We start from the raw sequence: 112213 nt of genomic DNA on the forward strand, positions 1-112213 counted from the left end.
GAGTACCCCCGAAAGGGCCTTTCCGCTCGACTTGCATGTGTTAAGCACGCCGCCAGCGTTCGTCCTGAGCCAGGATCAAACTCTCCAACAAAAACTTGTTGAAAAACTCACCCCAGCAACAAACAATCTTGCTGCCAAAGGAAACCACAACCAATCCACCAAAGCAGACCAGCCACAGTCAAAAACCTATTGGCACTGGCTTATCTAGCACCCTGTTGAGTTCTCAAAGAACAACCACACACCGGAAAACCAGCCACCCTAACCAGGCAACCCGTCCCCGGGGCACTCGCTCAACTTTACTAGGTCTTCCTGGCCCTGTCAACCGGTATCTCCCGGTTCGTGCCGTTCGTCCCTAGCTAGCCCATCCTTCAAGCCGGGCCCGCGGTCAGCCGCACAAGGCAGCATCGTTACGATCCCGAAGTTCGAAGGATTTGGCAGGACGGCCGGTAGCTGATCTCCCCGATCTCTCGGTTCGTTCTGCTTGCCTCGCCCGTTTCCCTGCCGGCTCGCAAAACATTACCCGGTCGTTTCCCAGGCTCCAAATCGGCCCCCCGTGTCCCAGACCACAATGCCGCTACCTGCGCAAACGTATTTTGGGCCCGCTACGGACAGCGCAACGTCGCCGATCCAAACACGCAGCGTGGGCAATTCGCCTCAGACCCGAGCACCGCGCCGCCGTCCACAAGCCAGATCCCGCCCAACGCCACCACCACTCCAGGGGCCGCGGACCGCGGCGGAGAACTCACGCCCAGTGCTGGACGGGGAGAGAAGCCCTGGGCGACACCGCATGCCAGGCCGGGGCCTAATGGAGGGGCAAGGCCAGAGCCGGCCGGACCCGCCAGGGACCGGACCCGCCAGGGAAAGGTGTGAGCGAAACGGGCCGCACCCGCCAGGGCCAGGTATGAGCGAAACGGGCCGCACCCGCCAGGGCCAGGTATGAACGAAACGGGCCGCACCCGCCAGGGCCAGGTATGACGGCCGGCCAGGTTGTTCAACCTGGTGATGAGTGCGGCCTTGCCGATGGCGGTGTGGGGCCGGTGGTGGTGGTAATCGTGCAAGAACGCAGGTAGCGCAGCGTGGCAGGCCTTTTCGCTGCTGTAGAGCTTGGCGAAGGCCCAGCCGTCGGCGATGGTCCGGTGGAATCGTTCGACTATTCCGTTGGCCTGCGGCGGGTAGGGACGAGTCTTCTTCACCCTGATGCCCAGTTCGGTGCAGGTCTCGATCCAGAGCCGGGATTTGTAGGCCGAGCCGTTGTCCGACAGCACCCGGTGGGTGGTGACGCCACGGGCAGCGAACCCTGCAACAGCGGGAGCAACCCGCCCGGGCTGGGCAGGGCCGAAGCTGACCGAGCCGGGGCGGAACGGACCGAGTGGCGCAGGGCCGGAGCCGCCAGTGCAAGGCTGGGCAGAGCAGCGCAGGACCGGCAGGGCAGGACCGGCCGAAGCAGGCCGGCCGGAGCAGGCCGGGCTGGGCCTGGAACGGGCGGAGCCGGGAGGAGAGGCCCGGGGCAGGGGATGCGCGGCCTGGGCAGGGGCATAGAGATCCGTGTCAACACAGAGCCCGGGGAGTGTGACGGATCTTGGCAGGTAGGGGTGCGGACCTGCCACTTCACTCAACAGTTCCGTCCTGCGATTGGAGGCCCGGCAGTACCGCCCCGCGCGCCGGCAGACTCAGCGCCGGTGGGGTGGCACCGGTAGGCGCCGAGCGGCACTGCCAGGCCCGGCACTGGCCGCGCCGGTAGATCCGCACCGCGGACCGTTGCTCCAATAGCCTGCTCATCGGGTACGTTGCGGAGCCTCGGGGTTACTTGAGGAGGACTCATGGCCGCCACGGCGCCGATGGACCGGCTCGGTCCCGGCGGCCCCTTCTGCCTGACGTTCCCCGACGCCGCGGAACGGCTCGGCATCCCGGCCGGCCGGGCCCGCGGCAAGGGAGTCACCTGCCGCACAGACCTCGATGTACCCGGCGCCACCCTCCCGGAACGTGGCGTCGTGCACGGTGACGGGGCGTGTGGCGGCGGATCGGACGTGGCCCCGATGACGGAGCTTCCCGCCCAGCGCCGGTCTCACGGGCGAGGGCGGAACGAGCTCGCCCTGCGCGGAACCCGTCGAGCGAACGCCAACGACTACGGGCGTCCCGGCGCCCGGGATGCGGCTGCGCAATGGTGAGCGCCGACCCGGGCCGCACCGCCTCGAACCAGCCGCACTGCGCCGCTCCCGAGGAGGCCCCGCCGACCGGGACTACGGCGGTCCTGCTCGAGCTGGGCTTCGACGGCGACAGCCTCTCCGGCGTGCGGTCGGCCGTCGCCGCGCAGGTGGCCGCGATACCTGCCGGGCGCCTCGTGGACACGATGATGCTGATCGCCCACGAGCTGGCCAGCAATGCCGTCCGGCACGGCGGCGGCTCCGGCCGGTTGCGCCTGTGGCTGACCGGCGGCGCGTTGCACTGCGGGGTCAGCGATGCCGGGCCTGGCCTGGAGGAGCCGGCCTCCGCCGGGCGGGTTCTGCCCGCGCTGTCGCTTCCGGGCGGTCGCGGGCTGTGGATCGCCCGGCAGATGTCCGACCTGCGCATCGTCTCGTCGCCGCGCGGAACCACCGTCACCGCGACGCTTCCGCTCTAGAGGTTCCGAAGGGCGTCTCCGATCGCTCGGTGGAATGTCGGGTACGCCCAGATCGTCGCCTTGAGCGTGACCACGGGGACCTCGGCCTTCACCGCAACGGAGAGCGCACCCAGCATCTCCCCACCCGATGGGCCGGCAGATGTGCCGCCCACCAGCACGCCGCGGCTCCGATCGGCGACGAGCTTGATGAAGCCCTCATTGCCGGGGCCGTGGATGAAACCGCGCGACGAGGACGGCAGGCTCGAATAGCCGACCTGCACGTCGAGGCCGGCGTCGCGGGCCTGCTTCTCGGTGAGCCCGACCGCGCCGATCTCCGGATCGGTGAACGTGACGCGCGGCTTGGCGTGAAAGTCGGCGGCGGGGCCGCCCTGGCCGAGGATGTCCCGGACAGCGACATCCGCCTCGTACATCGCCATGTGGGTGAACGCGCCGTTGCCGGTCACGTCGCCGACCGCCCAGACCTTGTCGGCGACGCGCATCCGGTCGTCGGTGCCGAGGAACCGGGTCGACGGGTCCAGGCCGATCGCCTCGACGCCCAGGCCGTCCAGGCGGGCCGCGCGGCCGGTGGCGACGAGCAGCCGTTCCCCTGTCACGGTCGAGCCGTCGGAGAGTGCGACGGTGAAACCCGCGCCGGAGTGGGCGACGTGCTGTGCCCGTACCCCGGTGAGGATTTTGATTCCGTCGGCCGTCAGGGCCGCGGCGACCGTCTCGGAGGACTCGGGCTCCTCCATCGCGAGCACGCGGTCGCTGCCCTCGATGACCGTGACCTGCACGCCGAAACGTGCCATGACGTGGGAGAGCTCGAGGCCGATTGCGCCGCCGCCGAGGACGAGCATCGTGGCGGGCAGGGTCTCGGCCTCGACGGCCTCGCGGTTGGTCCAGTAGGGGGTGCCGGCGAGCCCGTCGACCGGCGGGATGACCGCCGTCGTGCCGGTGGCGATCACGATGCCGCGGCGCGCCGTCCACTCGCGGTCTTTCACCCTGACACGCCCCGGGCCGGCGATGGTGGCCCGGCCGCGGACGAAGTGGCCGCCCTTGGCGGTGAAACGGTCGACAGCGACCTTGTCGTCCCAGGTGTCGGTCGCCTCGTCCCGGATTCTGCGCGCGACGGGCGCCCAGTCGGGCTGCACCTGAGCATTGCCGGCCAGGCCCGGGATGCGACGAGCCTCGGCGAGCGCATTGCCGGCGCGGATCATCATCTTGGTCGGGATGCACCCCCAATAGGGACACTCGCCGCCGACCAGCGTGTGTTCGACGCCGACCACGTCGAGGCCGGCCTCCGCGAGCCGCCCGGCAGCCTCCTCGCCGCCGACGCCCAGGCCGACGACCACGACATCCACTTGCTGTCCTTCGCCCATATGACCAGCCTTCCATCTTTCGCCGGTACGGTGCGCACATGTCAGCGGACGATGACCCCCACGGCTTCGTGGCATCCGGATACGAGGTCGTCCGGGAGGCGCTCGCGGCACATCCCAGCGGCGGTTCCGCGCTCTGCGTGCTGCGGAACGGCGAGCCGGTGGTCGATCTGCATGAGGGCTGGGCGGACGCCGCCCGGACCCGGCCGTGGGTCGCGGAAACCCTGGTCAATGTGTATTCGGTAGGCAAGCCGGTGATCGCGCTGGGTGTGCTGCTGCTGGCGGACCGCGGCCTGGTCGGGCTCGATGACCCGATCGCGCGGCACTGGCCCGAATTCCAAACCCCCGCTTCGGTACGCCAGGTGCTGACGCATACGGCCGGTCTGCCGTTCTTTCCCGAACCCCGGGAGGCGCCGGACTGGAGCGACTGGGACCTGCTCTGCGCTGACCTGGCCGACGCGAGCCCGCAGTGGCCGCCGGGAACGGTGGCGGCCGAGCACGCGCTGACCTACGGACACCTGCTGGGCGAGGTCATCCGCCGGGTCGACGGCCGACCGCCCGCGCGCTTCGTCGCCGAGGAGATCGCCGCGCCGTGGGGGCTGGACTTCGGCTTCGGAGCCTCCGAGCCGCAGCGATGCGCCGAGCTCGAGTTCGACCGGCCGGACCGGCCCGCGCTGATGCTCGGCGAGCCCGGCTCGGTGCGTACGCGGTCGATCCTGAACCCTCCGGGCGCCCGTGACCTCGCGGTCGTCAACGGCCCGCTCTGGCGGAATGCCGTCATTCCGGCGGTGAACCTGCACGCCACGGCGGCGTCCCTCGCGCGCTTCTATGCCGGACTGCTTGCCGGTGGGGTTCTGGACGGCCGTCGGTTGCTGAGCGCGGCGCTCGTCGCGGACCTGACGTCGGCGCACTTCTCGGGTCAGGACCTCTTCATCGAGAGCCCGACGACCTGGGGTCTCGGCGTGCAGCTGGAGCCGGACGGGACATGGGGCATGGGCGGTCTCGGCGGCAACGCGGCGTGGGCGGACCCGGCCACGGGTCACGCGATCGCCTACGTCACGCGGCAGCTCGGCGACTTCGACCGGGTCGGGGCGATCGACGCCGCGATCTCCTCGGTACGACTTCTCAGCTGACCCGGGTCGCCGCCGATTCTGTCCCCCGCGGAACATTCTGTTTCCTGCGCACGAGGAATCATCAGGATGACGGGGGCGGTCATGAGGGGGCGATGGCAGGCAGCGCTGGTGTCTGTCATCCTCGTGGCCGCTACCGTGGCGCTGCCCGGGGCTTCGACCGCGGGCAGCGCCCGCCTCACCGCGGCGCCGCCGAACACCCGGGCCATGTGGTTGTGGGGCGACGACCCCGCCGCCGAGGTGGTGCCCTGGGCAGTGCGGCACAACATCTCCGAGATCTTCGTGCACGTCGCGCCGTCGGTGCTGACCAACGGTGACCTCGCGCGGCTGCGGGAGATGAAGACGCTCGCCGACGCCCAGAAGATCAAGCTGCGGGCGCTGGGCGGCGATCCGGACTGGGTCAACGATCACGCCGCGGCGCTCGCCTGGCAGCGGGCCGCGATGACCACCGGCCTCTTCACCGGCATCCACCTGGACGTCGAGCCGTACCTGAGCGACGGCTGGACCACCGACCTGCGGGCCACCCTGACGGCGTACCTGAAGCTGCTGGAGAGGATGCGGGCGGCGGCCGGCACGCTTCCGATCGAGGCCGACGTGCCTTTCTGGCTCGGCGAGTACAAGGTCGGCTCGAGGAACCTGGCCGACGAGGTGCTGCGGCGGGTGAACAGCGTGACCGTGATGAGCTACCGGGACACCGGGACCGGCGTGAACTCCATCCTTTCGATCAGTCAGGACTGGCTCGCACGGGGGAGGGTCGCAGGCAAGCGGGTGCGCCTGGGCGCGGAGACCGGGCCGCTGGCGGACTGCCCGCACTGCACCTTCCACGAGGAGGGCGCGACCCGCCTCGGCGATGAACTGGCCAAGGTGGACGCCGCGACGCGTAGGTCGGCGGCCTTCGGCGGGATCGCGGTACACCGTTACCGCACCTGGCGGACGTTGCCGGCCTGAAATTGCGCGCCCCCGCCCGCCGGACGGGTTGGCGCGGGTCCCGCCGGCCTTCAACGGACGAACGCGACGGGTCGGCAGGACCCGCTCCCACTCCCGCCCGGCGTACCGGACGGAGCTCCACCACCGGATCACGGCCGCAGCCAGACCGGATCGTCGCGATGCGACTCGAGTGGCCCGGGATAGTCGAGCCCCGAGCGCACCGCCTCCGGTAGACGCCAGGGCTGGTGCACGGCCTTTCCCTCGACGGATTTCAACTCGGGAACGTAACGACGAACGTACGCGCCGTCTGGGTCGAAGCGCTCGGCCTGCCGGATCGGGTTGAACCCCCGGTGCGGCCGGGTGTCGTGGCCCGTGCCGGCCACCCACTGCCAGTTGCCGGAGTTGTTCGGCACGTCGCCGTCGATCAGCCAGCGGAAGAACCACTGCAGGCCGTCGCGCCAGTCCAGGCCGAGGTGCTTGGTGAGGAACGACGCGGTGATCAGCCGGGCACGGTTGTGCATCCATCCCTCGGCGCGCAACTGCCGCATGCCGGCGTCCACCACCGGCACCCCGGTCGAGCCGTTCTGCCAATGCTTGAGCGCGTCCTCATCGGCACGCCACCCGGAGTCGCCCGCCTTTCGATAGGCCTCGGTCGAGATCGCCGGAAACGCGGCGGTGACCTGGTAGTAGAAGTCGCGCCAACAGAGTTGGCGCACGAAGGCGTCCGGTCCCGGCCCGCTGATCCCCCGGGCCGCGTTCGCCACGGCCAGCGGCGAGACGCATCCGAACCGCAGGTAGCCGCTCAGCCGCGAGGTGCCGTCGGCGGCCATGTGGTCGTGCAGGCCGTCGTAGGGCTCGATGTCCTGAAGCCAGGCCTCGAGCCGGCGCTGCCCCTCGCTCTCGCCGCCCCGCACCCCCGCCGGGGACTCGCTCTCCGGCGCCCTCGGAAGGCCGCCGACGACGATGTCCGGGGGCAGGGTGATCTTGCCAGGGGTGGCGGCCTCGTCGCGCCACTCCGCCGACTCCCAGGCCCGGTGGTACGGCGAGAAGACCCTGTAGTGGTCGCCGCCGGCCGGCCGCACTCCGCCCGGTGGGACGACCGTGGTGCCGGGGAAGAGCCGCAACGAGATGCGGTGCCGCTCACACTCTCGCTCGAGGCGCCGCTCCCGGCGCCGGGCGTAGCCGCTGACATCGGCGGCGAGCGCGATCCCCTCGGCGTCGACCTCGCGGGCCAGCCTGATCGCCTCCGCGACCGGTTCGCCGGTGCGGATGACCAGGTCGCCGCCCTTGCGACGCAGCGTCTCGCGCAGGTCGGCGAGGCTCTGGTGCAGGAAGAGCGCCCGGTTCGACGAGAGCCGCAGCAGGTGCGGATCGAGCACGAATAGCGGCACGACCCGCTCGGCGGCGGCGCAGGCGGCGGCGAGGGCGGGGTTGTCGTGCACCCGCAGGTCGCGGGTGAACAGGACCACTGCGGTCCGCATCTCAGCCTCGGTCCGATGCGGCCATCGGGGTACCCGCCCTGGTCAGGATGCAGCGGGCCACCACCCGGGCGCGGCGCCGGCCGGGGACCGTCGCCCGCCGGGCGAAGACGTCGTAGTCGGCCGCGACGACCTCGTCGAGGATCCCGCGGTACAGCTGGAAGGCCGCGCGCATGCATGCCTGTGAGCCGGGCAGCAGCAGGGGTACGCCGGGAGCCGCGGCGGCGTAGTGCTCGTCGGCGCGGGCCACCGCGGCCCGGATCAGGGCTTTGATCCGCGGGGTCGAGCGGCCTTGCGCCCGAGCGGCCAGCAGGTCGTCGCGGGTGACGCCGAACTCGGCCAGGTGGTCGTCCGGCAGGTAGGTGCGGCCGCGGTCGAGATCCTCGGCGACGTCACGGATGAAGTTGGTGAGCTGAAAGGCGAAGCCGAGCTGGCGGGCCGGCTCGCGGGCGGCGGCCGGGTCGCTCGAGCCAAGGATGGGCAGCATCATCGTGCCGATGACGGCCGCCGAGCCCTCCATGTAGCCGAGCAGGTCGTCATACGTCGCATACGACGTGACGGTGAGATCCATCGCCATGCTGCGCAGGAACGACGTGAAGTCGGCAGGGTTCAGGTCGAATACCGCGATCGTGTAGAGCACCGCCGGCAGCAACGGGTCGTCGGCCGATTCGCCGGCCAGCCCGGCGAGGAACCCGTCGGACCAGGCGTTGAGCCGAGCTGCGCGCGCGCTCGGGTGCAGATCCTCGGTGCGGTCGACGATCTCGTCGGCGTAGCGGGCGAAGCCGTAGAGCGCGTGCACGTGGCGACGCTTCCAGGACGGCAGCAACCGGGTGGCCAGATAATAGGTGCGACCGTGGCGCTTGTGGATCTCGCGGCACCGTTCGTATGCGGCTGCAAGGTCGATCTCCACGGGCCCCTCCCAACGAATCGACTCATGAATCGACGCAACTGGAATCCTACGGTACTCTCGCTGTCGTGGCCAACGACATCCTCGAGGGAAACCCTCGTTTCGGGATACCTCGCCAGACCGTCCCTTCAGGTGATCTGGTGTCCGCGGTCGAGGGCAGCCTGGCCGAGTTCCTGAACGGTCAGATCTCGGCGCTGAGCTGCGTGGATCCGGCACTCGGCCGGTTCGCCGGCACGACCCGGGATCTCGTGCTGGCCGGCGGCAAGCGGCTGCGCCCGACCTTCGCCTACTGGGGCTGGCGCGGCGTCGTCGGCCCGCGCGAACCCGTCGAGCCGGTGCTGCCGGCCCTCGCCGCCCTGGAACTGATGCACACGTTCGCGCTGGTACATGACGACGTCATGGACGGCTCGGCGACCCGGCGGGGCCGCCCGACGGCGCACCGGATCTTCGCCGGGCAGCACAGCGACGCTGGCCGGCTCGGCGATCCCGAGCGGTTCGGCACGACGTCGGCGATCCTCGTCGGCGACCTCTGCCTGGTCTGGGCGGATCAGCTCATGGCCCGGGCGGCGCTCTGCACGGCGACGTTGTTCGCCGCGCGCGCCGGCTACGACCGGATGCGCGCCGAGGCCATCGCGGGGCAGTATCTGGACGTCCTCGGCGAGGCTGCACCCGGCACCTGGTCCCTCGATCGCGCGCTCCTGGTCGCCCGGCACAAGACGGCGAGCTACACCGTGCAGCGCCCGCTCCAGTTCGGGCTCACGCTGGCCGGCCCGGCTGAAGCGGACGTGGCCGCGATCGACGAGGCCTACAACCGATACGGCCTCGCGGTCGGTGAGGCGTTCCAGCTCTGCGACGACCTCCTGGGTGTCTACGGCGACCCCGTCGTCACCGGCAAGCCGGCCGGCGACGACCTGCGTACCGGAAAGCCCACCGCCCTGCTGATGCTGGCGCACCAGCTCGCCGACCCCGCGCAGCAGGCCGAGCTGGCGCGGGACTCCGCCGAAACCGTCGATCGGCGGGCCGAGGTGATCGCCGAGACCGGCGCCGTCGCGCAGGTGGAGGCCCTGATTCAGCGGCGGGTGGCCGAGGGCGTCGAGGCGATCGCGGGCGCGCCGATCCACCCCGAGGCCCGCGCCGCGCTGACGGACCTGGCGGTCACCGCGACCCACCGCCCGACATGATGACCCTTCTCCGGACCCCTGGAGCTGTGACGTGCGAAGAGTGACGGGACCGACAGACCACGTGGTCGTGGTCGGCGCCGGGCTTGGCGGGCTGGCCTGCGCGCTGCACCTCGCCGCGGCCGGGCGACAGGTGACGGTCGTCGAACGGGAGGCGGTGCCGGGCGGCCGGGCCGGCAGACTCTCCGTCGACGGATACGAGTTCGACACCGGGCCGACGGTGCTGACCATGCCCGAGCTGATCGCCGAGCCGCTCGCGGCCGTCGGGGAGAAGCTGTCCGACTGGCTCGAACTGACGCCGCTCGACCCGGCATACCGGGCCTACTACCCGGACGGATCCACGCTGGATGTGCGCACCGACACGGTCCTGATGGCCGCCGAGATCTCCCGGCTCTGTGGACCCCGCGAGGCCGACGGCTACCTGCGCTTCGTCGATTTCGCCCGCGATCTGTGGCGCCTGGAGCGGGACGCCTTCATCGACCGCAACCTGGACACCCCGCTAGACCTGGTCAATCTCAACCTGCTCAAGCTGCTCGGCATGGGCGGCTTCCGCCGGCTCCAGCCGAAGATCAACCAGTACTTCCGCGACCATCGCACCCAGCGCATCTTCTCCTTCCAGGCCATGTACGCGGGCCTGGCGCCGCACGACGCCCTCGCCATCTACGCGGTCATCGCCTACCTCGACTCGGTGGCTGGCGTCTTCTTCCCCCGCGGCGGCATGCACGCGGTGCCGAAGGCGCTGGCGGGCGCGGCGGAGAAGCACGGCGTGCAGTTCCGTTACGAGACGACGGTGACCGGGGTGGAGACGGCGAATGGTCGCGCGACCGCCGTATTGACCGATGGCGGCGAGCGCCTCACGGCCGACGTCGTGGTGCTCAACCCGGATCTTCCGGTCGCCTACCGCGACCTGCTGCCCGGCTCCCGCCGCCCACGCCGGCTGAAGTACTCGCCGTCCTGCGTCGTGCTCCACGTCGGGTCCACGCAGAGCTACACGAAGATCGCCCACCACAACATCCACTTCGGAACGGCATGGAAGGGCACCTTCGATGAGGTCATCAACCAGGGTCTGTTGATGAGCGACCCGTCGCTGCTGGTCACCAACCCCAGTCGCAGCGACCCCGCTGCGGCACCGGCCGGACGCCAGACCTACTACGTGCTGGCCCCTACCCCGAACCTCGACGTGGCGCCACTGGACTGGAGGGGCGGGCTCGGCCGCCGCTACGCCGACGAACTGGTCGGGGTGCTGGAGCAGCGCGGCTACGTGGGCTTCCGGGACGGCATCGAGGTCGAGCGCGTGATCACCCCTGACGACTGGGCCGCCCAGGGCATGGCCGCCGGCACTCCGTTCGCGTCGGCGCACACCTTCACCCAGACCGGACCGTTCCGGCCGGCGAATCTGCACCCGACCCTGGGAAACGTGGTATTCGCCGGCTCCGGCACCCAGCCCGGCGTCGGCGTACCGATGGTGCTGATCTCCGGAAAGCTGGCGGCCTCCCGCATCACGGGCGCCGCGAAGAACCTCGGCGGGAGGGTGGCATGACCGACTACCGCGAGGCCCACCTCGTCGAGCTGGTCGACACCCTCGGCGAGCCGACCGGCGCCGCCACGGTCGATGACGCGCACCGGGCGCCCGGCCGGCTGCACCGGGCCTTCTCCGTGTTCCTCCGCGATCCGTCCGGCCGGGTCCTGCTGCAACAGCGGGCCGCGATCAAGACCCGGTTTCCGCTGCGCTGGGCCAACACGTGCTGCGGCCATCCCCTGCCGGGCGAGGCGCCGGCGACGGCCGCCGCCCGCCGCCTGGTCGAGGAGATCGGCGTGCACGGTGTCGACCTGACCGAGACGGGCGTGTACTCGTACTACGCGGAAGACTCGTCGACCGGCCGCGTCGAATACGAGTACGACCACGTGTTGGTGGGCGACGTGCCGGCCGGCCTGAGCCTGCTGGTCGACCCCGAAGAGGTGGCGGCTGTCCGCTGGGTCACGGTCGAGGAGCTCAACGCGGGCCTGGACGAGGATCCCCGGTCGTACGCACCCTGGCTGCAGGGGGTCACCGGTTCCCTGATCCGCCACCTGGAGGCACAACCACGGCCGGCCGACGATGCACCGGAGCCATCGGGTGGCCGATGAGGCACTGACGGCCGGGGCCGTCGCCCGCCGTCTGGGCGTCGCCGTGACCACGCTGCGCACCTGGCACCAGCGGTACGGGCTCGGGCCCAGTCATCACGTCCCGGGCCAGCACCGGCGCTACACGCCGGAGGACATGGCCCGGCTACAGGTGATGCGGCGGCTGACCGCCCAGGGCGTGGCACCGGCGGAGGCGGCGGCCTGGGCCCGCCGACACGACCCGCGACCCGAAACGCACGACGACAATCACGGGACGACGAGCCGGCACGCCACCCGCCAGGGCGCTCACCACGAAACTCCCGCAACGACGGGCGGCCACGGCTCGGCGCACGGCGCCGGGGACGGGATCGGCGACGACCAGACCGGGGAAGTCGGCGTTCCTCGACCGGCGGACGGCGACCAGCCGACTCGGAGGGCCGGCGGCGGGGGCGCGGAGAACGCAAGCGGCCAGGGACCAGCAGCAGCGAGCGGCCGCACCGGCGCGGACGAGGCTCGACGATCACCGGGCGATCGCGACGGCCCGTCGTCGGCCGGCGGGACCCGGCCCTCCCCTGACGCTTCCCCATCGTCGGCGGCCAGGCGGCGACCCGCCCCGGTCGCCAGGATGGATGCCGTGTGGCCCGATCGACTCCTCGCCGCGCGCGACGGTGGCGGGAACGCCATCCGCACCGGAAGGTCCGGGCCCGCCGCCCGCGGCCTCGCCCGGGCCGCCATGCGGCTGGACGCACCGGCCCTTCGCGAGATTCTCGAGACGAGCGTCGCCGACCGCGGCGTCGTCGCGGCCTGGGAGGAAGTGATCATCCCGGTGCTGGTCGGCATCGGCGACCGCTACGCGGCCACCAAACGCTTCATCGAGGTCGAACACCTGATCTCGCGCAGCATCACGGAGGTGCTCGGCTCGGTGCCCCGGCCACCGGGCCTCCAGTCGCCGCGGGTACTGCTCGCGGCCGCCGACGAGGAGCAGCACACGCTCCCCCTGGAGGCGCTGGCCGCCGCGCTGGCCGAGGCAGGCGTCCCCAGCCGGCTACTCGGGGCCCGGGTGCCGCCGCAGGCGCTCAGCGACGCCGTCTCCCGGACGGGGCCGGCCGCGGTCGTGCTCTGGTCCCACCTGCCGAGCACCGGCAGCCCGGAGCAATGGGTGAGCCTGCTCACCGGACCGCACCGGCCGCTGCTCGCCGCGGCGGCCGGACCGGGCTGGCCGAGGCACGAACTTCCCGAAGACGTCACCCCGCTGCACAGCCTCGCCGAGGCGGTACAGCTGGTTTCGATCGCCGCCCTTCCGGCTGGCCAGGCACATCACCGCAGGTCAGAGCCCTAGACGCGGCGTTGGGGATACCGGTTTGGTTGAGGGCAGGGGGATCACGTATGCTTTCCAAGCCTCAAGCGGGGCCGGTTGGGGCCCACGCCGCCGGAGTTGAAATATGCAATGATGGCGGGGTTGCCCTCATCGTCTAGTGGCCCAGGACGCCGCCCTTTCAAGGCGGTAGCACGGGTTCGAATCCCGTTGGGGGTACGAACCGACCTCGGTCGGGGTAAGTGGTAAGAAGTAGCAGCACAGCAAGGTCCTGTGGAGCAGTTGGAGTGCTCGCCGCCCTGTCAAGGCGGAGGTCGCGGGTTCAAGTCCCGTCAGGACCGCAACTAGCCAGAAACCGCGCGCACCGTGGCGCGGCAAGGCCAGGTAGCTCAGTTGGTACGAGCGTCCGACTGAAAATCGGAAGGTCGGCGGTTCGACCCCGCCCCTGGCCACCAAGCCTCTCGCCGGGCTTTGAGCACCGCCCACCTGCGGAAACGCCGGTGGGCGTTTTGCTTTCCCGACGCTGCCGGTCGGCTCGGTCAGTACCCGTGGATCACCTCTGTTGGCCGGCTTTTACCGATCCTTGTCGCACGCAGGTCGCACGCAAGATCACTCAATCCACCTGCCGTCCGCCGGCAACCCAGGCAATGATGCCCTCGATCGGTAGCTGACTTGAGATGATCTGGCCGTGAGTGACGGAAAGCCGAACGACGACCCCTTGCAGGTGGTTCGTCGGGCGCCGAGCTACCCGGCCTTCCTGAGAGTTGCGCGACTCTACGCAAGTGGGCTTGCCTTGCTGATGATCCCGGTTCTCGTCGTGGCGTGCTCGGGCCTGGACGTATGGTTCCTGCTGCCCAGTGCAGCGGGCTTCGCACTGCTAGTCGTGGCGTTCGTGCTGGCAGCCAAGGGGTACCAGCAGCTTGAGCACGATCTTCCCGACGAAAAGATCACCGGCGTCCGGTCAGCGGCCACCATTGCGGCATTCCAGGACTTAGTCCGCCGCCGGTAGACCCCCATCCACGCGGCTACCCCTTGCCATCCCGTCCACCGTCGACCCACACACCGTGGAGCGGGCCTGCCCCAGGGCGCCAAGGTGGAGCGCCCTACCGGACGAACGACCTTGGCGCCCTGGGGCAGGTCTGCTCGGCTCTGCCTGGGTCGTCGGTGGGCGGGAGGGCACCCCTCATCCCAGAAGCCTGAGTGCTCCCGCTGGAGGCATCGTCTGCTCATGCACCGCCGCAGAGACTGGCCGGCGCGCCGGCCGATGCCGGCCGGAGGCCGCCAGCAGGCCGAGCGCGTCCGGCCGCGCCGCGCTTGCGCGGCGCCTTGATCCAGAAAAGATCAATTCGGCAGTATTCAGCGGAGAACGGTTGTCCCGCCACGGCGTGACACTGTTGCAGGCGGAGAGGGGGCGCCGTCCGTGCTCGGCTGCGACTCGGAAAGCCGTCCGCCGCCGCGTCACCCTGTCGTGCGCGTCCGAGCCGGTTGCTGTCAACGTTGCTGTCACGGCTGAGTCTCGCAGGCTTGCCGCAGCCGAGGTCCCTGCTGTGGTGCTGTCTGTCCGACAGCCGGTTTAGGAATGAGGCGGCGCTAAGCGGTGATCGCGCTTGTGAGCTGCGAGAACACGACCCTGACTCGGTCGAGGCCTCCGATCATTGCACTCACTCTGCACGTCGACCCAGGTGCACATGGCTGGGACGCGAAGTCACGACGCACTTACCGCCTCGTCGCCTCCGACTTCCGGTCAAGTCGGAACATCTTCCTGACTCGCCCTCGGGCCGAGCTGCGGGCTCGCGAAGCCGCCTGTCGGGACGGTGGCCTCATGGTGACGGTAATCTCCTCGATCCGTTCCAGGAGTGCGCGCCGTTCTCCGATGACCTCAATCCAGCCGGCCTTGAAAGCTTCGTCGTCGAGACTGTCGTGCAGGTATCGGTCCACGTGGAGCAAGGAATCCTGGTACGACGCACGGTTCAGCGAAAGCTTGCTCCAATACGGAGCCTTCGGCCGCGTGAGCGCGAGATGCCGTTCGAGGCGGTTCGCACGTGTAAGTGCCTCAGTGATAACCCGGTCGGCCTCTCCCTCCTTCTGCGTCGCCTCCGCTTTCGACAATCTAACTTTGTCTTGGTCGAATTGCGCGTCGCCTGCAAGCATGCTTAGGAGCCGCACACCCTCGCTGGCCGCGCGTAGGTCGTTCTCAGCCCTAGGCAACTCAACTTCGACCAGGGCGACGAACTCGATGAGATTCTTTTCCCAACGGTCATGCCGCCGGATAGACGCCTGCACGCGCGGGACGATGAACACCTGAACCACGGCCTGAACGATGAGCGCGCTCGCAAGGCCGATGACACCACCGAGGAGGATGTCTGACATCTACACACGGTCGCATGCGTCTGCCAGTCACCCAAAGGTTGACTCCTTGACCCCCCAGGCAATTTATGATCTTCGACGACCCGCTCGATCCCCGGCTTGAGCTGGGCTGCATCGTCCACCATCGTCCGCGGGCGTCCGTCACGATCACCCGCGATTGTCACTCAGTTAGTCACCCGAACAGCTCTACGACGGAGCAGCACGCGAGGTGTCTTCAGTTTGCGTCGGCTGCCGTAGCCGCCTAGAAGCCGTGCCGATGAACGCATCCAATGCATCCTTTGCTCGCTCGCCCTTTTGCTTGCGTTCCTGATCCTCGTCCGGATCCCTGATCCCGGCCGCTCGTTCCCATGCCTGCTGTGCGGCTTCGACCAAGTCCGCATCGTCGTCTAGCAGTCGCAACTTCAGTTGTACGTTTCGGGCGACGGCGTACACCCGGTAGTAGTGATCCCGCGCCGCCTCAAATCCCGGTCCATCCGGGTCATCCCGGAGACGATGCCAGCGGTCGTGGGCCGCGCGTCGTAGGTCGGTAATCGCTCCAGCGAACTCGGCGTAAACCGCGAGGCGTTCTTGCCGGGTCCTCTCAAGATCGCGATCGATTCGTTCCCGTTCGGACTTCGTACGTTCCCGTACGTCGGTTCGCCGTTGTGTCAGCCACACACCGCCGAGCGTTATCAGGGCGCCAACGATCGTGCCGATGAGGCCTGCAAAGTCCCTCACCAGCTCAGGCTAACGCCGTTGGCACAACACGTGGCGCTGACGACCTCTTGCTTGTAAGTCCTGGACGACTCGCCTGGCGCCGTCCGTACATGGTCGTGACCTCGGAGCGCTGTCCATCGGTGCCTCGCATCGGCCGAGATCATCCGGGCCGGTTGCTGTCAGCGTTGCTGTCATAGGCGTCGCTTAAATCGATCTCACTTTCCGCTATGTGAAGATCGAAATGGAGCCTCCACACCGGTAGTGCTGTGACCACGATCGCCGCGCTGATCATGACGGCAAGACAGAAGGGACCAGCCAGTATCGGGAACCATCCGCGTGTTCCTGTGAACAACACCGTCGTCGCACATACCTCACCGGCGGCGATGCCCGCGCAGAGGACTGCAATCCCCGTAAACATGCCCCGTAGGACACGACTGAACCACCTGTCCCGCTGTTGCTGCTTCACATGCACCATGCGGAGCCACTTCAGCTCGTCAGAATCGAGGTCCGGTCGATTGAGTTCTGCGTTCCTGCGCGCTGGGCGTGACAAAAATGTCTCGATGGGCTTTCGCAGGAATAAACCGATCTCAACCGTCAACGCGATTAGGAGGGCGGGCAGCACCTGGGCCACGGTCGCGTAAAAGGCTTCGTTGCGCACGGGTGACATGGTTCCAAGGGACCGCAAGTTCGTCCAGACGCGATGAGCCGTCCCCGTCACGTTCGCCTCCTCCCCTCCGAAAGCAGCTCTCCCGCACCGTCACCCATCGTCCCGCCCAATCGTGGGAGCGGGCACCGGCCGGCTCCCGGCGCGTCAAGACGGCCTTGACAGATGCAGCGAGGCCGCTGGGAGCCGGCCGGGGTCTGCTCGGCTTGCCCGGGTCGCTGGGTGACGGACGCAGAGGCGCGAAACCACGCACCGACCGCAAGCTGCTGACGGCCCCCCAGTCACCCGGAGCGCCCCCGCCGGAGGCGTAGTAAGCCCAGCCATCTACGGCCCCGGACTTTCCTCAGTCCTTCGGCAGGCCCGACTCTCTTGCGCTCTCCACGAGTGTCGACGGGGAGCGGTTAGCGTGCCGTCGCCCGCATCCCCCGCGGGCGACGGTGCGCTGCCCCCGGCGACGGAGTGAGCGGCCCGCTTCGGGCCGCCTTGAAAGGTGTATAGAAAGCTTGAACAGCAGCAGCGCCGTAACGCATCAAAGGAGCCCGGCAGTAGCAGCGCTGTACCGCCGACGTAACGATGAGTGCTCAGACGCGGGCGGTGTCGGCGATGGTCATCCAGGCTTCGACCCGTTCGGGCGCGACCTCTGCGAGCTTGGCGACATGCCGGACGAGGCCTGGGGAGTCTCGGAAGCGCGCGACTCTGATGGCGAGTACGGCGACGTCGTAGGCGCATTCGCCGGCCATACCCCGCGGATCGATGTACTTCCATTCACATGTTCCGCTGGCGATGATGTTGCCGAGCGAGGCATCGGCGTGGCACAGCCCTGGTGTGTGGTCGCGAGCCAGCTCAGCCAGTTCCATCAGTGCCGCTTCGCGATCGCCGGGCGGTGCGACGGTGGCCCCGGCCCGCAGGTCGATGAGATGGTCGGCTTCGAGCCGGCTTCGCAGCCAGTCGATGAGTGACGGCATCTCGGCGTGGGGCGGGGGTTGGTAGCGCATCGCGGCCAGGGGTACGAAGAGCGCTTCGAGGCTGACGGTGGAAGGGTCTGCCTGGTAGAGCGACGTTCCTGGCTGCACCCGGTCGAGCACTGTCCAGGTGCCGTGGTCAAAGGTCAGGGTCTGGCGGACTGTCGGCGAGATCCCTAGGCCGGCGAGTGCAGTGGCGACGGCGGCCTGGTCGGGTCCGTGCGGGTCAGGGCTTCCGCGCAAAACGAGCGGTCCGTCCGGGGTTTCGACTGCGACCACGAATCCATACCGCGCGGGCAGCACGGCACGCGGTGTGGCCTGGTACAGGTCACAGAGGGCACGGAGTTCCGCGCCGGCCCGTCCTGCCCAGGACTCGGCGACATCCGGCCAGCGTTGCTGCACGTTGGCGAGGACTGCGGCCGGTATTGGCGGTACGTCGGTCATGTCGCCGGGCTGGTCGCCACGTTGTGGACGGCGGTGACCACCTCGTGCATCGTGTCGATGACGGTGTCGGCTCCGGCGTCGCGGAGGCGCTGGTGTTTGCCGGGCTTGTTGGCGTAACCGATGGTGGCGATGCCGGCGGCCTGGCCGGCTTCGATGTCGCTGACCGAGTCACCGATGAACGCGGTGTTTGCGGGCTGCGCGTGCGCCGCAGTGATTCCTTGTGTGACCAGGTACGGATGAGGCTTGAGCAGGCGCGGATCCATGCCGTCGTGTCGTGCGGCGATGGCATGGACATGCCTGGTCAGGTCGTGGGAGCGGAGATAGGCCTCGATGGCCGCGGCGGCGTTGTTGCTGACGATGACGACGCGCCGGCCGGATTCGTGGGCGGCGCGGATGACGTCGTCCGCGCCGGAAGCGGGTGTTGCGGTGGCTACTGCGGTGACCTCCGCGTCGCGGCAGGCGTCCGCGAGCGTTCGGGTCAGCGCGTCGTCTCCGAGATCGGCGACCTGGCGCAGGATTTGTAGGGGGTCAGTGTTCTGCGCACCGAGTTGCGGCGGCACGGCCTCGGCGAGCTCGGCGCGGATGATGCCGTGCAGGTGCGCGGCGACGGTGGCTGCGGGGTGACCGGCGAAGACGGCGCAGACAGGTCCGTCGAAGTCGATCAGCAGGCATCGGGCGCGGCCGACCAGGTCGGCGAGGGTCATGGGGTGTACTCGTGGGCGATGCTGGTCCACACGCTGTCGAACCAGGTACGGGCCTGGTCGACGAACTGGTCTGCGGCGTCGTCGTCTTCGCCGCTGGTGGCGTAGTGGAACAGCGGGACGTCCTTGCCGAGCACGTCGAAGATCGTCACCGGTTGTTTGTCGACTGAGACGGTGTTGGTCACGACCGGGTAGAAGCCGAAGAACACTTCGTCGCGGTTGACGATGTAGAGCTTGGACAGCACGGTCGTGCCGTGGGCGCGGATCTCGACGGTGGCGTTGCGGACCAGCCCGAGCGTGCCCAGCTCGCTAACCGATTCGGTGATGGCCTCGGTGTTGCGGCGGGCGATGCGGGCCGCGCGTTCCCGTACGGCCGGGTCGTCGCCGGCGGGTTCCGCCCGCGACGGGATGACTGTAGGCAGACTCAGGTCCGGCAGCAGGATCCGGATCGCGACAGACTCCGGAGTGAGCCGGCCCGCACGGATCTTGTCGAGTGGTTCCTGAATCGCGCCGTGCAGGGTCTCGCTGGAAAACCCCGAGAAGTCGATGGTGACGTGTGGCCGCTCGAACGCGGCTTCGATGTGCGGGCGTAAGCCGACCGGTCGCTCTGTCTGGGCACGGACAAACGCGCCGCTCCCCTGCCGGGTGACGACCAGGCGGTCTTCGCGCAGGATGCGCAGCGCGGATTTGATGGTCTCGCGGGCTACGCCGTAGCGCTCGGCCAAGTCGTTCTGCGAGGGCAGCCGCTCGCCTGGCGCGAACTTGCGGGTGAGGATCGCCGCGCGCAGCACGTTGGCGATCTGCTGGGAGGCCGGGCGCGCATCGTCCGGCTCCAGGTCATCGAGGCTGCGGGCATCCACGTTCACTCCAGCAGGGTAAAGCCTGGCTAGCCAGGTTAGGAAATGTGGCGGGGTCCTGCTTGCGTAGGCAGGCTGACATCCGTACGGTCAATATGACTAGCCAAGCTAGTCATATATATTCGCGTACGGGTGCGAATCGTGATCTTTCATTCGATCGGGCCGCTCGCGAAGAAGCTGGCACCGAGGTGGGTGCTGGGCAACGTCCCCCGCGACCCCGCCCGCCTCGGTGCCGTCCACGGCGCTTGCGGAGGTCAGCACATGAGTGAACCGCTACCCGCGTTCGACGGCCAGAACCCGCCAATCGATCCGCCGGCCGGATGTGTCAACACGCTTGTATGGCGGCTCTCCCGGCGCCTGTTCGCCGACCATCGGCCCGGCCCGGACGGGTGGTGCCTGCGCTGTCGGCCAGCTATCACGTACCCCTGCATGGGCAGGCAACTCGCCGACCGCGGCCTGGTCTACGCCATGACCGGCCGCCTCCCCGCCGTCGACCGCGAGTGGCGGCACCGCAACCAAGGCGAACGATGGTGACCAACACAGTCACCCGCCCTCGCATACGGAGGGCGTGATGAGTCAGATCGCGGTCGCGCCCCGTCTGCCGGTTCCGGCCGGGCAACTCGTCGGGCGTCTGATGCGCATCCCCGCCGATCGCTGCCGGTACCGCGATCGCGGCCTTGCCCTACTGGTACGACGCGTACGACTCGACATCTCGCAGTGGTACGGCGGCCTCTGGGTCTGGCTCGAAGGCGACGAGATCGCCGACTCCGGATACGCGGTCGGCTGGACGCAAGCCCTGGTGCACGTGTCGGCCTGCACCCTCGAAACGCCAGCGCCCGGACGCGTCGACCAGCACTCCCCCACCGCCCCGCCGGCCCATAGGTGACGAACGTGCCGATCGAACCCGCAGCCGCGAAGTACGCGAGCATCGCCAGCGCCCTGCAACACCGCATCGACAGCGGCGCCTACCCGGTCGGGGCGATGTTGCCCAGCGAGGCGCAGTTGGTCCGCGAGTTCGACGCATCGCGGTCCACCGTGGTCCGCTCGCTGGAGTACCTACGCCAGCTCGGCTATATCGAGGGCGTCCAGGGCAAAGGCCGCGTGGTCCTCGGCCGGCCCGCGGCGCTCGCGTCGCAACCACCTGGGCGGATCCGCGCCGCGCTGCACTCGGTTGAGGCACCCGACGCGACCCTGATCGGGGCGGGGCGCGCGCCGGCCTCCGCGCGGATCGCCGCGATGCTGTCCATCCCGGTTGCCGAGCCGGTCATCGCCCGGCAGCGGCATTTCCCGGCGACCGGGATGAACTGGCCGATGCTCAACACCGTCTACCTCCCGGCGGTGGCGTCCAGCGGCACGGCGTTCCACCTTCCGCACCTACTCCGCGAGGGGGCGTTGGACCACTTGGAACGGAGACGGCGACTCGTCGCGATGGACGTCGTGGAACGTCTTTCCCTGCGTACGGCCTCAGCGCGGGAGTCGACGCTGCTGACACTTGGCCGGAGGGCCTCGGTACTCGCGAGCCTGCTCGTGGTCCGCAATGTTGCCGGTCATCCCCTGCTCGTGGTCGACGTCGTGATCCCGGTCCCCGCCGAAGGCCTCAGAGAGGCCTTCAAACTCCGCTAATTCCGGCATGACTAAACATGACTAGCCAAGTAAGTCATGTGCTAGCTTTGGGCCAACTTGGTTAGTCAAGTAACCAAGTTTTGGCGGAGGAGGCCACTTCAGTGATTCCCAACTCGATCAAGGTTCCGGTGCCGTGGGAGTACGTCGCGCCACACGGTGCGCTGTGCCTCGGCGTAGAGCCAGCGACGGACTTCGACAAGCGGGGCCAAGGCGACGACCAGATGCGCGACAAGGAGACCGGCGAGCGGATCTGGCTGGTCAAGGTCCTCGACCTGGACCCGGAGGCGGGCAAGTTCGGCGCCTCGAAGGAGTTCAAAGTCAAGGTCATCGCGGCACATCAACCGGTTCCGCCCGCGTCGATGGTGCCGGGCTACCCGCCGATGGTGGAGTTCACCGGCGTCACGTTGACGCCGTACGTGGACTCGCAGAAGTGCAAGGGCAACGGCGCGAAGTGCCGTGCGCGGCAGGCGTGGTCGATCCGCGCCACCGAGATGACCGCTCCGCAGTCCGCCGCCAAGCCGGCCAAAGCTGCCTGATCTTCGACGCGTCGGGGGCGGGGCCAACAACCGCCAAGAAGTTCTCCCCGCCCCGGCGCTCAACCCACCTACCTGCGAAGGGAAGGGGCTGTGATGCCCACAGTAAATGACGCTGCCCGGATCACGACGCGGGACGGCGCTGTCTGGCGCACCTGCGGCGGCTGCGGTCTGCTCGCCGCGCTGTTGCCCAACGCCGACAAGTGCCCCGGCTGCGACCGGCCGATCGTGACGGACGCGCGGCCTGCGCCGGACGTTTGGGAGATCGCTCATCGGTACGCCGAGACCCTGGGCCGGATCAAGGCATGGGCCGACATGGCACACCGCAGCGATGCCGAGCGCCTGGACAACATCCGCCAGTTCCTCGCTGACCTCGACCGTTTCGACGGCGAGTACCGGACGGGGGCTCGGGGATGCCGCTGATCAATGTGATCCAGGGCGAGGCGATCCCGACCGCGCCGTTCACCGTTCGCACGCCGGTGCTGCGACTGCCCATCTGGCTTCTCGTGATGTGGCAGGCAATCAAGGCCGTGGCCTGGCTGGTCGAGACCTACGTGCGGTACTGGTGGGCGACCGGTCCCGCCACGGGTCTGCTGTGGCTCCACGCCGAGTACGGCTGGGTCGGCCCGGCCTCGACGGTCGGCGGGATCGCTGCTGCGGCGACCGGTTGGGGCTTCGGGCATCGCCCGTCGTTCCTGCGCTTCGGCTGGTACCCGATCCTCGCCCGAGTCCGGCGCTGGACCTATCGGCGTCGCTGGCAGGCCGCGATGGTCACCGCGAAACTCGCCGTGTCGTTCGACCGGCACACGGTGCTGCCAATCCTCAAGCGGGTCCGGTGCCGTCCCGGCGCTGACATCGTGCTCGTGCGGATGGTCACCGGGCAGATCCCGGACGACTTCGGCAAGGTCGCCGAACGCCTCGCGCACACCTTCGGCGTCCGGCAGGTCAAGGCAATGCCCGGACCGTCATTCGGCACAGTGGTGTTGGTCCTGCTCCGCGGCGACCCGCTGACCAAGACGGTGACGCCGTTCCCGACCACCGCCGTACCGGACTTCACCGCGCTGCCGGTGGCCCGGCAGGAAGACGGCGATGTCTTCGACCTGCGGCTGTTCGGTACTCAGGTGCTCATCGTCGGGGCGACCGGGTCGGGCAAGGGCTCGGTGATCTGGTCGATCGTGCGCTCCCTGGCAGGTGGCGTCGGTACCGGCCTGGTCAAGCTCTGGGGCCTCGACCCCAAGGGCGGCATGGAACTCGGGATCGGGCTGCCGCTGTTCGACCGCTTCGCCAGCAAGGACTTCGCCGCGATGGCGGCCATGCTCGAAGAAGCCGCCCGCGAGGCCCAGAGCCGGGCCGCGCGGCTTAAGGGCCTTACCCGCCAGCACCAGCCGACCCCGGCGGAACCGCTGATTGTGCTGATCATCGACGAGTTGGCGAACCTCACCGCGTACCTGACCGACCGGCAGCTCAAAGATCGGATCAAGGCATCGCTCGGGATCGTGCTGTCCCAGGGCCGGGCGGTCGGCGTGCACGTCGTCGCCGCGATCCAGGACCCGCGCAAAGAGGTCCTTCCGGCGCGAGGGCTATTCCCGACCCGGATCGCGCTGCGGCTCTCCGAGCCGGGCGAGGTCGACATGGTCCTCGGCGACGGGATGCGCGACCGAGGCGCCCTCAGCGACCGCATCCCGCAGACCACACCGGGTGTCGGGTACGTCGTCCTCGACGGCGACCCCACCCCGATGCGGGTCCGCTTCTCCTTCCTGGACGACGACGAGATCCGCGACATGGCCGCCATTTACAGCCGGCTCCAGGTCATCGACGGCGAACCCGTCGAAGGCGGCGCCGCATGAGCAACACGTCAACCGGTGAGCGGGTCGAGTCTGCCCTTCTCGCACTGATCCTCGCCGTCGTCGCGATCGCGGCCGGGTGGGCGTCGTTCACCCACGTACACGACTGGACCATGCGGCACGTCCCGGCCGGTACGCCGAGCGCGTTCGGCTGGGTCAACGCGGTCATCTCCGAACTGGTGCCGGTGGCGGCGTTCCTCACGATCCGCCGTCGGCGCCGTTCTGGGGCGTCGATCGCCTACCCGGTCGTGCTGCTGCTCGCCTCGGCGGCGCTGTCACTGGCCGCGCAACTCGCCGTCGCTTCGCGTAGTCCGTCCGGCTGGCTGCTGTCCGCCGTACCTGCGCTGGCGTTCATGGCACTGGTCAAGCTCGTCTTCGCCACCTCGGCCGACAGCACGCCTCCGTCCGTGGAGCCCCCTGTCCTGCCGGTCGGCATCGAACCGCAGGCCGAACCGGAACCGGTGCCTTCGGCACGGATCGCAACTGCCGTCGTACCCGTTCCGGCCGGCGCCTTCACCCGACGCAACGGCAACGCCCTCACCCCGGAGGCGAACAACCGGTGACCGCACCCACCCTGGCCGTAGAGACCGCCCCTCGCCCCGGTTCTCGTGCCGCTCGCCTCGCCCTGCCCCGGGCCGTCGACGCGCTCAAGAACCTCGCCATCGACCATGGCGTCTGCATCCGCCCTGTCTCCTTGCGCCGTACCGATCTGACCACCGGCGCCACCGAACTGATCGACCTACCGTGCGGCGCCACCCTGGAAGCGAAGTGCCCGCCCTGCGCCAAACGGGCACGGCACTACCGGCAGGTGCAGATCCGGGAAGGCTGGCACCGTACCGAGGAACCGCTACCCCCGCCGGCCGCCGCCACCGACGACCAGATAGCGCTGCTCTCGCTGCGGGCACACTTCGAGTTCTACCGCGCACAGGCCGAACAGGGCGCCGAGTGGGACCAGGTCACCGAGCTGGACGAAGCCATCACGGAAGTGGAAGCGGCCATCGCCGCTGAGGGACTGCGCGGCCGGGTCGCACCGCCTCACGGCACCCTCGGCGACGATGACGACCCGGGCGACGCCGACCGGACGCGCCGGGTCCGGTCCACCCGGCGTCGCCAGGACGTACCCGACCTGCCCCGGCAGAAGGTCGAACCACGCACCGTCGGCCGCACCTACATCGGCCGCGACGGCAGCACGCACCAACCCTCGATGTGGCTGACCCTGACCCTCGACACCTACGGTCCGGTCCACTCCGTCCCCCAGAGTCGGCCCTGCCCGTGCCGACGCCGGCACAGCGACGATGACCCGCTACTCGGCACGCCGGTCAACCCGAACACGTACGACTACCGGCGGGCGGCATGGGACGCCGTCCACTTCCCCCGGCTGCTCGACCGCATGTGGCAGAACCTACGGCGGGCCGTCGGCTGGAACGTCCAGTACGCGGGCTGCGTCGAGCCGCAACGCAGGCTCGCGCCGCACGCGCACTTCGCCATCCGGGGCACCATCTCCCGCGCCCTGCTCGAAAAGGTCTCCAGCGCGACCTATCACCAGGTGTGGTGGCCGGACGCCGACCGGCTGACGTACGCGCCCGACCGGCCTCCGACCTTCGACCCGGACACCGAGACGTGGATCGATCCGGACACCGGCGCTGCGCTACCCAGCTGGGCGGATGCGCTCGACACCATCGATGACGACCCCGACGCCGAGCCGGCGCACGTCGTACGGTTCGGCCCGCAGGTCAAGGCCAAAGGCGTCGACCCCGGCGGCAAGGACGTCGAACGGACCATCGGCTACATCACCAAGTACGTCACCAAAGCCGCCGCGGAGTGCCACGACCACATCAGCGACCCGCAACGCGACCACGCCGACCGTCTCTGGCGCGAACTGCGCATCACGCCCTGCTCGGATCGGTGCGCGAACTGGCTGCTGTATGGCGTCCAACCGAAGAACGCGACCGGCAAACTCCGGCCCGGAAACTGCAAGGGCCGCGTCCACCAGAGGAGCACCCTCGGCATCGGCGGGCGCCGCATTCTGGTCTCGCGCAACTGGTCCGGCAAGACCCTGCGTGACCACCGCGCCGACGCGCACGCCTGGGTCAAAGCACTGCTCGGCGTCACCGTCAGCGCCGACGATGCACCCTCGGCGGATCACCAGCAGGCCGCACCATCACCGTTCGCCTGGGAGATGGCCCGACCGGGCGACCCCGACCTACCACCCCTGGAACTTCGCCTCCTACGCGCGGTGAGTCAGCGCATCCAGCGCCGTGTCCAGCTCAACGCCGCTCGGCAGCGCACCGCGAACGGGCCGCCACCCGATGTTTCGGCAACGGCAACAGCGCCGAAGACCGTCGACAGTGAGGAGCGTCCCCGTGACTGATGAGCTGCTGACCGTAGCTGATCTTGCCCTCCTGCTCAAGGTGGAAGTGCGGTTCGTACGGCGCCTGGTGGCAGAGCGGCGCATCCCATTCCACAAGGTCGGCAAGTTCGTGCGGTTCTACCGACGCGACGTAGAGGCGTTCGTCGCTGCCGGTCGTGTTGAGCCGGTCACCGTGTCATGGTCGGCCGGTAAGGCGGTGGCGTGATGGCCAAGCGTCGCCAATTCGGATACGTCCGCAAGCTGCCGTCGGGCCGCTACCAGGCGTCATTCATCCCGCCCGGCAGCACCGTGCGCCAGACCGCGCCGGACACGTTCCGCACCAAGACGGACGCCAACCGGTGGCTTGCCCTGGTCGAGGCCGACATCTCGCGAGGGACATGGCTTGACGATCGTGCCGGCGCGGAATCGTTCGGCAACTACGCTCGCGCCGTCCTGAGAGACAGTCCGAAGATCGGCGTCCGGTGGCGGGAGACATGCGAACGCAACATGCGGCTGCACTTGGCCCCGCTGCTCGACGTGCCGCTTCGGACGATCAGCCCGGCCACCGTCAGGCATTGGCACGCCGCAGCTCTGCGAGGCGATGGTGGGCGTACCTCCATCTCGCAGTCCTACCGGTTCATGCGCATGGTCATGAACACGGCGGTCCGCGATGGCATCATCGGCCGCAACCCTTGCCAGATCCCTGGGGCCGGCACCGTCAAGTCGGTCGAGCGGCCAGTGGCGACCCCCGCCGAGGTCGTCGCCCTGGTGGAGGCGATCACGCCCCGCTACCGCACCGCCGTTCTCATCGCCGCCTGGTGCGGCCTTCGGCGCGGAGAAATCGGCGGGCTCCGCGTCGCTGACGTGGACCTGACCAATCACACGATCACCGTCCGGAAGAATCGTGTCGAGCCGCTTCACGCATCAGGCCGGGCGCATGACAAGGATCCGAAATCGGAAGCAGGCAAACGCACCATCACCATCCCGCCGCACGTCATGCCGCTGGTGCGGCTGCATCTGGACGAGTACGCCGGAAAGGAGCGTCTGTTCGTCAGCCGCGACGACGGGCCGCTACGGGGCAACACCCTGTATCAGGCGTTCGTCCGAGCACGCGGGAAGGTCGGTATCGACATGACGTTCCACGACCTGCGCCACACGGGGCAGACGCTGGCCGCTCAGACGGGGGCGACGCTCGCGGATCTGATGAAGCGGCTTGGGCACTCGACCATGGCCGCCGCCCGCCGTTACCTGCACGCGGTCGACGGACGTGACCGGGAGATCGCCAACGCCCTCTCGGATCTCGCCGCACACGGTGACGTCGCACGGCTGCCCCGTCACATCACCATGCGCAGCTAATCGCACGCTGGATCGCACGGCGGCCACTTGGAGCCGTCTGACCTGCGGAAATGTGCGTGACTGAAAATCGGAAGGTCGGCGGTTCGACCCCGCCCCTGGCCACCAAGCCTCTCGCCGGGCTTTGAGCACCGCCCACCTGCGGAAACGCACGGTGGGCGTTCTGCTGTCCAGGGTCTCGCAGCCATCCTCCTCGGCACCGTTGATCACCTCTGTCGGCCGCCATTTGCCGCTCCTTATCGCACGCAGGATCCTCGCCAGCTGCCGTCCCCTCTGCCGCCGGCCACACGCCCGGCCGACCGCTGTCCGCCCTCGGCCGACGCCCCTGGCATGCTCGAATTGGCTCATGCGGATGACATTCGACCCTGACGCCGACGCGGTGGCTTTGTCAGTAAAGCCCCAATCTCGCGAACGAGGCCAACGCGGCCTACTTCTACATCGAGGACGAGATCTCGCCTGGTGCTGCGATCGAGAATGTCGTCGTCGAGCGCGACGGCAAGGGGGACATCGTGCTCGCCTTCGACGCCGACGGTCACCTGCTCGGCGTCGAGATCATCGGAGCCGCCTGCCTCCTTCACGGGTCTGTTCTCTCGAAGCCGAGCGGCCTTGACTTCAGCCTCCCGCCTCCCTTTGCCCCTCTGCGGCCCACGGCGACGTCGCACGCGTCGCGGGCCGGCAGCGGGTAAGCCTTGCACCGGTCGGCCGGTTTGCTCGATTCCTCAAGACAAGGCCACCGTGCTCGAGCCTGACAAGCAATGTGGATGACGAAGGCCCCGGAGCTGTGTGCGAGCTCGGGGCCTTCCACGTCATATTCGGTCAGACGGTGCGGATGATCGCGTCCAAGCCGCTGTCAGGGTGATAGGTCCACGACGCGGTGAACCCCTCCCAGGAGTCTTCTTGCCGACCGTCAAGAGCCCGAGTGTCGCCCATGTGTGCGGCTACGGCCTGAGTCATGTGCAGCTCGGTCTGCAGGCAGAGAAGCTCTATGAACGTGAGGCTGCCGGAACCGAGTTCCTTCCCCTGCGAGTCGATGATCAAGGTGTGACCATCGTCGGCCAACTGGGTGCCGCCGTGGTCAGGGTCGCAAGCATTTTGGGCGGCCTCGAGCGGCGACGGCTTCGCGGCGTCGTTGATGACGGCAGCGACGCCTGCTCCAACCAGGACAACCACCACTGCAGCTCCAGCGATGATCCACGCCTTTCGGCTTCTTTTCGGCGACGCTGCGGCAACCGTTTCAACCGGCTCGGAGGTCAAGGCTGCCGGGTGCGGAGGGTAGGTCATCAGTGGACTCCATGCTGGGCTGACCGTGGACTGATGGTGCGTCCGGGCTCAGCCCGAACCCGGACGCTGCACGAGTCTCGGCGTTGAAATGCGCACCGTTGCGTACGGCTCACCGTGTGTCAACCATTCGGTTTTCAGGTCGGCACTGCTGGTCGGTCAGGCGTAGCCGTGTCCCTCGACGGCGGATCTGACCGGCCGTTGTTGTTGTCGGTTCCCCGGACCTGTAATGCTCGGAAAAGCGCACGATCTTGGTACCGTCCCGTCGGCTGCCGCTGCCTCTCGCTCTGATGTCCGGGCGACATGACCAGCCGGTGGAGTGCGAGGTCGGGGTCGACTTCGTGATGCTGAATGTCGACCCCTCCCGGCGGCTGATCCGCCCCAACGCGGCCACGTGATGCGCGCTCCCGTCGATCGTCACGGTGACCGGGCCGGGCCCGTACACCGGCAGCCGCGCATCTCCGCGGTGTGCGAACTCTCGGAGAAATCTCAGCGGAACGTGTCGAATCAAGGCCGCGGCATTCGTAGAGGGGATGAGAGGCCGCCCGAGGGGCGGCCGCACGCAGACGCCAGGGAGAACGACATGGCCGCGACCTACACCTTCGATGTCTTTTCCAGCCTCGACGGCTACGCCGCCGCCGGCGGCGACTGGACGGGCTACTGGGGTAAGCAAGGCCCCGAGCTGCTCGAACACCGCCTCTCCTGGTACGGCACAAAGCAGCGGATGGTCTTCGGCGCGAACACCTACCGGACATTCACGCGGCTGCTGGCCTCGAGCACCGAGGAATCCGAGGTGCGTGACCCGTGGGTCACCCGGATGTGGAACATGCCGGCAACGGTGGTGTCGACGACGCTCGAAGAGCCCCTCGACTGGCCGGACGCGACCGTCGTGAGCGGTGACGCCGTCGACGTCGTCGCCCGGCTCAAGGAGCAGTCCGAGGTGCCGTTGCGCTCGCACGGCAGCCTCTCGTTGAACCGGTCGCTGATGGCCGCCGGCCTCGTCGACCGTGTGCAGGTGACGCTCTTCCCTGTCATCACCGGCCGGAGCGGACTGGAGCCGATCTTCCAGGGTGCGGCCGACTTCGACCTGGAGCTGATCGAGCACCGGACGCTCGACGATCACATCCAGGAGCTCATCTACCGACCCATCCTCCATTGATCCGATGCAGCATCGGCCTGGACTGGTCCGCGAGGGCAGGCGGTCTGGAGTGAGACTGCTGGCAGGCCGCCGAGCACATCGGTGATTGCCTGATGTCGCTAGCGGCCCGGCCGAAGAAGCGGTGTGGCACGCGCCGACCGAAAGAAGAGGGGAGGCCCGGATCGGACCTCCCCTGAATCAAGCCGGATCAGCGCTCGCAGTTCACCGCGACGTCGTTCTCCAGCACGGCGCAGCCGTCCCCGGCGGTGCCGTTCGCGCCGCCGTCGAGGTGGTCGGCGGCTCCGGTGGTGTCGGCGTCGGCACCGGAGAGCTCGTCGTCGCCGGTTCCGCCGTACAGCTTGTCGGTGCCGCGCTCGCCCAGGAGGGTGTCGTTCCCGGCGTCGCCGTACAGGTGGTCGTTGCCGGGGCCGCCGCGGAGGGTGTCGTTTCCGGTGCCTCCGTAGATCTTGTCGTCGCCGCCGTAGTCCCAGAAGCTGTCGTTTCCGCTGCCTCCGGACAGGATGTCGGCCCGGTCGCTGCCGTGGATCTCGTCGTTGCCGGCCTCGCCGTACACCTTGTTGGTGCCGGCGTTCGCCTCGATGTAGTCGTTGCCGTCACCGCCGTAGATGACGTCGTTGCCGCCCTCGGTGCGGATGTCTCCGCCGGTGGCGCCGGCGTTGGAGACGTCGCCGTGTATGAAGTCGATGCCGCCGAGCCCGCGCAGGACGTCCGCCCCGGCGCCACCCCAGAGGGTGTCCCGGCCCGGCCCGCCGGTGAGCGTGTCCTTGCCGCTGCCGCCGTCGGCGGCCGCGGTCAGCTTGGACTTGTTCACCAGGGTGTCGTTGCCGTCGCGCAGGTAGACGCGGACGCTGACCAGCTTGGCCTTGGCGGTGCAGCGGACCTTGGTCTTGTCGCCCTTGACCTTCTTACAGCCGGTACCCGCCTTGATCGCGACCCTGTCGTCGATCGTCACGGTGTTGCCGGAAAGCGTGATGACGACCTTGTTGGTCTTTCCGGTGGCCGCCTTGTACCAGACCTTGCCGCCGCTCTGTACGTAGGCCTTGCCGGTGCCGGCGGCCTGCGCGGGCGCCGCAAGAGCGCCGATCGAGACGGTGGCGAGCAGGGCCAGACCGACCCCGGCCAGCCATTGTGGACGTGACAATGGAACCTCCCCCGTGTACGCCGCGCGAACCGTTCTCGCGTCGGCTCGGGCAGCGTAATGACGTTGGCCAAGTCGTGAAACCCGGCTGCAACTCGATCACAACCCACGGCTACCCGAAGGGTCTCAGCTGACCCGGCCGGCACCCGATCCTTCGAAGGTCGTGCCGGTGGCTTGGGGGGCAGTCGTGGGATCTGCTGCGCAGAGGTGGGTGGGCGTCCGCCGCGTGGGCTTCAGGGCGCTGACCAGCGCAGTCGCCGCCGGCCTGGTCGCGGGTCTCGGCACCGCGGGGGCGGCGAAGGCAGAGCCCGGGCCCCCGGCCGGGAGCACCGAGGCCAAGGCCGCCGGCTTCACCGCGATGCGCGTCATGCCGCTCGGCGACTCGATCACCGTCGGCACCGGCGGGGCGACGCGCACGTCGTACCGGATCGGTCTGGCGTACCGCCTACTCAAGGCCGGCCTGCAGATCGACTACGTCGGCTCGCAGGACCCCGCCAACGGCACCGACTCCCAGCACGAGGGTCACGGCGGCTGGACCATCGAAGAGCTGTCGGCGAAGCTCGACGGCTGGCTGGCCGAGTCGCGCCCCGACGTCGTTCTGGTGCACGCCGGCACGAACGACATCACTCAGGGGAAGAGCCCGGGCGCGACCGCCCGCAGGCTCTCCGCGATGATCGACCAGATCCGGGCCGCGCGGCCCGAGGCGCACATCTTCGTCGCGCAGATCGTCACCTCGCGGGTACCGCGGGAACGCGCGGCGGACGGCCGCTTCAACGAGCTCATCCCGGCAATGGTCGCGGAGAAGGACGACCCGTTGATCAAGGTGGTCGACCAGTCCACGGTCGCGGGCATCGACCTGCACGACCTGCGCCACCCGAACGACTTCGGCTACTCGAAGATGGCCTACAACTGGTACCGGTCGATGGCGCCGGTCTTCCAGATCTCCGGCGACACCGGGCCCAACCCGTACCGGGCGAGGTCGACGTTCCGCTGCCTGCGCCAGAAGTTCTTCGTCAAGGGCAAGAAGCGCCACCGGACCGAATGCCGGACCTGGAAGCTGCGCACGGCCATCGTCAAGAAGAACGGCGTGAACCGCCGCATCGCCGCCTGGCAGACGCTGCGCAAGGTGAAGCGGAGCTATCGCGTACGGGTGCACGGCAAGGTCCAGCGGCGTACCCGCCTGGTCAAGAAGTGGACCGGGACGGGCAACCTGCTGAACGTGTAGTTGCCGGGACCCTCGTCGAGGATCCCGGCAACCGTGCGGGCGTTGTCAGATGATGGTGTTGAAGTTGTTCCAGCCGTTGCCGATCTGCCGGGCGTCGGAGCTGGAGTACGGGACGCCGTTGTCGCGTTCGATGTTGTTCGGGTAGAGCCACAGCGTGCCGTCGGTCTTGCGGCCGACCAGGTCGGTGTAGCCGTCGCCGGTGACGTCGGCCGCGGTCACGTCGATGGTGCTCCAGCCGCTGCCGATCTGCCGGAGGCTGGTGCTGCTGTACGGGACGCCGTTGTCGCGGACGATGTTGTTGGAGTACAGCCACAGGGTGCCGTCGGCCTTGCGGACCACCAGGTCGGTGAAGCCGTCGCCGGTGACGTCGGCGCCGAGGATGGCGGTGAAGCCACCCCAGCCGCTGCCGATCTGGCGGCCGGCGCTGTAGGGCACGCCGTTGTCGCGGACGATGTTGTTGGCGTAGAGCCACAGGGTGCCGTCGGCCTTGCGGGCCACCAGGTCGGTGAAGCCGTCGCCGGTGACGTCGGCGCCGATGATGGTGTTGAAGTTGTTCCAGCCGCTGCCGATCTGCCGGGCGGAGGAGCTGGAGTACGGCACGCCGTTGTCGCGTTCGATGTTGTTCGGGTAGAGCCACAGCGTGCCGTCGGTCTTGCGGCCGACCAGGTCGGTGTAGCCGTCGCCGGTGACGTCGGCGTTCACGAGCTGGTCGAAGTTGTTCCAGCCGCTGCCGATCTGGCGGTTGGCGCTGTAGGGGACGCCGTCGTCGCGGATGAAGTTGTTGGCGTAGAGCAGGAGGCTGCCGTCGGTGGTGCGGGCGACCAGGTCGGCGAAGGAGTCACCGGTGACGCTGTGGCGGATCATGGGCTCATCGGCCGGCTGTTCGGGCTCAGGCTGGCTGCTGCCAAGCCCGGCGGGGGTGACGTAGCCGATGATGTCCGTGTTGGTGCGGGAGTAGCTGGAGCGGCTCACCTTGCTCTGGGAGGTCTGGTTGCCGCCGATCGTGCGTACCTGCGTGGAGGTGGCGCTGGTGACGATGGCGACGTGATCGATGGGGTGGTCGTCATCGGGGTCGTGGTTCCAGTCGAAGACGATGGCGTCACCGGGCTGAGGCGTGTAGCTGCTGCCGCGGGAGTGGTAAAGGCTGCGGTCCTGCCCATAGGACTTGAAGGACTGGGCCCAGGCGTCCAGGCCTTGCAGGTCGGTCACGCCGCCTTCCGACCAGCCCCAGCGGGCGAACTCGGCGCACCAGGCCCTGCCGCAGCTGTGGAAGTAGCCGGGGTTGCAGGCGGTGCCGCCGAGTTGGGCCTTGACCGCATCGACGATCTTCTGGCGGCTGGGGGCCGCGGCGGCGGGGCTGGCGACCAGGCTGAGGCTGCCGACCGCGGCCAGGGTGGTGGCCAGCATTTTGCGCCCGAACCGTCGCGGTGCGCGGGCCGGCCCGGCGGTGCCGGATGAAATGGCAGAGCGTCGAAACATTTCTTCGGGTCCTTTCGAGGGGTCGAATTCTTTTAGAAGCTGCGGTGACATGCGCCCGGAATCAGGGAGTCTCGTATTCACTAAGGGGAGGTGGATAGGGGCTAGAACAGCGGCTGCAAGGCCCAACCGACGGTGTCCGGACTGGAGGCCAGGGCCCCGCTGCAAAGTCGGGCACCCACGGCGCGGGCCTTGTCGTCACTTTCGGCCATCAGCAGGATCCCGACGTCCAGCCGGAATTCCTGAGGGTCGGTGCCCGGTTCCGGCGACCCGGTCGGGGGCGGATCCGGTACGCGGACCCGAATGTGCTGTACCCGGTCCTCCTCGGTGGACCGTTGCCAAAGCCGGGCCGCGAATTCCTCGGCCAGTACCTGTTCAGGCGCCTCGCCGCGCCGTCGGAGCGGGCCGTGGACCCGGAACCCGCAGAGCAGGATCCACCGGGTGCCGGCCTGGTTCACGCCCACTCCGCCCCGCCGGCGAGGACGGTCACGGCCGGACCGTGACCGCCGGGCTCTTGCTCGACGCCCGCCGGCGAGGACGACACGATCAAAGCGAGCATCGTCGAGGCCAGGGCCGGCCCCGCCACGGAAACCGCCTTGGTGATCGCCTTGTTCATGGCAGACTCCTCCCGTTGTACGCATTCGTTGATTAGCGACAGAATGAATCGTTCGTTCCGTGTCGCCGTTTCCCTGCCGAAGACAACAATGCGGCACCGTCGGGGAGAAGTCGATGGATCGGATCGGGCGCGAAGGTGCCCTGGCACCTTAGTGACACCCCGCGGTCCGGGCCTTGCTCGCGCGCGGCCTGATCCACATACTTGTTGCGCTATGCCGTGACTCGGGGGAGGGGCAAAGCCATGTTGGATGCCATCGGGCTGTCCGCGGACGCGGAGGTTGTCTACCTGGCAATGCTCAGCGCGCCACACCTGGAACTACCGCAGCTCGCCACCTACATGGACATGCCCGAAGATGTGGTCCGGGCCACGCTCGACGAACTCATCGACCTGTCCCTGGTCGTCCTCGGCGACGACAGCGCCGGGTTACGCACCGTCGGACCCACCGTCGGCCTCGCGTCGCTGATCGCTCGCGCGGAAGCGGAGGTCGCGGAGAGGCAACTCCAGCTCGAGGCCACCCGCGCAGTCATGATGTCCCTGGCCACCGCGCATGAGGAGGCCCGCGACCGCGAGCAGATCACCAGATGGGCCGGCGTGGATACGGTCCGCGGCCGCCTCGAGGATCTCGCCGCTTCCACCAGGGTGGAATGCGTGTCGCTCAACCCGCACGCGGCGCATACCCCGGCGGGCAAGAGCGCCAGCCGGCCGCTCAACCAGCGGATGCTGGAACGCGGCGTGGCCGTCCGCGCCGTGTATCAGGACAGTCACCGGCACAACCCGTTGCTGCTGGAGTACGCGACCTGGATGACCGGTATGGGCGCCGAACTCCGCACGGCGCCCACCCTGCCGATGCTGCTCGTCATCTTCGACCGGCGGACCGCGCTGCTGCCCCTCGATCCGACCGACAGCAGCAAAGGCGCCCAGGAGGTGCATGCACCGGGCATCGTCGCCGCCATCTACGAATTGTTCGCACAGACCTGGTCCACCGCGACTCCCATCGGGCAGGCACCCGCGTGCGACGACACCGACCTCGACCCTCAGCTGCGCGAACTGTCCCGGCTCCTCGCCGGCGGCAGCACCGACGAGATGGCCGCCCGCAGGATGGGTCTCTCCCTGCGCACCATCAAGCGCAAGTCGGCCGAATTGATGGAACGCCTCGACGCACGCAGCCGCTTCCAGGCCGGCGTCATCGCCGCCCAGCGCGGCTGGATAGACGCCGGCGACATCTCCGCGCGCCGGGCCGACGCCGCCCTCGCGCCCTCCGCCGAGGCAGTTTGACCTTTCTTGCAGTCTGCGTGGTGACCTAGCGCTGCGGCGGCGCGTTCCGTACAGCTAACCGGGAACAAAGTTCACGGGAGGAACGACGTGCTGAAGTTCAGGAACGTGGAGGAACAGGCGGCCTGGAACATGGCGGAGGCCCTGAGTGAGAAGGGCTTCTCCTGCATGAGACAGGCGGAGGAGGCCGCCGAGAACTTCCGGGTGGGCAAGATGCAGATGCGGCGCAACTTCAAGGCGCGCGGTCTGTCCGAGGTGGATGCCGACATCCGCTGGTCGGGAATGACCCAGGCGAAGAAGGCGCTGGCGGACAACGGCTGGTACATGTCGCAGGCGACCATGTACAACGAGGCCGCCGCCGCGCAGTACGCCAAGGCGCTCTACCTGAAGAACTGCGACGAGATCTAGCGCGCCGGCAGGCCGGTGCCGCCGAGCGAGGCGGTCCGGCCGGCCGCGTAGCCCAGCCGGCGGCCGCTTCCGGCCAGGCGGCGCGGCCCGAGCCGGGCCAGCTTCGGGTAGGTCTCGTCGCGCTTTCGATCCACCTGGTCGGTGCGGTCGACCAGGACGAGTTCGGCGCCCGGCACGTCCGCGGCCGCCTCCCGCTCCGCCTCGGTCAGCCGGGCCCGGATCGCCTCGGTGAAACCCCACAGCCAGGAACGCCGGAACGCGGCCGGATGGTCGAAGCTCGGCACCTGCGCCGCGGCCAGCCCGTGCGCGGCCTGCACGAGCAGGGACGTGAAGAGCAACTCGATCCGTTCCAGGTCGGCGACGTGGCCGAAGAGATGGATCCGCGCCGTGCCGCGGCGCTCCAGGTAGACGACCCGCGAGCGCAGCGTGACGGCGACGGCTCCGAGCAACCCGGCCTTGTCCCGGGCGTACGGCGCCTCGATCGTCACCACCTTGTCCCCGACCGGGTCCATGGCGGGATCGGCGCCCGCCAGCAGCGCCTGGTCGACGCCGTACTTGGCGATGAGCTGCGCCGCCTTCGCGGTGAACGCCTCGGCCTCCGCCGGAGTGCAGGCGGGATTCTCGGCCTTGGCCAGCAGCTTGCGGACCCGGGCGAGCAGCGGATCTTCCGTCACCCGGTCAGGCCGCCCGGTGCCGCAGGGTGGCGACGGTCGAGCCCGCGAGGGCGAGTAGGCAGTCCGGGAGCTGGCCGTCGGCGATGGCCGCGCCGAACAGCGCCTCACCGGTGAAGATGTCACCGTTCACGTACGCGCTGACGAACCGCGCGACCCAGCGCTTGTCATACCGCGCGTCGTCGATCCCGGGGAAGTCGAGGGTCCAGGCGCCGCCCTTGGGCACGTTCTGTCCCACCATCGTCGCTGCGAGACACCAGGCCACGTCGTACGCCCCCACGACCCCGGAGCGGTCGACCACGGCGTCGAAGGTGCCCACCACAGCGTCGCTGTCGCCGCTGAGCGCGCAGTGCAGCACCTGCGTCGCGTCGTCGAATGCGTGCTGTGGTATTTCCGTCACGTGGAAAAGGTACGCGGATCCGTCAAGAAACGCCGCTCAGACGCCCCTGAGTAGGCAGGTGATCCGTGCCGTGCAGACCCGGTCGCCGTCCTCGTCGGTGATGACGATCTCGTAGGTCACCGCCGTGCGGCCCCGGTGCACGGGCGTCGCGACGCCGGTGATGACGCCGGAGCGGACCCCCTTGTGATGGGTGGCGTTGATGTCGACGCCGACGGCGAACGGCCGGTCGACGGTCGCGCCGTGCATCACCGCACCGACCGAGCCCAGCGTCTCCGCGAGCACGCACGACGCGCCGCCGTGCAGCAGACCGTACGGCTGGGTGTTGCCTTCGACCGGCATCGTGGCGACGACCCGCTCCGGGGTCGCCTCGGTGATCTCGATGCCCATCCGCTCGCCGAGCGAACCGCCGCCCGCACTGCCGAATAGCCTCTGCAAGCCGTCCGCCGCTGTACTCATGTCGGGCAACGTTACCGGTGGGTTGCGCAGGGGCCAGCGACTTCTGTCACACCCGGCTGGCACGTTCCCGGGAGCAATCACGCGCGGCGGATCTCTAGGTTCGATCTCGGTCTCGGGTCGCGAGGGGGCGGCCCGAGCCCTAGGTTGGGCAGGACCGCCCTCCGGCGCATCACCGAGGAGACAAAGCCATGAGCGAGCCACAGGAGATCGTCGAGACCCGCGGCGACGACCGCGTCGACCTGCTGACGAGCGACACCAACGGCGACGGCAGGCCGGACGTCTGGGTTTCCGACACCGACGGCGACGGCAAGGCCGACCTGTTCCAGTTCGACACCGACGGCGACGGCAAGGTCGACATCACGATGGTCGACCTGGACGAGGACGGCACCCCGGACGCGGTCGTCGACGGCGACGGCGGGCTGCCCCCGAAGGTCTGACCCGTCCTACCCGCCGCCCAGCGTGCTGATGGCGGCCCAGAGCACGGCGATGGCGAGGGCCGTGGTGAAGACCGTCGACGCGGTACGCCGCCACGGGCCCTTGCCCGCCGGCGCGGTCGCCTCCGGGTGGCCGAGCCCGACGAGGATGCGGCGCTGCCGGCGTACCTCGTGACACCAGCGGCCGAGGTCGGTGGTGCCGCGGCTGAGCTCGACCGCGAGCCGGGCCTGCGCGCGTTGCAGCCGCCGTACGGCTGACCGGGCCCGAAGGCCGGCCCGGGTGCGGGCGTGCCAGCGCGCGGTCGCCCGGCGGGAGCCCGACTTGAGGACCTCGAGCTCGTCCGGCGTGATCAGTTCGGGGTCGTCGAGCTTGGCCAGTTGATCGGCGTAGTAGTCCGCCTCGCGGTCGTGTGCGGCCCGCACCAGCACCATGATCAGCAGCAGCGGCGGCAGGCCCTTGAAGACCAGCACCGCGAGCAGCGCCAGCGCGCCGTTGCCGAGGCCGTCGCGGAAGAGCGGCGAGTTCCAGAGCACGTGCGAGGCCCAGGCGCCGAGGACGGCGAGCATGGCGACGCCGAGCCGGGTCCGCCAGCCGCGGTCCGCGCGGACGACCAGGTAGCCGATGCCCGCGCCGGCCAGCGCGCCGAAGAGCGTGTGGCTCCACACCCCGGAGAGGAAGCCGCGGAGCAGGAACGTCGTGATCACCGGTTCGACGTGGTCGCCGCGGCCGGCCAGGGCGACCGCGCCGAGCGCGTACACGATGTCTTCGACGATCTGGAATCCCAGGCCGACCATCGCGCCGTAGACGACGCCGTCGAGCACGCTGTTCACCTGCGCGCGGGCGATGAGCACGATCGCGACGACGCCGAGGGTCTTGGCGATCTCCTCGACGGTCGGTCCCGCCAGCGCGGCTCCCCAGTCGGCCGCGAGGTGCGGCGAGCCCAGCTTCGCGATGAGGTCGTCGAGGGCCGCGCTGCCCGGAAGGGACACGGTGGTGGCCACCAGGCCACCCCAGGCGAAGGCCAGCACCAGCAGGGCGGGCGGCTCCCGCTCGAGGAAGTCGAGCTCGTTGACGACCAGCCAGAACGGTACGGCGAGCAGCGCGAAGAGTGCGGCCGCGGTCGCGGTCGCCAGCGGATACGTGGCGGCGAACCGTCCGGCGATCATCGTCATCCGGACGCCGCCGGCCACGAGCAGGGCGAGCACGACCCAGAACGCGGGCAGTCGCATCAGCCCCTCCCCCGGCGCGTACCCCGGCTGCACGGGTGCACTCCTGGCGCTGCGCAGCCGGGGCTCGGCCGTCATTGCGCGGCCTCCGGGTCGTACCGCAGCGTCTTGGTGCTGGCGTCGATCGCGGGCAGGATCCGGCCGAGGTCCAGGTCGGCGCCGCTGACGGTGACCTCGATCGTGCGGCCGTCGGCCACGAAGACCGCGTACCTGCCGCCGCGGCCGGGTGCGGTGTAGCCGCCCTGCAGACCGGCCAGGCCGGTGCCGGTGGCGACGGTCAGCTCCGTGCCGGTGACCTGGTAGCCGGACGTGCCGGTGATCCGCTGGCGGAGCCGGATCGCCGCGGCGCCCAGATCGCCGTCGAACCGGCGGACGGTGATCAAATATCGGACCGGGCCGATCCGGAACAGCACCGTGCCGGCGTCCTGGGTGGGCCGGGTCTCGGTGACGTCGATGCGTGCGCCGGGCGGCGGAACTACGGTCACGCCGCCGCCGATCACGTACGGGCGGTCGCTCGGCACCGGCCGTTCGGCGGGCAGCGCGCGGTCGAATGCGGGCAGCCCGAAGGCGATGCCGGCGAGGGCCGCGACGAGGCTGAGCGCACCGAGGAGGTTCGTCAGCTGACGCCGAGTAACCCACCCCATCCCAATACGCTAACGGCCCATTCGTGCGTACTCTCGGCATAGAACGTTTTGTCCGTTTACTCCAAACGTTCGTGCAACAAACCCGGCGGAACCGCGGAGGTGAGCCAGACCCCGTTGTCGCTGCGGTGGAAGGAGTACCCGGCCCGGGCCATCGCGCCCGCCGCCACCTCGAGAACCACCACGTCGGGGGACCGACGGCGACCGACGGTCAGGGCCGTCGGGACGTCGGGCGACAGATGTACGTGGTCGCGGCTCCGCGGCCGGAGCCCGTCCTTCATGATCGAGCCGAGGTTGGCGCGGGGCGTGCCGTGGAACAGCGTGGCCGGCGGTTCGACGACGGGCAGCTCGAGGTCGACGTTCACCCGGCGGGAGTGCCCCTGGCTGGCGCGGATCCGTTCGACGCCGCCCGGGTCCGCCGCGACGGCGAATCGGGCCTTGTCGTTGCCCGCGACCACGGCATCCAGGTCGGCGCGGGAGATCTTCAGCGCGGTGAGCAGTTCGGCGACCGGCACCCAGCCGTTCGCGTCCAGGGCGAGGCCGGCCGCCTCGGGCCGGTGGCGTAGCACGAGCGACATGCGCTTGCTGAGCCGAACCTGCTCCGGGGTCAGCGCGGTCATGCGTACAGCTCCATGACCGCAAGGTAGTAAGGCCGATCGGCGGTGTCGACCGACTTGAGCCGCCACCGGGTGCCCTCGAGCAGCTTCTCCAACTCGTCCACCGAGCAGTTCAGGTAGTCGAACCACTCGGTCGCCAGCAGCCGGTACCGAAGCCGCAGCCGCAGTTGTCCGCCGAGCCGACCCCGCTCGGCGTTGCGGCGCTGGTAGGCGACGTGCACCGGGTCGGTGGTCCCGTACGGATCGGTGCCCTGCGCGATGATCTGCGCACCCGGGCGGGACAGGCGCGCGAGCGCGGCGAGGAAGTCCGGTGCGCGTTCGGGACCCTCGATCAGCCCGAGGTTGTTTCCCAGCAGCAGAAACGTGTCGTAGCGGGCCGCCGAACGGGCGTAGGCGTCGACGGTGTTGAGCACCGTGTCCCGCAGCCCGCGCTTGCGGGCCACCTCGATCGCGCCGGCCGAGGTGTCCAGCCCGGTGACGGCCATGCCGCGCTTCTGCAGTTCCAGCGCGGTACGCCCGGCGCCGACGCCGACGTCGAGCACAGCGCCGCGGACGAGCCGCAGCGCGCGGTGGTCGTGCGGCTGCCACTCGTCCGGCTCGGCCAGGTAGTGGTCGGCGGGGGCGCCGTTGATCAGCCCGTCGTCGCGCTCGATCACCTCGATGACCGGCCGGGGCACCCGCCCACCGGCCAGCGGCCGCGGTCCGATCCCGGTACGCACCGCGTACGCGTCGCGGATCATCTCCCCGAACACGTCACCCAGCAGCGGTTGATCCATTGTCACTACTCTTGATCCATGGCGACGCTGGAGCAACTCGGTTCCGAGAAGTACGTCCTTCTGACGACGTTCCGCCGCGACGGCCGGGCGGTGCCGACCCCGCTCTGGGCGGTGCCCGACGGGTCCGGGCTGGCGTTCTGGACACCGACCGACGCGGGCAAGCTCAAGCGGATCCGCAACAGCGGCCGCGTCACCGTGGCGCCCTGCGACCTGCGTGGCAACGCCACGGGCGAGCCGATCGAGGCGCGGGCGCGGATCGGCGACGCCGCGGACCTTCGCCGGGTCGGGGAGGGCCTCAAGCGCAAGTACGGCCTGATCGCCCGGCTCACCCTGTTCGGCAGCCGGCTCCGCCGCGGCGCGGACGGCACGGTGGCCGTCCTCGTCTCCGCAGAACCGGCCGCCTGACAAGACGAAGGAGGGGCGACTGCCTTACGGCATTCGCCCCAACTATCGATCTCTCGGCCGACCGCGGTTCGTTTCAGTCGCCCTGACGCTGCGTGGGAATCTGCCCCTGCAGCAGGGCACGAACCTCCGACTCACGGTAGCGACGGTGCCCGCCCAGGGTGCGAATTGCACTGAGCTTGCCCGCCTTGGCCCACCGGGTGACGGTTTTCGGGTCGACACGGAACATCGATGCCACCTCGGCCGGCGTGAGTAGCGGCTCAGGATCATGCGTACGCGATGCCATCGGTCACTCCTCCACAGGTACCTAAAGACATCGGCCGGGGTCCCGCCGGCCGGTGCGTCTCTCATGGTCCGGCTAGTCCCCGATGTCCGACATGGGCCGAACGGCCGAACGTCCCTAGATAGACGGTTGAAGCATGCCCGATTTTTACCTGTTTTCTACGCCAGAAAGCGTCTTGTTTGGACCGATTATCACGCTTCGCGGGTCAGCGATTACGAGGAGTGTTCGCCTAGAGAGCGCTCTCTCGTGACGGGTTCCATACCCGTTCGTCCGATTTTCCCTGGTCACAGCGTTACATGTGTCGATCAGTTGCAGCGCTCGAGAAGCTGGACCGCGCGCCACCGCGCGACGAGCTTCTCGTAGGCCTCCGTCGCCGAGTCGGCGTCACCCCGGGAGAGTGCCGAAAGTCCCGCCGCCACCAGGCCGGGTGAATCGTCCTCCGCCAGGGCGTCCTCCCCGAGCAGACCGGTCAGGCCGCCGTAGTCCAGCTCGACGACCGATCGCGGGTGGAACTCCTCCAGCCACCGGGTGCCCTCCTCGACGGCGTCCGTGATCGGGGCATCACCCAGCGACTTGCGCAGCACCGAGACCGCCCGGTGCGCCCGGCGCCGGGCCTTGGAGATCTCCGTCCGGTAGCGCAGCGCGCGCTTGCCGCCGGTCAGGTTGATCTCCCGTTCGTCCAGATCCACGAAGACGAACCAGCGCAGCGGCACGCCCCAGGTCGCGATCTGCTCGTGCACCCGGGGCACGCCGTGCTCCAGCACCTTCGCCCCGCTGCGCCAGTCCTCCACGATGGCCTTGGCCTGGCCGGCCAGCACCGGCGGCACGAAGGCGTCGGCCAGCACGCTGGGAACGCCGTCGCGGGCATTGAGCGCGGCCTCAGCCACTCGCAGGCGCAGGTTCCAGGGGCAGACCAGCAGCGTGTCGCCCCACTCCAGCACGTACGCCTCGTCGGGCAGGTCGGGCAGGCGGGTCCAGCCCGCGCCCAGCGCCTCCAGCACGGCGGTGCGCTGCCGGACCGGTCCCTCCACCGGGCCCAGCGCGCGACCCTCCCGCGCATAACGGCGCCAAAAAACCTGGCGGTCCCGGTCGAAGGCGGTCAGCGGTTCGTAAACCCGCAGGTACGACGCGAACAGTGACGGCACGGCGCGATCCTTTCACGAAATCGCCCGGGATTGACTCGCGGCACGGGGCCAATCGGAGTGCCCCATACGCGGCTAGGCTCGCTGATGTCCGGCACACCCCGCCGGAGCAGGCAGCCAGGCCCCACAAGGGCCGCACCCACACACCTGTAGGAGTGAGCAGTCATGGGCGTGTTCGTAAGCAGCGACGGCACCGATGCCGCCGGGCACGAGCAGGTCGTCTTCTGCCAGGACCGGCACACCGGCCTGAAGGCGATCATCGGTATCTACTCCACGGCCCTCGGGCCCGCGCTGGGCGGCACCCGGTTCTATCCGTACGAGAGCGAGGAGGCGGCGCTCGCCGACGTCCTCAACCTCTCCCGCGGGATGGCGTACAAGAACGCGCTGGCCGGACTCGACCTCGGCGGCGGCAAGGCCGTCATCTGGGGCGACCCGGGCCAGATCAAGACCGAGGGGCTGCTGCGGGCCTACGGACGCTTCGTGGAATCGCTCCGCGGCCGCTACTACACCGCCTGTGACGTCGGCACCTACGTGCCGGACATGGACGTCATCGCCCGCGAGACCAGCTACGTGACCGGCCGCAGCCTCGAGTACGGCGGCGCGGGCGACTCGTCGATCCTGACCGCGTGGGGCGTCTTCCAGGGCATGCGCGCCGCGGCCGAGCACACCTGGGGCACACCGACCCTGGCCGGGCGCCGGGTCGGCATCGCCGGGCTGGGCAAGGTCGGCAAGTACCTGGCTGGTCACCTGATCGAGGACGGCGCCTCGGTGGTCGCCACCGACGTCAACGAGGCCGCGCTCGAGTGGGCCCGCACCACGTACCCGCAGATCGACCTCGTCGCAGACACCCAGACCCTGATCACCAGCGACATCGAGGTGTACGCGCCCTGCGCGCTCGGCGGTGCGCTGAACGACGACACCGTGTCCGCCCTGCGCGCCAAGATCGTGACCGGCGGCGCCAACAACCAGCTGGCGCACTCCGGCATCGAGAAGCTCCTCGAGGAGCGCGGCATCCTCTACACACCCGACTATGTGGTCAACGCCGGCGGCGTGATCCAGGTGGCCGACGAGATCGAGGGCTTCAACTTCGAGCGGGCCAAGCTGCGGGCGACCCGGATCTTCGACACCACCGGGCAGATCCTGCGCCTCGCCGACGACGAGGGCGTGCCGCCGGCGGTCGCCGCCGACCGGCTCGCCGAGCGCCGCATGGCGGAGGTAGGCCGGCTCCGGAGCATCTTCCTGAGCTGAGCCCCTGGAAGGTTGCGCGGTTTGTACACCATCGCGCGTCGGGTCTGTGACAAGCGAGGACGCGCGATGGTGGTACACGCAACCCGAGGTGCCGAAGCAGGCATCGTCCATGTACCGTAAGACCCACGAGAGATGCCTGACGTCATCGGGGCCCGCCTTCGGGCTGCCCCGAATTCTGTGCGAGGGGGTCGAGCCATGGGGCGCGGCCGTGCTAAGGCCAAGCAGACGAAGGTGGCCCGGGAGTTGAAGTACCACTCCCCGAACACCGACCTCACCGCCTTGCAGCGCGAACTGGCGGGTGCCGGTGGTAAGTCCGACCATCATTTCAACGACGACGATGATCAGTTCGTCGACGACGATGACGAGGACGACGCGGACGACGACCAGGACCCCTGGTCGCCTACGAGGCGCTGACCCGTATTGCACAGAGCACGCGGCTTACCGCGTGCTCCCGTGTGTCGTGGTCATTCCGTGGTCATTCCGACGGGACTATGAAGCCCACGCGGTGAACACCGCGTGGGCTTCATGAGCCGCACCCTCAGCGGGGGCGGTTGTTCCAGTTGTAGAAGGTCGGGATGTTCTCGAAGTGGTTCCAGGCGCAAACCGCCGAGCCGTCCTTCGTCGTGGACTCCGCGCGCCTCTGCCGAGCCTCCTCCGCCTCCTCGATGAGCGCGGCCAGCCCGGTCCGGGTCTGGTGCAGCCGTGCCGTCACGGGATCCGTCTCCACGCGGTCAGACGGCCGTGGGCTCGTGATCTCGGGCATGGTCCAGCACTCCCTCCAGTAGGCGAATCTTGCTGTTTCGGCAGTGGTCGGTCTCCGTGACGTCGAACCGGCCGTGTTCGAAGTAGCGGTTGGCGGCGTGCGCGCCACCGCAGAAACCGAAGTACGGGCACTGGGTACGACAGGACTCGACGCCGTCGAGGAACTCGCGGATCCAGGGCGTCTCCGTGGCCCGGGCCAGGATGTCACCGAGTGGGGTCGTCAGCACGTTGCCGCTGGAGAAGTCCCCGTAACGGGGGTCGTCGAAGCCGGCCAGCTCGGGTGAGAGCAACACCACACTGCCGTCGTGCGCGACCGTCGGGATCGGGTCCAGGCGGCGGGGCAGCACCTCGTCGGCGGTGCCGTCGAGGGCCGCGGCCGCGTACCGCAGCGACCACTCGATCTCGCGCAGGTGGATCCGGGGGTCGCGGCGCCAGGCACCGACCAGCTCGGCCCAGAAGGCCGTCACGTCGCCCTCGGGATGCCGGTTGTCGCGCTTGTTGACCCCCTCGAGCTCCTCGACGTTGATGCCGAGGACGTCGCAGCCGAGCTCGAGGAAGTATTCGTACAGCTCGGTGGCCAGGCCCGGCTCCGGCCGCCCGACCACGCAGAGCGCGGAGAACGGGATCTCGTGCCGGCGCAGGGCGTCAATGCCGCGCACGATCCGGTCGTAGGCGGGCCGGTCGCCGCGGGTGACCCGGTCGCCGTTGCGCGCCTCCGGCCCGTCCACGCTCACGCTGACCCGGATCTGCCGCCGGGCGAGGAACTCGCACCAGTCGTCGTCGATAAGCGTCGCGTTGGTCTGCACGTGGTGCTCCACGTCGGCGGCGAAGGGCGCCAGCAGGGCCGCGAAATGGTCGCGGCCCGCGGCGAGCGGCTCGCCCCCGTGCCAGACCACCGAGAACCTTCCCGTACGCGACCAGGGGTTCACGGACGCGGCGACGGCCTGCGCGACCTCGACGGACATCTTCCGGTCCACCTGCCGGAACGGCAGGTAGCAGTAGGAGCAGTCGAGGTTGCAGAGGGTGGTGGGCTGCATGACGACATAGGTGGGTACCGGCGCGATGCCCCGCATCCCACTCCACAGCTGTGCCACCGCTGGTACACCCCCGTTCGTCGTCAGGCTAGGTGCCGTCGTCCACCCTTCTGTTGAAAAAATGATCCGCGCGTGCCGACACATCGACACGCGCGGATCATTTCATACCAGGCACGGGAAGACTTCAGCCTCGGGTGTACTGGCCGACCATCTGCACCTGACCGGTGCCCTCGATGACCTCGCCGACCTGCCAGGCCTCGACGCCGCGGCCGGTCAGGTAGGCCATCGCCCGGTCGGCATCGTCCGAGGAGACGATCGCGAACATGCCGACGCCCATGTTGAACGTGGCTTCCATCTCGGTGTCCTCGATCCGGCCCTTGGCCTGGATCAGGTCGAAGATCGACTGCGGGCGCCACGACGAACGGTCCACGACCGCGTCGGCGTGCTCCGGCAGGATCCGGACCAGGTTGCCGGGGATGCCGCCGCCCGTGACGTGCGAGAACGCGCGGACGTCGGTCTCCTCGATCAGGCCGAGGCAGTCCTTCGCATAGATCTTGGTCGGCGTCAGCAGCTCCTCGCCGAGGGTGCGCTGCCTGCCGAAGTCCTCCACCACCGTGTCCAGGCGCATCCGGCCCGCGCCGAGCAGCACGTGGCGCACCAGCGAGTAGCCGTTGGAGTGCAGGCCGGACGAGCGCATGGCGATGACGGCGTCACCGATCTCGACCCGGTGGGCGCCGAGGATCTCGCTCTCCTCGACCACGCCGACGCCGGTCGCCGAGACGTCGTACTCGTCAGGACGCAGCACGCCGGGGTGCTCGGCGGTCTCGCCGCCCAGCAGGGCGCAGCCGGCGTAGCGGCAGCCGTCCGCGATGCCCGCGCCGATCTCGGCCACCTTGTCCGGCACGACCTCGCCGCAGGCGATGTAGTCGAGCAGGAAGAGCGGCTCGGCACCGCAGGCGACCAGGTCGTCGACGACCATGGCGACCAGGTCGATGCCGATCGTGTCGTGGATGTTGAGCTGCTGGGCGATCACCAGCTTGGTGCCCACGCCGTCGGTCGACGAGGCCAGGATCGGGCTCTTGTATTTCTGGGTGTTGAGCTTGAAGAGGCCGGCGAAGCCGCCCAGGTCACCCATGACCTCGGGGCGGGTGGTCCGCTTGACCTTGGACTTCAGCAGCTCGACCGCGCGCTCACCGGCGTCGATCGAGACACCGGCGTCCGCGTACGTCACCGTGCGCTTGCGTCCGCTCCGGCCGGCACCCGCCGACCACGGCTGGTGGTCGGCGCCTTCAGCACCGTTGGATCCGGCACTGTTGCGCTCGGACACGTGCGTCACGGTTCTCCCCTTAGTGCGCGGTTACCCCACGCGGTTGCAACTGTCGGTGCCGCGGTCTACGACGTCTCGGGTGGTGCTGGTGGTTCCGGTGAGCGGCCTGGAAACTACGGGCGACGCAGAGCGTCGGCGCCGCCCGGGCTGCCCACCAGGGGCTTCGCGGTCTCCCGCTCGTCCTCGGCGTACTGCTCGTCATCATGATCCTGCTCGAGCCCGCCCACCGCAGCACCGGTGGCCGCAACAGTGGCGTCGGGCATGGCGGCGCGCTTGCCGACACCCTCGAGCAGGTGCTTGCCGATCAGGTGACCCGCCGGCAGTTCGATCGGATACTGCCCATCGAAGCAGGCCATGCAGAGCCGCGTCTTCGGCTGCTCGGTCGCCTGGACCAGACCGTCCAGCGAAACGTAGCCGAGCGAGTCGGCGCCGATCGAGCGCCGGATGCCGTCGATCTCGAGGCCGTTGGCGATCAGCTCGGCCCGGGTCGCGAAGTCGATGCCGTAGAAACACGGCCACTTCACCGGCGGCGACGAGATGCGCACGTGCACCTCGAGGGCGCCGGCCTCGCGCAGCATCCGGATCTGGGCCCGCTGGGTGTTGCCCCGCACGATCGAGTCGTCGATCACGACGATCCGCTTGCCGCGCACGACCTCGCGCAGCGGGTTCAGCTTCAGCCGGATCCCGAGCTGGCGGATCGTCTGCGAGGGCTGGATGAAGGTGCGGCCGACGTAGGCGTTCTTCATGAAGCCGGCGCTGTACGGGATTCCGGAGGCCTCGGCGTAGCCGATCGCGGCCGGAATGCCCGACTCCGGCACGCCGATGACCAGGTCGGCCTCGACCGGGTGCTCCTTGGCCAGCTTGCGGCCGACCTCGACGCGGGCCGAGTAGATGTTGCGGCCGGCGATCGTGGTGTCCGGGCGGGCGAGATACACGTACTCGAAGAGGCAGCCCTTCGGCTCCGGCGCCGCGAAGCGGGTCGAGCGCAGCCCGTGCTCGTCTATCGCGATGATCTCTCCGGGCTCGACCTCGCGGACGAAGCTCGCGCCGACGATGTCGAGGGCGGCGGTCTCGCTGGCCACGGCCCAGCCGCGCTCCATCCGGCCCAGGACCAGCGGGCGGACGCCCTGCGCGTCACGGGCGGCATAGAGCGTGCCCTCGTCCATGAAGACGAAGCTGAACGCGCCGCGCAGCCGCGGGAGCACCTCGACCGCCGCGGCTTCCACCGACAGGTCGGGGCGGCTGGCCAGCAGCGTCGTCACCAGCGCGGTGTCGGAGGTGCCCATGTCGGCCTCGAGCCCGCGCTCGGCGACCTCACGGGCGAGCTCGGCGGTGTTGACCAGGTTGCCGTTGTGCGCCAGCGCGATCGTCGTGCCGGCGGTGGTGGCCCGGATCGTCGGCTGGGCGTTCTCCCAGTTCGAGCCGCCGGTGGTCGAGTAACGGGTGTGACCGATGGCCAGGTGTCCGCGCAGGCTGGCCAGGGTGGGCTCGTCGAAAACCTGCGAGACCAGACCAAGATCCTTATAGACGACCACGCCGGAGCCGTCGCTGACGGCGATGCCCGCCGCCTCCTGACCCCGGTGCTGAAGTGCGAAAAGCCCGAAATAGGTAAGTTTCGCGACCTCTTCTTCGGGCGCCCAGACCCCGAAGACGCCGCAGGCATCCCGGGGTCCGCGGTCCTGGGGGTCGAGATCGTCGGTCAACCGGCCGTCGCCTCGGGGCACGCGCTTGCTCCCTCATGCTGATCTGCTCGGACTTGCTGGTCTCTTCCGACCGCCCAGTGTACGCGAGCCGGAGACCGCTCAACTCCGGTGCACAGGGAGGTACGGAGCCAGATCTGTGCGTATTCCGCTGGCCTGCACCCGGCCGGACGCCACCGCATCGGCCCAGGCCAGGCGCCCGGTGGCGACCAGAAGCCAGGTCATCGGATCGGTCTCGACCACATTGGGCGGAGTCCCTCGGGTGTGACGCGGCCCGGCCACGCACTGAATCGCACCGAAAGGTGGAATACGGACCTCCACCGATCGGCCCGGCGCGGTCCGCGCCAACTCGGCCAACAGCGCTCGGACAGCGTCGCGCAGCATCGTGCGGTCGGGTTCGACGCCCCGATCCAGCGCGTCCAACGCGTCGGTCACGGACTCGGATTTATTGTGCGCAGGAGACACGTCGGGACAATACGACCCGGCTTCGGATAAGAACCGGGCGGCCCTGGGTCGCGCTGACGTCGTGTGACAGGGCATAGTGGCCGACGGTGTGTACTCGTCGCGGGATCCTAGGGCAGATCGAAGGCAGCCCGGTGACCGTGCGACCCGGAAGGCGGTGGACGTGACAACGCACCTACGAGCCAGGGCTCTCCAGGCCGGTGCGTTCCTGGCACTGATCGGTGGCGTTCTCGTCGCCGCGCCCTCAGCCGCGCTGGCAGATGCACCGAACGTAGCCGTGGCCTCACTGTCGCCACGCGACATCCCCTCGGGCGGGGAAACCACGATCGCCTACACGGTGACCAATGGAAACGCCGAGGCCGGGCTCGTCTCGGTGGTGGTCAGCGCCAACGGCATGACCTGCTCCGGAAAGTGCGACTTCGAAGAGACGTTCGCAGCCGGCAGCACGCAGCAGTACACGGCCAGGCTGAAGGCCGGCGCCGTGGACCCGGGTCAGACCAAGAACGTCCAGATCCAGATCAATGCGCAGTTCGGTGACGAGAGCGGCAGCGGCAGCGTCAGCCGCAACGTCACCGTGCGCGGCCCGGACAAGCCGCAGACCGTGCGCCAGGTCAGCGGCAAGGTGAAGGACCAGGACGGCAAGGCCGTCCCGGGCGCGCTGGTCGGCCTGCGCGACAGCCAGAACCACCAGTACGACACCACCACCAACGGTGACGGCGGCTACTCCTTCACCGGCTCCGACAGCGATCCGATCGCGGTCGGCGCGCTGTCGGTGGCCGCTACGAAGGGCGGCTACGACGTCGCCTCGGTGAACGCGCAGGGCGGAGCCGGCAAGTCGGTCACCGTCCCGCTCACCATCAAGCTGAAGGCGGGCGCGTCGCCGTCCGTCAGCCCGTCGGCGTCGGCCAGTGCGAGCACCGTGCCGACCGATGAGGCCAGCGAGGACGCGACCGACGTCACCGACGACGAGACCGCCGCGGCGACCGACCAGACGCCGACCTCGGGTACGGACGAGGGCTCCGGTTCGATGCTCTTCATCATCCTCGGCGGCCTGCTCGTGGCGGCCGGCATCGGCGCGATCGTGTTGGTCCTGATGCGCCGCAAGTCCGGCGAGGAGCCGGACGGCACGGACGACGCGGACGGCCCCGCCGGCACGGTGCCGCCGGCCGGCGGCGGTGGCCGGTACCCCGGCGCCGGCGAGACCCGGCTGGCCGGTGCTCCGATGGGCGCCCACCCCAACGACGCCACGATGATCGCTCCGCGTTCGGGCGCACCGTCCATCGCGGACGCCCCGACGATGATCCACCGGACGCCACCTGTCGTCGACGAGTTCCCGGACCCCTACGGCGCGCCGATGCCGCAGGGCGGCGGCTACAACGCGCCCGGTGGCTGGGGCGCGGCCGGTGCGGCGCCCGGCGGCGAGGCCTACGGCACCGCCACCCAGTACGGCGGCGCCCCGGTGCCGGCGCAGAGCGGCGGCTACGCGGAGCAGGCCGGCGACGCCTACGGCGCCAACGGCTACGGCGCCCCGCAGGGCGGCTACGACCAGGCGGACGGCTACGGCCAGGCGGCGCCTTACGGCGCTCCCCAGGATGGCTACGACCCGCAGCCGCAGCCACAGCAGCAGCGCTACGACGAGCCGACCGGCATGTACCGGCCGGAGCCCGCCGGCTACCCGCCGGAGGCCGGCTATGCCGACCAGGGCGGCTACGGCGGCGCGGAGCCGGCGTACGGCCAGAACGGCGGCTACGACCAGGCCGGCGACGACTACGCCGGCCAGGGCCCGGCCCGCGGCGGGGCCTACCAGGGCGGCAACGGCTACGCCGGCGGCGCCTACGGCGCTCCCGCCGAGCCCGTCGATCAGGGTGGCGGCTACGGCTCGTGGGACGGCCAGGGTGGCGCGGTCGACAACGGCAACGCGTACGGCCCGCCCGCCGGCGGCGCCTACGGCGGCGGCCAGGGCGGTCAGGCCTACGGTGGCGGCAACTACGGCGCCCCCGCGGGCGGCGGCGGCTACGACCAGGCCGGCGGCTACGGCGCCGAGCAGGGCGGCTACGACCCCCGGGCTGCGTACGGACCGCCGGAGGGCTACGACCCGCAGGCCGGCGCCCGGGGTCAGCAGCCTCCGGGCGGCAACTACGGCGGCCAGGGCGGCTACGGCGCCGACCAGGGTGGCTACTACGGCGCGGAGCAGCAGGGCGGCCGCCGCGGCGGACCGCCGCCGGAGGCGACGCACCCGGGTCAGCGACGTCCTCTCGACTGGATGGACGACTGACCCACCGGATCACCGAAGCCGGCCCCGTCTTCTGACGGGGCCGGCTTTTTCCTGCGCCCTCGGGGTGGACCCGCGATGCCCCGCCGACAGGATGGACCCGGGATACCGGGCCGCCAACAGGATGGACCCGGGATACCGGGCCGCCAACAGGATGGACCCGGGATACCGGGCCGCCAACAGGATGGACCCGCGATGCCGGGCCGCCGACGGGATAGACCCGGGATACCGGGCCGCCGACGGGGTGACTCGCGATGCCGAGCCGACGGCCGTGAGGGCGGAACCGCGGTCCCGCGGGCGGCGTGGGGGTTGCGAGCCCGCAAAGCAGAGCGCCACGGCCGGGGCTGTGCCCCGCCGTGGCGCGCTGGTGGTTCTGCTGTCAGGCCTTGCTCTCGGGCTTGTCGGGCTCCGGCTCGGCCGGCTTCGACTCGGGCCACTCCGCCTCGGCCACCGGCTCCGGAGTGATCGGGCCACCCGGCACCTCCCCGGCCTCGGCCGCCGGGCCGGCGGTCTCCTGCGGCGCGGTCGCCGGGGGCGGGGCCGTCGCGGGCTGGGCGGCGGCCGGCTCGCTGATCTCCAGCGTGACCGACGGACCGGCGCCCTCGGCTACCTTCGCCGCCGCGCCACCGGCCTCGACGGCCGGCTGAACCGGCGCGGCCGGGGGAACGACAGTTGTCTCGGCCGGGCCGCCGAACAGGTTGCGCAGCGTCGCCGTGAAGGCCTCGCGCAGCTCGTCGAGCCCGATCGAGAACTCGTTCTGCACCTCGAGGACGGGCTCCGCGGCGGTGACGCCGATCTGCACGCAGGCGATGTTGTGCTCCGCCGCGAGCGCCACGAAGGCCTTGTCGTGGCCGCGAGGCACCGCCACCAGCGCACGACCCGCCGACTCGCTGAACAGCCAGACGAACGGCGTGGTGGTCGCGTCGTGATCGGGAAGCGCGATCCGGGCGCCGACGTTGTGCCGCAGGCAGGACTCGACAAGCACCTGGGCGAGGCCGCCGTCGGAGAGGTCGTGCGCCGCGACGACGTGCTCGCGCTCGGCCGCCTGGGCCATCAGCCGGCCCAGCGCCTGCTCCTGCGCCAGGTCGACCTTCGGCGGGCGCCCGCCCAGGTGACCGTGGGTGACCCACGCCCACTCGGAGCCGGACAGCTCGCACCTGGTGTCGCCCAGCAGGAAGAGCAGGTCGCCGTCGCCGGCCGGCGGCGGGAAGCCCATCGGAACGCGCCGCGCCACGTCGGCGAAGATGCCGAGCACGCCGACCACCGGGGTCGGGTGGATCGCGGCCGCACCGGTCTGGTTGTAGAAGCTGACGTTGCCGCCGGTGACCGGGATGCCGAGCTGCTGGCAGCCGTCGGCGAGGCCGCGTACCGCCTCGGCGAACTGCCACATGACCGCCGGGTCCTCGGGCGAGCCGAAGTTCAGGCAGTCGGTCACGGCGACCGGGTCGGCACCGGTGACGGCGACGTTGCGGTACGCCTCGGCCAGCGCGAGCCTCGCGCCCTCGTACGGGTCGAGCCGGGCGTACCGGCCGTTGCCGTCGACGGAGAGCGCGACGCCGAGCCCGGTGCGCTCGTCGATGCGCAGCACGCCGGCGTCCTCGGGCTGTGCGAGCACGGTGTTGCCGAGCACGTACCGGTCGTACTGCTCGGTGACCCAGCTCTTGTCGCACAGGTTCGGCGACGCGATCATCCGCAGCACCGTCGCGCGCAGCTCGTCCGGGGTGGAAGGACGCGGCAGCGTCTCCGCGCGGTCGGCCTGGAGCAGGATCAGGTCGGCGGGCTCGCGGATCGGCCGGGCGTAGACCGGGCCGTCGTCGGCGAGCGAGCCGGGCGGCACGTCCACGACCACGTGGTCGTTCCAGCTGATCACCAGGCGGCCGGGCTGGCCGTCGGTCTCGCTGGGGGTGACCTCGCCGATGTTGGTGGCCCAGACGCCCCACTTCTCGGCGACCTTGAGCACCTCGCCGAGCTTCTCCGGCGCGACGATCAGGAGCATGCGCTCCTGCGACTCGCTGGCCAGGATCTCGGTCGGCGACATCGAGGCCTCACGCAGCGGCACGCGCTCCAGGTAGACCCGCATGCCAGTGCCCGCGGCGGCCGCGGTCTCGGTGAGCGCGCAGGTCAGGCCGGCGCCGCCGAGGTCCTGGATGCCGACGACCAGGCCCGCGTCGTACAGCTCGAGGCAGCTCTCGATGAGCAGCTTCTCCATGAACGGGTCGCCGACCTGCACCGACGGGCGGCGCTGCTCGGCGCCCTCGTCGAAGGTCGCGGAGGCGAGGACGGAGACGCCGCCGATGCCGTCGCGGCCGGTCCGCGCGCCCATCAGGACGACGACGTTGCCGACGCCCGCCGCCTCCTTGCGCTGCAGGCGCTCGACCGGCAGTACGCCGATGCTCAGCGCGTTGATCAGCGGGTTGCCCTGGTAGCAGGGGTCGAAGACGATCTCGCCGCCGATGTTGGGCAAGCCCAGGCAGTTGCCGTAGCCGCCGATGCCGGCGATCACGCCGGGCAGCACGCGCGCGGTGTCCGGGTGGTCCGCGGCACCGAAGCGCAGCGGGTCCATCACGGCGACCGGGCGGGCGCCCATGGCGAGAATGTCGCGGACGATGCCGCCGATGCCCGTGGCCGCGCCCTGGTAGGGCTCGACGAAGCTCGGGTGGTTGTGCGACTCGACCTTGAAGGTGACCGCGAGCTCGTCGGAGATCTGCACGACGCCGGCGTTCTCGCCGATGCCCGCGAGCATCCGGGTGTTCTTCGGTGCCTTCTCGCCGAACTGGCGCAGGTGCACCTTGCTCGACTTGTAGGAGCAGTGCTCGCTCCACATGATCGAATACATCGCCAGCTCGGAGGCCGTCGGGCGGCGGCCGAGGATCTGGCGGATCCGGTCGTACTCGTCGTCCTTGAGGCCGAGCTCGGTGTGCGGCTGGAGCTCATCGCCCGTGTTCAGCGCCCGCTCGACGGTGTCGGGACCCCCGTCGAACTGGTTGACCAGCACGTCGGTGGCGGCGAAGCCGGTCGGCTTGGCCGGCTGGCCGGACGCCGCCGGCGGTTGGTTCGGTACCCCCCGCGGCGCCGCAGCGCCGCTGGTCGCCGTGTCGTGCTGGGTGGTCATCGCTGGGCTCCCCCTGTGAGCTGCCCGCCCGCGGCCGTCCCGGCCAGGTGCCGCAGGGCGGAGGTGAAGAAGCCGAGGCCGTCGAGCGACGGGCCGGTCAGCGCCTCCACCGCGTGTTCCGGATGCGGCATGATGCCGACCACGTTGCCGGCCGCGTTGGTGATCGCGGCGATGTCACGCTGCGAACCGTTCGGGTTGCCGCGCGTGTAGCGGGCGACGACCCGGCCCTCGCCCTCGAGCTCGTCGAGGGTGCGCTTGTCCGCCACGAAGCAGCCTTCGCCGTTCTTCACCGGGATCAGGATCTCCTGTCCCCCGGTGAACGCGTTCGTCCACGCCGTCGACGCCGTGTCGATGCGCAGGTGCTGATCGCGGTTGCGGAAGTGCAGGTGCTGGTTGCGGGTGAGCGCGCCCGGCAGCAGGTGTGCCTCGCAGAGAATCTGGAAGCCGTTGCAGATGCCGAGCACGGGCAGGCCGCCGCGGGCGGCGTCAGCGATGGTCTCCATGACCGGGGCGAACCGGGCGATGGCGCCGCAGCGCAGCGCGTCGCCGTACGAGAAGCCGCCGGGCAGGATCACGGCATCGACGCCGTGCAGATCCGGGTCGCCGTGCCAGAGGCGCACGGACTCGCCGCCGGCGATCCGCACGGCACGGGCCGCGTCGCCGTCGTCGAGCGAACCCGGGAAGGTGACGACTCCGATCCGCATGGTCACGCGCTCATCTGAGCGGCGTCACCGGCAGCCTCGTCGACCCGGATCGAGAAGTCCTCGATGACCGGGTTGGCGAGCAGCTTGTCGGCGATCTCCCGAGCGGTGTCGAGGTCGGGTTCACCAGCGAACTCGATCTCGATCCGGCGTCCGATGCGTACAGAGGAGATGTCGCTGACACCGAGCCGCGGCAGCGCGTTGGCGACTGCCTGGCCCTGCGGATCGAGGATCTCCGGCTTGAGCATGACGTCGACGACGACGCGAGCCACGGGCACTCCTGACTGTGTAGGTGCGCAGTTGGGTGGCCCTCTAAGGGGCGAGCGGCCACAGCCTACCCTGTACGGCTCGCGCGCGACCCATCGGCCGGTGTCGGCAGGCCGACGCCAGGGGCGCTGAGCAGGGAATCTCGACCGTGATCTCGGCCACCGGGTACGTCACGGCGTGGCCCCGGGTGACCACGTTCGGTCACATACGTCATCACACGGTGATATGTGTGAACTGGAGTCTTGTCGCGGGACGCGGCCAAACCTAGCGTTCGGTCGACACAGTTCGATGAATCCCCCGCATCGACAGACCTTCGGAAGGAGCCCGACGTGCGCATCCGCATCGTCGTCGCCTCTCTGGCTACCGCCCTGACCGGCATCCTGGCCGTCCCCGCCGCCGCGAACGCGGTGGAAGCCGGACCGGACCCCATCATCGGCGGCAGCACCGTCGCCTCGGCGCCCTGGGCCGCCGCCGTGTTCAGCAACGGCAGCTTCACCTGCTCGGGCACGATCATCTCGGCGAACTACGTGCTCACCGCCCGGCACTGCATCAGCGGCACGATGTCCGTCCGGGTCGGCAGCGTCAACCGCACCTCGGGCGGCGTGACCCGCACGGTGAGCTCGACCACGACCCGCTACGACCTCGCCCTGATGCGGCTGAGCAGCGCCGTCTCGACGACCTACATGCCTCTGTCCAGCGCGTACCCGCCCGTCGGCTCGACGAACTCGCTCTACGGCTGGGGCCAGACCTGCTACAGCGGGTGCGGCGCCTCGACGACGCTGAAGACCGCGAGCGTCCAGGTGACCTCCACCAACGGCACCGACGCGTACGGCGGCCGCGCGATCGCGTCGACGGCGATCACCGGCAACGCGTGGCGCGGCGACTCCGGCGGCCCGGAGGTCTACAACGGCGCCCAGGTGGGCGTGGCGTCGACCGCGGACGGCCAGAGCCGGCAGTACTACGGCAGCGTCGCCTACAACCGGGCGTGGATCACCTCGACCGCGGGCGTTTGAGTTCTCCGTCGGGGTGCGGCGCGATGGAAGCTCCGCCGCGCCCCGACGGCGCGATCCGCTACAGGATCGGCGCCGGCGCGTACTTCGCCGCCTCCGGGTGGGCCGCGACGATCGCCGCCACCCGCTCCGCCACCGCCTGCACCTGTGCCGGCGCCGCGCCAACGAAGGCCGCCCGGTCCGCCACCAGGGCGTCGATCTCCGCACGGGTCAGCCGCAGCCGGCCGTCCGCCGCCAGACGGTCGAAGAGGTCGTTCTCCGCGATGCCCTTCTCGCGCATCGCCAGCGCCACCGCCACCGCGTGTTCCTTGATGACCTCGTGCGCCAGCTCGCGGCCGACACCCTTGCGTACCGCCGCGACCAGCAGCTTCGTGGTGGTGAGGAAGGGCAGGAAGCGATCCAGCTCGCGGGCGGTCACCGCCGGGTAGGCCCCGAACTCGTCGAGCACGGTGAGGAAGGTCTGGAACAGGCCGTCGGTGGCGAAGAAGGCGTCCGGCAGGGCCACCCGGCGGACCACCGAGCAGGAGACGTCGCCCTCGTTCCACTGGTCGCCGGCCAGCTCGCCGACCATCGACAGGTAACCGCGGACGATCACCGCGAGGCCGTTGACCCGCTCCGACGAGCGCGTGTTCATCTTGTGCGGCATCGCCGACGAGCCGACCTGGCCCGGCTTGAAGCCCTCGGTGGCCAGCTCCTGGCCGACCATCAGCCGGATCGTGGTGGCCAGCGACGACGGCGCCGCGACGACCTGCGCCAGCGCCGAGACCACATCGAAGTCCAGCGACCGCGGATAGACCTGGCCGACGCTGGTCAGCACTCGCTCGAAGCCAAGATGCGCCGCAACCTTGCGCTCCAGCTCGGCCAGCTTCGTCGCGTCACCGTCGAGCAGGTCGAGCTGGTCGGCGGCCGTGCCGACCGGTCCCTTGATGCCACGCAGGGGGTAGCGCCCGATCAGATCGTCCAGCCGCTCGTACGCGATGAGCAGCTCCTCGGCGGCGCTCGCGAACCGCTTGCCCAGCGTGGTCGCCTGTGCCGCGACGTTGTGCGAGCGGCCGGTCAGCACCAGGTCGCTGTACTCGAGCGCCCGCTCGGTGAGCCGGGCGAGCGTGGTGACGATGCGGCTGCGTACCAGCTCCAGCGAGGCCCGGATCTGCAGCTGCTCGACGTTCTCGGTGAGGTCGCGGGAGGTCATGCCCTTGTGAATGTGCTCGTGCCCGGCCAGCGCGCTGAACTCCTCGATGCGCGCCTTCACGTCGTGCCGGGTGACCCGCTCGCGCCGGGCGATGCTCTCGAGATCGACGTCGTCGACCACGGCCTCGTACGCCTCGACCACGCCGTCCGGCAGCGCGACGCCGAGGTCCCGCTGTGCCCGCAGGACCGCGAGCCACAGCCGGCGCTCCATCCGGATCTTCTCCTCCGGCGACCAGAGGTCGACGAGGTCGGCGGACGCGTATCGGCTGGCGAGGACGTTCGGGATGCTCACGCCGCCGATTCTTCCATGGTCCGTTCGGCGCCCTGACTGCTCGTCGGGAGACGGTGCCGCAGGTTACGCACGGAACGACTGCTCAGCATCCCGGCGACGGAGAGCGCGATGAGTGCGGCCGCCCCGACGAGCGTCGACTCGACGCCGGCGACCTCGGCGATCGGCCCGGCGGCGACCTGCCCGACGGGGATCGCGACGAAGGAACCGACCATGTCGTACGAGTAGACGCGCGCGAGCCTGTCGGCGGGGATGTGCTCCTGCATCGTCGTCTCCCACGCGACGCTGAACTGTTCGATGCCGGCACCCGCCAGGAAGGCGGCGCCGAGCAGCAGCCCGAGGTGCGGCACGGCACCGAGGGTGAGCACCGGCAGCACCTCGAACGCGGTGCAGAGCACGCCGACGAAGAGCAGCCGGCTCACCCGGATCCGCATGGCGAGGACGGCGCCGAGCACCATGCCGACGGTCTGCGCCGCGAGCACGAGACCCCAGGCCCGGCGGCCGACGGTGTCGTCGGCGACCACGGGACCGAGCACGCTGATCCCACCGCTGAGGGCCGCGTTGATGACGCTGAATCCGGCGACGACGACCCACAGCCAGGTACGGCTCCGGAACTCGGTCCAGCCGGCCCGTAGATCCGTGAAGATGCCGCTGCGTGCGGTGGCCGCGGCGCCGGCGTCCGGCGCGGTGGCCGCGGACGGCACGCGGAGCAGGGCGAAGACGACCGCCGAGACGGCGAAGGCGGCGGCGTCGATCGCGATGCCCCAGCCCGGGCCGGCGGTCGCGACGATCACGCCGCCGACCGGTGCACCGATGATGACCGCGCCGTTGAGGAAGAGGCGGTTCAGGGCGTTCGCCTGCTGGCGGATGCCGTCCGGGACGAGCTGCGGCACGATCGCCGACGAGGCCGGCATGGCCAGCGCGCCGGCCATGCCGTTGGCCGCGGACAGGGCGATCAGCAGCCCGACCGTGGCCGCACCGGAGAGGACCAGCGCGGCAACCGCCGCCTGGGTGATCGCCGCCGCGACGCTCGCGCCGACCATCAGCAGGTGCTTCGGCACCCGGTCGGCCAGGGCGCCGCCGAAGAGCAGGAACACGACGTTGACCAGCATCCGGGCGCCGACGACCAGGCCGAGGTCGCGCGGCGAGCCGGTCAGGTCGAGGACCGCGAAGGCCAGGGCGATGGGCGCGATCGAGTTACCGAGGGCGTTGATCGTGCGCCCGGCGAGCAGGAACCGGAAAGGCACGAGCCGCAGCGGCGCCAAACCCGCCTCGCTCATGACTCCGCCATGCGGAACATAGCGATGGTGGAGCTGGTGCGGACCGTGCCCGGGGTGCGCGGCGGCCTCGCCGCGTCGTGCAGGTCGCGGGCGGCCTGGGCGATCCGGTCACGGACCTCCCGCCAGACCTCCGGGTCGACCCACAGCTCGGCGTCGACCATCGAGCCGCCGACGTTCCAGTCGGCCTCCGCGGTGCGGCGGACCAGCTCGTTGGCCACCGCCGCGAACAGGGCGCGCTGGGAGTCCGCGCCGCGCTCGCCGAGGGAGGGCTCGTGGTCGCGGCCGCGATCCGCGTCGTAGCGGTAGCGCTTGGCGACACCACCGCGGATGTGTTCCTCGCCGGCCTGCACGATCAGGCCGGCGGCGAGCAGGTTGCGCAGGTGGTAGCTGGCGTTGGCGTGGGTCAGCCCGAGCTCGCGGGCGACGTCGGCGGCGGTGAGCGGCGCGCTCGTCAGCAACGACAGCATCCGCAGCCGGACCGGGTGGGCCATTGCCCGCAGCGCGGCCTGGCGACGCTCCGGCGTATCTCCCAAAGACATGTTGGGGAGTCTGACAGCGACGGGGCTCACTGTCCACCGGGTGTTCGGGGGTTGAGACACTGCAAGTTGACGCGGTTATCGCTAGGGTTACTCGCGAGTAGGTCTGGCGCTCATCCCGAAAGGTCCACCGATGACTGATTTCAGCCCCGAGTCGTTCGCCACGATCGGTCCCAAGGAGTTCGCACAGCTCGTCAAGTCCACTCCGGACTCGAAGCTCGCCGAGGTGATGAGCGCCGAGAACCGGAACAAGATCCTCGACGAGGTGTTCAACCGGATGCCCACGCTGTTCCGCGCGGACCGCGCCGGGGCGACGCAGGCCGTCATCCACTGGATCATCACGGGCGGCCCGGGCGACAGCACGGACAGCTACGAAACGGTGATCGAGAACGGCGCCTGCACGGTCACGAACCAGCCGGCCCGTGAGCCGAAGCTCAGCATGACCATGGAGCCGGTGACGTTCCTAAAGGTCGTGACGGGCGACGGCAACCCGATGATGATGTTCATGACGGGCAAGATCAAGGCGAAGGGCGACCTCGGCCTGGCGGCCCAGGTCGCGAAGCTCTTCGACATCCCGAAGAACTGACCCGGGTCCCCGCGCAGCGGCATACCCGGCACGAAACGCCCCGGCGGGCCGAGCGGCCCGGCGGGGCGTTCCTGTTTCTCAGAGCTTGATCCGGCCTTCCACCGCGCCGAGGGCGATGTCGCTGCGGTGGTGGGAGCCTTCCAGCGTGATGCCGTCCACCAGGGCGTACGCCGCCGCGCGCGCGGCGGCCAGGTCCGGCCCGGTCGCCGTCGCGCTGAGCACCCGGCCACCCGCCGACACCAGCGCGCCGTCCGCCCGGCGGGCCGTCCCCGCGTGGATCACGCCGGGCTGCTCACCGCCGGTGATGACGTCGCCCGTGCGCGGCGTGCCCGGGTAGTTGTGGCTCGCCACGACCACCGTGACCGCGGAGCCGTCGTGCCAGCGCAGCGGCGGGAGATCGGCCAGCGTGCCCGTCGCCGCCGCGTGCAGCAGCCCGCCCAGCGGCGAGGCAAGCAGCGCCAGCACCACCTGGGTCTCCGGGTCGCCGAAGCGGGCGTTGAACTCGATCACCTTGGGACCCTTGCCGGTCAGCGCCAGCCCCACGTAGAGCAGCCCGGCGAACGGCGTGCCCCGGCCGCGCATCTCGGCCAGCGTCGGCATCACGGTCTCGGCCATCACCCGCTCGACCAGGTCGGCCGGCGCCCAGGGCAGCGGCGCGTACGCACCCATGCCGCCCGTGTTCGGCCCCTGGTCGTCGTCGGCCACCCGCTTGAAGTCCTGCGCCGGCATCAGCGGCACCGCGGCCGTCCCGTCGGTCACGACGAACAGCGAAACCTCGGGTCCGTCCAGGAACTCCTCGATGACGACCCGGCCGCAGTCCAGCGCATGCTCCAGCGCGACCGCGCGGTCGGAGGTCACCACGACGCCCTTGCCCGCGGCGAGGCCGTCGTTCTTCACCACGTAGGGCGGGCCGAACTCCTCGAGCGCGGCCGACGCCTGATCCGCGGTGGTGCAGGCGTAGGAGCGGCCGGTCGGCACGCCCGCCGCCGCCATCACGTCCTTGGCGAACGCCTTCGAGCCCTCGAGCCGGGCCGCCGCGGCGCTCGGGCCGAAGCAGGCGATGCCCTTGGCGCGCACGGCGTCGGCGACGCCCGCCACCAGCGGCGCCTCCGGGCCGATCACCACCAGGTCGGCGGCGAGCTCGACGGCGAGCGCCGCCACCGCGGCCGGGTCGTCGGCCTTGACCTCGCGCAACGTGGCGACGGCGGCTATGCCCGGATTGCCCGGAGCGGCCGTCAGTTGCTCCACCGAGGGGTCCGCGGCCAGGCCGACGGCAAGGGCGTGCTCGCGGCCGCCGGATCCGATCAGAAGTACACGCACGCCGCAGATCCTACGGCCCGCCGCCGATCACGATCGCGGTCGTCCACCGGTCCACAGTGAACCTTTTCAACCCGGCCTCGGGCCTGAGGCATCCGGGCCGTCGGTCGCCGCCTCGGTGAACGTGCTGCGACCGAGGGATGACCCCCTGTGGATAACTCGCCGCATGCCTGTGGATAACCGGGTGCCGCCTGTCGGGATCCTCACGGCGGTGAGCTGCGGGGTCGCGTAAACTTCGGCAGTACCCGGGCCTCTCCGTGTACGACGTGTTTCAACGGAAGGCGTCAGTCAAGTGCCGGTGATCGTGTTGGTCGGCGCCCAGTGGGGCGACGAGGGCAAGGGCAAGGCCACGGACCTCCTGGGCGACCGGATCGACTACGTGGTCAAGTTCAACGGCGGTAACAACGCCGGCCACACCGTCGTCATCGAGGGTGAGAAATACGCCCTGCACCTGCTCCCGAGCGGCATCCTCACCCCCGGCGTCACGCCGGTGATCGGCAACGGCGTCGTGGTCGACCTCGCGGTGCTCTTCCAGGAGATCGACGGGCTCGAGGCCCGCGGCATCGACACCTCCCGGCTGCGAATCAGCGCCAACGCGCACGTCATCGCGTCCTACAACCGCACCCTCGACAAGGTCAGCGAGCGCTACCTGGGCGCGCGGCGGATCGGCACGACCGGCCGCGGCATCGGCCCGACCTACGCGGACAAGATGAACCGCCTCGGCGTACGCGTGCAGGACCTCTTCGACTCCTCGATCCTGCGGCAGAAGGTCGAGGCGGCCCTGTCGTTCAAGAACCAGGTGCTCTCGAAGATCTACAACCGCAGCGCGATCAAGCCCGACGAGGTCATCGCCGACCTGCTGTCGTACACCGAGCGGCTGCGGCCCATGGTCGCCGACACCGGCCTCGAGCTGTCACAGGCACTCGACGCCGGCAAGGTCGTGCTCTGCGAGGCCGGCCAGGCCACGCTGCTCGACGTCGACCACGGCACCTACCCGTTCGTGACCAGCTCGAACGCGACCGCCGGCGGCGCCTGCACGGGCTCCGGCATCCCACCGACCCGGGTCGACCGGGTGGTCGCGGTGCTGAAGGCGTTCACCAGCCGGGTCGGCGAGGGGCCGTTCCCGACCGAGTTGCACGACGAGGTCGGCGACTACCTGCGGCGGGTCGGCCACGAGTACGGCACGACCACCGGCCGCCCGCGCCGGATCGGCTGGCTCGACCTGGTCATGGGCCGGTACGCGCAGCGCATCAACGGCGTGACCGACTTCGTCCTGACCAAACTGGATAATTACGACGGACTGGACGAGATCCCGGTCTGCGTCGCGTACGACGTCAACGGCGTGCGGCACGACGAGATGCCATACAGCCAGAGCGACTTCCACCACGCGACGCCGATCTACGAGACGCTGCCGGGCTGGAAGAAGGACATCAGCGGCGCCCGCGACTTCGCCGATCTCCCGGAGAACGCCCAGCGGTTCGTCGAGTTCGTCGAGGCGCGGATCGGCGCGCGGATCTCCGTTGTCGGCGTCGGCCCGGGCCGCGAGGAAGTCATCGAGCGGCACTCGGTGCTGAGCGGAGCCTGACGTGTACGACGTCATCCTGCTCAGCCTCGCCGAGGGCGGCGGCTCCGCCGCGGATGCCTGCGGCTCGGCCTGCGGCGGCTGCGGCCCCGCGGAGGCACAGGTCTGCGACACCCCGCGCGTACCGGTACTGAAGTGCGCGGATGCGCTGACCCAGGCCGGCGCGCGGGTCGAGACCGTGACCGCGTCCTCCGACGCGGAGATCGACGCGGTCATCGCGCGGTTCGACGCCGCCGAACGCCCCGACGGCCTGTCCTGGCCCGACGCCGACAGCAAGGTGCGGCTGGTGGTCGCGACGGCGGCCGACGGCCAGCTGCGCGCCGTGATGCGGCGGCTGGTCCGGCGGTACGCCCCGCCGCCCAGCAGACGGCCGGCCGACCTGGCCGACGACCGCACGGTGCCCGATCTGCCGCCGATCGCGATCCTGCCGCTCGACCCGGCGAGCACCACCGACCTCGCCGCGCAGCTGGGCCTGCCGCGCGAGCCGGCCGCGGTCGCCGCGGCCGTGCTCGGCGGCGCCGTCCGGCGCCTCGACCTGCTGCGCAACGACGGCGGGTCGGTCACCATCGACGGCGCGCTGGTCGGCGGCGCGGACGACCGCGGCGCGGCCGTGCCGTGGCGCGGCCGCATCGAGGTGGACGACGCCGTGCTCTCCGACGGCACCGACCGCATCGTCGCGTGCGCGATCGGCAACGGCGGCGCCTACGCCGAGTTCGACGGCCTGCCGCTGCTCACCGACGGTGACCCGACCGACGGCCGGGTCGAGGTCGCGGTGGCGGTCCCGGTGCTCGTCGAGCGACGATTCAGGAAGCCGAGGGTACGCATAGAGGTGCGCCGTGCCCGCGGACGAGCGGTCTCGGTCCTCCCCCGCGACGGTGAGCTGCAGTTCCTCGACGACGGCGTGGCCGGGACGATGAGCCGCAAACGCTCGTGGTGGACCGAGCCGGGCGCCTGGGCGGTGTACGCGGGCTGACCGCCTGTGCGAGTCTGAAACAGCATTCAGGTACGAGTCTTTGTTTACGGGGAGGTCGCATCCGTGGAGGACGAGAACGCCGACCGCGTCTACGTCCCGGGCACGAACGGTACGCCACCTGACCGGGATGTCGAGCCGTTCTGGCCGCCGGAGGAGCTGAGCGCTCCGGTGCACGGTGGCAGGCCGGTGCCGCGGGACGCGCCGCCGGCATTCCCGCTCCCGCCGGCCCCGCCGGTGTCTCCGCCACAGCAGGGTGACCCCGCGGTGTACCGGCCGACGGACCGGGCCGCGCCGCCGCAGCCGGCGCCGCCGGTGTACCACCAGCAGATGCCCACGCCGCAGGCGCCGCGGCCGCAGCCGACGGCGAGTCCGGACGGTTCGGCCCAACCATGGCCGAACATTCCGCCGCGACCGATGGCGACAGCAGCCGAATCCGGCCATTTCTCCCGTTCCGCACCCGTTTCTCCCGTTCCACCTACTTCGGACGATGCCGCGGCCATCGCCGGCCCGGATGCCTCACCCGTCTCGGGAGCCGGAACGACCGCCACGCCGATCAGCGGCGTGCCGGCGAGCGAGGATGCCACCGTCGCGTCGGACTCCCCGTGGGCACAGCCCCCGCAGCGGCCGGCACCCGCTCCGCCGGCCGCCGAGCGGCACACCGGGCCGGAGAACACCGAGCCGACGCCGCGGGCCGGGACGAGCGCGAGCGTGCCGGGCCTCGGCGCCGCCTACTACCCGGCGGTGACGCCGCGGCAGAGCCCCGAGAACGCCGACGCGCAACACCCGGGCGCGGTCTACCGCCCGGGCCCGGTCGGCCCGGAGGGACCGCGCGCGAACGGCGCGCAGCCGGCGCACCCGGAGAGCCAGAACCAGGTCGGCCAGAACCAGGCCGGCCCGGCGGTTCCACAGCAGCGCGGCCCGCGCCCCGGACCGGCCCAGCCCGGCCCGGGCGCGCCCCAGCCGCAGCAGGCCGCCCGGCCAGGCCCGCAACCGCCCGTACCGGTGCCGCCGCAGCATGGCCACCCCGGCATGCCGCACCACCAGGGTCAGGCGGCACCCGGGCCGACCGGCCAGGCACCGCACTGGGCGCCGAACGGCCAGGCCGCGCCGATGCCGCCGGGCCCCTACCCGCCCGCGGTCGACCCGCGGGCCGCACGGCCGCACCCGCAGGTCCAGCCGCCGGTCCCCGGCGAGCAGCCCCCGCTCCAGCCGCCGCCGGCCGACCCGTACCAGCAGCTGCCGTGGGTCTCGGACGGCACGCCGACCGCCGAGGAGTTCGCCCGGCGCCGGCTGGCGAAGCCGGCCGAGCCGACGGCGACCATGGGCGCCCGGGCGATGCTGCAGAAGGGCACGATGGGCCTGGTCCGGCTGGCGCCGGGCAAGCGCGAGCAGGAGTACAAACAGGACGTCGAGATGGTCCGGCGCAACTTCGGCGGGCTGCGGCAGGTCACCGTGGTCAACCCGAAGGGCGGCGCCGGCAAGACCGTCGCCGTGCTGCTGCTGGCGATGACCTTCGGGCAGAAGCGCGGCGGCTACGTGCTGGCCTGGGACAACAACGAGACACAGGGCACCCTCGGCATGCGGGCGCAGCAGGACTTCCACGCCCGCACGGTCCGCGACATGATGCGTGACCTCCAGCTGTTCCGGGGTTCGCACGGCCGGGTCGGCGACCTGAGCCAATACGTGCGGGCGCAGGGCGAGGGCATGTTCGACGTGCTGGCGTCCGACGAGTCCGCGACGGCCGGCGAGATGCTCACGGCCAGCGCGTTCGCGGAGATCCGGGAGATCGTCAGCCGGTTCTACAAGCTGATCTTCGTGGACACCGGCAACAACGTCCGGGCGCAGAACTGGCAGGCGGCGATGGACGCCACCGACCAGTTGGTGATCACGATGTCGGCCCGTAACGACTCGGCCGAGACCGCGGCACGCATGCTCGACCATCTGGAGCAGAGCGGCCGGCAGCGGCTGGTCCGCCAGGCCGTGAGCGTGGTGACGATGCCGCCGACCCGCAAGGACATCGACCTGCCGGCCATCCAGCGCCACTTCGCGGCCCGCACCCGCGCGGTGCTGCTCGCGCCCTACGAGAAGCTGATCGACTCGGGCGAGCCGCTGCGCTACGGACAGCTGTCGGCCGGCACCCGCGACTCCTGGCTCAAGATCGCCGCAGCGGTTGCCGAGGGCCTGTAACCCCCGCATCGACACCATGGGCCAGGCCGCACGCAGCGGCCTGGCCCTTCTCCGTCACCCCTGAGGCGTGGATCAGGTGAGCGCGTCCGCCGCCGCCGGGTCGCTGTCCCGGAGGAACTGGGCGCAGCGCGCGGCCTCGTCCGCCTCGCCGATCTCCGCGGCCGCCAGCGACAGGCTGTGCAGGCAGCGCAGGAAGCCCTGGTTCGGCACGTGCGACCACGGCACCGGGCCGTGGCCCTTCCAGCCGTTGCGGCGCAACGCGTCGAGGCCGCGGTGGTATCCGGTGCGGGCGTACGCGTAGGCCGTCACCGGCTGCTTCTCCGCCAGCGCGCTCGCGGCGAGCGCGGCCCACCCGCCGCTGTACGCGGGGAAGCGGGCCGCGACGGACTTGTAGGCGTCGTCGGTGCCGGCGCTCGCCGCCGCTGCCAGGGCCGCGTCGGCCTCGGTCTCGGCGGGGAGGCGGGTGGCCGGCGGCTCGGGAAGGAGGTTCTGCATGTCCCTATTCAACCCCGCTGACCCGGCGCGTCCGGGCGCGGGTCGCGGAGGTCACCCCTCAGTCCCACGCGGCGCCGAGGGCGTGCAGGCGGTCGGCGTACTCGATCCGCTCCCGCCAGGCCGGCGGCCAGGCGGCCAGGCCGAGCGACGCGCCCGCGAAGCCGCCCGCCAGGCAGGCGATGGAGTCGGAGTCGCCGGAGGAGGCCGCAGCCCGGCCGAGGACGGCGACCGGCTCGTCCGGTGAGATCAGGTAGCAGTACAGGGCCGTGGCCAGGGCCTCCTCGGCGATCCAGCCGGCGCCGGTGGCGAGGCACGGATCTCCGGTGAAGTCGCCGCGGCGCAGCGCGTCGGCGACCCGGCCGAGGGCCGCCGCGCTCTCGTCCCAGCCGCGCGCGATGAATTCCTCGGGCGTGCGCACCGTCGGCCGCTGCCACAGGTCGCCGAGCCAGTCGTGGTGATAGACCGAACGCTGCTCGGCGCAGTGCGCGAGCAGCCGGGCCGGCAGCTCCCGCGGCGCGAGGCCGTCGGCGAGCCACCGTACGGCGAAGGCGGTCAGCTCGCTGGCCGCCAGCCCGGTCGCGTGCCCGTGGGTGAGGCCGGCCTGCAGTTGCGCGGCACCCGCCCGCTGCTCGTCGGTGAGCCCGGGCATCAGGCCGACCGGGGTGACGCGCATGTTCGCGCCGCATCCCTTCGAATGAATCTGCGACGCCTGCTGCCAGGGCCGGCCGTCCGCGAGGTCGCCGCAGGCGCGCAGGCAGGTCATGCCGGGGGCGCGGTTGTTGTCCGGGCTGACCGCCCAGTCGAGGAACGCCTGCCGCAGCACCGGCTCGAGGCTCTCCGGGGTCGGATCCCCGGCCGCGACCAGGGCTTCCCCGACCGCGAGCATCATCTGCGTGTCGTCGGTGACCAGCGCGGGATCACCGCTCAGCGCGAGCGGCCCGGCCGGACCGTGCTCGGCGACGATGGTGGCGTAGTCCTGGAACTCCGTCGGTTTGCCCAGCGAGTCCCCGTACGCCAGCCCGAACAGCGAACCAGAGGCCTTTTCCACGGTGGCTACCCTACGGTGATGCCCGGTGATCCATTGCAGCCCGTCTTCGGCGGCGACATCCCCTTCGACAGCACGGCGGGCGAGGTCGAGTCCCGAGCCGAGTTCAATGTGCACCTCGCCAAGCGGTCACTCGCCGGGCTGATCGTGCTCGGGCTCCGGCTCGACCTCGACCCGCCCGACTTCACCGGCGTCGACGTCCAGGGCACCCTGTTCGTCGGCTGCCGGCTGGCCGCGCCCGAGGTCGAGATCGCCCTGATCGGCCGCGGCGCGCACCTGGTGCCGCCGTTCGACGCCCGGCCGTACCCGACCCATCCGGCGCATCTGTACACGCCGGAGGACCTCGCCTACGGCTTCGCGCAGGACGGCTTCGCCGGCATGTACGACACCTGCGTCTACGAGCACTTTCTCGAGCACGGCGGCGCGGCGCCCGACCTGCGGGAGGCGATCGCGCAGCGCCTGCACGACGCCGGAATCGACAACGCGCTGGGCAAGGCCCTCGCGGCCTGGGTGCACGCGCACGGCGCCCGCGGCGCGGTCGGGATCATGGGCGGGCACGCGGAACCGCGCGGCTCGGACGCGTACCGGATGGCCGCGACGCTGGCCTGGCGCCTGGCCGGCGCCGGCCGCCTGATCGTGACCGGCGGCGGGCCGGGGGTCATGGAGGCCGCCAACCTGGGTGCCTACTTCGCCACCCGCGCGGCCGGCGAGCTGTCCGAGGCGATCGACCGGCTCGCGCCCGCGCCGGACTTCCTGGACCACGATCCGTACACGGCGGCGGCGCTCGCGGTGCGGGCGGCCTACCCCGCGCCGCCCGCCGTCGTCGGCGATGTGGTCGGGCGCCTCACCCACGGCGGTCTGGCGCTCCCGACCTGGCTGTACGGACACGAGCCGGCGAACCTCTTCGCGGGCCAGATCGGCAAGTACTTCTCGAACGCGGTCCGCGAGGACTCGATCCTGCGCCTGTCCCGCGGCGGCATCGTCTTCGCACCGGGCTGGGCGGGCACCGTACAGGAGATCTTCCAGGCGGCGACCAAGACGTTCTACCGCACCGACGGCCCGTCCGGTGCATTCGTCTTCCTCGGCGTCGACCACTGGGCGGCACTGCCGGTCGAGGCCCTGCTCAGACCCCTGCTGGCCCGCTCACCGCACGGCGACCAGTCGAACCTGATCCTGGTCACCGACGACCTGGACGAGGCGGTCCGCGCTCTCAACGTCGACGACGCATAAGGCTCTCGCGGGCGGGTGGCGGGCATGCCGCACACTGCCGGGTATGGCGATGATCCTTTTCGTTCTCGGGCTCCTGGCGGCGATCGGATTCGCGGTCTGGTACAGCGGGCGCGGCCGCCCTTCGCGCAGCAACCGCTTCCTGGGCAACACCTACGGCACCGATCCGGTCATCGGCTCGTACGACGGCGGCGACTCGCACCATGACCACGGCGGCGGCTGGTCCGGCGACGGCGACGGGGGCGGCGGGGGCGGGGGCGGCGGGGGCGGCGGCGGCGGGGGCGGCGGCGGGGACTGAACGCTGGCACGGCCCGAGCCGGCCATCAGGCGACGCGCACCCGGCGCCAGCTGTTCACCGGGAGGTCCATCTCCGGGACGTCGGTCAGGCCGTTCTCGTCCATGGCGTTGAAGACCGCCAGTCTCGCACCGTCGAAGAGGAACTCGACCGCGTGCAGTACCCGGGGACGCCACTCGGCGACGGTGGTCCGTTCGACGATGTTGACCTCGCGCAGCGCCTTGCCGCGGGCGTTGCGCAGGGCGGCGTGCGGATCCGCGCGCCAGTCGAGCTGGATGCCCGTCGCGTACCACTCGATGGGCGCACTCATGTCCACCTGGTCCCAGGTGATGGCGCATTCGTCGAACTTACGGTGAGTAATTTCGACATTGGTTTCACCGAAGCCGAGTATCACCGGCCCGTCCGCGAACCAGCCGCGCTCGGAGAGGTCCCACATCAGCCATCCGGCGACGAGCTCACGACCGATGAGCCGGGAAAACCGCGCTCTGTGTACGGCGGCAAGGGCCTCGGCGTCGTGATGCCAAACGGGATCGTACCCCCCGATGCCGAGCATGATCACCGCCCTCGTCCGGGACAAGACGACGATCGTACCCATGCCTCTGCGTAGTGCCGCAACACAAGAACGGCCGGCCCCCACGTCCGGGGACCGGCCGTTACCGGTGAGTTACTTCTTGAGGGTGGTACCCGCCGAACGCAGGTGCTCGCACGCCTCCACGACGCGCTTGGCCAGACCGTCCTCGGCCAGCTTGCCCCAGGCGCGCGGGTCGTACTGCTTCTTGTTGCCGACCTCGCCGTCGATCTTCAGCACGCCGTCGTAGTTGCGGAACATGTGGTCCGCGACCGGGCGGGTGAACGCGTACTGCGTGTCGGTGTCGATGTTCATCTTGACGACGCCGTAGTCCAGGGCGCCGTGGATCTCCGAGAGCAGCGAGCCGGAACCGCCGTGGAAGACCAGGTCGAACGGCTTCTCCTTGCCGTACTTCGCGCCGACCGCCTCCTGGATCTCCTTGAGGATCTCCGGGCGCAGCTTGACGTTGCCGGGCTTGTAGACGCCGTGCACGTTGCCGAAGGTCAGGGCCGTCATGTAGCGGCCCTTCTCGCCCAGGCCCAGCGCGGCGGCCGTGGCGAGGCCGTCCTCGACCGTCGAGTACAGCTTGTCGTCGATCGCGGCGCTGACGCCGTCCTCCTCGCCACCGACCACGCCGACCTCGATCTCGAGGATGATGTGCGCGGCGGCGGACAGGGCGAGAAGCTCCTCGGCGATCTGCAGGTTCTCCTCGAGCGGCACGGCGGAGCCGTCCCACATGTGCGACTGGAACAGCGGCGCCCGGCCGTTCGCGACCCGCTCCTTGGAGAGCGCGAGCAGCGGGCGCACGTACGAGTCGAGCTTGTTCTTCGGGCAGTGGTCGGTGTGCAGCGCGATGTTGACCGGGTAGTTCTTGGCCACCTCGGTCGCGTACTCGGCGAGGGCCACGGCACCGGTGATCATGTTCTTCACCGTGGGGCCGGAGGCGTACTCGGCGCCGCCGGTGGATACCTGGACGATGCCGTCGCTGCCCGCCTCCGCGAAGCCCTGCAGGGCCGCATTGAGCGTCTGCGAGGACGTCACGTTGATCGCGGGGTACGCGAACGCGCCTGCCTTGGCGCGGTCGAGCATCTCGGCGTAGACCTCAGGGGAAGCGATGGGCATCGGTGCGCTCCTTGATCTCAAACGGCAGCAGAGGGCAGGACCGCGCTGTCCTCCAGCAGGCAGTATTCCGCAGTCACCGTCCGCGACGGAAATCGCCCCGATACCTGAGCGCCCGTTTACGCGCGGTCGAGCGGGGGACCCGGCAGCATGAGGGAGTGGCCGCGAGCTGGAGGGGGAGTCACATGAAGTACCTGGAGGACGAGCTCGACCTGGAGGCGCCGGAGGGCGACGCCGCCGAGCAGGCGACGGTTGCCGACCCCGCCGCGGTCGACGACGCCGACGAGGAGGAACCGGCGCTCCCGCGGTCGGTCGAGGTCCCCGAGTGGGACGCCCTGGAGCAGACCAAGGTCGTGCACCTGGAGGACGAGTACCGCTGACCGAAAAACAGTCATTTGGTATGTAACTGACATCTTTGCGGTCCCGTCAAATGGGTCGCCGCCGAGGGCGGCTCGCTGCGATCATCGGCCGGTGCTGCTCACCGTGACGACCACCCGAAGGCCGGCGACCGACCTCGGTTACCTGCTGGTCAAGCACCCCGACAAGGTGCACTCGTTCGACGTACCCACCGGCACGGCCCACGTCCTGTTCCCGGACGCGGCCGAGGACCGGTGCACGGCCGCGCTGCTGCTGGACGTCGATCCGCAGCGGCTCGGTGCCGCGCGCGGCGGTCGCAACCAGCAGCCGGCGCCGGAGTCGTTCACGCTGGGCCAGTACGTCAACGACCGGCCGTACGCGGCGTCCAGCCTGCTCGCCGGCGCGCTGGCCAAGGTCTTCCGTAGCGCGCTGCGCGGCGAGTCGAAGGACCGCCCGGAACTGGCCGGCGAGGCCATCCCGCTGGAGATCCACGTGCCGGTGCTGCGCTGCCGGGGCAGCGCCGCCGCGCTGTTCGAGCCGCTGGGCTGGACGGTCACCGCCACCGCGATCCCGCTCGACGACGTCGACGGCGAACACCCGCTCGCCGGCGACAGCCCGTACGTCGATCTCACCCTCACCGGCACGCTGCGGCTGGCGGACGCGCTCAACCACCTGTACGTGCTGCTGCCGGTCCTCGACGACGCCAAGCACTACTGGGTGGCGCCGGACGAGATCGACAAGCTGCTGCGCGCAGGCGAGGGCTGGCTGGCCGACCACCCGGAGAAGGTGCTGATCACCCGGCGCTACCTGGCGCACCGGCGCTCGCTGGCCACCAGTGCGCTGGAGCGGCTGGACCGTACCGACCCGGACTCCGTCGACGCACCGGCCGACACGGTCGCGGACGAGGAGGCCGAGCTGCCGGTGGCCCGCAGGCGGCCGCTCGCCGAACAGCGGCGCGACGCGGTCCTGGCCGCGCTCGCCGAGTCCGGCGCGACCCGCGTACTCGACCTGGGCTGCGGCGGCGGCGTGCTGCTCGCCGGGCTGATGGCCGACCGCCGGTACACGGAGATCGTCGGCACCGACGTGTCGTCGCGGGCCCTCGACCTGGCCCACCGCCGACTGCGGCTGGACCGGCTGCCCGAGCGGCAGCGCGGCCGGGTGACGCTGTGGCAGTCGGCACTCACCTACCGCGACGACCGGCTGCGCGGCTACGACGCGGCGGTGCTGATGGAGGTCATCGAGCACCTCGACCCGGCCCGGCTGCCCGCGCTGGAGTCCTCCGTCTTCGGCCACGCAAACCCGGCGACGGTCATCGTGACCACGCCGAACGTCGAATACAACGTGCTGTACGAGGGACTGACCGGCATGCGCCACTCGGACCACCGCTTCGAGTGGACCCGCGCGGAGTTCCAGGACTGGGCCGAGCGCACCGCCGCCGGGCACGGCTACGAGGTCGCCTTCCGCGGCGTGGGCGACGCCGACGCCGCGAAGGGCGCACCGACCCAGATGGCGATCTTCACGAGGGGAGAACGGGCATGACCGAGATCGACATTCCGGAGCTCGCGCTCGTCGCGCTGGTCGGCATCTCCGGGTCGGGCAAGTCGACGTTCGCGCGGGAGCACTTCAAGGCGACCCAGGTGCTCTCCTCCGACTACTTCCGCGGCCTGGTCGCGGACGACGAGAACGACCAGTCCGCGTCCGGGGACGCCTTCGACGTGCTGCACTACGTCGCCGGTAAGCGGCTGGCCGCCGGCCGGCTGACCGTCGTCGACGCCACCAACCTGCAGACCCACGCGCGGGCCGGCCTGGTCCGCGTCGCCCGCGAGCACGACGTGCTGCCGGTCGCGGTGGTGCTGGACGTGCCGGAGGCGCTGGCCTGGGAACGCACGCAGGCCCGGACTGACCGCACCTTCGGCCGCCAGGTCCTCAGCCGGATGCACCGCGACCTGCGGCGCTCGCTCGGGCAGCTGTCCCGGGAGGGATTCCGCAAGATCCACGTGCTGCGCGGCGCGGACGAGATCGCGGCGGCCACCATCCGCACCGAGAAGCTGTTCAATGACAAGCGCGAGGTCACCGGCCCGTTCGACATCATCGGCGACGTGCACGGCTGCCGCGCCGAGCTGGAGACCCTGCTGACCACGCTGGGCTACGGGCTGGTCCGCGACGAGCGCGGCCGCCCGGTCGGCGCGGTGCACCCGGAGGGCCGTACCGCCGTGTTCGTCGGCGACCTGGTGGACCGCGGCCCGGACTCCCCGGGCGTGCTGCGCCTGGTCATGGGCATGGTGGCCGCCGGAACGGCGATCTGCGTGCCGGGCAACCACGAGCAGAAGCTGGCCCGCCGGCTTGCCGGCCGCAACGTGCAGCTCACCCACGGCCTGCCGGAGACGCTCGAGCAGCTGTCCCGGGAGGATGAGGCCTTCGTCCCCGAGGTCCGGGAGTTCATCGACGGCCTGGTCAGCCACTACGTGCTGGACGGCGGCAGGCTCGTCGTCGCGCACGCCGGGCTCAAGGAGGCGTACCAGGGCCGCGCGTCCGGCCGCGTTCGCGCGTTCGCCCTGTTCGGCGAGACAACCGGCGAGACCGACGAGTACGGCCTCCCGGTCCGCTACCCGTGGGCCCGCGACTACCGCGGCTCGGCGGCGGTCGTCTACGGCCACACCCCGACCCCGGAACCGGAGTGGATCAACAACACCATCTGCCTCGACACGGGGTGCGTGTTCGGTGGCAGGCTGACGGCCCTGCGCTGGCCGACCCGCGAGCTCGTTTCGGTGCCGGCCGAGCGGGAGCACTACCCGCCGGCCCGCCCGCTGGTGCCGGTGGACAGCAGGCCCGACGAGGGCCTCGACCTGGCGGACGTCACCGGCCGGCGGCACATCGACTACGGGTACGGCCGCACGACGGTCGCCGCGGAGAACGCGGCCGCGGCGCTCGAGGTGATGAGCCGCTTCGCGCTCGACCCGGCGACGCTGGTCTGGCTGCCGCCGACGATGGCGCCGTGCTCGACGTCGACGGTCGAGGGCTACCTCGAGCATCCGTCGACGGCGTTCGCGGACCTCCGCTCGGCCGGCATCACGACGGTGATCTGCGAGGAGAAGCACATGGGCTCCCGCGCAGTGGTGCGCGTCTCCCGATCCGGCGACGGCGACGCGATCTGGACCCGTACCGGCCGGCCGTTCTTCGACGCCGAGCGCAACGGCACGCTGCTGGCCGGCGTCCGCGCCGCGGCCGCCGAGGTCTTCGACGAGCTCGACACCGGTTGGCTGCTGCTCGACACGGAACTGCTGCCCTGGTCGGCGAAGGCCGGCGGCCTGATCCGCGAACGGTACGCGGGCGTCGGCGCCGCCGGACGAGCCGCGCTGCCGGCCGCCCTGGCTGTGCTCCGGAGGGCCACCGGGCGGGGCCTGGACGTGTCCGGGCTGCGGGACCGGCTCGAACTGCGCGCGGCGGAGATCGAGGGCTACTCGGCGGCGTACCGCGCGTACGTCCAGCCGACCGACGGGCTGACCGGCGTGACGCTGGCGCCCTTCGCGGTGCTGGCGGGCGCGGGGGTCAGCTACCGCGACCGGGACCACGGCTGGCACCTCGGCGTCGCGGACCGGCTTGTGGAGGCCGACCCGGGACTGTTCACGCCGACCCGGCGCATGGTGGTAGACCTGGGCGATCCCGCGGCGGAGCGGGCCGCCACCGACTGGTGGCTGGCGCTGACCGCGGCGGGCGGCGAGGGCATGGTCGTCAAGCCGTACGCCGGGCCGGGCGCGACCGACGCGAAGGGCCGGCTGGTGCAGCCGGGCGTCAAGTGCCGCGGCCGGGAGTATCTCCGGATCATCTACGGCCCGGAGTACACCCGCCCGGAGCAGATCGAACGGCTGCGGCAGCGCTCGCTGGGCCGCAAGCGCGGCCTGGCGCTGCGCGAGCACGGCCTCGGCCTGGCCGCGTTGGACCGGCTGGCCGAGGGCGCACCGCTGTGGCGCATCCACGAACTTGTCTTCGCCATCCTCGCGGCGGAGTCGGAGCCGGTGGATCCGCGCCTGTAATCCACAGCATTCGAACAGGTGACTGCGTGGCAGCGGCCGGTACCCTGGCTCCTCGTGGACATCCGTGCGCTCTCCGAGCAGCTTGCCCTGAACCCGATGGACCCGAAGGACCTGCTGCAGACCTTCGGGTTGATCGGCGTCTGGGCGATCCTTTTCGCGGAGACGGGCCTGCTCGTCGGCTTCTTCTTCCCCGGCGACTCCCTGCTGTTCCTGGCCGGCGTCGCGGCGTCACCGGTGGCCGACTCGATCTTCGGTGACGGCACCAAGATCTCCCTGGCCGGCCTGCTGATCGGCGCGCCCCTGTGCGCCATCGTCGGCGCGCAGCTGGGCCACTGGCTCGGCTCGAGATACGGCCGCCGCATGTTCGAACGCCCGGACAGCAGGCTGTTCAAGCGCGAGTACGTCGAGAAGGCGGAGTACTACTTCGAGAAGTTCGGCCCGGCCAAGGCGGTGGTCCTCGCCCGCTTCATCCCGATCGTCCGCACCTTCCTGAACCCGGTCGCGGGCACCCTGGGCATGCCGGCCCGCCAGTTCTTCCTCTGGAACGTGGTCGGCGCGATCCTCTGGTGCGACGGCATCATCCTCCTCGGCTACGTGCTGGCCGAGCGGATCTACGCCGCTATCGGCGACAAGATCGACCGCTACATCCTGCCGGTGGTGGCCCTGATCGTCCTGATCTCGGTGCTCCCGATCCTGATCGAGGTCATCCGCGAGCGGAAGGCGAAGAAGACCACTCCCTCGGACGCCGGTCCGGCCACCGCGATCGGCGTGGTGGCGGCCGCGACCGTGGTCGGCATGGCAGAAGCGATCACGGACCACGAGCCCGGCCACCACGGAGTCCACGAGGCCGGCCACTACGGATCCGGTCACCACGGACCCGGCCACCACGACGCCGGCCACCACGAGCCACGGCACTCGGCCTGACGGGGCGTCTCGCCCCAGGCGAACTACAACGCCCCGCGGCCCGGCTCTGGGGAGAGTCGGGCCGCGGGGCGTTTCTTCGTCAGACCGTGACCGGTGCGAGCGAGGCCAGGCGGTCCAGGAACTCCTCCGGGACTTCGCGGAGGTTCTCCAGGCGGCCCAGGGTCAGCGCCTTGTGGGTCAGCGCCGCGGCCTCTTCCAGGTTGCGGGCCCTCTTGTGGGCCAGCTCGACCGTGTCGGCCATCACGACGCAGCCGTGCTGGCTGAGCACCAGACAGTCTGTGCCGTCTGCCGCCATGGCCGCCGTCAGCGCTGCCACCTCGGTGCCGCCCGGCATGCGGAACGGCACCGTGGAGACGCGCTTCAGGTAGAAGGCGTGGTCGGTCGTGACCAGGCGGATGTGCTCACCGAGCGCATCCAGCAGCAGCACCGTCTGCGGGTGCAGGTGTACCACCGCGTTCACGTCCGGGCGGGCACGGTACAACGCCAGATGGAGGGCGATTTCACTGGTCGGGGGTATGCGTGGGGCCGGAATCTCACCGATGGTCGCGGGAGCGCCGTCGGATATCTGTACCGGTGTGAAGGCCGTCCGGCTGAGTCTGTCCAGCCAGGCGCCGCTGGCGGTCACCCAGCAGGCGTCCTCGTCGGGAATCCGGGCGGACAGATTGCCGCCGGAGCCACAGACCAGTCCGGCCTGGACCACGTCATAGCCCACGTGCGCGAGCTGGTCGCGCAGATCGCCGGGCACATAGTTCACCCGTTAACTCCTAGGGTCCGGGGGGTGGATCCTGATGGAGGTGGCCGGCCTGGCGTCACGCCTGAGGAACGGTGACGCCAGGCTTTGTCGGGTCTATTTTCAGCGGGCCTTCTTCGTGGCCCGCTTGCGTGGCGGGGTGAGCAGGTCCGCGATGGTAGCGATCGCGGACGGGACCAGCCGGTAGTAAGCCCACACGCCACGCTTCTCGCGCTCGAGCAGGCCCGCCTCCGTCAGGATCCGCAGGTGGTGACTCACGGTCGGCTGCGACAGCCCGAGCGGGGCAGTCAGGTCGCAGACACACGCTTCGCCGTCCGTTGCGGACTGGATGAGGCTCAGCAGCCGAAGCCGAGCCGGGTCGGCGAGTGCCTTGAGCACCCCCGCCAGTCGCTCGGCGTCCGCACGTTCAATTGGCTCGCCGGCTAGCGGCGAGATCTGAGGCATTGTCATTTCCGCCAACGCAGTTCCCACGATCTCCATCCTTCCACCAACTGCATCGATTCTCCTGCATGTGCGCAGGAACGAACCGGCTAACTTTCAGGCCGTAAGGCCGAGATCGGTCGAACGGTAGGCCGATCGGTACGTCTGTCCGGCACCCCGCACGGCAGCGTCCGCACTCCGATCAACCATTCCCCGCGACACCGACTTCGGTCTCTGCCTCCTGCAACGCCTCAGCCGCCGTCTGGTCGCTGCTCATCGCCGTCGAGCTCTCGATCCCCGCCCCCGGAGTGAGACGCCCCACATTGTCGATTCACGATCAGGACGGTGACCGTCCGACGTCCGCCCGGTCGTCGGAAGGTGCCGTGTACTGCACCGTCACACGGTGTGGGTCGAGGTCACAGTCAACTTCACGACCCGATGAAAGCACGACACAACGCTACGCGACGGGCAATTCAACGATGAATTTACGCAGGTCGTGGCGGGCTTCCATGACATCGAGAGTACTTCCTGACGGGAAACTGGAACGTTCTGCCCCGCCAGGGCGGAAAGGAACTATTGACCCACGGCATTGCCCCGACGGTATTGGAAATGTTGTTAACTGAAGCGGTCGTCGCCCACCCTTTCGAAGAGGCATAGACGCAGCTCAAAGCACCTTTCCGTGGGGCCGTTCCGGGGCCGGCAGACAACGACCGTCATCGAACGAGTACGCACCGACACCGTTGTCATCGCCGCACGTCTGCCCGTCCAGCGAAAAACACCCACCGAGCGGCAAGCCGAAATCGGCCAGACAGCGAAATTAGGCACATCCTCGGCGCACAACGATACCCGTTCGGGTGACGCACGTTCGTCGATGCATGTCGCCCGTCAGTTGGACGGACGCGACCAGTACTCATCGTCCGGGCCCGGCTGCGGCCGCCCGGCGGGCCCGGACGGCGGGATCGACTGCCCCGCGGCCGGCGGCGCCGAGGGGTACGGCGATCCGTAGCCGCCGGCGGGCCCACCCATGGCCTGCGGGCCGTAGCCGGCCGGCACCGGCGGATAGCCCGCGAGAGCCGGGGCGGCGAAGGGGTCCGGCGGCAGCGGCTTCGGCGCCCGGCCGAAGAACGTGCCGGGGCAAGCGAGCAGCAGCAGACCGACGATCACGTACCCGACCATCTGCGAGATGCCCAGGGCGACATTCAGCGCGACCCACGACCCGGGATACGCGTCGGCCAGCGCGGCCTCCGGCGTGCCCACGGTCGCGTCCCCGCCCAGCTGGACGCCCATGACGACCGTCGAGGCACAGCCGGCGAGCAGGCCGAGGCCCGCGACCACCCAGGTGGCGATCCGGGCGGCGTTGCTGCCCCGCCGCAGCCCGAGCGCCAGGACGACGTAGAGCGCGAAGAGGATCACGGCGAGCACCGCGCCCAGCGCGGCGATGATCCAGACGACCGTGACCATGCCGTCGATGTCCGCGCCGCCCGAGCCACCGACCGCGGCGCGGAACCGGTCGATCGTGCCGGGCACGATCGCGATCGCGGCGATCGCGTACGCGAGCCCGGCCACCGCCATCACGATCAACAGGATCGACGCCAACGTCACCGGCACCGGCCGGCGGGGCGCGGCGGGGGGCGGCGCGGCGGCCGGCGGCGGCTGCATTGCGTACGACATTGACGTCTCCCGATGATCCGTTTCGGACGAACCTACCCGGACGCGCAGCGCGCCGCCGGGCGAGCCGGCGGCGCACTACGAGCGGGGATCAGGCGGGATCGGTCGGCGACCGGCCCGGCCTGTCCTCACCCGGCGGCGGGGGCTGCGGCGCGCTCCACGGATCGGTGGGCGGCCCGCCGGGGGTGTTCGGATCCTGAGCCGCGCCCGGAGCCGGGCCCGCGCCCGGCCCGGAGGCCGGCGGGGTGGCGTCCGGGCCGCCCGGCGGCGGCGTGGGAGAGCCGCCTTGGGACGGTTCCCCGCCGGGATAGGGCGGGTACTGCGGCTGACCCGGGAGCGGCTGGCCCGGGTACGGCGGCTGGCCCGGATACGGCGGCTGGCCCGGGAGCGGCTGGCCCGGATACGCCGGCTGGCCCGGGAGCGGCTGGCCCGGGTACGGCGGCTGGCCCGGGAGCGGCTGGCCCGGGTACGGCGGCTGCCCGGGGTACGGCGGCTGCTGTACCGGGTATCCCGGGTACTGGTTCATCGGGTCCCAGGCGACCGCCGGCTTGCGGAAGTACTCGTTCGCCGCCGGCAGCGCCAGCAGGATCACCGCGGCCAGCAGGGTGAGCACGACGACGACGGTCAGCAGCGTCGAGGCCGGCTCGAACCAGCCCGGCAACTCGCTGGAGAGCCGCTCCTCGACCTCCTTGGCGCTGGGCCCGGAGGTGCTGCCGGTGTCCAGGCCCGTCGCGCCGGTCAGGGCGGTGCCGAGCAGGCCGAAGCCGTTGCAGCAGAGGAAAATGCCGCCGACCACCCAGGTGGTGATCCGGGCGGGCTGCTTGCCGCGGTTGTTGTAGATCGCGAGGATCGCCAGGGCCCCGGCGAACAGGATGTTGACCACCACGGCGCCGACGGTGGCCGCGACGATGAAGCCCTCCAGGCCGGAGTTCGCGGTCCCGTCGTACAGATCGGCGTAGACGTCCCGGACGGTCCCGACCGTGGTCAGCGACAGCACCGCCGCGATGATCGACGCGGCCGCACTGGTATAGAGCAGGTAGGACGAGACCGTCACCACCGACGGACGCGATCTCGGCACTGATGTTCCCGGGTACATCGGATCAGACACGGCGCTCCCTCCTAGATCCACTCACGGTATCGGGCGCACGCCAGATCCGTCGACCGACCGGCATCGGACCATCCCATATGGCAACATCGCCCGATGTGGCACTAAATCGGACGATATAGGTCGCTCGTTCAGGGGGGCGACAGAAGTCGATCGCTGGTCATACACTTCCATCTCGTGGCGCGCCGCAGGCAGCAGAGAGCTCCAGCGGCGCCCCCTGCCCGACCGCGTCGCCGCCCCCGCTCAGAGACAGCCGGGGCCGAGGCAGACCGGATACGGGCTCCTTCCCGATTGCGCAGGCCGCGTGACCATGCCGCGGCCGCCCAGACTCGACAAGGACCGGTGAGTCCCATGCCGCACGCAGACACCCTGACCGTGGTGCACCACGACGACACCAGAACCAGCTACACCGACGTCCGGTACCAATTGCACCGCGACGGGATCAGGATCTGGTCCGACGAGGGCGAGCACGCCTTCACGGACATCCTGATGACACACGCCTACCGGCAACGGGAGGCGCAGACGAGCTAGACAGCGACAGGGAGGGCCCCGCTCGACAGAGCGGGGCCCTCCGCCGCATCTCAGGAACGGACCGAGAGCCCGTCCTTCGTTTCGTTCAACTCCACCACGACGGTGTCGCCGTCGACGATCTCCCCCGCGAGCAGCGCCTTCGCCAGCGAATCACCGATCGACGACTGCACCAGCCGGCGCAGCGGCCGGGCGCCGTAGACCGGGTCGTAGCCCCGCTCGCCCAGCCACAGCACCGCGGCCTCGGAGACCTCGAGGCTGAGCCGCCGGTCGGCGAGCCGGTTGCGCAGCCGGCCCAGCTGGATGTCCACGATGGCGGCCAGGTCCCGGGCGGTCAGCGCCTGGAACACCACGATGTCGTCGAGCCGGTTGAGGAACTCGGGCTTGAAGTGCCCCCGCACGGCCGCCATGACCTCCTCGCGCCGCTCCTCCTCGCCGAGGGTGAAGTCGGAGATGACCGACGAGCCCAGGTTGGAGGTGAGCACCAGGATCGCGTTGCGGAAGTCGACCGTGCGGCCCTGGCCGTCCGTGAGCCGCCCGTCGTCGAGCACCTGAAGCAGCGTGTCGAAGACGTCCGGATGAGCCTTCTCGACCTCGTCAAGCAGCACCACCGAGTAGGGCCGCCGGCGCACCGCCTCGGTGAGCTGTCCGCCCTCCTCGTACCCCACGTATCCGGGCGGGGCGCCCAGCAGACGCGCGACGGAGTGCTTCTCGCCGTACTCGCTCATGTCGATGCGGACCATGGCGCGTTCGTCGTCGAAGAGGAAGCCCGCGAGGGCCTTGGCCAGCTCGGTCTTGCCGACGCCGGTGGGGCCCAGGAACAGGAAGCTGCCGGTCGGGCGGTCCGGGTCGGCGACACCCGCGCGCGCCCGGCGTACGGCGCCGGCGACCGCGGACACCGCCTCGGCCTGGCCGACCACCTTGGCCTGCAGCGACTCCTCCATGCGGAGCAGCTTGGCGGTCTCGCCCTCCAACATCCGGCCGGCCGGGATGCCGGTCCACGACGCGATGACCTCGGCGACGTCGTCCGCGGCGACCTCCTCCTTGACCATCGGCGGCTCGGTCTTCTCCTCCTCGGCCGCCGAGGCGTCCTCGATCTCGGCGATCAGCGCGGGTATCTCCTGATACTGCAGGCGGGAGGCCTTCTCCCACGCCGCGTCGCGCTGCGCCCGCTCCAGATCGGCCTGCGCCTCGTCGAGCCGCTTCTTCAGCTCGCCGACCCGGTTCAGGCCGCTGCGCTCGCGCTCCCAGCGGGCGTTCAGCGCGGTGAGCTCCTCCTCGCGGTCCGCGAGATCGCGCTCCAGCCGCTGGAGCCGGGTGATCGACGCGGGGTCGGTCTCCTTCGCCAGGGCGAGCTTCTCGACGCGCATCCGGTCGACCTGGCGCTGCAGCTGGTCCAGCTCGACCGGCCGGGAGTCGATCTCCATGCGCAGCCGCGAGGCCGCCTCGTCGATCAGGTCGATGGCCTTGTCGGGCAGGAACCGGTCGCTGATGTAGCGGTCGGACAGCGCGGCCGCCGCGACCAGCGCGGCGTCGGTGATCTGCACCCGGTGGTGTGCCTCGTACCGGCCCTTGAGCCCGCGCAGGATGCCGATCGTGTCCTCGACGGTCGGCTCGCCGACGACGACGGGCTGGAAGCGCCGCTCGAGGGCGGGGTCCTTCTCGATGTGCTCGCGGTACTCGTCCAGGGTGGTCGCGCCGACCATCCGCAGCTCACCGCGGGCCAGCATCGGCTTGAGCATGTTGCCGGCGTCCATCGAGCCCTCGCCCTTGCCCGCGCCGACGACGGTGTGCAGCTCGTCGAGGAACGTGACGACCTGCCCGTCGGAGTTGCGGATCTCCTCGAGCACGCTCTTGAGCCGCTCCTCGAACTGCCCCCGGTACTGCGCTCCGGCGACCATCGCGCCGAGGTCGAGCGAGACCAGCTTCTTGTCGCGCAGCGTCTCGGGTACGTCGCCGGCCACGATGCGCTGGGCCAGGCCCTCGACGATCGCGGTCTTGCCGACGCCGGGCTCACCGATCAATACCGGGTTGTTCTTGGTACGCCGGGAGAGCACCTGTACCACGCGCCGGATCTCGGCGTCGCGCCCGATGACGGGATCGATCTTTCCGTCGCGGGCCAGCGCGGTCAGGTCCACGCTGTACTTCTCGAGCGCCTTGTAGGTCTGCTCGGGCTCCGCGGTGGTGACCCGGCGGTCGCCCCCGCGGACGGCGGGGAACGCCCCGACCAGGGTCTCCTCGGTGGCACCGACGTCGCGCAGGGCCTTGCCGACCGCGCCGCCGACGCGGGCCAGGCCGGCCAGCAGGTGCTCGGTGGAGACGTACTCGTCGCCGAGCGGCTTGGCGATCAGCTCGGCCTCGCCGATCGCGTTGACGAACTCCCGCGACAGGCTGGGCTCGGCGGTGCTCGCACCGCGGGCGGAGGGCTGCTGCTCGACCGCGCGTACGGCCGCGCGCCGCACGTCCGCGGGATTGGCGCCGACCGCCCGCAACAGGGCCGCCGCGGTGGAGCCGCCGGTGTCGAGCAGCGAGAGCAGCAGATGCCACGGCTCGACGGTGGCGTGTCCACGCTGGTTTGCGTCGGCAACCGCGCCGGTGATGACGTCACGGCTCTTGGTGGTCAGGCGTTCGGTGTTCATGAGCTCCCCTGGATCGGATCAAGTTCCCGAGTAGTCCAGCAATCCGAGACTTGAGCGTATTCCACTCAACTCTAGGTCGGCGACACCACCCGGGGGCTCTCCGGCCGGCTCGCATACCCCTCCAGCACCGACCGTAACGGGAAACACGGTGCGCAACGCGTCACGCGGGCCGTAGCGTGGCCGCGGTGACCCAGAAGACATCCGCTCGACCGGCATCGCGCCTCGGTCGGGCGCTGCTTCCGCTGGGCCTCCTCTTCCTCGCCGTCGGCACCTCGACGGCCCTGTTCAACCCGTTCCTGTCGCTGTTCCTCAGCACCGAGGTCGACGCGGGCCCGATCGAGATCACGGTCTTCCTGATCGTCGCTCCGCTCGGTGGTGTGCTCGCCTCCTCGCTGATCGGCCGGTTCTCCGACCGGCGGCAGATCCGGCGCGCACTGCTGATCGGCGGCGCGACGGCCGGCGTGATCGGCACCGGCGTCACCGCGGTGGTTCGCGACTACTGGGTGCTGCTCGCCCTCGCGGTCACCGCCTTCGCGATCGCCGGCTCACTCTTCCCGCAGTCCTTCGCGTACGCCCGGCAGGTGCTCGAGCGCGACGACCCGGCGCGCGCGCCGGTGGGCATCAGCGCGCTGCGTACGGTGTTCTCCCTGGCCTGGGTCGCCGGGCCGCCGCTGGCGGCGTTCCTCCTCGCCTCTGGCGGTTTCGCCTGGGTGTACGGCACCGCCGCGCTGATGTACGCGCTCGCGGCCCTGGTCGCGATCCTCTGGCTCGACGAGGTTCCGGCGCCGGCGCCCCGCGCCGCGGACGATCCGATCGACGAGCGGGTCGTCGCCGGCCGGTGGACGCTGTGGCTGACCGCGGCCGCGTTCACCCTCCTGCAGACCCCGCTGACGCTCGCGGTGCAGGCGCTGCCGCTGTTCATCGGCACCGAGCTGCAGGGCGACGTCGCCGACGCCGGGCTGCTGCTCGGGCTCTGCGCCGCGCTCGAGATCCCGCTGATGCTCGGCCTGGGCCTGCTCGCCGTCCGGCTGCCGTTGCGCCGGCTGCTCCTCGCGGGCGCGGCCTGCGGCGTCGCGTACTACGCGCTGGCCGCCGCGGCCACCAGCCTCTGGGTGCTGGTCGCCGGCCAGGCGCTCAACGCCCTGTTCATCGCCGCGGTCACCGGGCTGGGCATCTCCTATGTGCAGAACATGCTGCCGGGGCACCCGGGACGGGCGACGACGCTGTTCACCAACGCGTTCCCGCTGGGCGCGATGCTGGCCGGACCGCTGTTCGGGCTGGCACAGCATTTCGACTACCGGCTTGCCTACGTGCTCTGCACGGCACTGTGCGCGGCGGGCCTGCTGCTCCTGATCGTGGTCCGTAACGACCGTGCGACCCGGCACGCATGACAGATCAGCTACCGTTGGTCCCGTGCGCGTACGGGTAGAGCAGACACCGCTTCCGGGCATCGGCGTCCGGCATGACCTGATCACGTCATCCGGCCGCACCGTCGGCGTGGTCTCACACCGCAACGGCCGCCGTGACCTCGTGCTCTACGACGTGGACGATCCCGACGCCTGCCTGGCCTCGATACCCCTCACCGACGACGAGGCGGAGGCGCTCGCCGACGTGCTCGGCGCCTCCCTCATGCTCGGCCAGCTGGCCGGCCTGCGGCAGCAGGCCGCGGGCCTGCTCACCGAGCAGGTCGCCCTGCCGGCCGGTTCTCCGTTCGTCGGCCGCCGCCTGGGCGACACCCGCGCACGCACCCGCACCAGCGCGTCGATCGTCGCGGTGCTGCGCGACCGCGAGGTGATCGCCTCCCCCGGCCCGTCATTCCTGTTCGAGGCGAACGACGTGGTCGTCGCCGTCGGCACCCGCGACGGCCTGGACGGTGTCACCGCCATCCTGGCCGGCGACACCGGCGACTGAGGCGCCGCCGGTGCACGGCACCACGGCCCTGCTCATCGAGGTCGGCGCGCTCCTGTTCGCGCTCGGCATGCTCGGTCGCATCGGCCGCCGCTTCGGCCTCTCGCCCATCCCGCTCTACCTGCTCGCCGGGCTCGCCTTCGGGCAGGGCGGCCTGCGCCCGCTCCCGGCCAGCGAGGAGTTCATCGAGGTCGGCGCCGAGATCGGCGTCATCCTGCTGCTGGTCATGCTGGGCCTGGAGTACTCGGCGAGCGAGCTCGTCGGCAACCTGCGCTCGGCCGCACCCGCCGGCGTGATCGATGCGCTGCTCAACGCCCTGCCCGGTGCCGGTTTCGCGTTCCTGCTCGGCTGGGGCTGGGAGGCCGCCCTGGTGCTGGCCGGCATCACCTGGGTCTCGTCCTCCGGGGTGATCGCCAAGGTGCTCGGCGACCTGGGCCGGCTCGGTAACCGCGAGACCCCGGTGATCCTCTCGATACTCGTCATCGAGGACCTCGCGATGGCGTTCTACCTGCCGGTGGTCACGGCCGTCCTGGCCGGGGTCGGCCTGCTCGGCGGGGTGAAGGCGCTCTCCGTCGCGGTGCTCACGGTGGTCGCGGTGCTGGTGGTGGCGATCCGGTACGGCCACGCCATCTCGAGATTCATCTCGGTGAAGGACCCCGAGGCGCTGCTGCTCAGCGTGCTGGGCCTGACCCTCTTCGTGGCCGGTGTCGCCGCCGAGCTGCAGGTGTCCGCCGCCGTGGGCGCCTTCCTCGTCGGCATCGCGCTCTCGGGTCCGGTGGCGCACCACGCGACCCAGATCCTGTCGCCGCTGCGGGACCTGTTCGCCGCGGTGTTCTTCGTCTTCTTCGGGCTCTCCACCGACCCGGCCGCGATGCCGCCGGTGCTCCTGCCGGCCCTGGCGCTGGCCGTGCTGACCATGCTGACGAAGGTGTTCACCGGCGTGCTCGCCGCCCGCCGGGGCGGCATCGCGCTGCCCGGCCAGATCCGCGCCGGGCTCGCCCTGATGCCCCGCGGTGAGTTCTCGATCGTCATCGCCGGGCTGGCCGTCGCCTCCGGGGTCGAGCCCGAGTTGGCACCACTCGCGACGGCATATGTCCTGATCACGGTCGTCACCGGCCCGATGCTTGCGCGTTTGACCGACTACGCCTGGTTCAAGGGTATGGTCCGCAAACGTATGGCCGTGCGCCGTCCTGTCGGACCTGTTCCCGCCGCTGATTGACCTGCCGGGCGGCCGAGCAGCATAACGCTACTGATTAGTATCCGAAAGTGATCTCCTACGCCTTCCGTTACCCGTATACGGCGCGCTAACGTGTCGCCGCGACAACAACGTGTTATCGGGTGACCAGCGACTCGCCGGATGCAGGGATGCCTTCCCGGCGGGCCAGCACGGCCCTCTGCCGGGGAGGACGGCGGCATGAGTGAGCTAAACGAGGCGGCGTCGTGACCGTGAGTGAGTCGACATTCTTCGGGTTCGCGAACCCGGTCGATCCGCGACCGGAGGAGCTGCAGGCCTGGGCGTACCATCCCGAGGCCGTGCCACTGGACGCGATGCCGTCCGACTGGGACCTGCTCATCGCCGGTGACGTGCTCGCACCGACGCTCTACGAGCTGGCGATGGACCGGCAGTGCCCGGCCCGCCGATTCGCGCTGCACTGCATGTACATCTATGCCGCCGACGGCGTCCGGCCGAACGCCTCGGCGCAGCGCAAGCGCCGCATGAAGAAGTACGTGGAGCGCGCGGAAGAGGTCGGCGACGAGCAGATGGCGACGTGGGCGCACAACTGCCGGGTGCTGATGACCCGCCCCGAGCTGTTCGACTACGAGGACTGGATCGAGGGCGGCCTGGTCCGCCACCCGCGCCGCCTCGCCGCCTTCGGCCGACGCTGAGCCTCCGCGTTCCTACTTATCCCCGGCGCGCCGGGGGCGCCACACCACCAGGGCCGTCGACGGACGCTCCTGGCGGACCAGGTCACGGCCCGGATAGGCGTGCATCGCCTCGAGCTGGGCGATCTGCTGATACGCGTTGCCGAGCTGCTGTTCCAGCTCGGCAACGCGTTCCTGCAACTCGCCCACGAGCTGCTCGAGCCCGATGATCCGCTTGATGCCGGCCAGGTTGACGCCTTCCTCCTGGCTCAGCTTCTGCACCTCGCGGAGCAGGGCGACGTCGCGCTCGCTGTAACGCCGGCCGCCGCCGCCGGCCCGGCCCGGCTGCACCAGGCCGAGCCGGTCGTACTGGCGCAGGGTCTGCGGATGCATCCCGGCCAGCCTCGCGGCTACGGAAATGATCAGGACCTTCGCGTCGGAGGCCTGCTCCACCGAGATGCTGATCTCTTCATACATGTGCCACCTCCTGACAGGTTCCTGAGCTAGCCGCGGCGCAGCCGGGCCTCGATGCGCTCCCGCTCGGCGTTGGGCGTGAGCTTGGCGAACTGTTCCAGTGCGTCGCGGGCCTCGGTGCTCACCGCGGCAACCGCGGGTACCTGCACCTCGACGGTTACCAGCAGATCGCCGGTCTGGCCGTCGCGGCGCTGCACACCCTTGCCACGCGCCCGCAGCGTGCGGCCGCTCGGCGTGCCGGGCGGCACCCGCAGCGTGACCGGACTGTCCAGCGTGGGCACTCGCAGGTCGGTGCCGAGCACCGCCTCCGCGAACGTGATCGGCACGGTCAGCGTGATGTCGTCGCCGTTGCGCCCGAACAGCTCGTCCGGCCGGACCTTGACCTGCACGTACAGGTCGCCGGCCGGGCCGCCCTTGTCGCCCGGCTCGCCCCGGCCGCTGAGCCGGATCCGCTGACCGTCGGCGACGCCGGCGGGAAAGCGGACGTTGATCGTGCGGTTCTTGGTGACCCCGCCCGTGCCGCGGCACTCCGGGCACTTCTGTTCGACGATGCTGCCCGCGCCCTGGCACTCGCGGCACGGCTCGGAGAAGCTGAACGAACCCTGGTTGCGGGAGATCAGCCCCGAGCCGTGGCACTGCGGACAGGTCCGCGGCACCGTTCCGGGCTTCGCGCCGTTGCCGTGGCAGGTGTCGCACACGCCCGGCGATCGAAGCGTGAGCGGCAGGGTCGTGCCCTTGACCGCGTGCCCGAAGTCGAGCGTGACCTCGGCCTCGACGTCCCGGCCGCGCTGGGGCCCCCGGCGTCCCGCTCCCGCCCCGCCGGCACCACCGCCGGAGAAGATGGAGCTGAAGATGTCGGAGAAGCCCGCGCCACCGAACCGGCGGTCACCGGCACCGCCGGCCTGACCGGCACCGCTGAACCCGCCGCCGAACAGGTCGGACGGGTCGAACTGGGTGCCGCCCGCGCGGGCACCCCGGCGGAACGCGCCCGAGCCGAACAGGGAGCGCATCTCGTCGTACTCTTTGCGCTTCTTGTCGTCGGAGAGCACGTCGTACGCCTCGGACGCGGCCTTGAACCGGTCCTCGGCGTCCGTGTTGCCGGGGTTGTGATCGGGGTGGTTCGCCCGGGCCAGCTTCCGGTACGCCTTCTTGATCTCGTCGGCGGAGGCGGACTTGCCCACCCCGAGAACGGCGTAGAAGTCCTTCTCCAGCCAGTCCTTCGAACTCATCTAGTCCACCTCCTCCAACGGATATGCCGGTGTCCCGCCCGCCTCACGGCGGGCGGGACTGGTGGTCGTCACGCGGGATCGGCGACCGCGACCAGGGCGGGCCGCAACAGCCGCTCGCCCAGGCTGTAACCGCGGCGCATGACCTCGACGCAGGTCGGCTCCGTGACGTCCGCGGACGTCAGGTGCGCGACCGCCTCGTGGCGGGTCGGGTCGAACGGGTCGCCCTTCTCGCCGAACGCCACGATCCCGAGCTTGCCGACCGAGGCGCCGAGCGCCTCGGCCACGGTGGCGAACGGACCGACCAGGTCGCCGTGCTCCCGGGCCCGGTCGATGTCGTCCAGCACCGGCAGCAGCGCGGTGAGCACCGCGCCCGTGGTCTGCTCGGCCGCCGCGCTCCGGTCGCGGTCGACCCGCTTGCGGTAGTTGGCGTACTCGGCCGTCACCCGCTGCAGGTCCCGGGTCCGCTCGTCGAGTTCGGTACGCAACGCCGCCAGTTCGGCGCCGAGGGCGGTCGCGGCGACGGCCACTTCCTCCTCCGGCTCCTCGACTGCGCGGTGCGCGCCCCCCGCGGACTCCTCCTCGGCCTCCTTGGCCACCGTGGTGCCCTTACCCTTCACATCGATCTTGCGCCGGTCCCGGATGACGACGCGCTCGGTGCCCTGACCGTCGTTCTCGTCGTCCGAGCGGCTCACTTCTTGTCGTCCTCGACGATCTCGGCGTCCACGACGTCGTCAGCACCGCCGGACGGGCCCGCGCTCGCGCCGGCGCCACCGGGCGCGCCCTGGGTGCCGTCGGGGCCCGGCGCATCCTGCGTGCCGTCCTGGCTCTGCTGCGCGTACAGCAGGGAACCGGCCTGCTGCGAGACCGAGGCCAGCTTCTCGTGCGCGGTCTTGATCTTCTCGATGTCGCTGCCGCCGAGTGCGCCGCGCAGGTCGCCCAGCGCCTCGCTGATTCCGGTCCTGCTCTCCTCGGGCAGCTTGTCGCCGCTCTCGGCGAGGAACTTCTCGGTCTGCCACTGCAGCTGCTCGGCCAGGTTGCGCGTCTCCGCGTCGTCCTTGCGCTGCTTGTCCTCGTCGGCGTGGTCCTGCGCGTCGCGCATCATGCGCTCGATGTCGTCCTTCGGCAGCGCGGAGCCGCCGGTGATCGTCATCTTCTGCTCCTTGCCGGTGCCCATGTCCTTCGCGGCGACGTGCACGATGCCGTTCGCGTCGATGTCGAAGGTGACCTCGATCTGGGGCACGTTGCGCGGTGCCGGCGGCAGGCCGGTCAGCTCGAAGGTGCCGAGCTTCTTGTTGTAGGCCGCGATCTCGCGCTCGCCCTGGAAGACCTGGATCAGCACGGACGGCTGGTTGTCGTCGGCCGTGGTGAAGACCTCGGAGCGCTTGGTCGGGATCGTGGTGTTGCGCTCGATGAGCTTGGTGAAGATGCCGCCCTTGGTCTCGATGCCCAGCGACAGCGGGGTCACGTCGAGCAGCAGGACGTCCTTGACCTCACCCTTGAGCACGCCGGCCTGCAGGGCGGCGCCGACGGCGACGACCTCGTCAGGGTTGACGCCCTTGTTCGGGTCGCGGCCGGTCATCGACTTGACCAGGTCGGAGACGGCGGGCATGCGGGTCGAGCCGCCGACCAGGATGACGTGGTCGACGTCGGCGACCTTGATGTTGGCGTCCTTGATGGCCTGCTCGAACGGGCCCTTGCAGCGGTCCAGCAGGTCCTGCGTCATGCGCTGGAACTCCGAACGGCTCAGGTTCACGTCGAGGTGCAGCGGGCCGGCGGGGCCGGCCGTGATGTAGGGCAGGTTGATGCTGGTGGTCGACGCGGCCGACAGCTCGATCTTGGCCTTCTCGGCGGCCTCGCGCAGACGCTGCAGCGCCATCTTGTCGTTGCCCAGGTCGATGCCGTGCTCGCCACGGAACGTCTTGACCAGGTGGTCGATGACCCGCTGGTCCCAGTCGTCGCCGCCGAGGTGGTTGTCGCCGGAGGTCGCCTTGACCTCGATGACGCCCTCGCCCAGCTCGAGCAGGGAGACGTCGAAGGTGCCGCCGCCGAGGTCGAAGACCAGGACGGTCTGCTCCTTGGAGCCCTTGTCCAGGCCGTATGCGAGGGCGGCGGCGGTGGGCTCGTTGACGATGCGCAGGACGTTGAAGCCCGCGATCTCGCCGGCCTCCTTGGTGGCCTGGCGCTGCGCGTCGTTGAAGTAGGCCGGGACGGTGATGACCGCATCCGTGACCGACTCGCCGAGGTAGGCCTCGGAGTCGCGCTTGAGCTTCATGAGCACCCGCGCCGAGATCTCCTGCGGGGTGTACTTCTTGCTGTCGATGTCGACGGACCAGTTGGTGCCGACCTCGCGCTTGACCGAACGGATCGTCCGGTCGGGGTTGGTCACCGCCTGGCGCTTGGCCACCTCGCCGACGAGCACCTCGCCGTTGCGGGCGAAGGCGACGATGGACGGCGTCGTCCGGGAACCCTCCGCGTTCGCGACGACGGTGGGCTCACCGCCCTCCAGAACGCTGACGCAGGAGTTCGTGGTGCCGAGGTCGATGCCGACCGCTCGTGCCATGTTCGCTTCCTCGCTTCTTGCCAAAATCTTCGAATGTCTTGGGTTCTCAAGTTGAGTGGACCGGGCTCAATGATGCCACGGGGATGCACATGTGCAAGTCAAAGTTGAGTCCAGGCGGCGCAAGTCACGTTCGGGAGGTACCTGTCCGGTCACGGCCGCGGGGTACCTGTTGTCTGCGATGCATAGATCGGGCACGCTTTACCCGTGACGACGCACGGTGACGCGGTCGGTCCGTCGGCCACTCCCGCCGTAGCCGACCCGCCCCCCACAAAAGCCCAGGCGAACGGCGCTTCGACGGCCCCGGTCCGCACAAAATCAGACAAACCATCTCATACGGCAACAACCGCCGATGCCGCAGGCCCTCCCACCGGGGCCGAGCAGCCGGAGGCGGACGCCGCGCCGGAGTCGGCCGCCGCCGCTCCACCGAAGCCGGAGTGGCCCCCTGCCACGGCCTCCACCACGGGAAACGTCGTGACGACGAAGTCGAAACGGCCCGCCGAGGTCGATGCCCCGGACGAGTCGATCACCGAACCCGGCACCGTGGACGAAGACCGGCCGGAGAGCGCTCCCGCGATTCCAGAGGCGGCGACGCCGGATGACGGCCCCGAGGCCGCGAAAACGAAGCCGGTCGATGAACCGATGCCCACAGACACGATTGACGCGGATTCCGACCCTGCCACTCCCGCCGACTCCGTGCCGGCCGAAACGGCGGCGCCGTCCGGCATGTCCACGGACCCCGGGGCCGCCGCGGAGCCACCGCCGGCCGCGGAACCGGTGACCGAGGTCACGGAACCGCTGACCGAGGCGGAGCCGGACCTGCCGGTCGAGCCGCCGGCCGCCGTCGGCGAGCTCGCCACCGCGCTCTCCCGGCTGCGCGCGGCGATCGGCGGTGCCACGTACCCGCTGGTCATGCCCTCGGCCGAGGAGGCCGGGCGGATCGGCACCGCCCTGGTGTCGCAGTTGGACGACTACCTGCTGCCGCGCCTCGCCCGGCTCGACGCGCCGCTGCTCGTCGTCGTCGGCGGCTCCACCGGCGCGGGCAAGTCCACCCTGGTCAACAGCCTGGTCCGGGCGCCCGTCAGCACCGCCGGCGTGCTGCGGCCGACGACCCGTTCGCCGGTCCTGGTCTGCCACCCGTCCGACTCCCCCTGGTTCCGCCAGGGCCAGCTCCTGCCGAGCCTGACGCGCACGGCGGAGGGCTCCTCGGACCCGCGGGCGCTGCAGCTGGTCTCCGCGCCCGCGCTCGGACCCGGCCTCGCCTTCCTCGACGCCCCGGACATCGACTCGGTCGTCGAGGGGAACCGGGCGCTGGCCGCGCAGTTGCTCGCCGCGGCCGACCTGTGGTTGTTCGTCACGACCGCCGCGCGCTACGCGGACGCCGTGCCGTGGGAGCTGCTGACCACCGCCCGGCTGCGCGGCACGGTGATCGCGCTGGTGCTGGACCGGGTTCCGCCCGAGGCCGCCGGCGAGGTCTCCACGCACCTCGGCGAGATGCTCGCCGCCCGCGACATGGGCGCCGCGCCGCTGTTCGTGCTGCCGGAGTCCGCGCTGGACGGGCAGGGCCTGCTGCCGGAGGGTGCGATGCGACCGCTGCGCGACTGGTTCGCGCAGCTCGCGGCCGACGCCGAGGCGCGCGCGGCCGTCGTCAAGCAGACGCTGGACGGCGCGCTCGCCGCGCTGGGCCCGGCCGTCGCCGGACTCGCGGAGGCCGCGGACGAGCAGGCCAAGGCCGCCAAGGCCCTGGACGAGCGGGTGACCGCGGCCTACCGCACTGGCCGCCGCACGATCGAGGCGGGCCTGCAGGACGGGCGCCTGCTCCGCGGCGAGGTGCTGGCCCGCTGGCAGGAGTTCATCGGGACCGGCGAGTTCCTCAGGACGCTGGAGTCGCGGGTCGGCCAGCTGCGCGACAAGGTCGTCGCGGCGGTCACCGGGCGCCCGGCGCCGGGGCGCAATCTGCAGGCCGCCCTGGAGACCCAGCTGGTCACCCTGCTGCGCGGGGTCGCGGCGGACGCGGCGGAGCAGGCGTACTCGGCGTGGCAGGCGCACCCGGCCGGGGCGGCGCTGCTGGATCCGGCCCTGCAGAAGGCGTCCGCGGACCTGCCGCAACGCGCCGAGCGCGTGGTCCGCGACTGGCAGCGGTTCGTGCTCGACCTGGTGCGCAGCGAAGCCGGCGACAAGCGGACCCTCGCGCGCGGCACCGCGTACGCGGTCAACGGCGTCGGCCTGACCGTGATGGTCGCCGTCTTCACCTCGACCGCGTTCATACCGACCGGCGCCGAGGTGGCGGTCGGCGCGGGCACCACGATCGCCGCGCAGAAGGTGCTCGAGGCGCTCTTCGGCGACCAGGCGATCCGCACCCTGGCCGCCCGGGCGCGCGAGGAACTTCTCGCGCGGGTCGACGTGCTGCTCGAGGCGGAGGCGGCCCGCTACACCGACCGCACCGCGGCCGTGCGGCTGGAGCTGGAACCGGGCGCCGCCCTGCGGCAGGCCGCGGCCGATGTGGAGCGTGCCAGGGAGGAAGTCGCGTTGACCGGGACGCCGTCATGAGCCTCGTCGAGCGGGTCAAGAACGCGCTGGCGCGCGACGACCGGGTGGACCCCGAACAGCTCGTCGCGCGGCTCGACGCGCTGGGTCGCTTCCTGCGCGTGACCGACCCGTACCTGCCGGACAACGACCTGGTCGCCGCGCACACGCTTGTCGAGCGGGCCGGCAGCCGGCTCGCCCTCTCCCAGGACCACACGGTCGTCGCCCTCGCCGGCAGCACCGGCAGCGGCAAGTCCAGCCTCTTCAACGCGCTCGCCCGGCTGAAACTCTCGCCGGTCGGCGTGCGGCGGCCGACGACCGGTGTCGCGCACGCGTGCGTCTGGGGCCCGCTCGGACCGGCGAACAAGCTGCTCGACTGGGTCGGCGTGCTGCCACGGCAGCGCTACATCCGCGAGAGCGCCCTCGACGGCGACGACGAGGCCGCGCTGCGCGGGCTCGTGCTGCTCGACCTGCCCGACTTCGACTCGGTCGAGCGCGGGCACCGGCTCGAGGTCGACCGCCTGCTCGGCCTCGTCGACCAGGTGGTGTGGGTGGTCGACCCGCAGAAGTACGGCGACCGGATCCTGCACAACGCCTATCTGCGGCAGTTCAAGCAGCACAGCGACATCACGATCGTGGTACTCAACCAGGCGGACCGGCTCTCACCCGGCGACACGGAGATCGTCCTGACCGACCTGCGGCGGCTCCTCACCGAGGACGGCCTCACGGACGTACCGGCGATGGCGACCTCCGCGAAGCAGCCCGGCATGCTCACCGAGCTGCGCGCGGCCCTGGAGAAGACGGTCGCCGAGCGGCAGTCCGCGCTGCGCCGTCTCGCCGGCGACCTTGACCTGGTCGCCGAGCAGCTCGGCGCGACGATCGGCCCGCCCGCCGCGGAGGACGAGGTCGACCGCGCGACGGTGCGGCAGCTCAGCGAGGCGCTCGCCGCCTCGGCGGGCGTGCCGGCGGTGGCCTCGGCGACCGCGGGCGCGTACCGGCACCGGGCGATCGCCAGCACCGGCTGGCCGCTGGTCCGCGGCGTTCGCAAGCTGCGCCCGGACCCGCTCAAGCGGCTGCACCTCTCGACCGAGAAGCCCGCGCCGTCGACCGACCTCGTGCCCGTCTCGCGCACCTCCCTCCCGGAGGCCGACGCGGCGCAGAAGTCCGCGGTCGGTCTGTCCGTGCGGGCGGTGGCCGCGCGGGCGGCCGCGCCCATCCCCGAGGTCTGGGCCCCCGCGCTGAACGCCGCCGCCCGTTCCCGGCTGGGCGACCTGCCCGACGCGCTCGACCGGGCGGTCGCCCGGACCGATCTGGGCATGAGCCGCAAGCCGCTCTGGTGGACCGCGGTCGGGCTGCTGCAGTGGCTGCTCACCATCGCGGCGGTCGTCGGCCTGGGCTGGCTCATCGCGGGCTACGCGGTCCGCATCATCGGCCTGCCGGCGTTCGACGACCCGATGGTCGGCGAGGTGCCGCTGCCGACGTTGCTGCTGCTCGGCGGCCTGTTGCTGGGCGCGTTGCTGGCGTTGCTGCTGCATCCGATCGTCAACCTGGGCGCCAAGCGTGCCGGCCGGCGTGCCGAGCAGCGGCTGCGCGTCTCGGTCACCGAGGTGGCCCGCGAGTACGTGGTCGCGCCGGTCCGCGAGGTGCTGAACTCGTACGCGCAGGCGCGGGAGGCGTTGACGGTCGTCCGTTCGGAATAGGGCCCGCGGCCTGCGTTACCGGTAGGCTCGGCCGCATGGCGGCACCCCAGAATCCATACGACGCGGTCCTGCACGCGGCCCGCGACGTGGCGAAGCTCGACTGCGCGCTGGACGCCGAGATGCTGGGCACCGCACTACTCGGCAGCGTGTACTCCGTGGCGGTCACCGACCGCGCCGCGGCGGTCCGGGAGTTCGTCGGACAGTTCCTGAGCGCGACCTCGCGGCGGCGCACGGCCTCCGCGACGACGATCCGCGAGGTCTTCGCGACGCTCGTGCCGGACGCGCCGGGCGCGGCCGAGGTCCGCCGCGGCGCACAGGCGCCGGCCTGGACGGAGCAGCTCGGCCGGGTGCGCCCGACCGGCTGTTACGCCTACGGCGACGTATACGGCGACCAGACGTCCTACCTGGTCACCTTCGCCTACGACGACGCGGAGGACGGCGGGCCCCCGCACGCCGTGGTGGCGCTCGTCGACCACAACATCGGCATCACCAAGGACATCTTCGTCGGCGGCCCGGCCGAACGCGTGCTGGGCCAGGTCCGCGAGATGTGCGCGACCGACGAGCTGACCTGGTTCCGCGAGGAGGACCCGGGTCGCCTGCGCGGCGAGGTTAGCAAGCACCTGGAGATCACGGACGGCCTCAGCGACCTGCCGTCGGACGGCAACCTCGCGACCGACCGGGCCCTGGCCACGGCCCGGCTGGCCCTGCTGCCGGCGTCGACGGTGCCGGCGCTGGCCGAGCCGCCGGAGCTGAGCGGCCCGGACCGCGAGCGGCTGCTGCGCGACTTCCTGTCCTCGCCCGAGGCGGCCCGCTTCACCCTCAACGACGTGTCGGCCGACGACGAGCTGGCGTCGCTGCACTTCTGCCTGAGCCTGATCCTCGACCACGCGGCGAGCCTGCCGGAGCCGGACCCGCTGCGCTGGAGCCCTGCGGTCGCGGGCCTGTTCCTGCTGGACTGGGTGCACCGCCGCGCGGTGCTGGACATGGACGACGCGGCGATGCTGCCCCGGGTGACCCGGGCCTGGTCGGCCTACGCGACCCGCAAGCGCGGCCTGCCGGCCGCGGCCTGGGAGCAGACGGACACCGTGGTCGAGGAGATGATCCCGGAGTTCGCCCGCCTGTACGCCACCGGCGAGAAGCGCAGCCCGGCGACGGCGGCGGTGGCCCAACTGATCTCCGAGGGCGTCGACCCGAACGATACCGAGGCCATCGACGCCTGGATCGAGACCAACCGCCACCGCCTCACCGACGACTCCTGACGGGCGGGCCGGCGCGGCCGCCCGGACGGGAGTCGGGCGCGGGTGGACCCCTCCTCACCCGGCGAGCCTCCACGTCGCCGGGTGAGGGGCCTGTTCACCAGCGGTTCTGGTGGTCCTGCGGCTGCGGGTCGGCGTGGTGCCGTCCGACCCGGGAGCTGCGGTGGTGTGCGCCCGTGCGGTCGTCCGCGCGGTGCATGCGTTCCGCACGGTGGCTGCCGCGGTAGGCGCGGACCGCCGTCGCGGTCTGTCCGGCCTCGGCGCACGCCGGCTGATAACGGTGGCTGTTGTGGGTGCGCTCCGCGCTGCGGGCGGGTCGGACGTTCTGCGGGCGTTCGGTCACTTCTGACCTCCGGCGGGAGTCGGACCGGGCGCGGCCTTCGCCACCCGGATGCTGACGGTCTTACCGACCTGTTTCGGCTGCTTGCGTGCGTTGTTTAGGACCGGCTCGGGCACGGCCGCGATCGTCACGCGGCGGCCGTTCCCGTCGGCCGGTTCGATGTGGACGGAGATCGTCCGGCCGCGGTCCTCGCGGCGCTGCGACCGGCGCGCGCGGTGGTTCGGGTCGTCGCAGTGCCCGTTCCGGGGCCGGGCCCGGCGGTGGTGTTGCGCCGGGCGGGCCGAGCAGTCGGTGCGGTCCAGGCACCACGGTGGGCGGACCGGCTTCGCCGACGGCTGAGGCTCACCGCCGCCCGAGTCGTCCGAACCGCCGGCCGGCGAATCATCCGGGTCACCGCCGTCAGACGGGCCGTTCGAGCCACCGTCACGCGAGCCGTCCGGGGAGTCCGGCACATCCGGGAGATCCGGAATGTCCGGGAGATCCGGGACATCCGGCACGGATGGGAGGTCCAGCACGGGCGGAAGGTCCGGCACGGGCGGCAGGTCGGGGATCTGCCGGGACTCGTCCGGCACGGCCGGCTTCACCGGAATCCGGGGAAGGCCGGGCGCCGACGGCTTGGACGCGGGCGGCTTGGGCGCCTTCACAAGCCCGACGGGCCGGCCGGTCGACGGGCCGGAACCCCCGGACCAGCCACCCGAACCGGAGCCGGCGGGCCGTGAGCCCGAGGACGCCGAACCGTGCTTCGCGGCCGGAGCCCGGCGGCGGGCGCTCTGGCCGTACCCCTTTGGCCTGGTCTTCTGTTTCTGGGCCTGCCCCCGCACGACCCCGGGCCCGCCCGGTGACGAGGACCCGGCAGATGCGGTCGCGTCCGGGGCCGACGCGCCCGGCCGCGCCGAGGCGTATGGCGAGACCCGCACCGGCCCGGACGACGCCGGCGGAATGAACGGCGCGTCCATCGCCCTGCCGCGATTCTCTTCGAGTTCGTTGGATCCCGCGGTGATGGCCGCCAGCGTCGGTAATGACGCCAGCCCCACCAGCATGGCCACGATCAGCACATATCGACGCGTGGTTCCGGCGAATCCGTGCTCGGCGCTGTAGACACCGTTCAAGCGCCTGCGCATCACCTTGATCGGCGGGACGAGCCCGTCGTCGTCCGGTTGCTCCGGCACGGCCAGCACCCCCTGCACATAAAGATCGACTTGGATCGGACTCGGCTATCGAGGTGAACGACGCATGGCCGTCCGGGCAGCGGTGAAAAGTGCCCGTTCAGACGGAAGTGACCGCACGAAAACCGCTTAATAGGACAAATGCGGGCACCAATGCGCCAGCCGAGATTTCGGATCTGTGATCGACCTGACCTGTGGCGCCACTCACGTTCTCTGCGAGGATGGTGGCGACGGCACCGCCGTCGTCGGCTGTAAATCAGCGGGAGGCGGTGGTCGTCGTTACTCCCCAGGCGGGGTCTTTCAACCACGCCTGCCAGCCGCGCGGCAACCCCACCCGGGCCAGGCGCGGCGTACCCCAGCGGTCAGCCGCGCGGACGGGCAACACCCGCCGTGGGCCAGAGAGATGAAACAGGGAGACACGGATGGCGAACGGCGAAAGCGAAGTCGGGGCAGACGCCCCGGCCGGCGGTTTCGTTCAGCTGCTCACGCCCGACGGTGAGCGCGTGGACAGCGCCACCACGGCGGACGGCGTGACGTACTCGGTCGACTTCACCGACGACGAGTACCGCGAGCTCTACCGGGACCTCGTGACGGTCCGCCGCCTCGACGCCGAGGCGACCGCGCTGCAGCGGCAGGGCGAGCTGGGCATCTGGGCCAGCCTGCTGGGCCAGGAGGCCGCACAGGTCGGCTCGGGCCGCGCGCTGCGACCGCAGGACATGGCGTTCCCCACGTACCGCGAGCACGGTGTCCTGTACACCCGCGGTATCGACCCGATCATGCCGTTCGGCCTGTTCCGGGGCGTCGACCAGGGCGGCTGGGACGCGAACAAGTACAAGTTCAACGGCTACACGATCGTCATCGGGTCGCAGACGCTGCACGCCACCGGCTACGCCATGGGCATCACCATGGACGGCAAGACCGGCAGCCCGGACGGCGAGGCGGTCATCGCCTACTTCGGCGACGGCGCCACCAGCCAGGGCGAGGTCAACGAGTCGTTCGTCTGGGCCGGGGTGTTCCACGCCCCGATGGTCTTCTTCTGCCAGAACAACCAGTACGCGATCTCCGAGCCGCTCGAGCGGCAGACCCGCATCCCGCTCTACCGGCGCGCGGCGGGCTTCGGCTTCCCCGGCGTCCGGATCGACGGCAACGACGTGCTCGCCACGTACGCGGTGACCCGCGCGGCGCTGGACCAGGCGCGCAACGGACAGGGCCCGACCCTGATCGAGGCGTACACCTACCGGATGGGAGCGCACACCAGCTCCGACGACCCGACCCGCTACCGCATCGCCAGCGAGGTCGAGTCCTGGAAGGCCAAGGACCCGATCAGCCGGCTGAAGGCGTTCCTTGCCAAGCAGCAGCTCGCCGACGAAACGTTCTTCGGCGAGGTCGACGACTCGGCCCGCACCCTCGCGCTCGACCTGCGCGAACGGGTCCTGGCGATGCCGGACCCGCAGCCGGTCACGATGTTCGACCACGTCTACCCGAACGGCTCGCCCGAGATCGACGCTCAGCGCGCACAGTTCGCCGCTTACGAGGCTTCGTTCGAAGGGAGCGCACACTGATGTCCGAGACGATCACCCTTGGCAAGGCCCTGAACCACGGCCTGCGGCGCGCGCTCGAGAACGACCCCAAGGTCGTCATCATGGGCGAGGACGTCGGCAAGCTCGGCGGCGTCTTCCGGATCACCGACGGCCTGCAGAAGGACTTCGGCGACGACCGCGTCATCGACACCCCGCTGGCCGAGGCCGGCATCATCGGCACCGCGGTCGGCCTGGCCATCCGCGGCTACCGGCCGGTCTGCGAGATCCAGTTCGACGGGTTCGTCTTCCCGGCGTACAACCAGATCGTCGCGCAGGTCGCGAAGATGTACTACCGCTCGCGCGGCAACGTCCGGCTGCCGATCGTCATCCGGATCCCGTACGGCGGCGGCATCGGCGCGGTGGAGCACCACTCCGAGTCGCCCGAGGCCTACTTCGCGCACACCCCCGGCCTCAAGGTCGTGACCTGCTCGAACCCGGCCGACGCGTACGCGATGATCCAGCAGTCCATCGACTCCGACGACCCGGTCGTCTTCTTCGAGCCGAAGCGCCGCTACTGGGAGAAGGGCGAGGTCGAGCTCGACGCGCCGGCCTCGTTCCCGCTGCACGCGTCGCGGGTCGCCCGCGAGGGTTCGGACGCCACCGTCATCGCCTACGGACCGATGGTCAGGACGGCCCTTGACGCGGCGCAGGCCGCGGCCGAGGACGGCCGCACGCTCGAGGTCATCGACCTGCGCACCCTCTCCCCGCTCGACCTGGGCCCGGTCTTCGAGTCCGTCCGCAAGACGGGCCGGGCCGTCGTCGTGCACGAGGCACCCGGCAACCTCGGCCTCGGCGCCGAGATCGCAGCGCGGATCACCCAGGAGTGTTTCTACTCGCTCGAGGCGCCGGTCCTGCGGGTGACGGGCTACGACGTGCCCTACCCCGCCGCGCGCGTCGAGGAGGAGTACCTGCCCGACCTGGACCGGGTGCTGGACGCCGTCGACCGCTCGTTCGGCTGGTGACGCCGATGTCGCGGATCAAGGAGTTCAACCTTCCCGACCTGGGCGAGGGGCTGACCGAGGGCGAGATCCTCACCTGGCTGGTCCAGGTCGGCGAGACGATCGAGCTCAACCAGCCGATCGTCGAGGTGGAGACGGCCAAGGCGGCGGTCGAGATCCCCGCGAAGTGGGCGGGCGTCGTCACGCAGATCTTCCACGAGGCCGGCACGACGGTCGAGGTCGGCTCGCCGATCATCTCGATCGACACGCAGCCGGGCGCGGGCCCGATTCCCTCGGCCGAGTCGCTCGCGGCCGTCGAGGTCGCGCCCAAGGAGGGCGCGGTCGAGCCGGGCCTGATCGGTGGTCCGGCTCCGGGCGGCCGCACGGCCGTCCTGGTCGGCTACGGCCCGAAGACCACCGCCGCAAAACGCCGACCCCGCATCGGTACGCCAACCGGCTCCACAACCGCAGCACCGGCAACCCCGCCTGCGGCGGCTGACGCGGCGCCCGCCCCGGCGGCACCCGCGGCCCCGGCGCCGGCGCCGGCTCCCGTGGTCGCCCCCGCACCGGCCTCGCCGGCCGCGCGGGTCCGGCCGGCCGGCCCCGTGCTGGCCAAGCCGCCGGTGCGCAAGCTCGCCCGGGACCTCGGCGTCGACCTGGCGACCATCGCCGGCACCGGCCCCCTGGGCTCAGTCACGCGTGACGACGTGCAGCGCGCCTTGGCGGCTCCGGCGCCGGCCGAGGCCGTCTCCCGGCCGGCGCCGGCCGCGGTCTTCGACGCGTCGCGGGAGCAGCGCATCCCGATCAAGGGCGTGCGCAAGCTGACGGCCGAGAACATGGTCGCCTCGGCGTTCACGGCGCCGCACGTGACCGAGTTCCTGACCGTGGACGTGACCCGGTCGATGAAGTCGCTCGAGCGGATCAAGGCACGGCCCGAGTTCCGCGACGTCCGGATCTCGCCGCTGCTGCTCGTGGCGAAGGCGGTGCTGCTGGCGGTCAAGCGGCACCCGATGGTCAACTCGACCTGGTCCGCGGCGACGAACGAGATCATCGTCAAGGACTACGTCAACCTGGGCATCGCGGCGGCGACCGAGCGCGGCCTGATCGTGCCGAACGTCAAGGACGCCGGCCGGCTCACACTGCGTGAGCTGGCGGATGCTTTGAACGCCCTCGTGCAAACCGCTAAGTCGGGCAAGACGCCGCCGTCGGACATGTCGGGCGGAACCCTCTCGATCACCAACGTCGGCGTGTTCGGCGTGGACACCGGCACGCCGATCCTGCCGCCGGGCGAGGCGGCCATCCTGGTGTTCGGGGCGATCCGTCCCACGCCGTGGGTGCACAAGGGGAAGATCAAGATTCGCCAGGTCACCACCCTGGGCCTGTCCTTCGACCACCGCATGGTGGACGGCGAGCTGGGCTCGAAGTTCCTGCGCGACATCGGCGCCTTCCTCGAGGACCCGGAGGGCGCACTGCTCTCCTGGACCTGATTTTCCACGGTGGGTAGCTTTTCTTGCCTTCGATCCGTAGGCAGGTAAGCGGGATCACCCCCCGAATCGTTGGCGGATCGTGTTTCGGCGCGGTTAAATAGACCTAGCGCCGGAACACGGCACCAAAGACGAGGCCAGACTGGCCAGGGAAGTGAGCACCGCAATGAGCACCATCGAGCGCATCCGCAACCGCCGCATCGCCAAGCGTGACGCCCGCGCCATCGATCGCGCGATGAACGCCGCGCCCACGCAGTCGATGCGCAACGAGATCGCCATCTTCAGCCAGCACCGCATCCTCTGATCAATTTCTGATCGAAGCGGCAGCCGACGGCCCGCCCGGTTTCCGGGCGGGCCGTCGGCGTACCAATCGGGGCAATAAGCATCCAACCGTCGCCCGCGACCGTGATTTTCGCCTCACCGCCGCGCTCCGGACGGCGTACACCGGGATTCCTCCAACCCGCTACGACCGGTACGGTTGGGCACGGTCACCTGCCCGGCTCGGCCGGCCGGGCGCGTTGACCGGGCGACGCCCAGCTCTGCCGGGTCGGCCGCTCCGTGCAAAGCTGGCACGGCCGACAGTCATGGAGGAGGCGCGTATGACGTCCGAGGGCCAGCACGCCGGTCAGCAGCCGGGGGCCACGTCGGGCGGCGGGGCCGACCCGTTCGGCGCCGACGGTTTCCCACCCGACTCGGACGGCCGGCAGGCCGCCGATCGCGCCCCGGCCTATCCGCACGCGCAGGAGTCCTTCCCCAGCGCGTACGGCCCGCCGCCACAGGCCACCCCGAACGGCGGCTCGCCGTTCGTGGTGCCCGCCGTCCCGCCCGCCGGTCAGACGCCGGCGCCCGGATCGCCCGCGCCTCAGCCCCCCGGGCCTGCCTTCGGGCCGGGAGCGGCCAAGTTCGCGTCCAGCGCCCGGGTGCCCGAGCCCGGCCAACTGCCGCAGCGTCCGACGGCTCCCGAGCCCGGTCTGCCGCAGCGCGCGCCCGCCTCGCCCGCCCCGGGCGGCGCCTTCCCGGCGCCCGAGTCCGCGTGGGCTCCCCCGCCGCCGGCACAGCCGAGCGCGGCACCGGACGACAACCCGTTCGTGCCGCGGCCGGCCGAACCGCATCCCTACCGCGGCGGGGCCGGCGACCTGCCGCAGCGCTCGCCCGGTATCGCCGGCGGGCCGCTCGACGGGCCGGTCGGCGACTTCAACGGCTTCACACCCGCCCGCAAGCCCGCCGCCGACCCCGCGCCGCCCGCCGGCCCGGAGATGTCGCGACGCGGCCCGGACGAGCACCGCTCGCCGTTCGACCGGCCCGGCTCCTTCGGCGCGTCCCCCGCGGGCCAGTCCCCGGCCGGCAGCGCACCCGCGCCCCGCCAGCCGTTCGGATCCGCCACGCCGCAGCCCTTCGGCTCGGCACGCCCCGACGACACCGACGGTCAGTCCGGCCGGGCGCCCGGCGTGTCCGCGTTCGGAGACCAACGCATCCGCGTGCCCGGCGCGACCCTGACCGGTCTGCCCGACGGGCCGCCCGCCGGCACCGACAACGCCGGCCTCCCGCCCCGGGGCGCCGACGAGGGCGGCGCCCTGCCCGCCCGCGGCGGCGCGGGCCGGTCCCGCGGCGGCTCCGAGAGCGCCGGCTTCCCGCTGCGCGGCGGCACGGGCAACGCGAGCTTCCCGATCCGCGGCGGCCCGGACAGCACCGCCTCCGGCTTCGCCTCCCGGGGCGACAGCGGCGCGTTCGCGGCCCGCAGCGGCCCGGCGAGCGGCAGCGCCGGCCTCCCGGCCCGGAGCGACGCCGACAGCGGCGCGTTCGCGGCCCGCGGGGCCGACAACGACTCCTACGCGGCCCGCGGCCCGTTCGGCGCGCCCGGCGAGGCCGACGCGGGCTCCCCCGCCTCGCGCGGCGCCGACGGCGGGGCATTCCCCGCACGCGGCGCCGACAGCGGCGAGTTCGCCCAGCACGGTGGCGGCGACAGCGGCCCGTTCGGCCCCCGCGGTGGCGCGGACGGCTTCGCACCGCGGAGTTCGCCGGACAGCGGCGGCTTCCCGGTCCGCGGCGCCTTCGACCGCCCGGGAGACGACGGCCAGTCGACACCCCCGCGCCGCCCCTTCGGCGACCGCCCGGGCGAGCCCGACCAGTCCGTCCCGTTCGGCCGTGCCGACCAGGACGGCAGCGGCGCCGGCGGCGCCGCCTACCCCCAGCGGATCCCCGGCACCTCGTTCGCGGTCGCCGGCTCGCCGGACCTCAGCCGGTCCGAGGGCGGCAGCGGCGGTTACGCCCAGCGCGTTCCGGGCGCCTCGTTCGGCAGTGGCGGCGCGCCCATGGTCGCCGAGCCGCGCAGCGCCGCGGCTGTGCCGCAGCCGCGGGACCCGTCCGAGCGCCTTGAGCCGGCCGAGTCCGCCGCCGAGCCGCCCGGCCCCGCCAAGGGCACGGCCCGCCCGGTGACGGCCAGCGCCTCGGTTCCGGTGTCGAGCCGGGTCGCCCCGCCCCCCGAGGCCGAGGAGTTGCCGCCGCCGCAGGCCAACCCGCAGTCGCGGGTCTACGGCCGCCCGGCGCTCGCCGAGGAGGCCCCGGCCGCACCGGAACAGCCGTACCAGGACGACGACCATTCGGCCGGCGGCATGTTCGGCTCGGCACCGGGGTCCGGCGCCCGCCGTGCCGCGCCCACATCCGGCGCCATGGGCGCGGCACCCACCTCAGGCGCCTACAGCCAGACACCCGAAAACCCGCAGGTCCAGGCGCCCGAGAGCCGTTACGCCCCGGCGCCCGAGAGCCGCTACGCCCCGGAGCCCGAGAGCCGCTACGCCCCGCAGGCGGAGAGCCCGTCCGCCGCCCAGCCGGACGGCGCCTACGGCCGGCCCCCGGCCGACGGCGGCGAGGGCACCTACGGCCGCGCGGCCGAGGCTCCCTTCGGCGCCCGCCCGTCGTCCGGTGCGTCCGGACTGTCCGACGGGCAGCCCGACGAGCGCGCGCCTCTCGGCGGCCCTTCGCCGGCCGACCCGTTCGCCGCCCGGCCGTCCTCGGACTCCTTCGGCGCCGCGCCGGTCAGCCCCTTCGACGGGCGCGGCGCTCCGTTCGACGGCGCCGCTCCGGTCAGCCCGTTCGACGGCCGCCCCGCTCCGTTCGACGGCGCCGCGCCCGAGGCCTCCGGGGCCTTCGGCGCGGCACCCGCACCGGGTAGTGACCACCCGCCCGACCGCGCGGCGGGCCGGGCCACGGCCAGTGCCCGGGTCAGCCCGCCCGGGCAGCCCTTCGCGCCCCCCGCGCCGGTCGAGCAGCCGGACGACCGCGGTCCCCAGGCGTTCAGCGAGTTCACCACCGACATCGCCGGCCGCGGCCAGCAGGGTCCGGTACCGGGCAACCCTGCCGGCCGCACGACGCCCCCGGACCAGTACGGCGAGCACACCACCGACGTCGCGGGCCGCAACCAGGCCCCGGACCGGCCGTACGTGCCCGCGCCGGCGCTGCCGTCGATGCACGCCGCGCCTCCGCTGGAGAACGGCTTCCCGCCCGCTACGGCGCCGGATTCCACCCAGCCGTTCGGTGAGCGGCCGCGGATGGGCGGGGTCTTCCCCGGCCCGGCCAGCCGCGCGACGGTCACGCCGCCCGGACCGGAGCAGACCGCCAGCTGGCCGAGCCGCCAGGAGCCGGACGATCCGGCACAGGGCAGGTTCGACTCGTTCAAGCAGGACTCGCCCGAGGTGGTCTCCACCGTGGCGGCCAAGCCGGAGACCCCGCACGTGCGGATGCTTCCAGTGATTCTGGGGGTCATCCTCGGTGCCGGCCTGATCGTCGGCCTCACCCTCGGCGTCACCTGGCTGATCGCCCGGGGTTCGCACGACGGCAGCGCCGGAAGCGGCTTCTCGGTCAAGGCCGGCGACTGCGTCAAGCGCGAGGGCAACGCCGCCGTCACCGCGAACTGCAGCGACGCGGGCTCCTTCGAGGTGACGGCGATCGTCAACGCCAAGGAGCAGTGCCCGGACCCGAACCAGCCCTACGTGGTGAACCCGACCGCCAACAACGGCTCGCAGGTGCTCTGCCTCAAGCCTCGCACCTGACCCGGGTGACGTATTCGAAGCGCGGCCACCCCGGCCGGTCCGGGGCCCGCGCGTCGGGCACGATGGTCCCATGATCGCGCGCGTACGCGCCCCGGAGCTTCGGGGCCGAGGCTGGCTGAACACAGGTGGCCGCTCCCTCACCCTTGCCGACCTGCGCGGCAAGGTCGTGCTGCTCGACTTCTGGACCTTCTGCTGCGTCAACTGCCTGCACGTGCTGGACGAGCTGCGTCCGCTCGAGGAGAAGTTCGGTGACGCCCTCGTCGTCATCGGCGTGCACTCGCCCAAGTTCGAGCACGAGCGCGATCCCGCCGCCCTGGCCGCCGCCGTCGAGCGGTACGGCGTGCACCACCCGGTCCTGGACGACGCCGACATGGCGATGTGGCAGCAGTACGCGGCGAAGGCCTGGCCAACCCTCTCGGTGATCGACCCGGAGGGCTACGTCGTCGCCTCGATGGCCGGCGAAGGACACGCCGAGGGCCTCGTGCGGTTGCTGGACGAGCTGATCGCCACCCACGAGGCGAGGGGAACGCTGCACCGCGGCGACGGCCCCTATGTGCCGCCCGCCGCCCCCGACACGCTGCTGCGCTTCCCCGGCAAGGCGATCGAGCTGCCGAACGGCAACCTGCTGGTCTCCGACTCGTCCCGCCACTCGCTCGCCGAGCTGGCCCCGGACGGCGAGACGCTGATCCGCCGGATCGGCACGGGCGAGCGCGGCCGCGCGGACGGCCCGGCCGCCGCGGCGAGCTTCTCCGAGCCACAGGGCCTCTGCCTGCTGCCCCCCGGCACCGCCGGCTACGACGTGGTCGTGGCGGACACGGTCAACCACCTGCTCCGCGGCCTGCGGCTGGACACCGGCGAGGTCACCACCGTCGCGGGCACCGGCCGTCCCTGGCGGTCCGCCGAGGACGACGGCGAGTCGCTCTCCTCGCCGTGGGACGTCGCCTGGTTCGCCGGCCGGGTGATCGTCGCGATGGCCGGCATCCACCAGCTCTGGTGGTTCGACCCGGCCACCGGCGCCGCCGGCGTGTACGCGGGCACGACCGTCGAGTCCCTGCGCGACGGCGCGCTGCCCGACGTGTGGATGGCGCAGCCGTCCGGGCTCTCCGCGGCCGGTGACCGCCTGTGGATCGCGGACGCCGAGACCTCGGCCCTGCGCTGGATCGAGGCGGAAGAGTTGCACACCGCCGTCGGCCAGGGCCTGTTCGACTTCGGCCACGTGGACGGCCCGGCGCGGGACGCCCTGCTCCAGCACCCGCTGGGCGTCGGCGCGCTGCCGGACGGTTCGGTGCTGGTCGCGGACACCTACAACGGCGCGGTACGCCGCTTCGACCCCGCGTCCGGCGAGGTGTCGACGGTGGACTCCGGGCTGGCGGAGCCGAGCGACGTCCTGGTGACCCGGGACGGCTCGGTGATCGTGGTCGAGTCCGGCGCGCACCGCCTGGTCCGGCTCGCTCCCGGCGTGGTGAAGACGGTCGCGGGCGAGCGGCACCGCACCGAACGGCCGCCGTCCCCACTGGCGCCGGGCGAGGTGACCCTGGACGTGATCTTCACTCCGGCGCCGGGTCAGAAGCTCGACACCACGTACGGTCCGTCGACCCGCCTGGTGGTCTCCGCCTCCCCGCCGGAACTGCTGCTCGAGGGCGAGGGCACCACGACCGACCTGTCCCGGCGGCTGGTGCTCAATCCGGCCGTACCCAAGGGGATCCTGCAGGTGGTGGCGCAGGCCGCGACCTGCGACGCGGACGTCGAGCACGCCGCCTGCCACCTGACCCGACAGGACTGGGGTGTCCCCGTGGTCGTCGAGGCGGGCGCGCCTCATCGCCTGCCGCTCATCCTTCGCGGGCTGGACACCACCCGGTGAGGCGACTCACTACCCGCCAGTAACCTACGGTGCCGTAACCTAGATGCCGTGACGACCTCAGCTCCGTTCCGAATGAAGCGTGCTGATCTCGGCAAACCACGCTTGCGCGGCAGGCTCCACCAGTACGCGTTCTTCGCCGCGCTGGCCTGCGGTGTGGTCCTCTGCTCGATCGCCGCGTCCCGCCCGGGCATCGCGCCGTTCCTGAGCGCCCTCGTCTACAGCATCACCGTGTGCGGCCTGTTCGGCATCAGCGCGCTGTACCACCGGCGCACCTGGAGCGAGCGTGGCTACCAGATCATGCGGCGCATGGACCACTCGATGATCTTCATCTTCATCGCGGGCACCTACACACCCTTCTGCGTCCTGCTGCTGGATCCGGACAAGACCACGCTGATGCTGAGCCTGATCTGGACCGGCGCCCTCGGCGGGGTGGCCCTCAAGCTCATCTGGCCGCACTGCCCGCGCTGGGTCGGCGCCCCGCTCTATCTCGCGCTGGGCTGGGCCGCGGTGGCGATCCTGCCGGACATCCTGCACAACGGCGGCGTGACGGACCTCGTGCTGCTCGCCTCCGGTGGCCTGATCTACAGCGTCGGCGCGGTCTTCTACGCGCTGCGCCGGCCCAACCCCTGGCCGACCGTCTTCGGCCACCACGAGTTCTTCCACGCCTGCACGCTGGTCGCGGCGATCTGCCACCACGTCGCGATCTACTTCGCCCTGTACGCCTGAGGCGTGAGCATGAAAGAAGCCCATCACCTTGCCGTCACGGCTGGTGAAGGGCTTTGCCTTGCTGGTGCGCCGGAAGGGACTCGGCGTCACGTCACGAGGTGAGCCAACCGGTGGTGCTGCGGTGCAGCGTCAGACCGGCGGTGTCGAACTCGTCGTGGTCCCCCTCCTCGACCGTGACCCCGAGCGAGCGCAGGCCGGTGTTGATCGCCGAATCGCAGCGGTCCACGATTTCGTACCAGTCCTCGCCCTCGCCGTCCCGGTCGCGGGTGAAGTCCGCCTCGTAGCAGACCTTCCCCCGGTCCCAGCCGATGGCGGCCTGGAAACCCTCGCCCGCCCAGGTCTCGCCCTGCACATAGAGCACCGGACCCTGCTCGGACAGGGCACGAGCCCAGCGGGCGACGCCCTCGGTGAGGTAGTAGAAGCCGGCTACCAGCTCCGCGTCCTCCGGCGTGGTCGAGAGGGCCTCGGTGACGGGGTTCGTGAGTGGAATGAACCACAGTCCGGGACGGGACAGGGGCACCGCGCGGGTACCGGCCGGCAGTTCCGGGCCGGCGGCCGGATCCGTCGTGGTGATGATTCCTTCGATGTCCGATGACATGCTTGAATCTTGCTGGGCCCTGTCAGCAGGAATAGCCCGGGACCGGCACCGATTCCGCCGCTAGGGAAGGTCCCGAGAGTCGTAGGCATCGCGGGCCTCGACCACGTCGGTGATGTGCGTCTCGGCCCAGTCCAGGAGCCCGCCGACCAGGCCGAGCAGGCTGCGCCCGAGCACGGTCAGCTCGTAGTCGACGCGCGGCGGGACGACCGCGTGGACCGTCCGGGTGACCAGGCCGTCGCGTTCGAGGGCACGCAGCGTCTGGGTCAGCATCTTCGGGCTCACACCGGCGATGCGCTGTGCCAGCTCCGTGTAGCGCAGCGCGCCGTCGGCCAGCGAGCAGACGATCAGCACGCTCCAGGTGTCTCCGATGCGGTCCAGCACCTGCCGGCCCGCGCAGTCCTTCGCGTAAACGTTCGCCTCCACCTGGGCACTATCCCTCAGGTGCGTACCGCACTTCAAGGTGCTCACTCTCCGCTGGGAAGTGATCCTCGACCTGCCCCGTTGTGCACGATGGCGGCCAGCCGGCCGCCGCCGACGCCACGTTGAGGAGTTCGCAATGACCATCGTCGTCACCGGCGCCACCGGGCACCTGGGCCGTCTAGCAGTCGAGTCGCTGCTCGCGCGCGGCGTACCCGCCGACCGGATCGTGGCGGCCGGCCGCAGCGTCGAGAAGATTCAGGACCTGGCCGACCGCGGCGTGCGCGTCGCGCGGGCGTCGTACGACGAACCGGAGTCGTTGCGCAAGGCCTTCGCCGGCGCCGACCGGCTCCTCTTCGTCTCCGGCAGCGAGGTCGGCCGGCGGATCCAGCAGCACGCCAACGTGGTCGCGGCGGCCGTTGACGCCGGCGTCGGCCGGATCTTCTACACGAGCGCGCCGCACGCCGACACGTCCGACATGATCCTCGCGGGCGAGCACGCGGCAACCGAGCGGGCGCTGGACGCCTCCGGCATCCCTTCGGTCTTCCTGCGCAACGGCTGGTACCTGGAGAACTACGACCTCAGGGGCGCGCTCGAGCACGGCCTGCTCGGCGCCGCGGGGGACGGGAAGATCAGCATCGCGACCCGCGCCGACCTGGCCGAGGCCGCCGCGGCGGCCGTCGTCGCCGACGTGCACGACAAGCAGGCGTACGAGCTGGGCGGCGAGGCCGTGACCCTGGCCGAACTGGCCGCCGAGGTCTCCCGGCAGTCCGGCCAGGAGGTCACCTACACGAACCTGTCCCAGGAGAAGTACGCCGAGTTCCTGGTCGGCGCCGGCCTGCCAGAGCAGTTCGCCGCCGTCCTCGCCGACTCGGACCGTGGTGCGTCCGCCGGCCTGCTCGACACCGGCACCGGGGACCTGGCGAAGCTCCTCGGCCGCCCGGCCACGCCGCTGGCGGACGCCGTCCGCGCGGCCCTCGCCTGAGTGCGACGGGTGCCACCACACGGCGTGTGGTGGCACCCGTCCGCGCGATCAGGTGGCGTACGGCGGCGGCGGGGGCTGACGACGGGTGGTCTCGTGGTACTCCTCGACCACCTCACCGTCGCGGTACGCGGGGTCACCGCTCACCACCGGCCGCTGCGTCCGCACGACCGCGGGACGGCGCCGGCTGTTCCAGAACCAGATGGTGACGATCAGGCCGATCAGCCCGGCCAGCATCAGCACGTAGCCGACCACGTTGATGTCCAGCCCGCTGATCTCCGCGTTGACGGCGAACGCGAGGATCGCTCCCAGCGCGAGTAGAAAGATGCTTCCGCCGATGCCCATAGTGGCCTCCCTGGCTCGTGGCTGCCGCACCGAGCCGCGGCAATACGTCGATGGGTGTGTCTACCCACCCGACGGATCGCTCAATCAGGCAAGCTGAGCTCATGACCGTTCGGACCCTCGTACTGCTTCGTCACGCCAAGGCCGAGACGCCCGGTGAGGTGCCCGACTTCGAGCG

At 70.9% G+C, this 112213-nt stretch carries 109 protein-coding genes, 3 tRNA genes, 1 rRNA gene and 3 pseudogenes (1 of these 116 cut by a window edge); 61 read left to right on the forward strand and 55 right to left on the reverse strand.

Going from position 1 to position 112213, the window contains the following annotated elements; translation table 11 throughout:
* Together AB0B58_RS12135 and AB0B58_RS12140 are read right to left on the reverse strand one after the other, a co-directional pair.
* Positions 1 to 91: ribosomal RNA gene (locus AB0B58_RS12135) — 16S ribosomal RNA — on the reverse strand; the annotation flags it as partial.
* Between the two features lie 880 nt (positions 92 to 971).
* A pseudogene (locus AB0B58_RS12140) lies at positions 972 to 1307 on the reverse strand (integrase core domain-containing protein); the annotation flags it as partial.
* A 513-nt stretch (positions 1308 to 1820) separates the two neighbouring features.
* Here AB0B58_RS12140 and AB0B58_RS12145 point away from each other — a divergent pair.
* Both AB0B58_RS12145 and AB0B58_RS12150 read left to right on the forward strand, forming a co-directional pair.
* Complete coding sequence (locus AB0B58_RS12145; protein ID WP_360221828.1) at positions 1821 to 2168, forward strand: hypothetical protein; 348 nt, start codon at positions 1821 to 1823, stop codon at positions 2166 to 2168.
* Positions 2162 to 2620, forward strand: a complete 459-nt coding sequence (locus AB0B58_RS12150; RefSeq protein WP_360221831.1) for an ATP-binding protein — start codon at positions 2162 to 2164, stop codon at positions 2618 to 2620. Before AB0B58_RS12145 ends, AB0B58_RS12150 begins: the two co-directional genes overlap by 7 nt.
* Here the strand turns inward: AB0B58_RS12150 and AB0B58_RS12155 are convergent.
* Complete coding sequence (locus AB0B58_RS12155; protein WP_360221834.1) at positions 2617 to 3978, reverse strand: NAD(P)/FAD-dependent oxidoreductase; 1362 nt, start codon at positions 3976 to 3978, stop codon at positions 2617 to 2619. The two genes, AB0B58_RS12150 and AB0B58_RS12155, sit on opposite strands and share 4 nt — an antisense overlap.
* 38 nt (positions 3979 to 4016) lie before the next feature.
* Between AB0B58_RS12155 and AB0B58_RS12160 the strand changes: the two genes are divergently transcribed.
* The gene (locus AB0B58_RS12160) at positions 4017 to 5108 is read left to right on the forward strand and encodes a serine hydrolase domain-containing protein (protein WP_360221837.1); all 1092 of its coding nucleotides are present in this window, start codon (positions 4017 to 4019) and stop codon (positions 5106 to 5108) included.
* Between the two features lie 108 nt (positions 5109 to 5216).
* Entirely contained in the window at positions 5217 to 6053 is an 837-nt protein-coding gene (locus tag AB0B58_RS12165) for a hypothetical protein (RefSeq protein ID WP_360221840.1), read from the forward strand.
* 128 nt (positions 6054 to 6181) lie between these two features.
* Here AB0B58_RS12165 and AB0B58_RS12170 read toward each other — a convergent pair whose 3' ends face one another.
* Positions 6182 to 7513: a deoxyribodipyrimidine photo-lyase gene (locus AB0B58_RS12170; RefSeq protein ID WP_360221843.1), complete on the reverse strand. Its 1332-nt coding sequence runs from the start codon at positions 7511 to 7513 to the stop codon at positions 6182 to 6184.
* A 1-nt stretch (position 7514) separates the two neighbouring features.
* Complete coding sequence (locus AB0B58_RS12175) at positions 7515 to 8420, reverse strand: phytoene/squalene synthase family protein (protein WP_360221846.1); 906 nt, start codon at positions 8418 to 8420, stop codon at positions 7515 to 7517.
* Between the two features lie 77 nt (positions 8421 to 8497).
* Between AB0B58_RS12175 and AB0B58_RS12180 the strand changes: the two genes are divergently transcribed.
* From AB0B58_RS12180 to AB0B58_RS12220, 9 genes and pseudogenes are all read left to right on the forward strand, one after another.
* Positions 8498 to 9598 carry a polyprenyl synthetase family protein gene (locus AB0B58_RS12180; RefSeq protein WP_360222684.1) on the forward strand — a complete coding sequence of 367 codons (1101 nt, stop codon included), beginning with the start codon at positions 8498 to 8500 and terminating at the stop codon, positions 9596 to 9598.
* Between the two features lie 31 nt (positions 9599 to 9629).
* Complete coding sequence (gene crtI / locus AB0B58_RS12185) at positions 9630 to 11135, forward strand: phytoene desaturase family protein (protein ID WP_360221849.1); 1506 nt, start codon at positions 9630 to 9632, stop codon at positions 11133 to 11135.
* Positions 11132 to 11722, forward strand: coding sequence for an isopentenyl-diphosphate Delta-isomerase (gene idi, locus AB0B58_RS12190; protein ID WP_360221852.1), 591 nt, complete (start codon positions 11132 to 11134; stop codon positions 11720 to 11722). The genes crtI and idi overlap by 4 nt, the downstream gene beginning before the upstream one ends.
* Positions 11712 to 11927 (forward strand): annotated as a pseudogene (locus tag AB0B58_RS12195) (MerR family transcriptional regulator); the annotation flags it as partial. The gene idi and the pseudogene AB0B58_RS12195, both read left to right, overlap by 11 nt.
* A 432-nt stretch (positions 11928 to 12359) precedes the next feature.
* Positions 12360 to 13037 (forward strand): annotated as a pseudogene (locus AB0B58_RS12200) (B12-binding domain-containing protein); the annotation flags it as partial.
* Positions 13038 to 13159: 122 nt separating this feature from the next.
* Positions 13160 to 13232: transfer RNA gene (locus tag AB0B58_RS12205), tRNA-Glu, on the forward strand.
* Between the two features lie 48 nt (positions 13233 to 13280).
* Positions 13281 to 13354: transfer RNA gene (locus AB0B58_RS12210), tRNA-Asp, on the forward strand.
* A 37-nt stretch (positions 13355 to 13391) separates the two neighbouring features.
* Positions 13392 to 13468 (forward strand) — tRNA-Phe (locus AB0B58_RS12215).
* A 233-nt stretch (positions 13469 to 13701) separates the two neighbouring features.
* Positions 13702 to 14022: a hypothetical protein gene (locus AB0B58_RS12220; RefSeq protein WP_360221855.1), complete on the forward strand. Its 321-nt coding sequence runs from the start codon at positions 13702 to 13704 to the stop codon at positions 14020 to 14022.
* A gap of 707 nt (positions 14023 to 14729) precedes the next feature.
* On the opposite strand, the gene AB0B58_RS12225 is transcribed toward AB0B58_RS12220, so the two are convergent.
* The 6 genes from AB0B58_RS12225 to AB0B58_RS12250 all read right to left on the reverse strand — a co-directional run bounded on the left by AB0B58_RS12225 (position 14730) and on the right by AB0B58_RS12250 (position 19713).
* Entirely contained in the window at positions 14730 to 15383 is a 654-nt protein-coding gene (locus AB0B58_RS12225; RefSeq protein WP_360221858.1) for a hypothetical protein, read from the reverse strand.
* Between the two features lie 183 nt (positions 15384 to 15566).
* Positions 15567 to 16097 (reverse strand): hypothetical protein, encoded by a 531-nt coding sequence (locus AB0B58_RS12230; protein ID WP_360221861.1) that lies wholly within the window; start codon positions 16095 to 16097, stop codon positions 15567 to 15569.
* 139 nt (positions 16098 to 16236) lie between these two features.
* Positions 16237 to 16734, reverse strand: coding sequence for a hypothetical protein (locus AB0B58_RS12235; RefSeq protein ID WP_360221864.1), 498 nt, complete (start codon positions 16732 to 16734; stop codon positions 16237 to 16239).
* A gap of 587 nt (positions 16735 to 17321) precedes the next feature.
* Positions 17322 to 18146 carry a phosphotransferase gene (locus AB0B58_RS12240; RefSeq protein ID WP_360221867.1) on the reverse strand — a complete coding sequence of 275 codons (825 nt, stop codon included), beginning with the start codon at positions 18144 to 18146 and terminating at the stop codon, positions 17322 to 17324.
* The gene (locus tag AB0B58_RS12245; RefSeq protein WP_360221870.1) at positions 18143 to 18850 is read right to left on the reverse strand and encodes an HAD family hydrolase; all 708 of its coding nucleotides are present in this window, start codon (positions 18848 to 18850) and stop codon (positions 18143 to 18145) included. Before AB0B58_RS12245 ends, AB0B58_RS12240 begins: the two co-directional genes overlap by 4 nt.
* Complete coding sequence (locus AB0B58_RS12250) at positions 18847 to 19713, reverse strand: winged helix-turn-helix domain-containing protein (protein WP_360221873.1); 867 nt, start codon at positions 19711 to 19713, stop codon at positions 18847 to 18849. Before AB0B58_RS12250 ends, AB0B58_RS12245 begins: the two co-directional genes overlap by 4 nt.
* Before the next feature lie 252 nt (positions 19714 to 19965).
* Here AB0B58_RS12250 and AB0B58_RS12255 point away from each other — a divergent pair, with 252 nt between their 5' ends.
* From AB0B58_RS12255 to AB0B58_RS12305, 11 genes are all read left to right on the forward strand, one after another.
* Complete coding sequence (locus AB0B58_RS12255) at positions 19966 to 20238, forward strand: hypothetical protein (protein ID WP_360221876.1); 273 nt, start codon at positions 19966 to 19968, stop codon at positions 20236 to 20238.
* Positions 20239 to 20275: 37 nt separating this feature from the next.
* Positions 20276 to 20590 carry a hypothetical protein gene (locus AB0B58_RS12260; protein ID WP_360221879.1) on the forward strand — a complete coding sequence of 105 codons (315 nt, stop codon included), beginning with the start codon at positions 20276 to 20278 and terminating at the stop codon, positions 20588 to 20590.
* Between the two features lie 5 nt (positions 20591 to 20595).
* Entirely contained in the window at positions 20596 to 21327 is a 732-nt protein-coding gene (locus AB0B58_RS12265; RefSeq protein ID WP_360221882.1) for a GntR family transcriptional regulator, read from the forward strand.
* A gap of 101 nt (positions 21328 to 21428) precedes the next feature.
* Entirely contained in the window at positions 21429 to 21863 is a 435-nt protein-coding gene (locus tag AB0B58_RS12270) for a hypothetical protein (protein ID WP_360221885.1), read from the forward strand.
* 93 nt (positions 21864 to 21956) lie between these two features.
* Positions 21957 to 22283 carry a hypothetical protein gene (locus AB0B58_RS12275; protein ID WP_360221888.1) on the forward strand — a complete coding sequence of 109 codons (327 nt, stop codon included), beginning with the start codon at positions 21957 to 21959 and terminating at the stop codon, positions 22281 to 22283.
* On the forward strand, positions 22274 to 23707 hold the full coding sequence (locus tag AB0B58_RS12280) for an FtsK/SpoIIIE domain-containing protein (RefSeq protein WP_360221891.1): 1434 nt from the start codon (positions 22274 to 22276) through the stop codon (positions 23705 to 23707). Before AB0B58_RS12275 ends, AB0B58_RS12280 begins: the two co-directional genes overlap by 10 nt.
* On the forward strand, positions 23704 to 24267 hold the full coding sequence (locus tag AB0B58_RS12285; protein ID WP_360221894.1) for a DUF2637 domain-containing protein: 564 nt from the start codon (positions 23704 to 23706) through the stop codon (positions 24265 to 24267). The genes AB0B58_RS12280 and AB0B58_RS12285 overlap by 4 nt, the downstream gene beginning before the upstream one ends.
* Positions 24264 to 26075, forward strand: a complete 1812-nt coding sequence (locus AB0B58_RS12290) for a replication initiator (protein WP_360221897.1) — start codon at positions 24264 to 24266, stop codon at positions 26073 to 26075. Before AB0B58_RS12285 ends, AB0B58_RS12290 begins: the two co-directional genes overlap by 4 nt.
* Positions 26068 to 26280, forward strand: coding sequence for a helix-turn-helix domain-containing protein (locus AB0B58_RS12295; RefSeq protein ID WP_360221900.1), 213 nt, complete (start codon positions 26068 to 26070; stop codon positions 26278 to 26280). The genes AB0B58_RS12290 and AB0B58_RS12295 overlap by 8 nt, the downstream gene beginning before the upstream one ends.
* Positions 26280 to 27410 carry a site-specific integrase gene (locus tag AB0B58_RS12300; protein ID WP_360221902.1) on the forward strand — a complete coding sequence of 377 codons (1131 nt, stop codon included), beginning with the start codon at positions 26280 to 26282 and terminating at the stop codon, positions 27408 to 27410. The genes AB0B58_RS12295 and AB0B58_RS12300 overlap by 1 nt, the downstream gene beginning before the upstream one ends.
* A 464-nt stretch (positions 27411 to 27874) precedes the next feature.
* Positions 27875 to 28093, forward strand: coding sequence for a DUF2283 domain-containing protein (locus tag AB0B58_RS12305; protein WP_360222687.1), 219 nt, complete (start codon positions 27875 to 27877; stop codon positions 28091 to 28093).
* Positions 28094 to 28223: 130 nt separating this feature from the next.
* Here the strand turns inward: AB0B58_RS12305 and AB0B58_RS12310 are convergent, their stop codons facing one another.
* Entirely contained in the window at positions 28224 to 28688 is a 465-nt protein-coding gene (locus AB0B58_RS12310; RefSeq protein WP_360221905.1) for a hypothetical protein, read from the reverse strand.
* Between the two features lie 580 nt (positions 28689 to 29268).
* Here AB0B58_RS12310 and AB0B58_RS12315 point away from each other — a divergent pair.
* Positions 29269 to 29844 (forward strand): dihydrofolate reductase family protein, encoded by a 576-nt coding sequence (locus AB0B58_RS12315; RefSeq protein ID WP_360221908.1) that lies wholly within the window; start codon positions 29269 to 29271, stop codon positions 29842 to 29844.
* 187 nt (positions 29845 to 30031) lie between these two features.
* Here AB0B58_RS12315 and AB0B58_RS12320 read toward each other — a convergent pair whose 3' ends face one another.
* Positions 30032 to 30985, reverse strand: coding sequence for a calcium-binding protein (locus AB0B58_RS12320; protein WP_360221911.1), 954 nt, complete (start codon positions 30983 to 30985; stop codon positions 30032 to 30034).
* Positions 30986 to 31193: 208 nt separating this feature from the next.
* On the opposite strand from AB0B58_RS12320, the gene AB0B58_RS12325 reads away from it, so the two are divergent.
* Positions 31194 to 32207 carry an SGNH/GDSL hydrolase family protein gene (locus AB0B58_RS12325; RefSeq protein ID WP_360221914.1) on the forward strand — a complete coding sequence of 338 codons (1014 nt, stop codon included), beginning with the start codon at positions 31194 to 31196 and terminating at the stop codon, positions 32205 to 32207.
* Positions 32208 to 32252: 45 nt separating this feature from the next.
* Here the strand turns inward: AB0B58_RS12325 and AB0B58_RS12330 are convergent, their stop codons facing one another.
* The 3 genes from AB0B58_RS12330 to AB0B58_RS12340 all read right to left on the reverse strand — a co-directional run bounded on the left by AB0B58_RS12330 (position 32253) and on the right by AB0B58_RS12340 (position 34299).
* Positions 32253 to 33614 (reverse strand): FG-GAP-like repeat-containing protein, encoded by a 1362-nt coding sequence (locus tag AB0B58_RS12330; protein ID WP_360221917.1) that lies wholly within the window; start codon positions 33612 to 33614, stop codon positions 32253 to 32255.
* Positions 33615 to 33787: 173 nt separating this feature from the next.
* Positions 33788 to 34141 carry a hypothetical protein gene (locus tag AB0B58_RS12335; RefSeq protein WP_360221920.1) on the reverse strand — a complete coding sequence of 118 codons (354 nt, stop codon included), beginning with the start codon at positions 34139 to 34141 and terminating at the stop codon, positions 33788 to 33790.
* The gene (locus AB0B58_RS12340; protein ID WP_360221923.1) at positions 34138 to 34299 is read right to left on the reverse strand and encodes a hypothetical protein; all 162 of its coding nucleotides are present in this window, start codon (positions 34297 to 34299) and stop codon (positions 34138 to 34140) included. The genes AB0B58_RS12335 and AB0B58_RS12340 overlap by 4 nt, the downstream gene beginning before the upstream one ends.
* Positions 34300 to 34539: 240 nt before the next feature.
* Here AB0B58_RS12340 and AB0B58_RS12345 point away from each other — a divergent pair, with 240 nt between their 5' ends.
* Both AB0B58_RS12345 and AB0B58_RS12350 read left to right on the forward strand, forming a co-directional pair.
* A complete protein-coding gene (locus AB0B58_RS12345; protein ID WP_360221926.1) occupies positions 34540 to 35574 on the forward strand; it encodes a helix-turn-helix transcriptional regulator in 1035 nt (344 codons plus the stop codon).
* Between the two features lie 87 nt (positions 35575 to 35661).
* Positions 35662 to 35979: a hypothetical protein gene (locus tag AB0B58_RS12350; RefSeq protein ID WP_360221928.1), complete on the forward strand. Its 318-nt coding sequence runs from the start codon at positions 35662 to 35664 to the stop codon at positions 35977 to 35979.
* Here the strand turns inward: AB0B58_RS12350 and AB0B58_RS12355 are convergent.
* Genes AB0B58_RS12355 through AB0B58_RS12365 form a run of 3 tightly spaced genes read right to left on the reverse strand, consistent with a single transcriptional unit; the run spans position 35976 to position 37506 of the window.
* Positions 35976 to 36653: a DUF2786 domain-containing protein gene (locus tag AB0B58_RS12355; protein ID WP_360221930.1), complete on the reverse strand. Its 678-nt coding sequence runs from the start codon at positions 36651 to 36653 to the stop codon at positions 35976 to 35978. The two genes, AB0B58_RS12350 and AB0B58_RS12355, sit on opposite strands and share 4 nt — an antisense overlap.
* A gap of 4 nt (positions 36654 to 36657) precedes the next feature.
* The gene (locus tag AB0B58_RS12360) at positions 36658 to 37050 is read right to left on the reverse strand and encodes a hypothetical protein (RefSeq protein ID WP_354727123.1); all 393 of its coding nucleotides are present in this window, start codon (positions 37048 to 37050) and stop codon (positions 36658 to 36660) included.
* Positions 37051 to 37086: 36 nt separating this feature from the next.
* A complete protein-coding gene (locus tag AB0B58_RS12365) occupies positions 37087 to 37506 on the reverse strand; it encodes a hotdog fold thioesterase (RefSeq protein ID WP_360221933.1) in 420 nt (139 codons plus the stop codon).
* A 188-nt stretch (positions 37507 to 37694) separates the two neighbouring features.
* On the opposite strand from AB0B58_RS12365, the gene AB0B58_RS12370 reads away from it, so the two are divergent.
* Positions 37695 to 37943 carry a hypothetical protein gene (locus AB0B58_RS12370; RefSeq protein WP_360221936.1) on the forward strand — a complete coding sequence of 83 codons (249 nt, stop codon included), beginning with the start codon at positions 37695 to 37697 and terminating at the stop codon, positions 37941 to 37943.
* 6 nt (positions 37944 to 37949) lie between these two features.
* Here the strand turns inward: AB0B58_RS12370 and AB0B58_RS12375 are convergent, their stop codons facing one another.
* The 4 genes from AB0B58_RS12375 to AB0B58_RS12390 are packed head-to-tail and all read right to left on the reverse strand — an operon-like array spanning position 37950 to position 41201.
* Positions 37950 to 39245: a PrsW family intramembrane metalloprotease gene (locus AB0B58_RS12375; RefSeq protein ID WP_360221939.1), complete on the reverse strand. Its 1296-nt coding sequence runs from the start codon at positions 39243 to 39245 to the stop codon at positions 37950 to 37952.
* Positions 39242 to 39811 carry a hypothetical protein gene (locus AB0B58_RS12380; RefSeq protein ID WP_360221942.1) on the reverse strand — a complete coding sequence of 190 codons (570 nt, stop codon included), beginning with the start codon at positions 39809 to 39811 and terminating at the stop codon, positions 39242 to 39244. Before AB0B58_RS12380 ends, AB0B58_RS12375 begins: the two co-directional genes overlap by 4 nt.
* A 56-nt stretch (positions 39812 to 39867) precedes the next feature.
* Entirely contained in the window at positions 39868 to 40428 is a 561-nt protein-coding gene (locus AB0B58_RS12385; protein WP_360221945.1) for an RNA 2'-phosphotransferase, read from the reverse strand.
* A complete protein-coding gene (locus AB0B58_RS12390; protein ID WP_360221948.1) occupies positions 40425 to 41201 on the reverse strand; it encodes a methyltransferase domain-containing protein in 777 nt (258 codons plus the stop codon). The genes AB0B58_RS12385 and AB0B58_RS12390 overlap by 4 nt, the downstream gene beginning before the upstream one ends.
* A gap of 18 nt (positions 41202 to 41219) precedes the next feature.
* On the opposite strand from AB0B58_RS12390, the gene AB0B58_RS12395 reads away from it, so the two are divergent.
* Positions 41220 to 41606 (forward strand): PPOX class F420-dependent oxidoreductase, encoded by a 387-nt coding sequence (locus tag AB0B58_RS12395; RefSeq protein ID WP_360221951.1) that lies wholly within the window; start codon positions 41220 to 41222, stop codon positions 41604 to 41606.
* A 73-nt stretch (positions 41607 to 41679) separates the two neighbouring features.
* On the opposite strand, the gene AB0B58_RS12400 is transcribed toward AB0B58_RS12395, so the two are convergent.
* Positions 41680 to 41889, reverse strand: a complete 210-nt coding sequence (locus AB0B58_RS12400; RefSeq protein WP_014687221.1) for a BldC family transcriptional regulator — start codon at positions 41887 to 41889, stop codon at positions 41680 to 41682.
* Between the two features lie 302 nt (positions 41890 to 42191).
* The gene (locus tag AB0B58_RS12405) at positions 42192 to 43031 is read right to left on the reverse strand and encodes a hypothetical protein (protein ID WP_360221954.1); all 840 of its coding nucleotides are present in this window, start codon (positions 43029 to 43031) and stop codon (positions 42192 to 42194) included.
* A gap of 162 nt (positions 43032 to 43193) precedes the next feature.
* Here AB0B58_RS12405 and AB0B58_RS12410 point away from each other — a divergent pair, with 162 nt between their 5' ends.
* Both AB0B58_RS12410 and AB0B58_RS12415 read left to right on the forward strand, forming a co-directional pair.
* A complete protein-coding gene (locus AB0B58_RS12410; protein WP_360221957.1) occupies positions 43194 to 44276 on the forward strand; it encodes a Glu/Leu/Phe/Val dehydrogenase dimerization domain-containing protein in 1083 nt (360 codons plus the stop codon).
* Positions 44277 to 44471: 195 nt separating this feature from the next.
* A complete protein-coding gene (locus tag AB0B58_RS12415) occupies positions 44472 to 44690 on the forward strand; it encodes a DUF3073 domain-containing protein (protein ID WP_184998193.1) in 219 nt (72 codons plus the stop codon).
* A 124-nt stretch (positions 44691 to 44814) separates the two neighbouring features.
* Here the strand turns inward: AB0B58_RS12415 and amcA are convergent, their stop codons facing one another.
* The 5 genes from amcA to AB0B58_RS12440 form a co-directional block, all read right to left on the reverse strand.
* Positions 44815 to 45039 (reverse strand): multiple cyclophane-containing RiPP AmcA, encoded by a 225-nt coding sequence (amcA, locus tag AB0B58_RS12420; RefSeq protein WP_360221962.1) that lies wholly within the window; start codon positions 45037 to 45039, stop codon positions 44815 to 44817.
* Entirely contained in the window at positions 45008 to 46111 is a 1104-nt protein-coding gene (gene amcB / locus AB0B58_RS12425) for a cyclophane-forming radical SAM peptide maturase AmcB (protein ID WP_360222690.1), read from the reverse strand. The genes amcA and amcB overlap by 32 nt, the downstream gene beginning before the upstream one ends.
* Before the next feature lie 145 nt (positions 46112 to 46256).
* Positions 46257 to 47408 carry a phosphoribosylformylglycinamidine cyclo-ligase gene (gene purM, locus AB0B58_RS12430; protein WP_360221965.1) on the reverse strand — a complete coding sequence of 384 codons (1152 nt, stop codon included), beginning with the start codon at positions 47406 to 47408 and terminating at the stop codon, positions 46257 to 46259.
* Between the two features lie 104 nt (positions 47409 to 47512).
* Positions 47513 to 49123 carry an amidophosphoribosyltransferase gene (gene purF, locus AB0B58_RS12435; RefSeq protein WP_360221968.1) on the reverse strand — a complete coding sequence of 537 codons (1611 nt, stop codon included), beginning with the start codon at positions 49121 to 49123 and terminating at the stop codon, positions 47513 to 47515.
* Between the two features lie 78 nt (positions 49124 to 49201).
* Positions 49202 to 49483 (reverse strand): sterol carrier family protein, encoded by a 282-nt coding sequence (locus tag AB0B58_RS12440; protein WP_360222693.1) that lies wholly within the window; start codon positions 49481 to 49483, stop codon positions 49202 to 49204.
* Positions 49484 to 49898: 415 nt separating this feature from the next.
* On the opposite strand from AB0B58_RS12440, the gene AB0B58_RS12445 reads away from it, so the two are divergent.
* The gene (locus tag AB0B58_RS12445) at positions 49899 to 51836 is read left to right on the forward strand and encodes a carboxypeptidase-like regulatory domain-containing protein (RefSeq protein WP_360221971.1); all 1938 of its coding nucleotides are present in this window, start codon (positions 49899 to 49901) and stop codon (positions 51834 to 51836) included.
* Positions 51837 to 52212: 376 nt separating this feature from the next.
* Here the strand turns inward: AB0B58_RS12445 and purL are convergent, their stop codons facing one another.
* From purL to purS, 3 genes are read right to left on the reverse strand one after another with little or no spacing between them, the layout of a single operon-like run.
* Positions 52213 to 54945 (reverse strand): phosphoribosylformylglycinamidine synthase subunit PurL, encoded by a 2733-nt coding sequence (purL, locus tag AB0B58_RS12450; protein ID WP_360221974.1) that lies wholly within the window; start codon positions 54943 to 54945, stop codon positions 52213 to 52215.
* Positions 54942 to 55655, reverse strand: a complete 714-nt coding sequence (purQ, locus tag AB0B58_RS12455) for a phosphoribosylformylglycinamidine synthase subunit PurQ (protein ID WP_360221977.1) — start codon at positions 55653 to 55655, stop codon at positions 54942 to 54944. The genes purL and purQ overlap by 4 nt, the downstream gene beginning before the upstream one ends.
* Entirely contained in the window at positions 55652 to 55918 is a 267-nt protein-coding gene (gene purS, locus AB0B58_RS12460; RefSeq protein ID WP_184998200.1) for a phosphoribosylformylglycinamidine synthase subunit PurS, read from the reverse strand. The genes purQ and purS overlap by 4 nt, the downstream gene beginning before the upstream one ends.
* 324 nt (positions 55919 to 56242) lie before the next feature.
* Here purS and AB0B58_RS12465 point away from each other — a divergent pair, with 324 nt between their 5' ends.
* Positions 56243 to 56926 carry a trypsin-like serine protease gene (locus tag AB0B58_RS12465; RefSeq protein WP_360221981.1) on the forward strand — a complete coding sequence of 228 codons (684 nt, stop codon included), beginning with the start codon at positions 56243 to 56245 and terminating at the stop codon, positions 56924 to 56926.
* Positions 56927 to 56984: 58 nt separating this feature from the next.
* On the opposite strand, the gene purB is transcribed toward AB0B58_RS12465, so the two are convergent.
* The 3 genes from purB to AB0B58_RS12480 are packed head-to-tail and all read right to left on the reverse strand — an operon-like array spanning position 56985 to position 60222.
* The gene (gene purB, locus AB0B58_RS12470; RefSeq protein ID WP_360221984.1) at positions 56985 to 58406 is read right to left on the reverse strand and encodes an adenylosuccinate lyase; all 1422 of its coding nucleotides are present in this window, start codon (positions 58404 to 58406) and stop codon (positions 56985 to 56987) included.
* A complete protein-coding gene (locus AB0B58_RS12475; RefSeq protein WP_360221987.1) occupies positions 58403 to 59683 on the reverse strand; it encodes an MFS transporter in 1281 nt (426 codons plus the stop codon). Before AB0B58_RS12475 ends, purB begins: the two co-directional genes overlap by 4 nt.
* Positions 59680 to 60222, reverse strand: coding sequence for a helix-turn-helix domain-containing protein (locus AB0B58_RS12480; protein ID WP_360221990.1), 543 nt, complete (start codon positions 60220 to 60222; stop codon positions 59680 to 59682). Before AB0B58_RS12480 ends, AB0B58_RS12475 begins: the two co-directional genes overlap by 4 nt.
* Before the next feature lie 130 nt (positions 60223 to 60352).
* Here AB0B58_RS12480 and AB0B58_RS12485 point away from each other — a divergent pair, with 130 nt between their 5' ends.
* Positions 60353 to 60805: an SCP2 sterol-binding domain-containing protein gene (locus AB0B58_RS12485; protein ID WP_360221993.1), complete on the forward strand. Its 453-nt coding sequence runs from the start codon at positions 60353 to 60355 to the stop codon at positions 60803 to 60805.
* A gap of 78 nt (positions 60806 to 60883) precedes the next feature.
* Here AB0B58_RS12485 and purD read toward each other — a convergent pair whose 3' ends face one another.
* Positions 60884 to 62125, reverse strand: coding sequence for a phosphoribosylamine--glycine ligase (purD, locus tag AB0B58_RS12490; RefSeq protein WP_360221996.1), 1242 nt, complete (start codon positions 62123 to 62125; stop codon positions 60884 to 60886).
* A 289-nt stretch (positions 62126 to 62414) separates the two neighbouring features.
* On the opposite strand from purD, the gene AB0B58_RS12495 reads away from it, so the two are divergent.
* The 3 genes from AB0B58_RS12495 to AB0B58_RS12505 all read left to right on the forward strand — a co-directional run bounded on the left by AB0B58_RS12495 (position 62415) and on the right by AB0B58_RS12505 (position 66864).
* The gene (locus AB0B58_RS12495; RefSeq protein ID WP_360221999.1) at positions 62415 to 63707 is read left to right on the forward strand and encodes an adenylosuccinate synthase; all 1293 of its coding nucleotides are present in this window, start codon (positions 62415 to 62417) and stop codon (positions 63705 to 63707) included.
* A gap of 1 nt (position 63708) precedes the next feature.
* The gene (locus AB0B58_RS12500; RefSeq protein WP_360222002.1) at positions 63709 to 64677 is read left to right on the forward strand and encodes a hypothetical protein; all 969 of its coding nucleotides are present in this window, start codon (positions 63709 to 63711) and stop codon (positions 64675 to 64677) included.
* A gap of 63 nt (positions 64678 to 64740) precedes the next feature.
* Complete coding sequence (locus tag AB0B58_RS12505; protein ID WP_360222005.1) at positions 64741 to 66864, forward strand: chromosome partitioning protein; 2124 nt, start codon at positions 64741 to 64743, stop codon at positions 66862 to 66864.
* 72 nt (positions 66865 to 66936) lie between these two features.
* On the opposite strand, the gene AB0B58_RS12510 is transcribed toward AB0B58_RS12505, so the two are convergent.
* Positions 66937 to 67359, reverse strand: coding sequence for a DUF3151 domain-containing protein (locus AB0B58_RS12510; protein ID WP_360222008.1), 423 nt, complete (start codon positions 67357 to 67359; stop codon positions 66937 to 66939).
* Between the two features lie 58 nt (positions 67360 to 67417).
* Positions 67418 to 68407, reverse strand: coding sequence for an ADP-ribosylglycohydrolase family protein (locus AB0B58_RS12515; protein ID WP_360222011.1), 990 nt, complete (start codon positions 68405 to 68407; stop codon positions 67418 to 67420).
* Between the two features lie 18 nt (positions 68408 to 68425).
* Here AB0B58_RS12515 and AB0B58_RS12520 point away from each other — a divergent pair, with 18 nt between their 5' ends.
* On the forward strand, positions 68426 to 69634 hold the full coding sequence (locus tag AB0B58_RS12520; protein ID WP_360222014.1) for a hypothetical protein: 1209 nt from the start codon (positions 68426 to 68428) through the stop codon (positions 69632 to 69634).
* Positions 69635 to 69677: 43 nt separating this feature from the next.
* The gene (locus tag AB0B58_RS12525; protein WP_360222017.1) at positions 69678 to 69929 is read left to right on the forward strand and encodes a hypothetical protein; all 252 of its coding nucleotides are present in this window, start codon (positions 69678 to 69680) and stop codon (positions 69927 to 69929) included.
* 25 nt (positions 69930 to 69954) lie between these two features.
* Here AB0B58_RS12525 and AB0B58_RS12530 read toward each other — a convergent pair whose 3' ends face one another.
* Together AB0B58_RS12530 and fbaA are read right to left on the reverse strand one after the other, a co-directional pair.
* A complete protein-coding gene (locus AB0B58_RS12530) occupies positions 69955 to 70479 on the reverse strand; it encodes a hypothetical protein (protein WP_360222696.1) in 525 nt (174 codons plus the stop codon).
* 111 nt (positions 70480 to 70590) lie between these two features.
* Positions 70591 to 71616, reverse strand: coding sequence for a class II fructose-bisphosphate aldolase (fbaA, locus tag AB0B58_RS12535; protein ID WP_360222020.1), 1026 nt, complete (start codon positions 71614 to 71616; stop codon positions 70591 to 70593).
* A 182-nt stretch (positions 71617 to 71798) separates the two neighbouring features.
* Between fbaA and AB0B58_RS12540 the strand changes: the two genes are divergently transcribed.
* The 4 genes from AB0B58_RS12540 to AB0B58_RS12555 all read left to right on the forward strand — a co-directional run bounded on the left by AB0B58_RS12540 (position 71799) and on the right by AB0B58_RS12555 (position 76928).
* Complete coding sequence (locus AB0B58_RS12540) at positions 71799 to 71993, forward strand: hypothetical protein (protein ID WP_360222023.1); 195 nt, start codon at positions 71799 to 71801, stop codon at positions 71991 to 71993.
* 91 nt (positions 71994 to 72084) lie between these two features.
* Positions 72085 to 73509, forward strand: coding sequence for a 3' terminal RNA ribose 2'-O-methyltransferase Hen1 (locus AB0B58_RS12545; RefSeq protein WP_360222026.1), 1425 nt, complete (start codon positions 72085 to 72087; stop codon positions 73507 to 73509).
* Positions 73506 to 76004, forward strand: a complete 2499-nt coding sequence (locus AB0B58_RS12550) for a polynucleotide kinase-phosphatase (protein WP_360222029.1) — start codon at positions 73506 to 73508, stop codon at positions 76002 to 76004. Before AB0B58_RS12545 ends, AB0B58_RS12550 begins: the two co-directional genes overlap by 4 nt.
* Before the next feature lie 54 nt (positions 76005 to 76058).
* The gene (locus AB0B58_RS12555) at positions 76059 to 76928 is read left to right on the forward strand and encodes a DedA family protein (protein ID WP_360222032.1); all 870 of its coding nucleotides are present in this window, start codon (positions 76059 to 76061) and stop codon (positions 76926 to 76928) included.
* A 79-nt stretch (positions 76929 to 77007) separates the two neighbouring features.
* Here AB0B58_RS12555 and AB0B58_RS12560 read toward each other — a convergent pair whose 3' ends face one another.
* The 4 genes from AB0B58_RS12560 to AB0B58_RS12575 form a co-directional block, all read right to left on the reverse strand.
* Positions 77008 to 77682: a class II aldolase/adducin family protein gene (locus tag AB0B58_RS12560; RefSeq protein ID WP_360222035.1), complete on the reverse strand. Its 675-nt coding sequence runs from the start codon at positions 77680 to 77682 to the stop codon at positions 77008 to 77010.
* Positions 77683 to 77781: 99 nt separating this feature from the next.
* Positions 77782 to 78159, reverse strand: coding sequence for a helix-turn-helix transcriptional regulator (locus AB0B58_RS12565; RefSeq protein ID WP_092549981.1), 378 nt, complete (start codon positions 78157 to 78159; stop codon positions 77782 to 77784).
* An 825-nt stretch (positions 78160 to 78984) separates the two neighbouring features.
* On the reverse strand, positions 78985 to 79770 hold the full coding sequence (locus AB0B58_RS12570; protein WP_360222039.1) for a hypothetical protein: 786 nt from the start codon (positions 79768 to 79770) through the stop codon (positions 78985 to 78987).
* An 88-nt stretch (positions 79771 to 79858) separates the two neighbouring features.
* Positions 79859 to 80845: a hypothetical protein gene (locus AB0B58_RS12575; RefSeq protein WP_360222042.1), complete on the reverse strand. Its 987-nt coding sequence runs from the start codon at positions 80843 to 80845 to the stop codon at positions 79859 to 79861.
* A gap of 378 nt (positions 80846 to 81223) precedes the next feature.
* On the opposite strand from AB0B58_RS12575, the gene AB0B58_RS12580 reads away from it, so the two are divergent.
* A complete protein-coding gene (locus AB0B58_RS12580) occupies positions 81224 to 81403 on the forward strand; it encodes a hypothetical protein (RefSeq protein ID WP_360222045.1) in 180 nt (59 codons plus the stop codon).
* 50 nt (positions 81404 to 81453) lie between these two features.
* Here the strand turns inward: AB0B58_RS12580 and clpB are convergent, their stop codons facing one another.
* Complete coding sequence (gene clpB, locus AB0B58_RS12585; protein ID WP_360222048.1) at positions 81454 to 84039, reverse strand: ATP-dependent chaperone ClpB; 2586 nt, start codon at positions 84037 to 84039, stop codon at positions 81454 to 81456.
* A gap of 185 nt (positions 84040 to 84224) precedes the next feature.
* Here clpB and AB0B58_RS12590 point away from each other — a divergent pair, with 185 nt between their 5' ends.
* From AB0B58_RS12590 to AB0B58_RS12605, 4 genes are all read left to right on the forward strand, one after another.
* Complete coding sequence (locus AB0B58_RS12590; RefSeq protein ID WP_360222051.1) at positions 84225 to 85430, forward strand: sugar efflux transporter; 1206 nt, start codon at positions 84225 to 84227, stop codon at positions 85428 to 85430.
* A 22-nt stretch (positions 85431 to 85452) separates the two neighbouring features.
* Positions 85453 to 85950 (forward strand): cation:proton antiporter regulatory subunit, encoded by a 498-nt coding sequence (locus tag AB0B58_RS12595; RefSeq protein ID WP_360222054.1) that lies wholly within the window; start codon positions 85453 to 85455, stop codon positions 85948 to 85950.
* Positions 85951 to 85960: 10 nt separating this feature from the next.
* Positions 85961 to 87166, forward strand: a complete 1206-nt coding sequence (locus tag AB0B58_RS12600) for a cation:proton antiporter (RefSeq protein ID WP_360222057.1) — start codon at positions 85961 to 85963, stop codon at positions 87164 to 87166.
* Between the two features lie 221 nt (positions 87167 to 87387).
* Entirely contained in the window at positions 87388 to 87834 is a 447-nt protein-coding gene (locus tag AB0B58_RS12605) for a hypothetical protein (protein ID WP_360222060.1), read from the forward strand.
* 12 nt (positions 87835 to 87846) lie between these two features.
* Here AB0B58_RS12605 and AB0B58_RS12610 read toward each other — a convergent pair whose 3' ends face one another.
* The 4 genes from AB0B58_RS12610 to dnaK form a co-directional block, all read right to left on the reverse strand.
* Complete coding sequence (locus tag AB0B58_RS12610; protein WP_360222063.1) at positions 87847 to 88287, reverse strand: heat shock protein transcriptional repressor HspR; 441 nt, start codon at positions 88285 to 88287, stop codon at positions 87847 to 87849.
* A 26-nt stretch (positions 88288 to 88313) separates the two neighbouring features.
* On the reverse strand, positions 88314 to 89513 hold the full coding sequence (gene dnaJ, locus AB0B58_RS12615) for a molecular chaperone DnaJ (RefSeq protein WP_360222066.1): 1200 nt from the start codon (positions 89511 to 89513) through the stop codon (positions 88314 to 88316).
* Between the two features lie 68 nt (positions 89514 to 89581).
* Positions 89582 to 90205: a nucleotide exchange factor GrpE gene (gene grpE, locus AB0B58_RS12620; RefSeq protein WP_360222069.1), complete on the reverse strand. Its 624-nt coding sequence runs from the start codon at positions 90203 to 90205 to the stop codon at positions 89582 to 89584.
* Positions 90202 to 92073 (reverse strand): molecular chaperone DnaK, encoded by a 1872-nt coding sequence (gene dnaK / locus AB0B58_RS12625; RefSeq protein ID WP_360222072.1) that lies wholly within the window; start codon positions 92071 to 92073, stop codon positions 90202 to 90204. The genes grpE and dnaK overlap by 4 nt, the downstream gene beginning before the upstream one ends.
* 723 nt (positions 92074 to 92796) lie before the next feature.
* Here dnaK and AB0B58_RS12630 point away from each other — a divergent pair.
* Genes AB0B58_RS12630 through AB0B58_RS12640 form a run of 3 tightly spaced genes read left to right on the forward strand, consistent with a single transcriptional unit; the run spans position 92797 to position 97555 of the window.
* Complete coding sequence (locus tag AB0B58_RS12630; RefSeq protein WP_360222699.1) at positions 92797 to 94620, forward strand: ABC transporter; 1824 nt, start codon at positions 92797 to 92799, stop codon at positions 94618 to 94620.
* The gene (locus AB0B58_RS12635; protein WP_360222075.1) at positions 94617 to 96296 is read left to right on the forward strand and encodes a GTPase; all 1680 of its coding nucleotides are present in this window, start codon (positions 94617 to 94619) and stop codon (positions 96294 to 96296) included. Before AB0B58_RS12630 ends, AB0B58_RS12635 begins: the two co-directional genes overlap by 4 nt.
* Positions 96297 to 96331: 35 nt before the next feature.
* The gene (locus AB0B58_RS12640; protein ID WP_360222078.1) at positions 96332 to 97555 is read left to right on the forward strand and encodes a hypothetical protein; all 1224 of its coding nucleotides are present in this window, start codon (positions 96332 to 96334) and stop codon (positions 97553 to 97555) included.
* 94 nt (positions 97556 to 97649) lie between these two features.
* On the opposite strand, the gene AB0B58_RS12645 is transcribed toward AB0B58_RS12640, so the two are convergent.
* Positions 97650 to 97895, reverse strand: coding sequence for a hypothetical protein (locus tag AB0B58_RS12645; protein WP_360222081.1), 246 nt, complete (start codon positions 97893 to 97895; stop codon positions 97650 to 97652).
* Positions 97892 to 99061, reverse strand: coding sequence for a hypothetical protein (locus AB0B58_RS12650; RefSeq protein WP_360222084.1), 1170 nt, complete (start codon positions 99059 to 99061; stop codon positions 97892 to 97894). Before AB0B58_RS12650 ends, AB0B58_RS12645 begins: the two co-directional genes overlap by 4 nt.
* A gap of 419 nt (positions 99062 to 99480) precedes the next feature.
* On the opposite strand from AB0B58_RS12650, the gene pdhA reads away from it, so the two are divergent.
* The 7 genes from pdhA (at position 99481) to AB0B58_RS12685 (ending at position 109696) form a co-directional block, all read left to right on the forward strand.
* Positions 99481 to 100620, forward strand: coding sequence for a pyruvate dehydrogenase (acetyl-transferring) E1 component subunit alpha (gene pdhA, locus AB0B58_RS12655; RefSeq protein WP_360222087.1), 1140 nt, complete (start codon positions 99481 to 99483; stop codon positions 100618 to 100620).
* Positions 100617 to 101600: an alpha-ketoacid dehydrogenase subunit beta gene (locus tag AB0B58_RS12660; RefSeq protein ID WP_360222702.1), complete on the forward strand. Its 984-nt coding sequence runs from the start codon at positions 100617 to 100619 to the stop codon at positions 101598 to 101600. Before pdhA ends, AB0B58_RS12660 begins: the two co-directional genes overlap by 4 nt.
* Positions 101597 to 103063, forward strand: a complete 1467-nt coding sequence (locus tag AB0B58_RS12665) for a dihydrolipoamide acetyltransferase family protein (RefSeq protein ID WP_360222090.1) — start codon at positions 101597 to 101599, stop codon at positions 103061 to 103063. Before AB0B58_RS12660 ends, AB0B58_RS12665 begins: the two co-directional genes overlap by 4 nt.
* Before the next feature lie 163 nt (positions 103064 to 103226).
* Positions 103227 to 103364, forward strand: coding sequence for a hypothetical protein (locus AB0B58_RS12670; RefSeq protein WP_360222093.1), 138 nt, complete (start codon positions 103227 to 103229; stop codon positions 103362 to 103364).
* 295 nt (positions 103365 to 103659) lie between these two features.
* Positions 103660 to 107109 carry a hypothetical protein gene (locus AB0B58_RS12675; RefSeq protein WP_360222096.1) on the forward strand — a complete coding sequence of 1150 codons (3450 nt, stop codon included), beginning with the start codon at positions 103660 to 103662 and terminating at the stop codon, positions 107107 to 107109.
* Positions 107110 to 107179: 70 nt separating this feature from the next.
* The gene (locus AB0B58_RS12680) at positions 107180 to 108970 is read left to right on the forward strand and encodes an NHL domain-containing thioredoxin family protein (protein ID WP_360222099.1); all 1791 of its coding nucleotides are present in this window, start codon (positions 107180 to 107182) and stop codon (positions 108968 to 108970) included.
* A 48-nt stretch (positions 108971 to 109018) separates the two neighbouring features.
* Positions 109019 to 109696, forward strand: a complete 678-nt coding sequence (locus AB0B58_RS12685; RefSeq protein WP_360222102.1) for a hemolysin III family protein — start codon at positions 109019 to 109021, stop codon at positions 109694 to 109696.
* Between the two features lie 91 nt (positions 109697 to 109787).
* On the opposite strand, the gene AB0B58_RS12690 is transcribed toward AB0B58_RS12685, so the two are convergent.
* The gene (locus AB0B58_RS12690; RefSeq protein ID WP_360222105.1) at positions 109788 to 110294 is read right to left on the reverse strand and encodes a hypothetical protein; all 507 of its coding nucleotides are present in this window, start codon (positions 110292 to 110294) and stop codon (positions 109788 to 109790) included.
* A gap of 60 nt (positions 110295 to 110354) precedes the next feature.
* Positions 110355 to 110717, reverse strand: a complete 363-nt coding sequence (locus tag AB0B58_RS12695; RefSeq protein WP_360222108.1) for a helix-turn-helix domain-containing protein — start codon at positions 110715 to 110717, stop codon at positions 110355 to 110357.
* Between the two features lie 133 nt (positions 110718 to 110850).
* Between AB0B58_RS12695 and AB0B58_RS12700 the strand changes: the two genes are divergently transcribed.
* Positions 110851 to 111696, forward strand: coding sequence for an NmrA family NAD(P)-binding protein (locus AB0B58_RS12700; protein ID WP_360222111.1), 846 nt, complete (start codon positions 110851 to 110853; stop codon positions 111694 to 111696).
* Positions 111697 to 111744: 48 nt separating this feature from the next.
* Here the strand turns inward: AB0B58_RS12700 and AB0B58_RS12705 are convergent, their stop codons facing one another.
* A complete protein-coding gene (locus tag AB0B58_RS12705) occupies positions 111745 to 112038 on the reverse strand; it encodes a DUF6458 family protein (protein ID WP_360222114.1) in 294 nt (97 codons plus the stop codon).
* Positions 112039 to 112139: 101 nt separating this feature from the next.
* Between AB0B58_RS12705 and AB0B58_RS12710 the strand changes: the two genes are divergently transcribed.
* Positions 112140 to 112213, forward strand: partial view of a histidine phosphatase family protein gene (locus AB0B58_RS12710; RefSeq protein ID WP_360222117.1) — the beginning only. 442 nt of this gene lie beyond the right edge of the window; the window shows 74 of its 516 coding nt (coding positions 1-74); the start codon lies at positions 112140 to 112142; its stop codon lies off the right edge, out of view.

It is taken from the genome of Actinoplanes sp. NPDC049118 (assembly GCF_040648555.1).
Lineage (GTDB): Bacteria > Actinomycetota > Actinomycetes > Mycobacteriales > Micromonosporaceae > Actinoplanes.

What these genes read in the sequence shown, in the direction of transcription:
- AB0B58_RS12415 (WP_184998193.1), top strand. Translation starts at nt 44,472, where the DNA reads ATGGGGCGCGGCCGTGCTAAGGCCAAGCAGACGAAGGTGGCCCGGGAG.
- AB0B58_RS12475 (WP_360221987.1), bottom strand. Translation starts at nt 59,683, where the DNA reads ATGAGCGAGGCGGGTTTGGCGCCGCTGCGGCTCGTGCCTTTCCGGTTC.
- amcB (WP_360222690.1), bottom strand. Translation starts at nt 46,111, where the DNA reads ATGCGGGGCATCGCGCCGGTACCCACCTATGTCGTCATGCAGCCCACC.
- AB0B58_RS12385 (WP_360221945.1), bottom strand. Translation starts at nt 40,428, where the DNA reads ATGACCGCGCTGACCCCGGAGCAGGTTCGGCTCAGCAAGCGCATGTCG.
- AB0B58_RS12370 (WP_360221936.1), top strand. Translation starts at nt 37,695, where the DNA reads ATGAGCGAGCCACAGGAGATCGTCGAGACCCGCGGCGACGACCGCGTC.
- AB0B58_RS12245 (WP_360221870.1), bottom strand. Translation starts at nt 18,850, where the DNA reads ATGACCCTCGCCGACCTGGTCGGCCGCGCCCGATGCCTGCTGATCGAC.
- AB0B58_RS12675 (WP_360222096.1), top strand. Translation starts at nt 103,660, where the DNA reads ATGACGTCCGAGGGCCAGCACGCCGGTCAGCAGCCGGGGGCCACGTCG.
- AB0B58_RS12275 (WP_360221888.1), top strand. Translation starts at nt 21,957, where the DNA reads ATGCCCACAGTAAATGACGCTGCCCGGATCACGACGCGGGACGGCGCT.
- AB0B58_RS12680 (WP_360222099.1), top strand. Translation starts at nt 107,180, where the DNA reads ATGATCGCGCGCGTACGCGCCCCGGAGCTTCGGGGCCGAGGCTGGCTG.
- AB0B58_RS12380 (WP_360221942.1), bottom strand. Translation starts at nt 39,811, where the DNA reads ATGGGGTGGGTTACTCGGCGTCAGCTGACGAACCTCCTCGGTGCGCTC.
- AB0B58_RS12255 (WP_360221876.1), top strand. Translation starts at nt 19,966, where the DNA reads ATGAGTGAACCGCTACCCGCGTTCGACGGCCAGAACCCGCCAATCGAT.
- AB0B58_RS12225 (WP_360221858.1), bottom strand. Translation starts at nt 15,383, where the DNA reads ATGTCAGACATCCTCCTCGGTGGTGTCATCGGCCTTGCGAGCGCGCTC.
- amcA (WP_360221962.1), bottom strand. Translation starts at nt 45,039, where the DNA reads ATGCCCGAGATCACGAGCCCACGGCCGTCTGACCGCGTGGAGACGGAT.
- AB0B58_RS12365 (WP_360221933.1), bottom strand. Translation starts at nt 37,506, where the DNA reads ATGAGTACAGCGGCGGACGGCTTGCAGAGGCTATTCGGCAGTGCGGGC.
- AB0B58_RS12240 (WP_360221867.1), bottom strand. Translation starts at nt 18,146, where the DNA reads ATGACCGACGTACCGCCAATACCGGCCGCAGTCCTCGCCAACGTGCAG.
- AB0B58_RS12330 (WP_360221917.1), bottom strand. Translation starts at nt 33,614, where the DNA reads ATGCTGGCCACCACCCTGGCCGCGGTCGGCAGCCTCAGCCTGGTCGCC.
- AB0B58_RS12400 (WP_014687221.1), bottom strand. Translation starts at nt 41,889, where the DNA reads ATGGCATCGCGTACGCATGATCCTGAGCCGCTACTCACGCCGGCCGAG.
- dnaK (WP_360222072.1), bottom strand. Translation starts at nt 92,073, where the DNA reads ATGGCACGAGCGGTCGGCATCGACCTCGGCACCACGAACTCCTGCGTC.
- AB0B58_RS12170 (WP_360221843.1), bottom strand. Translation starts at nt 7,513, where the DNA reads ATGCGGACCGCAGTGGTCCTGTTCACCCGCGACCTGCGGGTGCACGAC.
- AB0B58_RS12520 (WP_360222014.1), top strand. Translation starts at nt 68,426, where the DNA reads ATGCCCGGTGATCCATTGCAGCCCGTCTTCGGCGGCGACATCCCCTTC.
- AB0B58_RS12310 (WP_360221905.1), bottom strand. Translation starts at nt 28,688, where the DNA reads ATGACCTACCCTCCGCACCCGGCAGCCTTGACCTCCGAGCCGGTTGAA.
- AB0B58_RS12145 (WP_360221828.1), top strand. Translation starts at nt 1,821, where the DNA reads ATGGCCGCCACGGCGCCGATGGACCGGCTCGGTCCCGGCGGCCCCTTC.
- clpB (WP_360222048.1), bottom strand. Translation starts at nt 84,039, where the DNA reads ATGAACACCGAACGCCTGACCACCAAGAGCCGTGACGTCATCACCGGC.
- idi (WP_360221852.1), top strand. Translation starts at nt 11,132, where the DNA reads ATGACCGACTACCGCGAGGCCCACCTCGTCGAGCTGGTCGACACCCTC.
- AB0B58_RS12440 (WP_360222693.1), bottom strand. Translation starts at nt 49,483, where the DNA reads ATGCTGCGCGACGCTGTCCGAGCGCTGTTGGCCGAGTTGGCGCGGACC.
- dnaJ (WP_360222066.1), bottom strand. Translation starts at nt 89,513, where the DNA reads ATGAGTTCGAAGGACTGGCTGGAGAAGGACTTCTACGCCGTTCTCGGG.
- AB0B58_RS12550 (WP_360222029.1), top strand. Translation starts at nt 73,506, where the DNA reads ATGACCGAGATCGACATTCCGGAGCTCGCGCTCGTCGCGCTGGTCGGC.
- pdhA (WP_360222087.1), top strand. Translation starts at nt 99,481, where the DNA reads ATGGCGAACGGCGAAAGCGAAGTCGGGGCAGACGCCCCGGCCGGCGGT.
- purL (WP_360221974.1), bottom strand. Translation starts at nt 54,945, where the DNA reads ATGACCACCCAGCACGACACGGCGACCAGCGGCGCTGCGGCGCCGCGG.
- AB0B58_RS12570 (WP_360222039.1), bottom strand. Translation starts at nt 79,770, where the DNA reads ATGTCGTACGCAATGCAGCCGCCGCCGGCCGCCGCGCCGCCCCCCGCC.
- AB0B58_RS12480 (WP_360221990.1), bottom strand. Translation starts at nt 60,222, where the DNA reads ATGTCTTTGGGAGATACGCCGGAGCGTCGCCAGGCCGCGCTGCGGGCA.
- AB0B58_RS12345 (WP_360221926.1), top strand. Translation starts at nt 34,540, where the DNA reads ATGTTGGATGCCATCGGGCTGTCCGCGGACGCGGAGGTTGTCTACCTG.
- AB0B58_RS12610 (WP_360222063.1), bottom strand. Translation starts at nt 88,287, where the DNA reads ATGTATGAAGAGATCAGCATCTCGGTGGAGCAGGCCTCCGACGCGAAG.
- AB0B58_RS12395 (WP_360221951.1), top strand. Translation starts at nt 41,220, where the DNA reads ATGGCGACGCTGGAGCAACTCGGTTCCGAGAAGTACGTCCTTCTGACG.
- AB0B58_RS12690 (WP_360222105.1), bottom strand. Translation starts at nt 110,294, where the DNA reads ATGTCATCGGACATCGAAGGAATCATCACCACGACGGATCCGGCCGCC.
- AB0B58_RS12510 (WP_360222008.1), bottom strand. Translation starts at nt 67,359, where the DNA reads ATGCAGAACCTCCTTCCCGAGCCGCCGGCCACCCGCCTCCCCGCCGAG.
- AB0B58_RS12635 (WP_360222075.1), top strand. Translation starts at nt 94,617, where the DNA reads ATGAGCCTCGTCGAGCGGGTCAAGAACGCGCTGGCGCGCGACGACCGG.
- fbaA (WP_360222020.1), bottom strand. Translation starts at nt 71,616, where the DNA reads ATGCCCATCGCTTCCCCTGAGGTCTACGCCGAGATGCTCGACCGCGCC.
- AB0B58_RS12410 (WP_360221957.1), top strand. Translation starts at nt 43,194, where the DNA reads ATGGGCGTGTTCGTAAGCAGCGACGGCACCGATGCCGCCGGGCACGAG.
- AB0B58_RS12485 (WP_360221993.1), top strand. Translation starts at nt 60,353, where the DNA reads ATGACTGATTTCAGCCCCGAGTCGTTCGCCACGATCGGTCCCAAGGAG.
- AB0B58_RS12280 (WP_360221891.1), top strand. Translation starts at nt 22,274, where the DNA reads ATGCCGCTGATCAATGTGATCCAGGGCGAGGCGATCCCGACCGCGCCG.
- AB0B58_RS12375 (WP_360221939.1), bottom strand. Translation starts at nt 39,245, where the DNA reads ATGACGGCCGAGCCCCGGCTGCGCAGCGCCAGGAGTGCACCCGTGCAG.
- AB0B58_RS12700 (WP_360222111.1), top strand. Translation starts at nt 110,851, where the DNA reads ATGACCATCGTCGTCACCGGCGCCACCGGGCACCTGGGCCGTCTAGCA.
- AB0B58_RS12630 (WP_360222699.1), top strand. Translation starts at nt 92,797, where the DNA reads ATGTCCACGGACCCCGGGGCCGCCGCGGAGCCACCGCCGGCCGCGGAA.
- AB0B58_RS12640 (WP_360222078.1), top strand. Translation starts at nt 96,332, where the DNA reads ATGGCGGCACCCCAGAATCCATACGACGCGGTCCTGCACGCGGCCCGC.
- AB0B58_RS12155 (WP_360221834.1), bottom strand. Translation starts at nt 3,978, where the DNA reads ATGGGCGAAGGACAGCAAGTGGATGTCGTGGTCGTCGGCCTGGGCGTC.
- AB0B58_RS12540 (WP_360222023.1), top strand. Translation starts at nt 71,799, where the DNA reads ATGAAGTACCTGGAGGACGAGCTCGACCTGGAGGCGCCGGAGGGCGAC.
- AB0B58_RS12285 (WP_360221894.1), top strand. Translation starts at nt 23,704, where the DNA reads ATGAGCAACACGTCAACCGGTGAGCGGGTCGAGTCTGCCCTTCTCGCA.
- AB0B58_RS12580 (WP_360222045.1), top strand. Translation starts at nt 81,224, where the DNA reads ATGCCGCACGCAGACACCCTGACCGTGGTGCACCACGACGACACCAGA.
- AB0B58_RS12315 (WP_360221908.1), top strand. Translation starts at nt 29,269, where the DNA reads ATGGCCGCGACCTACACCTTCGATGTCTTTTCCAGCCTCGACGGCTAC.
- AB0B58_RS12340 (WP_360221923.1), bottom strand. Translation starts at nt 34,299, where the DNA reads ATGAACAAGGCGATCACCAAGGCGGTTTCCGTGGCGGGGCCGGCCCTG.
- AB0B58_RS12260 (WP_360221879.1), top strand. Translation starts at nt 20,276, where the DNA reads ATGAGTCAGATCGCGGTCGCGCCCCGTCTGCCGGTTCCGGCCGGGCAA.
- AB0B58_RS12160 (WP_360221837.1), top strand. Translation starts at nt 4,017, where the DNA reads ATGTCAGCGGACGATGACCCCCACGGCTTCGTGGCATCCGGATACGAG.
- AB0B58_RS12300 (WP_360221902.1), top strand. Translation starts at nt 26,280, where the DNA reads ATGGCCAAGCGTCGCCAATTCGGATACGTCCGCAAGCTGCCGTCGGGC.
- AB0B58_RS12670 (WP_360222093.1), top strand. Translation starts at nt 103,227, where the DNA reads ATGAGCACCATCGAGCGCATCCGCAACCGCCGCATCGCCAAGCGTGAC.
- AB0B58_RS12150 (WP_360221831.1), top strand. Translation starts at nt 2,162, where the DNA reads ATGGTGAGCGCCGACCCGGGCCGCACCGCCTCGAACCAGCCGCACTGC.
- AB0B58_RS12705 (WP_360222114.1), bottom strand. Translation starts at nt 112,038, where the DNA reads ATGGGCATCGGCGGAAGCATCTTTCTACTCGCGCTGGGAGCGATCCTC.
- AB0B58_RS12390 (WP_360221948.1), bottom strand. Translation starts at nt 41,201, where the DNA reads ATGGATCAACCGCTGCTGGGTGACGTGTTCGGGGAGATGATCCGCGAC.
- AB0B58_RS12565 (WP_092549981.1), bottom strand. Translation starts at nt 78,159, where the DNA reads ATGGAGATCGTGGGAACTGCGTTGGCGGAAATGACAATGCCTCAGATC.
- AB0B58_RS12525 (WP_360222017.1), top strand. Translation starts at nt 69,678, where the DNA reads ATGGCGATGATCCTTTTCGTTCTCGGGCTCCTGGCGGCGATCGGATTC.
- AB0B58_RS12530 (WP_360222696.1), bottom strand. Translation starts at nt 70,479, where the DNA reads ATGCTCGGCATCGGGGGGTACGATCCCGTTTGGCATCACGACGCCGAG.